The organism is Halobacterium rubrum (genome assembly GCF_021729015.1).
In the GTDB taxonomy this organism is placed as follows: Archaea; Halobacteriota; Halobacteria; order Halobacteriales; family Halobacteriaceae; genus Halobacterium; species Halobacterium rubrum.
Genome location: NZ_JAJQQZ010000005.1, coordinates 57,672 through 165,161, shown reverse-complemented (window position 1 = coordinate 165,161; position 107,490 = coordinate 57,672). Strand labels below are relative to the sequence as shown.

Annotated in this window: 132 protein-coding genes, 1 tRNA gene and 1 pseudogene (2 of these 134 running past the window's edge); 17 read left to right on the top strand and 117 right to left on the bottom strand. The window is 62.0% G+C overall.

Translation table 11 applies throughout. The features are described 5' to 3' along the window. The 6 genes from LT971_RS16285 to LT971_RS16260 form a co-directional block, all read right to left on the bottom strand. A protein-coding gene (locus LT971_RS16285; RefSeq protein WP_237007833.1) for an MATE family efflux transporter crosses the window boundary here: on the bottom strand, window positions 1-1,201 show its 5' portion. Its footprint begins 260 nt before the window's first position; 1,201 of the gene's 1,461 nt are visible here — the first part of the coding sequence; the start codon lies at window positions 1,199-1,201; its stop codon lies beyond the left edge, outside the window. Beyond that, window positions 1,198-1,815: a TetR/AcrR family transcriptional regulator gene (locus LT971_RS16280; protein ID WP_237007832.1), complete on the bottom strand. Its 618-nt coding sequence runs from the start codon at window positions 1,813-1,815 to the stop codon at window positions 1,198-1,200. The genes LT971_RS16285 and LT971_RS16280 overlap by 4 nt, the downstream gene beginning before the upstream one ends. Next, on the bottom strand, window positions 1,812-2,222 hold the full coding sequence (locus LT971_RS16275) for a DUF7575 domain-containing protein (protein ID WP_237007831.1): 411 nt from the start codon (window positions 2,220-2,222) through the stop codon (window positions 1,812-1,814). The genes LT971_RS16280 and LT971_RS16275 overlap by 4 nt, the downstream gene beginning before the upstream one ends. A 97-nt stretch (window positions 2,223-2,319) precedes the next feature. Then, window positions 2,320-3,024: a DUF2705 family protein gene (locus tag LT971_RS16270; protein ID WP_237007830.1), complete on the bottom strand. Its 705-nt coding sequence runs from the start codon at window positions 3,022-3,024 to the stop codon at window positions 2,320-2,322. A gap of 104 nt (window positions 3,025-3,128) precedes the next feature. After that, complete coding sequence (locus tag LT971_RS16265; protein WP_237008003.1) at window positions 3,129-3,965, bottom strand: ABC transporter permease; 837 nt, start codon at window positions 3,963-3,965, stop codon at window positions 3,129-3,131. After that, window positions 3,962-4,948, bottom strand: a complete 987-nt coding sequence (locus LT971_RS16260) for an ABC transporter ATP-binding protein (RefSeq protein WP_237008002.1) — start codon at window positions 4,946-4,948, stop codon at window positions 3,962-3,964. The genes LT971_RS16265 and LT971_RS16260 overlap by 4 nt, the downstream gene beginning before the upstream one ends. A 628-nt stretch (window positions 4,949-5,576) precedes the next feature. Here LT971_RS16260 and LT971_RS16255 point away from each other — a divergent pair. From LT971_RS16255 to LT971_RS16240, 4 genes are all read left to right on the top strand, one after another. Then, window positions 5,577-7,238, top strand: a complete 1,662-nt coding sequence (locus LT971_RS16255) for a transposase (RefSeq protein ID WP_425293291.1) — start codon at window positions 5,577-5,579, stop codon at window positions 7,236-7,238. A 504-nt stretch (window positions 7,239-7,742) separates the two neighbouring features. Next, entirely contained in the window at window positions 7,743-8,396 is a 654-nt protein-coding gene (locus LT971_RS16250) for a helix-hairpin-helix domain-containing protein (RefSeq protein WP_237008001.1), read from the top strand. Continuing rightward, window positions 8,389-8,739: a hypothetical protein gene (locus LT971_RS16245; protein WP_237008000.1), complete on the top strand. Its 351-nt coding sequence runs from the start codon at window positions 8,389-8,391 to the stop codon at window positions 8,737-8,739. The genes LT971_RS16250 and LT971_RS16245 overlap by 8 nt, the downstream gene beginning before the upstream one ends. Next, entirely contained in the window at window positions 8,736-10,058 is a 1,323-nt protein-coding gene (locus LT971_RS16240) for a phage integrase SAM-like domain-containing protein (RefSeq protein ID WP_237007999.1), read from the top strand. Before LT971_RS16245 ends, LT971_RS16240 begins: the two co-directional genes overlap by 4 nt. Window positions 10,059-10,083: 25 nt before the next feature. Here LT971_RS16240 and LT971_RS16235 read toward each other — a convergent pair whose 3' ends face one another. After that, window positions 10,084-11,268, bottom strand: a complete 1,185-nt coding sequence (locus tag LT971_RS16235) for an outer membrane protein assembly factor BamB family protein (RefSeq protein ID WP_237007998.1) — start codon at window positions 11,266-11,268, stop codon at window positions 10,084-10,086. A gap of 21 nt (window positions 11,269-11,289) precedes the next feature. After that, window positions 11,290-12,318, bottom strand: coding sequence for a hypothetical protein (locus LT971_RS16230; RefSeq protein WP_237007997.1), 1,029 nt, complete (start codon window positions 12,316-12,318; stop codon window positions 11,290-11,292). Between the two features lie 271 nt (window positions 12,319-12,589). Between LT971_RS16230 and LT971_RS16225 the strand changes: the two genes are divergently transcribed. Further along, window positions 12,590-13,054, top strand: coding sequence for a hypothetical protein (locus tag LT971_RS16225; protein ID WP_237007996.1), 465 nt, complete (start codon window positions 12,590-12,592; stop codon window positions 13,052-13,054). A 146-nt stretch (window positions 13,055-13,200) separates the two neighbouring features. After that, window positions 13,201-13,926: a winged helix-turn-helix domain-containing protein gene (locus tag LT971_RS16220; RefSeq protein WP_237007995.1), complete on the top strand. Its 726-nt coding sequence runs from the start codon at window positions 13,201-13,203 to the stop codon at window positions 13,924-13,926. A gap of 9 nt (window positions 13,927-13,935) precedes the next feature. Here the strand turns inward: LT971_RS16220 and LT971_RS16215 are convergent, their stop codons facing one another. The 5 genes from LT971_RS16215 to LT971_RS16195 all read right to left on the bottom strand — a co-directional run bounded on the left by LT971_RS16215 (window position 13,936) and on the right by LT971_RS16195 (window position 16,540). Continuing rightward, window positions 13,936-14,448 (bottom strand): hypothetical protein, encoded by a 513-nt coding sequence (locus LT971_RS16215; protein ID WP_237007994.1) that lies wholly within the window; start codon window positions 14,446-14,448, stop codon window positions 13,936-13,938. Window positions 14,449-14,493: 45 nt separating this feature from the next. Next, window positions 14,494-14,685, bottom strand: a complete 192-nt coding sequence (locus LT971_RS16210; protein WP_237007993.1) for a hypothetical protein — start codon at window positions 14,683-14,685, stop codon at window positions 14,494-14,496. A 221-nt stretch (window positions 14,686-14,906) separates the two neighbouring features. Further along, complete coding sequence (locus LT971_RS16205; protein ID WP_237007992.1) at window positions 14,907-15,545, bottom strand: hypothetical protein; 639 nt, start codon at window positions 15,543-15,545, stop codon at window positions 14,907-14,909. A gap of 14 nt (window positions 15,546-15,559) precedes the next feature. Next, window positions 15,560-16,006, bottom strand: a complete 447-nt coding sequence (locus LT971_RS16200; RefSeq protein ID WP_237007991.1) for a hypothetical protein — start codon at window positions 16,004-16,006, stop codon at window positions 15,560-15,562. Between the two features lie 72 nt (window positions 16,007-16,078). After that, window positions 16,079-16,540, bottom strand: a complete 462-nt coding sequence (locus LT971_RS16195; protein WP_237007990.1) for a hypothetical protein — start codon at window positions 16,538-16,540, stop codon at window positions 16,079-16,081. Between the two features lie 84 nt (window positions 16,541-16,624). On the opposite strand from LT971_RS16195, the gene LT971_RS16190 reads away from it, so the two are divergent. Then, window positions 16,625-16,864, top strand: coding sequence for a hypothetical protein (locus LT971_RS16190; protein ID WP_237007989.1), 240 nt, complete (start codon window positions 16,625-16,627; stop codon window positions 16,862-16,864). 496 nt (window positions 16,865-17,360) lie between these two features. Here LT971_RS16190 and LT971_RS16185 read toward each other — a convergent pair whose 3' ends face one another. Further along, window positions 17,361-18,656: an orc1/cdc6 family replication initiation protein gene (locus tag LT971_RS16185; RefSeq protein ID WP_237008007.1), complete on the bottom strand. Its 1,296-nt coding sequence runs from the start codon at window positions 18,654-18,656 to the stop codon at window positions 17,361-17,363. 415 nt (window positions 18,657-19,071) lie between these two features. On the opposite strand from LT971_RS16185, the gene LT971_RS16180 reads away from it, so the two are divergent. Then, on the top strand, window positions 19,072-19,455 hold the full coding sequence (locus LT971_RS16180) for a homing endonuclease associated repeat-containing protein (RefSeq protein WP_237007988.1): 384 nt from the start codon (window positions 19,072-19,074) through the stop codon (window positions 19,453-19,455). Here the strand turns inward: LT971_RS16180 and LT971_RS16175 are convergent. From LT971_RS16175 to LT971_RS16155, 5 genes are all read right to left on the bottom strand, one after another. Further along, window positions 19,449-21,845 (bottom strand): lamin tail domain-containing protein, encoded by a 2,397-nt coding sequence (locus tag LT971_RS16175; protein WP_237007987.1) that lies wholly within the window; start codon window positions 21,843-21,845, stop codon window positions 19,449-19,451. The genes LT971_RS16180 and LT971_RS16175 overlap by 7 nt on opposite strands. 104 nt (window positions 21,846-21,949) lie before the next feature. Then, a complete protein-coding gene (locus LT971_RS16170) occupies window positions 21,950-24,052 on the bottom strand; it encodes a type B DNA-directed DNA polymerase (RefSeq protein WP_237007986.1) in 2,103 nt (700 codons plus the stop codon). Continuing rightward, window positions 24,036-24,371, bottom strand: coding sequence for a DUF8156 family protein (locus LT971_RS16165; RefSeq protein ID WP_237007985.1), 336 nt, complete (start codon window positions 24,369-24,371; stop codon window positions 24,036-24,038). Before LT971_RS16165 ends, LT971_RS16170 begins: the two co-directional genes overlap by 17 nt. Further along, on the bottom strand, window positions 24,372-25,091 hold the full coding sequence (locus tag LT971_RS16160; protein WP_237007984.1) for a P-loop NTPase family protein: 720 nt from the start codon (window positions 25,089-25,091) through the stop codon (window positions 24,372-24,374). A gap of 177 nt (window positions 25,092-25,268) precedes the next feature. Beyond that, window positions 25,269-26,033 carry a hypothetical protein gene (locus tag LT971_RS16155; protein ID WP_237007983.1) on the bottom strand — a complete coding sequence of 255 codons (765 nt, stop codon included), beginning with the start codon at window positions 26,031-26,033 and terminating at the stop codon, window positions 25,269-25,271. Between the two features lie 116 nt (window positions 26,034-26,149). Here LT971_RS16155 and LT971_RS16150 point away from each other — a divergent pair, with 116 nt between their 5' ends. Both LT971_RS16150 and LT971_RS16145 read left to right on the top strand, forming a co-directional pair. Continuing rightward, complete coding sequence (locus LT971_RS16150; protein ID WP_237007982.1) at window positions 26,150-26,971, top strand: IS5 family transposase; 822 nt, start codon at window positions 26,150-26,152, stop codon at window positions 26,969-26,971. Window positions 26,972-27,053: 82 nt separating this feature from the next. Then, window positions 27,054-27,269: a hypothetical protein gene (locus LT971_RS16145; protein ID WP_237007981.1), complete on the top strand. Its 216-nt coding sequence runs from the start codon at window positions 27,054-27,056 to the stop codon at window positions 27,267-27,269. Between the two features lie 83 nt (window positions 27,270-27,352). Here LT971_RS16145 and LT971_RS16140 read toward each other — a convergent pair whose 3' ends face one another. Beyond that, the gene (locus LT971_RS16140) at window positions 27,353-27,562 is read right to left on the bottom strand and encodes a hypothetical protein (protein ID WP_237007980.1); all 210 of its coding nucleotides are present in this window, start codon (window positions 27,560-27,562) and stop codon (window positions 27,353-27,355) included. Between the two features lie 113 nt (window positions 27,563-27,675). After that, complete coding sequence (locus LT971_RS16135) at window positions 27,676-28,332, bottom strand: HhH-GPD family protein (RefSeq protein WP_237008006.1); 657 nt, start codon at window positions 28,330-28,332, stop codon at window positions 27,676-27,678. Between the two features lie 498 nt (window positions 28,333-28,830). On the opposite strand from LT971_RS16135, the gene LT971_RS16130 reads away from it, so the two are divergent. Beyond that, window positions 28,831-30,153 (top strand): DNA cytosine methyltransferase, encoded by a 1,323-nt coding sequence (locus tag LT971_RS16130; protein WP_237007979.1) that lies wholly within the window; start codon window positions 28,831-28,833, stop codon window positions 30,151-30,153. Between the two features lie 60 nt (window positions 30,154-30,213). Here LT971_RS16130 and LT971_RS16125 read toward each other — a convergent pair whose 3' ends face one another. Both LT971_RS16125 and LT971_RS16120 read right to left on the bottom strand, forming a co-directional pair. Further along, window positions 30,214-31,260 carry a PDDEXK family nuclease gene (locus LT971_RS16125; protein ID WP_237007978.1) on the bottom strand — a complete coding sequence of 349 codons (1,047 nt, stop codon included), beginning with the start codon at window positions 31,258-31,260 and terminating at the stop codon, window positions 30,214-30,216. Window positions 31,261-31,638: 378 nt separating this feature from the next. Then, window positions 31,639-32,673, bottom strand: a complete 1,035-nt coding sequence (locus LT971_RS16120; protein ID WP_237007977.1) for a Cdc6/Cdc18 family protein — start codon at window positions 32,671-32,673, stop codon at window positions 31,639-31,641. A 194-nt stretch (window positions 32,674-32,867) separates the two neighbouring features. On the opposite strand from LT971_RS16120, the gene LT971_RS16115 reads away from it, so the two are divergent. Then, window positions 32,868-33,314: a hypothetical protein gene (locus LT971_RS16115; RefSeq protein WP_237007976.1), complete on the top strand. Its 447-nt coding sequence runs from the start codon at window positions 32,868-32,870 to the stop codon at window positions 33,312-33,314. 533 nt (window positions 33,315-33,847) lie between these two features. On the opposite strand, the gene LT971_RS16110 is transcribed toward LT971_RS16115, so the two are convergent. The 12 genes and pseudogenes from LT971_RS16110 to LT971_RS16055 form a co-directional block, all read right to left on the bottom strand. After that, the gene (locus tag LT971_RS16110; protein ID WP_237007975.1) at window positions 33,848-34,438 is read right to left on the bottom strand and encodes a hypothetical protein; all 591 of its coding nucleotides are present in this window, start codon (window positions 34,436-34,438) and stop codon (window positions 33,848-33,850) included. Between the two features lies 1 nt (window position 34,439). After that, window positions 34,440-34,895, bottom strand: a complete 456-nt coding sequence (locus tag LT971_RS16105) for a hypothetical protein (RefSeq protein ID WP_237007974.1) — start codon at window positions 34,893-34,895, stop codon at window positions 34,440-34,442. A 305-nt stretch (window positions 34,896-35,200) separates the two neighbouring features. Then, a complete protein-coding gene (locus tag LT971_RS16100; RefSeq protein ID WP_237007973.1) occupies window positions 35,201-35,737 on the bottom strand; it encodes a hypothetical protein in 537 nt (178 codons plus the stop codon). A gap of 193 nt (window positions 35,738-35,930) precedes the next feature. Next, window positions 35,931-36,923 carry a transposase gene (locus LT971_RS16095; RefSeq protein WP_237007972.1) on the bottom strand — a complete coding sequence of 331 codons (993 nt, stop codon included), beginning with the start codon at window positions 36,921-36,923 and terminating at the stop codon, window positions 35,931-35,933. Window positions 36,924-36,939: 16 nt separating this feature from the next. Next, window positions 36,940-37,581 (bottom strand): annotated as a pseudogene (locus LT971_RS16090) (ABC transporter permease); the annotation flags it as partial. 721 nt (window positions 37,582-38,302) lie between these two features. After that, window positions 38,303-38,884, bottom strand: coding sequence for a hypothetical protein (locus LT971_RS16085; RefSeq protein WP_237007970.1), 582 nt, complete (start codon window positions 38,882-38,884; stop codon window positions 38,303-38,305). A 6-nt stretch (window positions 38,885-38,890) separates the two neighbouring features. Then, entirely contained in the window at window positions 38,891-39,298 is a 408-nt protein-coding gene (locus tag LT971_RS16080) for a hypothetical protein (protein WP_237007969.1), read from the bottom strand. Continuing rightward, entirely contained in the window at window positions 39,291-39,596 is a 306-nt protein-coding gene (locus LT971_RS16075; protein WP_237007968.1) for a hypothetical protein, read from the bottom strand. Before LT971_RS16075 ends, LT971_RS16080 begins: the two co-directional genes overlap by 8 nt. After that, on the bottom strand, window positions 39,593-40,051 hold the full coding sequence (locus LT971_RS16070) for a hypothetical protein (protein WP_237007967.1): 459 nt from the start codon (window positions 40,049-40,051) through the stop codon (window positions 39,593-39,595). The genes LT971_RS16075 and LT971_RS16070 overlap by 4 nt, the downstream gene beginning before the upstream one ends. Window positions 40,052-40,145: 94 nt before the next feature. After that, a complete protein-coding gene (locus LT971_RS16065; protein ID WP_237007966.1) occupies window positions 40,146-40,727 on the bottom strand; it encodes a hypothetical protein in 582 nt (193 codons plus the stop codon). Window positions 40,728-40,826: 99 nt separating this feature from the next. After that, window positions 40,827-41,540, bottom strand: a complete 714-nt coding sequence (locus LT971_RS16060; protein WP_237007965.1) for a DUF4326 domain-containing protein — start codon at window positions 41,538-41,540, stop codon at window positions 40,827-40,829. 172 nt (window positions 41,541-41,712) lie between these two features. Continuing rightward, a complete protein-coding gene (locus LT971_RS16055; protein ID WP_237007964.1) occupies window positions 41,713-41,982 on the bottom strand; it encodes a hypothetical protein in 270 nt (89 codons plus the stop codon). 216 nt (window positions 41,983-42,198) lie between these two features. On the opposite strand from LT971_RS16055, the gene LT971_RS16050 reads away from it, so the two are divergent. Then, complete coding sequence (locus LT971_RS16050) at window positions 42,199-42,366, top strand: histone-like protein (RefSeq protein ID WP_237007963.1); 168 nt, start codon at window positions 42,199-42,201, stop codon at window positions 42,364-42,366. A gap of 14 nt (window positions 42,367-42,380) precedes the next feature. Here LT971_RS16050 and LT971_RS16045 read toward each other — a convergent pair whose 3' ends face one another. Next, complete coding sequence (locus tag LT971_RS16045; RefSeq protein ID WP_237007962.1) at window positions 42,381-43,262, bottom strand: transcriptional regulator TbsP domain-containing protein; 882 nt, start codon at window positions 43,260-43,262, stop codon at window positions 42,381-42,383. A 695-nt stretch (window positions 43,263-43,957) separates the two neighbouring features. Then, the gene (locus LT971_RS16040) at window positions 43,958-44,479 is read right to left on the bottom strand and encodes a hypothetical protein (RefSeq protein WP_237007961.1); all 522 of its coding nucleotides are present in this window, start codon (window positions 44,477-44,479) and stop codon (window positions 43,958-43,960) included. Between the two features lie 185 nt (window positions 44,480-44,664). Between LT971_RS16040 and LT971_RS16035 the strand changes: the two genes are divergently transcribed. Continuing rightward, window positions 44,665-44,820 (top strand): DUF7503 family protein, encoded by a 156-nt coding sequence (locus tag LT971_RS16035; RefSeq protein ID WP_237007960.1) that lies wholly within the window; start codon window positions 44,665-44,667, stop codon window positions 44,818-44,820. Between the two features lie 54 nt (window positions 44,821-44,874). Here the strand turns inward: LT971_RS16035 and LT971_RS16030 are convergent, their stop codons facing one another. The 5 genes from LT971_RS16030 to LT971_RS16010 form a co-directional block, all read right to left on the bottom strand. Further along, a complete protein-coding gene (locus tag LT971_RS16030; RefSeq protein WP_237007959.1) occupies window positions 44,875-47,214 on the bottom strand; it encodes a caspase family protein in 2,340 nt (779 codons plus the stop codon). Next, complete coding sequence (locus tag LT971_RS16025; RefSeq protein WP_237007958.1) at window positions 47,211-48,131, bottom strand: DUF7504 family protein; 921 nt, start codon at window positions 48,129-48,131, stop codon at window positions 47,211-47,213. The genes LT971_RS16030 and LT971_RS16025 overlap by 4 nt, the downstream gene beginning before the upstream one ends. Before the next feature lie 166 nt (window positions 48,132-48,297). Next, window positions 48,298-48,891 carry a hypothetical protein gene (locus LT971_RS16020; protein ID WP_237007957.1) on the bottom strand — a complete coding sequence of 198 codons (594 nt, stop codon included), beginning with the start codon at window positions 48,889-48,891 and terminating at the stop codon, window positions 48,298-48,300. Window positions 48,892-49,003: 112 nt separating this feature from the next. Beyond that, window positions 49,004-49,666, bottom strand: a complete 663-nt coding sequence (locus LT971_RS16015; protein WP_237007956.1) for a hypothetical protein — start codon at window positions 49,664-49,666, stop codon at window positions 49,004-49,006. Next, complete coding sequence (locus LT971_RS16010; protein WP_237007955.1) at window positions 49,663-50,064, bottom strand: hypothetical protein; 402 nt, start codon at window positions 50,062-50,064, stop codon at window positions 49,663-49,665. The genes LT971_RS16015 and LT971_RS16010 overlap by 4 nt, the downstream gene beginning before the upstream one ends. Before the next feature lie 135 nt (window positions 50,065-50,199). Between LT971_RS16010 and LT971_RS16005 the strand changes: the two genes are divergently transcribed. After that, the gene (locus LT971_RS16005; RefSeq protein WP_237007954.1) at window positions 50,200-51,516 is read left to right on the top strand and encodes a hypothetical protein; all 1,317 of its coding nucleotides are present in this window, start codon (window positions 50,200-50,202) and stop codon (window positions 51,514-51,516) included. A gap of 52 nt (window positions 51,517-51,568) precedes the next feature. Here LT971_RS16005 and LT971_RS16000 read toward each other — a convergent pair whose 3' ends face one another. The 7 genes from LT971_RS16000 to LT971_RS15970 all read right to left on the bottom strand — a co-directional run bounded on the left by LT971_RS16000 (window position 51,569) and on the right by LT971_RS15970 (window position 57,717). After that, on the bottom strand, window positions 51,569-52,111 hold the full coding sequence (locus LT971_RS16000) for a hypothetical protein (protein WP_237007953.1): 543 nt from the start codon (window positions 52,109-52,111) through the stop codon (window positions 51,569-51,571). Between the two features lie 64 nt (window positions 52,112-52,175). Then, the gene (locus LT971_RS15995) at window positions 52,176-53,051 is read right to left on the bottom strand and encodes a hypothetical protein (RefSeq protein ID WP_237007952.1); all 876 of its coding nucleotides are present in this window, start codon (window positions 53,049-53,051) and stop codon (window positions 52,176-52,178) included. Window positions 53,052-53,190: 139 nt separating this feature from the next. Then, window positions 53,191-53,547, bottom strand: coding sequence for a hypothetical protein (locus tag LT971_RS15990; RefSeq protein WP_237007951.1), 357 nt, complete (start codon window positions 53,545-53,547; stop codon window positions 53,191-53,193). Between the two features lie 9 nt (window positions 53,548-53,556). Beyond that, entirely contained in the window at window positions 53,557-54,564 is a 1,008-nt protein-coding gene (locus LT971_RS15985; RefSeq protein ID WP_237007950.1) for a P-loop NTPase family protein, read from the bottom strand. Window positions 54,565-54,817: 253 nt separating this feature from the next. After that, complete coding sequence (locus LT971_RS15980) at window positions 54,818-56,302, bottom strand: hypothetical protein (RefSeq protein ID WP_237007949.1); 1,485 nt, start codon at window positions 56,300-56,302, stop codon at window positions 54,818-54,820. A 180-nt stretch (window positions 56,303-56,482) separates the two neighbouring features. Next, window positions 56,483-56,956 (bottom strand): hypothetical protein, encoded by a 474-nt coding sequence (locus LT971_RS15975; protein ID WP_237007948.1) that lies wholly within the window; start codon window positions 56,954-56,956, stop codon window positions 56,483-56,485. Between the two features lie 65 nt (window positions 56,957-57,021). Then, window positions 57,022-57,717 (bottom strand): SOS response-associated peptidase, encoded by a 696-nt coding sequence (locus LT971_RS15970; RefSeq protein ID WP_237007947.1) that lies wholly within the window; start codon window positions 57,715-57,717, stop codon window positions 57,022-57,024. Window positions 57,718-57,866: 149 nt separating this feature from the next. Between LT971_RS15970 and LT971_RS15965 the strand changes: the two genes are divergently transcribed. Beyond that, the gene (locus tag LT971_RS15965; protein WP_237007946.1) at window positions 57,867-58,253 is read left to right on the top strand and encodes a GIY-YIG nuclease family protein; all 387 of its coding nucleotides are present in this window, start codon (window positions 57,867-57,869) and stop codon (window positions 58,251-58,253) included. 54 nt (window positions 58,254-58,307) lie between these two features. Here LT971_RS15965 and LT971_RS15960 read toward each other — a convergent pair whose 3' ends face one another. The 3 genes from LT971_RS15960 to LT971_RS15950 all read right to left on the bottom strand — a co-directional run bounded on the left by LT971_RS15960 (window position 58,308) and on the right by LT971_RS15950 (window position 61,291). Continuing rightward, window positions 58,308-58,625, bottom strand: coding sequence for a GNAT family protein (locus LT971_RS15960; protein ID WP_237007945.1), 318 nt, complete (start codon window positions 58,623-58,625; stop codon window positions 58,308-58,310). A 183-nt stretch (window positions 58,626-58,808) separates the two neighbouring features. Further along, on the bottom strand, window positions 58,809-59,228 hold the full coding sequence (locus tag LT971_RS15955; protein ID WP_237007944.1) for a hypothetical protein: 420 nt from the start codon (window positions 59,226-59,228) through the stop codon (window positions 58,809-58,811). 8 nt (window positions 59,229-59,236) lie between these two features. Next, window positions 59,237-61,291, bottom strand: a complete 2,055-nt coding sequence (locus tag LT971_RS15950) for a helicase HerA domain-containing protein (protein ID WP_237007943.1) — start codon at window positions 61,289-61,291, stop codon at window positions 59,237-59,239. 258 nt (window positions 61,292-61,549) lie between these two features. Here LT971_RS15950 and LT971_RS15945 point away from each other — a divergent pair, with 258 nt between their 5' ends. Next, a complete protein-coding gene (locus LT971_RS15945; protein WP_237007942.1) occupies window positions 61,550-62,041 on the top strand; it encodes a hypothetical protein in 492 nt (163 codons plus the stop codon). A gap of 144 nt (window positions 62,042-62,185) precedes the next feature. Here LT971_RS15945 and LT971_RS15940 read toward each other — a convergent pair whose 3' ends face one another. The 65 genes from LT971_RS15940 to LT971_RS15620 form a co-directional block, all read right to left on the bottom strand. Then, window positions 62,186-62,962: a hypothetical protein gene (locus LT971_RS15940; RefSeq protein ID WP_237007941.1), complete on the bottom strand. Its 777-nt coding sequence runs from the start codon at window positions 62,960-62,962 to the stop codon at window positions 62,186-62,188. A 694-nt stretch (window positions 62,963-63,656) separates the two neighbouring features. Continuing rightward, on the bottom strand, window positions 63,657-65,096 hold the full coding sequence (locus LT971_RS15935) for a methyltransferase domain-containing protein (RefSeq protein WP_237007940.1): 1,440 nt from the start codon (window positions 65,094-65,096) through the stop codon (window positions 63,657-63,659). Then, entirely contained in the window at window positions 65,093-65,536 is a 444-nt protein-coding gene (locus LT971_RS15930; protein WP_237007939.1) for a hypothetical protein, read from the bottom strand. Before LT971_RS15930 ends, LT971_RS15935 begins: the two co-directional genes overlap by 4 nt. 68 nt (window positions 65,537-65,604) lie before the next feature. Continuing rightward, a complete protein-coding gene (locus LT971_RS15925) occupies window positions 65,605-66,906 on the bottom strand; it encodes a DNA cytosine methyltransferase (protein WP_237007938.1) in 1,302 nt (433 codons plus the stop codon). A 73-nt stretch (window positions 66,907-66,979) separates the two neighbouring features. Next, window positions 66,980-67,681 (bottom strand): zinc finger domain-containing protein, encoded by a 702-nt coding sequence (locus LT971_RS15920; RefSeq protein WP_237007937.1) that lies wholly within the window; start codon window positions 67,679-67,681, stop codon window positions 66,980-66,982. Beyond that, window positions 67,681-68,070 (bottom strand): hypothetical protein, encoded by a 390-nt coding sequence (locus LT971_RS15915; RefSeq protein WP_237007936.1) that lies wholly within the window; start codon window positions 68,068-68,070, stop codon window positions 67,681-67,683. The genes LT971_RS15920 and LT971_RS15915 overlap by 1 nt, the downstream gene beginning before the upstream one ends. Beyond that, window positions 68,070-68,336, bottom strand: a complete 267-nt coding sequence (locus LT971_RS15910; RefSeq protein WP_237007935.1) for a hypothetical protein — start codon at window positions 68,334-68,336, stop codon at window positions 68,070-68,072. Before LT971_RS15910 ends, LT971_RS15915 begins: the two co-directional genes overlap by 1 nt. 123 nt (window positions 68,337-68,459) lie before the next feature. Beyond that, window positions 68,460-69,380: an Eco57I restriction-modification methylase domain-containing protein gene (locus LT971_RS15905; protein WP_237007934.1), complete on the bottom strand. Its 921-nt coding sequence runs from the start codon at window positions 69,378-69,380 to the stop codon at window positions 68,460-68,462. A 12-nt stretch (window positions 69,381-69,392) separates the two neighbouring features. Further along, complete coding sequence (locus LT971_RS15900) at window positions 69,393-69,743, bottom strand: hypothetical protein (RefSeq protein ID WP_237007933.1); 351 nt, start codon at window positions 69,741-69,743, stop codon at window positions 69,393-69,395. Then, on the bottom strand, window positions 69,743-70,015 hold the full coding sequence (locus LT971_RS15895) for a hypothetical protein (protein WP_237007932.1): 273 nt from the start codon (window positions 70,013-70,015) through the stop codon (window positions 69,743-69,745). Before LT971_RS15895 ends, LT971_RS15900 begins: the two co-directional genes overlap by 1 nt. Then, window positions 70,012-70,200, bottom strand: coding sequence for a hypothetical protein (locus LT971_RS15890; RefSeq protein ID WP_237007931.1), 189 nt, complete (start codon window positions 70,198-70,200; stop codon window positions 70,012-70,014). Before LT971_RS15890 ends, LT971_RS15895 begins: the two co-directional genes overlap by 4 nt. A gap of 76 nt (window positions 70,201-70,276) precedes the next feature. After that, a complete protein-coding gene (locus LT971_RS15885) occupies window positions 70,277-71,119 on the bottom strand; it encodes a hypothetical protein (RefSeq protein WP_237007930.1) in 843 nt (280 codons plus the stop codon). 67 nt (window positions 71,120-71,186) lie between these two features. Then, window positions 71,187-72,227, bottom strand: a complete 1,041-nt coding sequence (locus LT971_RS15880) for a DNA N-6-adenine-methyltransferase (protein ID WP_237007929.1) — start codon at window positions 72,225-72,227, stop codon at window positions 71,187-71,189. A gap of 161 nt (window positions 72,228-72,388) precedes the next feature. Then, window positions 72,389-72,757 (bottom strand): hypothetical protein, encoded by a 369-nt coding sequence (locus tag LT971_RS15875; protein ID WP_237007928.1) that lies wholly within the window; start codon window positions 72,755-72,757, stop codon window positions 72,389-72,391. Between the two features lie 126 nt (window positions 72,758-72,883). Further along, entirely contained in the window at window positions 72,884-74,410 is a 1,527-nt protein-coding gene (locus LT971_RS15870) for a hypothetical protein (protein ID WP_237007927.1), read from the bottom strand. A 160-nt stretch (window positions 74,411-74,570) separates the two neighbouring features. Further along, complete coding sequence (locus tag LT971_RS15865) at window positions 74,571-74,942, bottom strand: hypothetical protein (protein WP_237007926.1); 372 nt, start codon at window positions 74,940-74,942, stop codon at window positions 74,571-74,573. A gap of 101 nt (window positions 74,943-75,043) precedes the next feature. Next, window positions 75,044-75,457, bottom strand: a complete 414-nt coding sequence (locus LT971_RS15860) for a hypothetical protein (protein ID WP_237007925.1) — start codon at window positions 75,455-75,457, stop codon at window positions 75,044-75,046. 150 nt (window positions 75,458-75,607) lie between these two features. Then, window positions 75,608-77,158 carry a transcription initiation factor IIB gene (locus LT971_RS15855; RefSeq protein WP_237007924.1) on the bottom strand — a complete coding sequence of 517 codons (1,551 nt, stop codon included), beginning with the start codon at window positions 77,156-77,158 and terminating at the stop codon, window positions 75,608-75,610. A 140-nt stretch (window positions 77,159-77,298) separates the two neighbouring features. Continuing rightward, complete coding sequence (locus LT971_RS15850) at window positions 77,299-77,604, bottom strand: hypothetical protein (RefSeq protein WP_237007923.1); 306 nt, start codon at window positions 77,602-77,604, stop codon at window positions 77,299-77,301. Between the two features lie 74 nt (window positions 77,605-77,678). Further along, on the bottom strand, window positions 77,679-77,903 hold the full coding sequence (locus tag LT971_RS15845) for a hypothetical protein (protein WP_237007922.1): 225 nt from the start codon (window positions 77,901-77,903) through the stop codon (window positions 77,679-77,681). Between the two features lie 450 nt (window positions 77,904-78,353). Next, window positions 78,354-78,686, bottom strand: coding sequence for a hypothetical protein (locus LT971_RS15840; RefSeq protein WP_237007921.1), 333 nt, complete (start codon window positions 78,684-78,686; stop codon window positions 78,354-78,356). Window positions 78,687-78,762: 76 nt separating this feature from the next. Then, a complete protein-coding gene (locus LT971_RS15835; protein WP_237007920.1) occupies window positions 78,763-80,103 on the bottom strand; it encodes a hypothetical protein in 1,341 nt (446 codons plus the stop codon). Then, window positions 80,104-81,330 carry a hypothetical protein gene (locus tag LT971_RS15830; protein WP_237007919.1) on the bottom strand — a complete coding sequence of 409 codons (1,227 nt, stop codon included), beginning with the start codon at window positions 81,328-81,330 and terminating at the stop codon, window positions 80,104-80,106. Between the two features lie 536 nt (window positions 81,331-81,866). Further along, a complete protein-coding gene (locus tag LT971_RS15825) occupies window positions 81,867-82,088 on the bottom strand; it encodes a hypothetical protein (protein WP_237007918.1) in 222 nt (73 codons plus the stop codon). After that, complete coding sequence (locus tag LT971_RS15820; RefSeq protein WP_237007917.1) at window positions 82,085-82,957, bottom strand: class I SAM-dependent methyltransferase; 873 nt, start codon at window positions 82,955-82,957, stop codon at window positions 82,085-82,087. Before LT971_RS15820 ends, LT971_RS15825 begins: the two co-directional genes overlap by 4 nt. A gap of 126 nt (window positions 82,958-83,083) precedes the next feature. Beyond that, a complete protein-coding gene (locus tag LT971_RS15815; protein ID WP_237007916.1) occupies window positions 83,084-84,631 on the bottom strand; it encodes a hypothetical protein in 1,548 nt (515 codons plus the stop codon). 961 nt (window positions 84,632-85,592) lie between these two features. Continuing rightward, entirely contained in the window at window positions 85,593-86,744 is a 1,152-nt protein-coding gene (locus LT971_RS15810) for a hypothetical protein (RefSeq protein ID WP_237007915.1), read from the bottom strand. Between the two features lie 444 nt (window positions 86,745-87,188). Next, window positions 87,189-87,884: a hypothetical protein gene (locus LT971_RS15805; RefSeq protein WP_237007914.1), complete on the bottom strand. Its 696-nt coding sequence runs from the start codon at window positions 87,882-87,884 to the stop codon at window positions 87,189-87,191. A gap of 175 nt (window positions 87,885-88,059) precedes the next feature. Beyond that, a complete protein-coding gene (locus LT971_RS15800) occupies window positions 88,060-88,710 on the bottom strand; it encodes a hypothetical protein (RefSeq protein WP_237007913.1) in 651 nt (216 codons plus the stop codon). Between the two features lie 71 nt (window positions 88,711-88,781). Beyond that, window positions 88,782-89,594, bottom strand: coding sequence for a PD-(D/E)XK nuclease family protein (locus LT971_RS15795; protein WP_237007912.1), 813 nt, complete (start codon window positions 89,592-89,594; stop codon window positions 88,782-88,784). Between the two features lie 204 nt (window positions 89,595-89,798). Next, a complete protein-coding gene (locus LT971_RS15790; protein ID WP_237007911.1) occupies window positions 89,799-90,332 on the bottom strand; it encodes an SWIM zinc finger family protein in 534 nt (177 codons plus the stop codon). A 105-nt stretch (window positions 90,333-90,437) separates the two neighbouring features. Continuing rightward, entirely contained in the window at window positions 90,438-90,734 is a 297-nt protein-coding gene (locus tag LT971_RS15785) for a hypothetical protein (protein WP_237007910.1), read from the bottom strand. After that, entirely contained in the window at window positions 90,735-91,139 is a 405-nt protein-coding gene (locus tag LT971_RS15780; protein WP_237007909.1) for a hypothetical protein, read from the bottom strand. A 114-nt stretch (window positions 91,140-91,253) separates the two neighbouring features. Continuing rightward, window positions 91,254-91,493 (bottom strand): hypothetical protein, encoded by a 240-nt coding sequence (locus LT971_RS15775; protein ID WP_237007908.1) that lies wholly within the window; start codon window positions 91,491-91,493, stop codon window positions 91,254-91,256. After that, a complete protein-coding gene (locus LT971_RS15770; protein WP_237007907.1) occupies window positions 91,493-91,825 on the bottom strand; it encodes a hypothetical protein in 333 nt (110 codons plus the stop codon). The genes LT971_RS15775 and LT971_RS15770 overlap by 1 nt, the downstream gene beginning before the upstream one ends. Next, complete coding sequence (locus tag LT971_RS15765) at window positions 91,822-92,448, bottom strand: hypothetical protein (RefSeq protein WP_237007906.1); 627 nt, start codon at window positions 92,446-92,448, stop codon at window positions 91,822-91,824. The genes LT971_RS15770 and LT971_RS15765 overlap by 4 nt, the downstream gene beginning before the upstream one ends. A 68-nt stretch (window positions 92,449-92,516) precedes the next feature. Then, window positions 92,517-93,077, bottom strand: coding sequence for a hypothetical protein (locus LT971_RS15760; RefSeq protein WP_237007905.1), 561 nt, complete (start codon window positions 93,075-93,077; stop codon window positions 92,517-92,519). Then, window positions 93,074-93,346: a hypothetical protein gene (locus LT971_RS15755; protein ID WP_237007904.1), complete on the bottom strand. Its 273-nt coding sequence runs from the start codon at window positions 93,344-93,346 to the stop codon at window positions 93,074-93,076. The genes LT971_RS15760 and LT971_RS15755 overlap by 4 nt, the downstream gene beginning before the upstream one ends. A gap of 149 nt (window positions 93,347-93,495) precedes the next feature. After that, a tRNA-Cys gene (locus LT971_RS15750) sits at window positions 93,496-93,628 on the bottom strand. Window positions 93,629-93,680: 52 nt separating this feature from the next. Continuing rightward, window positions 93,681-94,190: a hypothetical protein gene (locus LT971_RS15745; RefSeq protein ID WP_237007903.1), complete on the bottom strand. Its 510-nt coding sequence runs from the start codon at window positions 94,188-94,190 to the stop codon at window positions 93,681-93,683. Between the two features lie 69 nt (window positions 94,191-94,259). Then, window positions 94,260-94,706 carry a hypothetical protein gene (locus LT971_RS15740; protein ID WP_237007902.1) on the bottom strand — a complete coding sequence of 149 codons (447 nt, stop codon included), beginning with the start codon at window positions 94,704-94,706 and terminating at the stop codon, window positions 94,260-94,262. Between the two features lie 40 nt (window positions 94,707-94,746). Next, on the bottom strand, window positions 94,747-95,019 hold the full coding sequence (locus LT971_RS15735) for a hypothetical protein (protein ID WP_237007901.1): 273 nt from the start codon (window positions 95,017-95,019) through the stop codon (window positions 94,747-94,749). A gap of 222 nt (window positions 95,020-95,241) precedes the next feature. Then, entirely contained in the window at window positions 95,242-95,592 is a 351-nt protein-coding gene (locus LT971_RS15730) for a hypothetical protein (RefSeq protein WP_237007900.1), read from the bottom strand. 95 nt (window positions 95,593-95,687) lie between these two features. Continuing rightward, window positions 95,688-96,038, bottom strand: a complete 351-nt coding sequence (locus LT971_RS15725) for a hypothetical protein (protein WP_237007899.1) — start codon at window positions 96,036-96,038, stop codon at window positions 95,688-95,690. 54 nt (window positions 96,039-96,092) lie between these two features. Next, window positions 96,093-96,593, bottom strand: a complete 501-nt coding sequence (locus LT971_RS15720; protein ID WP_237007898.1) for a hypothetical protein — start codon at window positions 96,591-96,593, stop codon at window positions 96,093-96,095. Between the two features lie 215 nt (window positions 96,594-96,808). Then, complete coding sequence (locus tag LT971_RS15715; RefSeq protein WP_237007897.1) at window positions 96,809-97,687, bottom strand: DUF6884 domain-containing protein; 879 nt, start codon at window positions 97,685-97,687, stop codon at window positions 96,809-96,811. A gap of 136 nt (window positions 97,688-97,823) precedes the next feature. Next, the gene (locus tag LT971_RS15710; protein WP_237007896.1) at window positions 97,824-98,165 is read right to left on the bottom strand and encodes a hypothetical protein; all 342 of its coding nucleotides are present in this window, start codon (window positions 98,163-98,165) and stop codon (window positions 97,824-97,826) included. Window positions 98,166-98,632: 467 nt separating this feature from the next. Beyond that, window positions 98,633-98,923 carry a hypothetical protein gene (locus LT971_RS15705; RefSeq protein ID WP_237007895.1) on the bottom strand — a complete coding sequence of 97 codons (291 nt, stop codon included), beginning with the start codon at window positions 98,921-98,923 and terminating at the stop codon, window positions 98,633-98,635. Beyond that, complete coding sequence (locus LT971_RS15700) at window positions 98,916-99,137, bottom strand: hypothetical protein (protein ID WP_237007894.1); 222 nt, start codon at window positions 99,135-99,137, stop codon at window positions 98,916-98,918. Before LT971_RS15700 ends, LT971_RS15705 begins: the two co-directional genes overlap by 8 nt. Next, window positions 99,134-99,394 carry a hypothetical protein gene (locus tag LT971_RS15695; protein WP_237007893.1) on the bottom strand — a complete coding sequence of 87 codons (261 nt, stop codon included), beginning with the start codon at window positions 99,392-99,394 and terminating at the stop codon, window positions 99,134-99,136. Before LT971_RS15695 ends, LT971_RS15700 begins: the two co-directional genes overlap by 4 nt. Before the next feature lie 4 nt (window positions 99,395-99,398). Continuing rightward, window positions 99,399-99,590 carry a TFIIB-type zinc ribbon-containing protein gene (locus LT971_RS15690; RefSeq protein WP_237007892.1) on the bottom strand — a complete coding sequence of 64 codons (192 nt, stop codon included), beginning with the start codon at window positions 99,588-99,590 and terminating at the stop codon, window positions 99,399-99,401. Beyond that, on the bottom strand, window positions 99,590-100,084 hold the full coding sequence (locus LT971_RS15685; protein WP_237007891.1) for a hypothetical protein: 495 nt from the start codon (window positions 100,082-100,084) through the stop codon (window positions 99,590-99,592). Before LT971_RS15685 ends, LT971_RS15690 begins: the two co-directional genes overlap by 1 nt. Continuing rightward, on the bottom strand, window positions 100,081-100,398 hold the full coding sequence (locus tag LT971_RS15680; protein WP_237007890.1) for a hypothetical protein: 318 nt from the start codon (window positions 100,396-100,398) through the stop codon (window positions 100,081-100,083). Before LT971_RS15680 ends, LT971_RS15685 begins: the two co-directional genes overlap by 4 nt. A gap of 210 nt (window positions 100,399-100,608) precedes the next feature. Further along, a complete protein-coding gene (locus tag LT971_RS15675; protein WP_237007889.1) occupies window positions 100,609-100,902 on the bottom strand; it encodes a hypothetical protein in 294 nt (97 codons plus the stop codon). Further along, window positions 100,899-101,639 (bottom strand): hypothetical protein, encoded by a 741-nt coding sequence (locus LT971_RS15670; protein ID WP_237007888.1) that lies wholly within the window; start codon window positions 101,637-101,639, stop codon window positions 100,899-100,901. Before LT971_RS15670 ends, LT971_RS15675 begins: the two co-directional genes overlap by 4 nt. Window positions 101,640-101,713: 74 nt before the next feature. Next, window positions 101,714-102,652 (bottom strand): hypothetical protein, encoded by a 939-nt coding sequence (locus LT971_RS15665; RefSeq protein ID WP_237007887.1) that lies wholly within the window; start codon window positions 102,650-102,652, stop codon window positions 101,714-101,716. Between the two features lie 262 nt (window positions 102,653-102,914). Then, complete coding sequence (locus tag LT971_RS15660; RefSeq protein ID WP_237007886.1) at window positions 102,915-103,484, bottom strand: hypothetical protein; 570 nt, start codon at window positions 103,482-103,484, stop codon at window positions 102,915-102,917. Beyond that, window positions 103,477-103,677 carry a hypothetical protein gene (locus tag LT971_RS15655; RefSeq protein ID WP_237007885.1) on the bottom strand — a complete coding sequence of 67 codons (201 nt, stop codon included), beginning with the start codon at window positions 103,675-103,677 and terminating at the stop codon, window positions 103,477-103,479. Before LT971_RS15655 ends, LT971_RS15660 begins: the two co-directional genes overlap by 8 nt. After that, entirely contained in the window at window positions 103,670-104,002 is a 333-nt protein-coding gene (locus LT971_RS15650) for a hypothetical protein (RefSeq protein ID WP_237007884.1), read from the bottom strand. The genes LT971_RS15655 and LT971_RS15650 overlap by 8 nt, the downstream gene beginning before the upstream one ends. Window positions 104,003-104,203: 201 nt before the next feature. Next, entirely contained in the window at window positions 104,204-104,431 is a 228-nt protein-coding gene (locus tag LT971_RS15645; protein WP_237007883.1) for a hypothetical protein, read from the bottom strand. Between the two features lie 343 nt (window positions 104,432-104,774). Next, window positions 104,775-105,638 (bottom strand): hypothetical protein, encoded by an 864-nt coding sequence (locus LT971_RS15640; protein ID WP_237007882.1) that lies wholly within the window; start codon window positions 105,636-105,638, stop codon window positions 104,775-104,777. 2 nt (window positions 105,639-105,640) lie between these two features. Then, entirely contained in the window at window positions 105,641-106,015 is a 375-nt protein-coding gene (locus LT971_RS15635) for a hypothetical protein (RefSeq protein WP_237007881.1), read from the bottom strand. A gap of 71 nt (window positions 106,016-106,086) precedes the next feature. Beyond that, on the bottom strand, window positions 106,087-106,773 hold the full coding sequence (locus LT971_RS15630; RefSeq protein WP_237007880.1) for a hypothetical protein: 687 nt from the start codon (window positions 106,771-106,773) through the stop codon (window positions 106,087-106,089). Window positions 106,774-106,905: 132 nt separating this feature from the next. Continuing rightward, window positions 106,906-107,403: a hypothetical protein gene (locus LT971_RS15625; RefSeq protein ID WP_237007879.1), complete on the bottom strand. Its 498-nt coding sequence runs from the start codon at window positions 107,401-107,403 to the stop codon at window positions 106,906-106,908. Between the two features lies 1 nt (window position 107,404). Continuing rightward, window positions 107,405-107,490: the 3' portion of a hypothetical protein gene (locus tag LT971_RS15620; protein ID WP_237007878.1), read on the bottom strand. The gene runs 628 nt beyond the window's last position; the window shows 86 of its 714 coding nt (coding positions 629-714); the start codon falls outside the window, past its right edge — the gene reads right to left on this strand; the stop codon is at window positions 107,405-107,407.

Here is a 107,490-nt window from a genome sequence, read left to right as displayed (position 1 = left end):
CACCGAGGAACGCGAACGTCGGGCCGATGATACGGAGGTACTCCGCGCCGAGGGACACGACCTCCGCAGCATTCTCCCCGCCGGAGATGAACACGCTCGTGATCGGCTCGGCGAACACGTAGGCAACCACACTCACCACCGCCAGCACTCCCACGACGAGCATGCTGCTGACGGTCACCGCACGCTTCGCGCGCGCAGTCTGCTTGCTCCCGAGGTTTTGCCCCACGACAGTCTCGGTCCCCTTGGCCAGACCGAGCGCCGGGAGAAACACCAGCGAGTTGAGTCGGTTCCCGATACCGAGGGCCGCGACGGCCGGGTCACCGACAACCGCCACCAGTGCGGTGAGAACCGTGATGCCAAGCGCCCGCGTCGACTGCTCGACGCTGGCAGGAGCCCCGATTTTCAGGATGCGCCGAATCATCACCGGGTCCGGCACGAGGTCACGGAACGAGAGGTGGATGCCGACGCGTCCCGAGAACAGCCATATCATCCCGAGCATCGCCCCGATGCCCCTCGACACCACGGTCGCAATCGCTGCGCCCTGCACACCGAATCCCGCGAAGCCAGTGACACCGTACAGCCACGACTGCAGGCCGTCGAGGCCGAGGACTTCGAGAAGGAGGTTGCTCTCGAACCCGAGAATGAGGAACGGGTCGAGCACGACGTTCAATGCGACGCCGAGTGCCATCACGTACATCGGCGTTCGGGTGTCACCCCAGCCGCGCAGGAGCGCCTGGAAGACGAAGAACCCGAACATGAACACGACACCGACGAAGATGGTTCGCGTGTATTCGACGGCGAGTGCGTACTCCGGCGTGCCGATTGTCGCGCCGACGAGTGTGACCAGCCGGGGCGTCAGCAGCCAGCCGAGAATCGAGAAGACGAGTGCTACGAGACCGACGAAGCCGACGGTCTGGGCCGCTGCATAATCTATTTTGTCGTCGTTTCCGGCGCCCTTGTGTTGTGACACCAGCACGGTCCCGGCGACGGTGAAGCCGCCGGCGACACTAATCATCAGGAAGACCAGCGGCCACGAGTACGACAGCGCCGTCACGGCCTCCTGTCCGAGGCGCCCGACCCAGAACGTGTCCGCGAGATTGTACCCGACCTGAAGCATCTGCGAGAGAACGATCGGGAGGGATAGAACGAGGAGCGGCTTCACGAGGTTGCCGTCGGTGAGGTTCACGTCGCGCGTGCTCACAGCGACACCCCGAGTTCGGCCGCTAGATACCCTTCGAGCCCGCGACGCGCGTATTCGACGCCCTGGTCGCGGTGGGTCGTAAGTCGCTGGAGAGCCGCTCCATTCGCGGTTGCCAGTACGTGGTCAGCGATGCACGCAGGGTCGGCTGTCTCGAAGACGCCAGCCGTGATACCGCCAGCGACGACGTCCTCGATGCGTCTTGAGAGGCGCTCGTCGAATCTGGTGAACTGCACGCGGTACGCGCCGTCGACGAGAGCCCTCGCCCGTAATTCGAAGAGAATCTGTTGCGCGTCGTGTCGCCCCGCAGAGAGCGACTGTGGAAGCAACAGTGTGAGTAAGTACCGGAGGTCGTCGTGATGTCCCTGCCCCGTGTTTGAATCGAGATTCTCGAAGAGCTGGTCGGTGGCGTACGTGAGTAGCTCCAGCAGGAGGTCGTCTTTCGAGTCGTAGTGGTAGTAGATGAGTGATTTGCTCTTCTCGAACTCGGCGGCGATGTCGGTCACGGCGAGGTCCGAGTAGCCGTGTTCGCGGAGCGCCCGGTAGGTCGCTTGCACGAGGGCTTCTTTCGTCGGAGGCGAGTCGACGGACGCGGAGGTAGGTTGGTCACGGGTCACTGCCCTGAGTCGACGTTCGCGTCGTCTTCGGGAGTCGAGAAGTCGGCAGCACACCACTGACAGAAGTCGAGTGACGGATCGATATCTTTCCGGCAGTTCGGGCACGTCGCCCAGTCTGTCTTGTCTCGTTTCGTTCTGAGTTTGAGGTTCTCTACTCGAGCGACGACGTATGCGTCGAAGGCCGCTCCTGCGGTGGTGGTGAGGATTGGTGCGATGTCCCAGATGTTTGCGTTACCGGCCTGGTACGCGGTGAGCGTCTCGGGGCCGACGAGGTAGGTCGCGGCGATGACGAGCAGTATCCAGCCGAGTGCTCGCCGCCAGCGGCGCAGGTAGAGGTGGCCAAGGCCAGCAGCGAGCGTGGAGAGGATGGCTGCGAGCCAGGGGCGTTTTCGAGAGTTCGCGCTCATGTGTTGAATGAACATTCAGTTACCTATATTCGTTTCGGTCACCCACCAGCTACGAGGCGGGGCGGACCGAGCGTCGCCTGACTCGACCCACAGCGAGTCACAGGTCGATTCGGCGAAACGACACGTACCCCGCAGCGACCGGGAGAACAGCCCATCCAGCGAGCCCGAGTACCGCTACTGCCGGCGAAATAAACCCGGCAGAAGACGTGGCTGCGACGGGCGGAACTCCGCCAATTCCAGCCACTTCTCCGAGGACGTAATTGTAGGCCGTGAACGGTCCAATAAACGTGCTGAACGTGGCCCACGACTCGGGCTGTTGTGGGGGCTGAAACCGGAACAAGATCTGAACGGTCAGGGTCACCAGCACATTCCAGAATAGGGTGAGCCCGACGTACGCACCGAACGCAGCAGCAATCACACGCCGAGCCGTCGACAACGCCATCGAGAGTCCCACCGAGAGCCAGAGAAACACCGCCCCGTATCCGGCAACACCAGCAACCAAACCCGCGTACTGCAGGCTATCGAACGACGGATACGTGACCAGCATTCCGAGCGCCGTCCCGACCGCGGCAACGACGACCGCAGTGACCAGCAGTACGGTCCGGCTGACCAGCTTCCCGAACAGGATATCAGCGCGAGACAGTGGAAGCGATAGCGAGAGCACTGCAGTCCCGGACTCCCGCGCCCCGATGACCGCTCCGTAACCGAGCACAATCCCCGCGAGCGGCACCAGCAACCCAGCGCCGGCCTTGACCAACACGACATACCCCTCGAAGTTCGGCTCCCCGACGTAGAGCAGCAACGCCGCAAGTCCACCGAATCCGAGTACGAATCCGCCCAGTAGGCTCCAGATGGCTCGCTGACTGGTCGCGCGGCGGATGTCGTTTTTTGCGACAGCTCGCCAATTCACAGGTCGGCCCTCCGAAATCGAACGTATCCTCCGAGCGCTGGGAGCAATGCCCACACGGCAAGTAGCACAGCGGCAGTGCCACCACCGAGATACCACGGTGCCGACGGCCCGAGATACGGCCCGACAGTGACATCGGCGACGAACGCGTCCATGACACGCTGGTAGAGCAGGGTCGGTTCCGCGCCGTACACGAAGCGCGCCCAATCCGGGAGCGTCTCGCCAGCGAGGTTCACGTACTGCAGGGCATCGAGGAGGTATCCCTCGAGCTGTGGCCAGGCTACGGCCGAGAGAAAGAACACGGCGAACGTGAGAACCGTTGCACGGCGTGTCGACGCTGTGACCGTCGAAAGTCCGATGCCAATCGCGAGAAACACGAGTCCGTACAGGGCTGTTGCGCTGAGAAACACCGCAAGTGTGGTGAGGGACACAGACCCGAATGGGTATTCGACGAGTGCGGCGGCGCCGAGCGTTCCCGCAGCGATCGTCGCGACGAGAACGAGTGCTCGGCCGAGAGCTTTGCCGAACACGACGTCGGTACGAGAATACGGGAACGAGAGCGTTAGTGCGAGTTGCCCGCTCACTCGCTCTCCGACGACAGAACGGTAGCCCAGAAGGAGACCGAACAGGGGAACGAGGAAGACGACAATGCCGCGGAGGAACCGGTCGTAGTCTTCGAGGGCCACACTTGTCACTGCAGGGTTTTCCACGGTCACTGGAGTGATGTACCCGCCGACGACGAAGACGACTGCAACGAGCCCGATCCCAATTTTGGGAGTGCGACTGGTGACGAGACTCCGGACCTCTTTTCGGGTGATAGTGCTCCAGCGAGTCATTCGCTTCGCCGCGTGTACTCTACGAAGAGCTCCTCGAGGGATGGCTCGTCAGTCGTGAAATCGAGGACATCGACCCCGGAGTTATTCAGCTCCACCAGGATGTCCATCTTGTCCTCTTTCGCGCACGTAATTCCGTACTGGCCGTCATCTTCGACCCACGCGTTCTGGACCCCGTCGATTCCCTGTATCACTGTCACGCACGACGAGACATCCGCTTCGACGGACTCTGTCTCGGTCGACGCCCCACCGGCGGCCTGCACCGTCTCCGGAGCTGGGACAGTACTCTCGTCGAGTGTGACGACCAGCTTTGTTTCACCACCAGCCATCTCACGTAGTCCGTCAATTGTATCGACTGCCTCGAGTTGGCCTTCGTGCATGATGCCGACACGGTCGGCGACTGCCTCGATCTGTTCGAGGATGTGACTGGAGAAAAATACCGTTGCCCCTCGCTCGTTCTCCTCCAAGATGATTTCCCGCATTGCCTTTGCGCCTGCCGGGTCTAGACCCGACGTCGGCTCGTCCAGAATCAAGAGGTCAGGCTCCCCAACCAGAGCCATCGCCAGCACGAGTCGCTGTGCCATCCCCTTCGAGTAGCCCTCGGCGTTTCGGTCGGCTGCTTCGGTGATACTGACTCTGTCGAGGAGGTCGAGCGGTTCACCGTCGACGCCTTTCGCGTCCATCGCGAACTGGACGTGTTGGCGTCCTGTTAGCCCACTGAAGACGCTGTAGCCCTCAGGCAGGACGCCCATTCGTCGTCGTGCCTTCACGCTGTTGGTGCGTGTCTCGTGTCCGAAGACCTCGATGCTGCCTTCCGTTGGTCGGATGAAATCGAGCAGCATGTTGATCGTCGTCGATTTTCCCGCTCCGTTGTGGCCGAGGAAGCCGAACACCTCGCCCCGCTCAACCGTCAGGTCGAGTCGGTCAACTGCCGTGAAGGAGTTGAACCGCTTCGTGACGTTGCGTGCACGTATCGCCCCACTCATTATTGAACGTTCAGTAAACAGGGGTGTTAGAACTTCTGCGTATCGGTTCTGGTGACCAGTATCAACCCTTGTTTGATGTCGTGGCCGCCTCGCCTGATGAAACAGGATCGTACTGGCTCAATGTACGAACTAACTATTTCGGCTCTGTTGAAATCCTATCAATCAGATACGACCTGAGGTGAAACAGTCGGTGAGTAGGTGTACGAAGTTACTGGTGACTTAGCCTGCTCTGCGTTGAGCAATCAGGAATGAGACAGTGAGCAAAAGCCACGTACCGATGAGGATAGCCCACGTTATCGGACTACTCAGATAGGTTATTGCTTCCTCTGTTGGGTAGAGAATGAACACCCACACCGGTAGCCCAATTACGACACAGGCGAGAAAGAAGGCGAGCGCTCGAACCACTTGATTATCAAAATAATCCACGGCAAATCTGCCGGAGGATTACCGACGGGTACACGTCAACGCTTCGGTGAGTGGGACGCCTAACACAAGTTGCGCTAACAGAGGCCGACCCAAATCGGGAGAAAATAACACCGGGTTGGCAGTCGGAGTTCGCCTGCAGCGCTGCGAATGAAAGCAATTCCATTCCACGTTGGATTCAGGTTTGGTATTCGTTTTGGCCCATGTGTCTTGCCGAACTGTATTTCGACAGATCGCTGAACGAGAATACACTAATTGGCCGGTGTATGAGTCGACACCGCTGTACGATCGCACATCTCTCGCCGGATTGGAATCAGATATCCGGACAGTCTCGGAGACGTGGTTTGACCACGAGTGTCACAATTCAGTTGAGGGGTTCGTCTGTACACTTCCGCTAGCCTACTTCCAGTTCAGCATCCACGACCGGTATGAGGGGGCAACACGCTACCAGATGGACACCCTCTTTCGCGTGTTCGTACTGAAGGAACTCCACGGATGGGAGCACGAAACAGCACTCATCGACTACCTCGAAACTCGTTCTGAACTCTGCGAGCAACTGGGGTTCGAAACGGTTCCGGACCAATCGACACTGTGGCGAAGCTGGCACGAGCGGTTCTCCGGTGACCTCCGAGAGACGGTCAAGACGGCAGCTCGAGCGGTCCTTATCAAAGCACAGAATGCGGGTGTCGAGACTCCGCGTGAACCGGCACGAACGCTCCGATACCCCGGGAGCGAGTCTGGTGAGTCAGACCCGGACGATCAGACTACTTTGGAGCAGGCAGAGAAGATCACCGACCACGTCAGCCGCGTCTTCTTCCCGGCATTTTCGCTGGAGCGTGGGGACGGCTGCGAGATCCACGAGAACGCCTACTGGGACTTACAGACGTATCTGGGGCTTCGCGAGCGGCTGGCTGCGAACGAAGGGGCACGCAGTTTCGTCTACGAATCGACTCGAGATCGGACGCCGCTGGGACACGCTCACCGAGAGCATATTCGCGATCTCTCAATTTCAGAGATTCGTAAAATGTACCGGCAGGCGGTCAATAGGCTTCTGAACGAAGTTGCGGAGACAGAGCAGTTCTTCCGAGCGGGGATCGTCGCGATCGACATTACCGAAGCTGACCCCTTTACGGGCGACAGAACGGGCCACGAAGACGAAATCATCGGGACGAAGGAGAAGACCGACGAGTACGCGTACCAGTGGGCGACCGTCCAGTTGGTCGGGAATGCCGTCCCGATTGTGCTGGACGCGCGCCCCGTCCGGAAGGGGGAGACACGACTGGAAATCGTCGAGGACTTGCTTGATTCGGCTGAGAACCTCGTTCATGTCGATAACGTGCTGATGGATCGGGAGTTCGACAGCCAGCATGTTCTGGAGATGATCAGCCAACGCGGGCTCTCGTACATGGTCCCAAAACGGATGCAGACGAGTGAGAAAGCGCAGGCCAAGCGGTTGCTCCAGAGTGACCAGGACCGATACGAAACCGACCGGAAACTCCACCTCGGCAAGAACGAATGGCACGAGACGACGCTGATATATCGTCGAAAGGAGAACTCCGAACACGACGACCACCGGCAATACTCGGTGTTCATGACGAATACGGGAAGCGGACATCTCACCGAGTACGGGTACAGGTGGGAGATTGAGAGTGGCTACAAGTCGATCAAGCGATTCATGGCCGCCACCACGTCGAAGGATTTCGGGCTACGGTTCTTCTACTTCGCGTTCGCGTGTCTCCTGTACTCGATCTGGCGAGCCGTCGATCTGCTCGTGCAGGTCGAGTTGACTGGCGAGTATGAGCACTCACCGGTGATTACAGCGGACAACACGCTGACGCTGCTGAAGAAGGAGACTGGAATCGGGTAGTGAGGAACTCTGTTCGGGTTAGCGTGCCGTCTGAGTGGCTACGCTGCTGGAAGTCTCGAAAATTCGTCTATATCGTTGGATGTATAACAGGAATAGCCGCTTGGAGATTCATCTGGGGCAGTTTCCGCTGGCCGAATCGGCCAAATTCACGCATTACAGCCCTGCTAAACCCTCTGTAGTCTCAACTTCCAACCCCACATTTCCATATAGCGACATTGGGTTTACTTCCGTTAGGGGACAGCTATACTAGCGCTTCGAGGGCTGAAACGCTGGTTTCTGTGTGAGGGGTGGGGAATATCCGCGAAATTCCGGGGTCGTTTTTACGCACGCTTAACTGAATAAGCGTGCGTAAGTTCTACCTACCCCCCGAACGTACCCCCCAACCGCACCCACACCACAAAAAATGCCGACCCGATACCACCGGCCGCAGACCACGGCCACGACTGCAGCACAACGACGACTCGGCCACGTTCAAACGCACGCACACCCCGGGGAAGCCAACCGATGACCACCGAATCCAGCGGCCTCGAGATACAGCGCCTTCGACAAGTGCCACCCGAGGACCTCGACGTCGACGACGTCCGTCCCTCCGGCCGCCGACCTGCTGACACCCGCTTCGTGAAGAACGTCCGCGAGGTCGGCATCGTCGAACCGCCATTCGTCCGCGAGACCGACGACGGGCTCGCCATCCTCGACGGCACCCGCCGCGTCGACGCCGCCGAACAGCTCGGCTTCGACACCGTCTACGTGCTCGTCGTGGAGGCCGACGACGCCGACGCCCTCGCCACCTGGCTCACTGCCCACGAACACAACAGGGACGTCGTCGACGAAGATCGCGAGCGCAGCCTACGCCGGCTCGTCGGCGCATCCCCTCGAGGACACCTATCCTCCGAGGAACGAGAGAAACTGGAACAGCGGAAGTTCGACCTCGGCCTCCGAACCACCGCCGACCGCATCGAGGACGCCGTCTCCAACATCGAGGGCGTCGGTCGGACAATCGCCGAGTCTCTCGCCGACGAGTTCGAATCCAAAGAGGCCGCCCTGAATGCGTCCGCCGACGAGCTCGCCGACGTCCCTGGCGTGGGCCCGAAGCGCGCGGAGCGCCTCGCCGAAGGCTTCGATCTCCACCGTCGTGGGGTGACGACAGTCCATGTCTGAACGCGACGAGGACGAACACCCGTGCCAACTCCAGGGCATCGAGCTCGAGGACGGCGAGGAAGTCCTGTTCAACGACCGCTCCCGTCCCCTCACCGTCGATGGCTCCCATCAACGCCAGCGCACCACGCGGAACTGGCGGCAGCGCGGCGGGTCGAAGTACCACACCATCATCGAGCTCTCCGGGAACGGGACGGAGTACCACCTGCTCTGCACGCCGTACTCGCGGCACGGCCCGATGCTCTACAAGGAAGCCGACTGGGACGACGACAAGACCGACAAACTCGGGAACAAGCCGAAATACTCCCGGGGCGGCGAGCGAGTCACCGAGATGGAGGTTCTATGAGCGGCCGCCGGGACGGGTCGACGCCCATCGTGGAGACCTTCGAACGGTTCCTCACGGACAAGGGGAAAGGCGACGGTGGCTCCTCGGGCAATTACCGGCGCGAAGCCGAACGCGAGCTCGACCGATTCCTCGCGTGGGCGCGCGGGAAAGGCGACGACCCGGCCAACGCCGCCCCACCCGAGTCTTGGAACGGTATCCTCCCGACTGACACCCCAGGGGAAGCGTCCCGAGATGTCCGGTTCTCCGACCTCGACGCGACCGTCATGTCGGACTACGCTCGGTATCTCGTCGCCTCAGGGTACGCCAACTCCACCGTCCAAACCTACTACGCGTACGTCGCCTCCTGGTGCGGCTGGGCCTCCAAGCAGGGCTACCTCTCTCGGAACTACGCCCGCGAGTCCGACGCCGAGGACCCACTCCCCGACAACGACGGCAGCCGGCCCGGCGACCAACCAGCCTGGGACTCCACCGACCGCGACCGCATCACCCGGCACGTCGACGAACAGGCGGAGGCCGCCATCGACGCGTGGTTCGACATAGACGTCGACGTCGACGAGCGTGGCGACCTCGAGAGTGACGCCGTCCGCCAGAAGGCGCGAGCTCGCCGGGAGGCCATCGCGGCCGCCCGAGACCGGGTGCTCGTCTACCTACTCTGTTACACGGGGCTGCGCGGCGCCGAGTTCCTCGCCGACCCGGACGACGACCGGCCCGGACGGAACGGCCTCCGCTGGCAGCACGTCTCCTTCGGAGACAAGGCCGCGACGGTGTTCCGGAAGAACCAGCAGTGGATGGAGGCCTCCCTCCCCGACCCGGTTCTCGGGCCGCTGGAACGCTACAAGGAGCTGCTCGACCCCGGGGAGGATTGGCCGGTGATTCCGACGCTCCACCGGCCGACGCTCGCCCAGCACGTCCAGGACGGTCTGCGGGAGGCTGGCGTCGACGCCGACGAGATTGAGGCGCTGCGAGACGCGAAGCCCGACCTCGTGCTCGCTGCCGAGTACGACCTCTCGGCGCCGCCGGCGCTGAAGCCGAACGGTGCGCGGCGGGTGATGAAGCGGCTCTCGGAGGGGGCTGGGCTCGAGATCGACGACGCCCACGGGTACCTGACGCCGCACGGCGGCCGCCGCGGGATGGGCGAGGTGATGGTCCGCGAGTTCGGATACGCCGCGGCTGCTCGGTATCTGGACAACAGCGAGGAAATGGTCCGAGAAGCCTACCAGCACATCGAGGCCGCCGACCGCGCCGACCAGGCGACCGAGGCACTCTCAAGGACAGACCAGCGGGTCCGAAGCAACGACCTCGAAGGCGAAGATGGGTAGGGTTGACCGCTGAACGGTCTGGTTTCTATCCGCCGAACGTGACGTGGCGGAGGCCACCACTCAGTGCAGGAACGTAAAACGCTTCTTCGGTCCCGACCGAGAGCTGCGAGTCCACGTTCTTGACCGACGGATGGCGAGCAGAGACATCCAGTGATGACCGCTCAAGAACTACCAGCCCCGAATCTCGTCCAACAAACAGCAACGCGTCTTCGGTGAAGACTGGCTGGGTGTAACTCACGCCAGTCTCGACCGTCGTCAGTTCGTCACCCGTCTCGGCGTGGAAGACACGCGACTGCTCGCTCTGGCCAGCATTCACGGCGACCTGGTCGCCGGCAATCGCGGGCCGGGCGTACCCATTCCTGCGGAGCTGGCGCCGCCACTGGACCGTTCCGTCGGCTGCGCTCACGCAGACCAGTTCCTGCGTATTGGAGATTGCATACAGCAATCCATTCGAGATCGCCGGCGCCGTATCGAATCCGGCCGAGGTGTTTAGTGCCCACTCGACGTCGCCCGTTTCAAGCTCAATAGCTTGAATGGCTGGCTCTATTCCTTTTCCGTGAGTGACATAGGTGAACGAGTCGTCCGCGCAGAAGCCTTCCACCCCGCGGGTGTCGTCACTCCAGTGCGTCTCACCGGCCTGAAGGCCGTAGGCGGATACGCCGGTGTCGGAGACTAGTAGCGTTGACCCGGAAAGCACAGGTGAATTCTCCGGGAGAACTGTGCCTGACGTTGGGATCGTGCCGACCTGCTCGCCAGTCTCCAGGTCGACGACGTACGTGTTACTGTACGAGGTGGCCGCGATGACAACGCCGCACGTTACCACGGGCGTCGTGGCGACGCCCTCGTCCTCGGGCAGCGAGAACGCCCACTCACGCTCACCGGTCGTCCGGTCGAGCGCGACGAGCCCTCCGAATGTCGGCGTGACGGCGTACTTGCCCGTGAGTACGGGTGCTGCAGACGCACTCGCCAACGGGTCGTCGGTACCGTCGCCGAGTGCGTGGAGGGTCGCCGTCGACTTGACGGGAACCGACCGGTCGACCGCTGACCTGCCGGTTCGGCCGGCCGACCGTTGCCCCCAGAGCGTGCTGGCCGGGGTCTGGTCGCAGTCCTCGTCGAGTTGGAAGCTGGACGCAGTCGTTAGACTTGAGCAACCGGCAACCGTCATGGCTATTCCTGCACCGAGGTTAGCCAATAAGCGGCGGCGTTCCATGTTGAATTTTAGTTGTTGCAGCTACTCATATTCTAGGGCTAGCGGGCTGGACAGCGTTTCTTCATCGTTACCGTTATTTACAGTCAATCTGCACTCGGACTCTACAAGAGTATCGCCTGGGGAGGCGTAGTTATCGGCCTTCATTATACTACCTGAGGAAGTAGAGAGCTGTTTTGTTCCAACAATCACTTTTCCAGGTCGCCAAACCCATCGGGCGTTATCGTTTGTCGTGCGAGATAAATCCTCCCGAATTACCCGTGGAACCTCATATGACACGGTCACTTCCGGAACCGAAGCGCCGAATGTGGCGGACATCTGTCCACTACCCGTGTTATCATTCTTCGGACCCCAATCTGTCAAATTAGTGCCGCCGGGTTCGTAATGTCTTCCCCAGTAATGTCTAGTAGAGTTATCAGTCCACTGGTAGTTGCTCCCAAACCGATTGAATCCTGGGTTAAACACTGCATTGGTCGTTGTACTATACACATCGTAATTGGGGTCACCATCATAGTTCCATACTGATGACGAATTTTGGACCGTGCCGTATGGATCAGTGACCTTCTCCCAAATGCCACTTCCCACTGGATCCCCCCACTCTGGCTCGGGGTCGACAGTCTCAATACCCAAGTTATCGCTCGACGCGCTGGCGGTAACCTGTTCTTTGTATTGGGTTGAATTCCTCTGTAGCTGTGCGAGTTCAGAATCTCCAGGATTAACCCCTGACCCGATGTAAGTCCGTGCTTTTCCGTCGGGGGTTGCGACGAAAATGAGCGAGTAAATCTTCTCGCCGGTACTGAGTTCGGGCTTCGCGATGGCTAGTTTCTCCAGTCCAGCTTTCTTTTTGGCCGCCTGGATGAACCGGGAAAGGATCTTGTCGTATTCGGCGGCGTCGATGCCGTTGTCCTGATTTCGCTGGATGGAGAAGACGACGGTTTCGGGGGAGCGCGCTGCTGCCGACCCGACCATCGGTCCGGTCACGGCTAGCATGCCAGCGCCAATCGTTTTCAGAGCGGTTCTGCGATTTGCCTGTGGGAGGTTGTCTTCCGTCATGCTGCAGATTAGAGTCCAGCTACGAACACCATAAGTGTATTCTAGAAAACACGATTAGTAGCAAAACCAAGACTAAATAAATACGCAATTATATGTCAGTAGAATTGGTTATAGGGATACAGCTACGGTCATGCGACCGAGAAAGCCCTAAGGACAGATCAGCACGTCTCAAATCGGGACGATACCCCCTGAGTGACCTCCGATTCCTCACTTGGGTTTTGTTTGCCGGATGCCCCGGCGGTTTAAATGAGGTGGCGAGCTATTTCACCGTATGTCGGAACCTGTAGACACTCCCGACGAGTACGTCGTCGACGGCCTGGAAACCCACGTCGACGAAATAGACGGCCTGGTGAATCCAGAAGAGGCTGGACAGTCACCACCGGGCACCCGGGCCGGAACCCAGGAACAGCGAGCGGAGCGGTGGGAACGGCTTACTTCCCTATTCACCGACCTTCGGGACGAGATAGTGGAGTACGACCACGTCCTGAAGATGAAGGCCGGATACGTCCAAGGGTCGGCTGCGACTGACCTCGACCACAAGGTCGGGTTCGTCATCGTTACCGGCGTAGGCGGATTCACTGGAGGTCTCCCGGACGAGATTACTGAGAAAACGCGGAATGAAGAGCTCCGCCTGCTGGACACGGAGGTCGGAGATCGGTACTCTGAGCATGGGGAGGCCGTTTCCTTCCTGTTCTCTCTCCCGGCGATGGAACCTGAGGAACCAGATTTCCCGTAGGCCTTCTCGCGTAGAATTAGTACACCTCCTTCTGCTGGCTAGCAGCAGTCCCGTACGAAGACCTGCGGAACTGGTGGCTTCTTCTCGCAGTGAGAACTAGAATCGTGTGGCGAGAACTTTTACTGGTGGGGGCGATACAGTGGAGTATGTCCGACACGTCCTCGTCGACGAAGCGCCGCATCATCGACGCGGTCCGCACCTCTGAGGAACCTGTGCTGACGGCCGCCGAGATAGCCGGCGAAACCGGCCTGCAAAAACGGACCATCAACAACCACGTCGACGAGCTCGTCGCCGCCGGGCGCCTCAAGAGGAAATCTGCTGGCCAGGCGTTCGTCTACTACCTCGCGGACCGGGAAACCCGCGACCGCCAGCACACCTGCACCCGCTGCGGCTGGGCCATCTACCGCGACACCGCCCACGCCACCATCGAACTAACCGAGTACCACGACCGCCCCCACGACCCCACTAGTCCGCCCGCTCAGTTCGTGCTCTGCCGAGTCTGCGAGAACGACGTCGTCAACGCCATCATGGGCAACGACCAGAACATCGGCGACTACCCCTCGGTTCACGCCTGGAACATTCCCGAGGACCAACTTCAGGAGCTTCGCGAGGACGACTCCATCCAGACCTTCCCGGAGGCAGCCAGCGTCGGCGGCCCTGGGGAGGTGGTTCTGGAGGGGATTCGCTCGCTCGGCGCCGACTCTGGCGTAACGGCTCCGGAGCTCGTAGAGTTCCTCACCAGCGACGAGACCGTCGACGCACGCGACGACGATCTCGACCTCGATGGCGAGCGCATCCGCGACGAGATAAGCACACTCGAGGACCTCGGCCTGATCTACCTGGCCGACACGGGCTGGCGGCCAGCAAAGTAGCCCTGCGGGTTACGAGCGCGTGCGCTCTGCGGCTATCCGGGGCAGCAAGTACGCCGTCAGGCCGAGGCTTCCCCATGCGATTATCCCGAGGACGGCCACGAGCGCAGCGATGAACGCGAGCTCGACCACTTCTGTTTTCGTGTAGAAGGGAATCTGGGAGTTTGGGACTTCCGCGAGGAACAGGTACGAGACCATCACGAACACGGCGATGCCGGCGCTGCTGGTCGCGACGAGCCGAGCGAACGAGGTGAACCGTCGGGCTTGCTTCGCTGCTCGGAGATACCGCGCGCCCCTGGTGCCGACTGGCTCCGTCGGCTCGCCGTCAGCCAGCCACCAGATGTGTGCCGACCCTGCCTCCCGGTACTCGAGACGGCCGTCGTCCTCGAGTTGGCTCAGGCGCTTCTGGACGGCTCGCTTCTGGATAGCGACGTTGTCGACGACGTCACTGGTGAGCATGAACGGCCGGCTGGACGCCCGGAACACGTTCAACAGCTCCTCGTCGCTGACCTGCTTGCTTGTCATGGCCTCGTGGGTGTCTGTACGCGTGAGTGACAGCCCTCCCATATGTTATATTCGGCTGGTCAGGGCGACGACGACGATGAGGCCCGCGAAGCCGATGCCGGCCACTATCGCGAACAGCCCCCAGAGTTCGAGGTTGACCGTCGAATAGTCACTGAGCGGTGCGGCCAACATGACCAGGAAAGCGCCACCGAAGAGTAGGCCGAGAACCGCCCCGGCTGGGTCGACGTCCTGTGTCACTGGTCTGCCCTCCGTTCGGTAGTGGGTATTGGGTCGAACATCCCGGTTTCAGGTACGTCCGCCGTGGATATAGAGGGGAATCTACGTTTACGCGAAAACCAGGGTTTTCGCCTATCCGAACCGCTCTCGCGGCTGTTCGCCTACGCGAATACCGGCCGTTCCGCACCCAGGATACCCTGGGCTGCAGCTCGCTCGCGCTCAGACTTCTCAGGGGGACTTTATCAGGACTGTGCGTTCGGTCGACTGATGGTGACGGTGTCGCCGTCGAAGTGGTCCCGGATTGGGTCGACATGGCTGTCGCCGGTGAAGAAGACAATCTCCGAGTAGTCTTCCGCGAGCTGGCTGAGGTCGCGGGCCATCTTCTGCTCACGCATCCGGTACTGGACTCGCTGGGACACGAGCGCCATCGCGAATATGAGAAGGATCCCTAGGAGGCTGACGAAGAAATTGAGAGCCCACCCGAGAAGCATCGTGAGGAACGCTGCCCAGGACCCCATCGTCAGGTACCAGGGCTGCTGTGCCACGCGATGTTGGTGGGAGATGTCCGTGTACGCTACTGACAACCCGCGCTCCGCCGCCACCTCCTCAGGGACTGTTGTATCGTCGCCGGTGGCTGCGCGGTCGGCTGCCCGCCGAGCGCGTGTTTTTCTCCGGTACCTGAGCAGGGCGAGGATGAGGAAGGAGGGATTCTTGAGGGCGGCTCGGTCCGGAGGGTCAGGCCGCTCGTCGCCTTTCTCTGCGTGCTCGATGACGAGCACTTCTGCTGTCTCAGGAATCGTCTGCCTGAGGCGTTCCTCGACGTCTTCTCGGGGATGTCTGTGATTATCCCCGAATACATAGAGAGTGGTGTCCTTCGGCATCGGAATCCTGTGAGTTACTCCGTGAGGTCGCCGGTGGCGTTGTGGACCGAGTCCTCCTCTGCGTACGCTTCACGCTGCACCTCTGCCTGCCGGCGGACGCGAGAAAGGTACGTCCGGACGGTGTCTTCGCTCACGTCGAACTCGGCGGCAGCCCATTCGACACTGGTGCTGGGGGATCGCGCGATGCAGTACGCCACAATCGCCTCTTGGCCGCGCCGAGCGACCCGTGGTGGGATGCCGCGTTCACCGGTCTCTTTCTCGTTGAACATATCGGCTACCCAGTAGACGTCGGCGTAGAGCTCGGCGTGTTCGGGGTCCTCAAAGCGGACGTCGTTCTCGTAGAAGTAAAATTCGACCTCGTAGTATGCCCCAGAGAGGGATTCTTCGTCCGGTATTTTCCAGATACGAACTATTTCTTGGTCGTTGCGGTGGATGGTCGCATCATCGGGCAAGTCCGCCATATTCGACAAGATGTGGTGTTTCCTTATCAATTTATCCCTGGTTGGGGCGGGTCCCCTCGGCGGTGTCGGGCTCTACTCGCTGTAGTATTCGTGGCGAATCGTCGCGAGGTCGTCTGCAACGCGAGTCGGGCGACTATCGCCAGCGACCTGCTCACGGCTTCCGGCAAGAATCAGAATGCCTGGCGCGGTCACCGTTGTCGGCTTGTCGCCCTTTTGGAAGCCGGCGTCAGTTGCCGTCGGGAGTTGGAGTTGGTAGCCGTGGCCGGCGATCTGGACGGTCGCCTCCATCGTCCGGTACACCGAGCTCGTGTCGCGGGCGGCCGTCGCGACCAAGTCGGCCTCGTTTTCAGGGTCAACCTCGTCGACGTCGACGACGAGTAGGAGGCCGTCGAAGGCGTGAACGCGGGTGGTGGCCCTGTAGGTCGCTGTCTTCCCGTCGGAGTCGTCGGTTTCCTCAACGAGTCCTGCCTCGCGGGCCGGCTTCGTAATCTGGAGCGCGACCCCGTCGCCGGACTCCTTGATGGCGTTCGCCATGTAAGTTAGCATAATGTGCTAACTGAAGTAGCTGAGGGATGCCGCCTCCGACTACCTAACAGTGAGCGAGCCCCAAGAGAGGGTATGGGCCAAGAGTCGATGGCAAATCGGGTTACGAGGGTCGTGGAGTTACAGACGACGTCGAAGCAGCCGGATACAGTCCCCGTCCATACTGTGGTGCAGGTCCTGGCGGCGAACGGGTCGTACAGTGGCCAAGAGGTGCGGGACGGGATTGAACAAGCCCTCGAGGACGGTCTGCTTGATACGGATGAGGGTGGGAAGCTTCGGGTCCGGGAGGGTATCACGGTCCCGAGTCGGTTCTGACCTGATTGGTGGGGCCGGTTAGTCCGGAACCCCCACACCCCGTCTTCGAAGTATCATTGGATGTGGTGTGTAGGCCAGATTGTTGCACGAGTCGGCAGAACACCGGCTAATGTGCGGTTTTCGGCGGGCTTACAGCCTGAGAAGCACCATATTAAATTACTTAATTATAAACGATAGTTTTAATATGGGATAGCAATAACCGGAACCGTACAGCAACTTCTACGCAGAGAGATAGTCGAAGAGTATCTCTCAGAGAGGGCCGTAGCAAACTCTCTACCCGGGCAAAACACCGGAAAGATACTTCGAAGGCGGGGTGTGGCCTCGTTCGGGTTAGCTGCGAGCTCGCAGACCCCCTTACACACCCATCTGCAGGATACTTCGAAGACGGGGTGTCTCCACCCGACTTCCCCTCGGGTCGCGTTGCTAGCACCTCTGCACCTCCACACCACCCAGAAAAGATACTTCGAAGACGGGGTGTCCCGTCGACGACACCCGACTACTCGTCCGCGAACTTCCGCTTCTGCGCTCGAATCACCTGCTCAAGCTCCTCTTGGTGGTCATCAAGCTCGGCCAATCGTTCGTCCTCTTCCAAGCGACTCTTGATCTCCGCAGGGTCGCGAGAGAACTCGTACATCAAGTACATTCCGCCGCCCTGCTTCCCACCGAGGCTCTTCCGCTTGTGGTCCAATTGGCCGTAGGTCCCGACCTCTCGAACGTAGTTATTGAACGTCTCTCGCGTCCGAGTGTCGGCGTCTAAGGATTCCGCGAGATATTGGTAGACCGGAAAGGCCACCCGAGAGGACGCAGTCGTCGACGAGTCCCGGCCAAAGTCTGCGACCGCTGCTGTCGCATACAGCGAGAGTTTCTTCTGAGTCGTCAGGCCCTCGAGTAGCTTCAGCGACCGGTCGGTCTCGACGTCTTTCTGGGCTTCCCGAACGTGGTCCTCAGTGACCGTCAGATCGCCTTCCGTGTTGGCTACATCCCCGGCTTTCCGGAGCAAATCAATCGCCTTTCGAGCATCCCCGTGGCTCTGGGCAGCGAACCCCGCCGTCAACGGAATGACGTCCTCGGAGAGGGCATCGTCGATGAACGCGTCCTCCCGGTTCCAGAGGATTTCGCGAAGCTGGGTTGCGTCGTAGTCGGAGAAGGGGATGTCCCGGGGGTTGAATGAGCTCTCGGCCCGAGCGTCGAGGTTGTTCATGAACTCAGGGTCGTTCGTGAGCGCGGCGACGGACACTTGAATGTCGATGCTTTCCGTCGTTGCGCGGCTCAGTTGATAGATGAGGTCTGAGTACGCAGGCTCGCGTGAGGTCGACCGACGGCCCTGCAAGAGGTCGATTTCGTCCAGGACGAACACGACGGAGTCGTAGCCTTCGTCGAGGAGCTCGTAGAGCCGGTCGTACTTCTCGCTGGTAGAGATGCCGCGTCGGGCAACGCCGACGTCTTCTCCGAGGTCATGGGCGGCTTCTCGAACCAGCGCGTAGACGGCCTCGTCCTGGCTATTCAGGTTCTGACAGTTGATTCGAAGGGTGCCGAAATTGTAGCCTTTCTGCTGGGAGATGTCCTTGATTTGGCGGGCGACTGCGTCGAATATCAGGGATTTCCCGGTGCCTGCTGGCCCGTACAGCAGTAGGTTCGGGGGTCGGTTCTCGTTTAACACCTTCCGGAGGTTGGAGACGACTTTCCGGAGCTGTTCATCCCGACCGACGATTCGGTCGCGGTCGATGATGGTGTCTGGTTCGACGAGGTTCCGGTCTCTGAATACAGATTCCTCGACTGCCTGCTCGATCATGCCTCTGACCGAGAGTGCATCGTCGTCTCCTCCGTCGTTGCCCGGGAGAGAGTTGCTTCCTTCGCCGTCGGTCATGGTCCATCCTGCTCCTGCCCGGCATATAAAACTACGCCACCGGGTTCGAAGTAACATCATCTCTTATGCTCTGTATGGCCGTTCAAACGCGGTTATTTGACCCACAACTATGTCAGGGGACCCCGTTTTCGAAGTATCATTCCGCTCGACTAGCACACCCCGTGTTCGAAGTATCATTGACTCCTCCACCCCACCCCGTCATCGAAGTATCTTTCTGCCCGACCACACCCCGTCTTCGAAGTATCCTTGCGCCTCACGCTACGCCGTCCCCTGGCACCACCATAGTCCAGAAGTCCTGCAACACCAGCCTTATTACTGTCCGCTTGGTGCTGGAATTTGAATGTCGATCTCGAGAGAGACATGCCTGGAAGCCCTACAGGAGGCCGCTGACGAGCTCGGCCACGCCCCGACCGTCGACGAGTACAAAGCCCTCGACCGCTCGCCATCCTACAACACCATCATCGCACGGTACGGCACCTGGCTGAACGCTCTCGACTACCTCGACGCCGACCGCGCCCCCCGCATCCGATTCACTGAAACGGACTGCATCGAGGCGCTTCAGGCCGCCGCTGAAGAAATTGGCCCGGACCCGACGATGCAGGAGTACGACCAGGCCGACCGCAACCCCACCGCTGAAACAATAGCCAAGCGATTCGACGGCTGGAGCGACGCGAAAGCCGCAGCCGGCGTCACCGACGACGCGACCCCCACTCCCTCTCAGTAGGGGTACTCCACGACGATAGTCCCCGCATCGTCGAACACGTAGACCGTGTCTCCGCTGTTGTTCCAGATCGGCGACCCACTGCCCCAGTAGAGGTCTGTCGACGTATCCGTCCCACTGCCCGTGTGGAGCGTGACCGTTTCGCCGGCACCGAGCGTGAAGCCGTCTGGGAACTCATACCGCTGGTCGGCCTCGTCCTCGACCGCGTACCCCGTGAGGTCGATACTGGCGTTCTCGGGGTTCTCGAACACCACGTACTCGTCATTCAGATTGTCGTACTCGTCGCCAGCGGCGTCCTCGTGAACCGTCTGCACTGCGATGCTTCCCTCACCACTGTACGGGTCGTACAGCGGGAACGACCCGTCGAACTGCGTCGTCGTCGGGACCGTCTCGTCGCTGTTCACGTTGTTGCTCGAGTCCGTCACCGCGTCGGCGTTCACGCGGAGGTCACTCCCGAGCGCGTTCGCGACCTCGTTCAGATTCGCCACTGCGTCCGCGGACGCCTCGCTACTCCCCACCAGGATGATGCTCCCGCCGTTGTCCCGGAACGACGACAGCGCATCGAGCTCGCTGCTCGAGAACGCCTCAGGCGGCGAGGTTACAATGAGCGTCCGGCCCCGCGAGAGGTTGTCCGTGGTCAAGGTGTTCACCTGCTCGAAGCCCAGCCCGACACCCTCCAGATACCGCTGGTAGTACGCCGCGTCTTCGCTGGAGAGACCGTAGTCGGCGCTGAACTGTCCGTGGCCGCCGTCAATCAACACGTCGCCGGATGCTGCCCCGAGGTAGTCGATGAGGTTCGTCGTCAGCACGAAGTTCTCGTAGCCGGACGTGTCGACACCGTAGCCCTCGTCGGCCTCGTAGGCCTCGTCGACGAGCGGACTCCCCACCACGCCCACGCGGGCGTCTTCGTCGACGCCAACCAGCGGAATCTCCGACAAATAGGAGACACTCCCGCCCGACTGGGCGGCGGTCGACTCCGCCGTGACGGGCACCCGGGAGCGGTCGATAGCACCACTGCTCGTCCGCACGCTGGTGGTCGTCGGTAGGAACACCTCCTCGACAGTGCGGTTCCGGATCTCCGTGGAGTTCGCGGGGTCGCTCTCTCCCCAGAGGCCGGCGCCGTTCGTGCGGGCGGCGTTCTCGGCATCCCAGAAGGACTCGTGCTTGCTGAACCCCGAACTGTAGATGCGGGCGTAGCCGTTCTCGATGGTGCGGCGGTTGTAGAACGCGTCCCGGCTGCCATCGTCGGTGTCGTCGTAGTAGATGTACGCCAGCAGGCGGCCGAACTCGTCGAAGATGCCGGGTTCCTCGTCATCGAAGGCGATACGGACGGTTTCGTCGGTGAGCTCGCCTTTCGCGTAGTCGGTGGCATTGGTGCCCCAGGTGGCGAGGTAGTCCAGGGACTCGAGGCCTTCCCACTCCTGGGTGGTCTCGTACTGCTGGTTCGCCGCCTTCTCGGGGGTGTCGATGCCGAGGACGCGGATGGGTTCGCGGCGGCCGCTGTCGAAGAGGACGTCGACAGTGTCGCCGTCCGCGATGTCGACGACGTCGACGATGTGGTCGGTGCCGGGGTCGATCTCCAGGCCTTCGCGGTCGGCGAAATAGTCGAACGTGGTGTCGAACTGGGTGGTCGTTGGCTTGTAGAACGCGCCGCCGTTGGTGTCGTTGTCGACGACCTGGTCGTCGTTGAACCGGAACGTGAGGCCGAGCGCGTCGGCGATGGCGTTCAGGTTCGCGGTTTCGTCCTGGTTCTGGTAGTCGGCGCGGTCGTGGATGAACACGGCGCCGCCGTCCGCCACGAACGACGAGAGGGCGTCCAGTTCGCTGCTACTGAACGCGGTCGCCGGCCCCGTGAGCCATACCGCATCCGCCCCGGAGAGGTCGTCCGTGAGCGTGCTGGTGGCTGTGACGGTGTAGTTCTGCTGGGTTTCGGCGTACCGCTTCATGTTCCCGAAGTCAGTGAGGGTGTGGTACTGGTCGTGGCCTTTGTCGAAGAGGACGGTTCCAGACCCGCCGAGGTGGGCGTCCCAGACGTTCAGAAGGAACTCCTCGTTGCCACTCTGGAAGTTCGCCTGGTCGGAGACGAGGGTGGCGCCGAAGCCGACGACGGCGCCGTCGACAGCGACGAGCGGGATGGGGGTGTCGCTGTCGTAGAAGGTGGCATCACCGTTGTCGTCGGCGTCCTCATTGTAGGCGGTGGATTCGGCGGTGACGGCGATAGTGGAGTCGTCGGTGAGGTAGTTCTGGTTGGCGTCCAGTAGCGAGCTCGTTGAGTCGAACTCCAGGGCGTCGACGGTGGTGGCCGCGCCCGTCGCTTCGGAGAGTGCGGGGGTGCCGACGGCGGCGGTGAGCGTGCCTGTACTGAGCGTCTTGAGGAACGTTCTGCGACGCATACTCTAGTTAATTTCGACCCGCCGTATAAATCATATCACTACTTGAAGCTGTGCATATATTTGGAGAGTTACACGCAACTGGGGTAGAACCCGAGAAGGGGTTGCTACCGCGGAGTCGTGAGCTCAAGTTGCTGCGTGGACTCGACGCCGGAGATGACGTCTTCTTGCGTGTACCCGAACGGCCCCAGAACCCCCGCTGCCGCCCGTGCAACCAACTCCACGTAGAACTCCGTGTCGTAATCCTGCGGGTCCTCCGAGCGCAACTCCACCCGGTCACGGGACGCTTTCTCGTCGTCGACGACTACGTACTCCACATCCTCCCCGGGGGCGATACCGCCGACGCTGTCCTCCGCCCGCCGGAGCGCGGCCACGTTCCGCGTCTCATGCCCATACTCCGCGGGCGTCTTCGTCACGCGATTGCGAATCGCGAGCTCGCCAGGCTCAACGCGACCGGCCCGGAGGCCGCCGATAGCATCCAGCACCCGGGCGAGGACCGCGTCCGTCTCCCTGGTCTCGTCGTAGACCTCGATGAGCTCACGCTGGAGGTCCGCAATCCAGGGCGGAGTGCTGCGCTGCCGGCACTCGAGGCCTCGATACTTGTACTCGCCAGACTGCTGGCGGCCGAAATACTTGGTGAGCGCGCCGTCTCGGCCGTCAGCGGTCGGACAGAACGCCACCCAGTCGTAGACACCCTCGTGTTCCAGCTCGATGCCGGTCGCCTCCGAGACCTCGCGAGCGACCGCTTCGACCGGCTCCTGCTCAACGTCCTCCCGGGGCTGCACCCAGATCGAGTCGATGATGCCGTGAACAACGCGGTAGCCGGCCTCCTCGAAGGCGGCTTTCGCGTCCAAGAGAATCTCGCGAGCGTAGGCGTTGATGGCTTCGTGGGCCTCGATACGGCCGAACTTCGCATTGGAGAACCCCTGGTAGCCGAAGCAGGAGACGAGTATCCACTTTAGGGCCGCCGACCGGGCTTCCAACTCCTCGACGCGGTCCGGGTCGTCCGTCGTCGCGAGCTCGTCCTTGATGTCAGCGCGGTCGTCGATGATCGGGCTGAGGACCTCCGGGAGGTAGCCGTCGTCCGGACAGATGCTGTATCCGAGCCCGGGGACGTCTTCGCGGTCGGGGTGGCAGTCACACCGGATGGTCTCCGGGCTGATGTTGTGCTCGCGAATGATGTTCGGGTAGAGACTCGAGAAGTCTAACTCGTGGACGGTCTTGTGGACGCCGACGTCGGGCTCGAAGGTGAACCCGCCGCGGTCGGCCGCATCCAACTGACTGGCTGTCTTGAACCGCTCGGTGCGCCACGACCGCCACGGCACAAGGACGTCCCGGTCGGCCGCGTACTGGATTTGGATGGCCGTCAGAATGTTCCCGATGCTCGCCCACGCCGCCTCCTGCAGTGGCTTCCCCGACCGCTCGACGAGGTCCAGAATCCCCGAGAGACCGGCTTCCTCGAGGAAAAACGAATTCGACTCGTCGACAATCACCCGCCCCGGAATGCTGTACCGGGCGGGCGAGTGCTCGACCTGCCCGTAACTCTCGTACGTCGACGCGCCAGCACGTTTCGTGTAGCCGGGCCGCCGCCCGAGCGCATAGACGTCTTCGTCGACGGGCGCGGTCGCGAACAGCCGTGGTATGAGGTCCGCGCTCGACACCTGCAGCACGTCCGGGTCGCGGTCCCGGATACGGGCGGACACGTCGGCGGCCACCACTTCGGGCACGCCCTCGAAGGTGAGCTCGCCGACCGAGACCTCGCGGAGCGGGTCGACGCCGGCAACCTGCGCACGCGGCGCGGCCACCCGGAGCACGTCCAATTCCCGGGCTGGCACGGCATCGCGACCGGTCTCTAAGCAGTATCGGAATTCCCGGCTGAAGTCGACGTTATAGCACTGGTAGCCGCCGGGCCTGCCGTACTGGGCGACCTGTTCGGCAATCTCCGTCAGGTGATGGAGGCGGTCGACGGCCACTCGGAGCATCGGCTCGTAGTCCTCCCGCCACCCCGGGCGGAACTCGCGTTCCTCGACGCCGGCGACCACCGGATGCTCTCCAAGATACTCGCGGAGGTCACTGAGGCTGTGCCGGTCGTCCGCCCGGACGTACAGTCGGGGCCGGTATTGGCGGTCGGCCGACGCAGTCGCCCCATCGTCGGTGAGTTCCCAGTAGCGGACGCCGCCGGTGTCCAAGAACTCAGTTGTCAGCACCATTGGTGTCCTCCGTGAGACTCGCGACAGTCGGCCGCTCGCGCGCTCCATCGTCCGTCGACGCAGTGGGTGGGTCTGGATGCTCGACTGCCTCCAGGAGGCGGTCTAGCTGACGCTGTTGGGCGAGACAGATCGAGAACAACATCACCACCGATGGGTCAGGGTGGGAGAGGTAGCCGGCCGCGTCGGCATAGTCTCGGGTGTAGCCCCAGAGGGCGTCGAAGCGTTCCTGGTCGCGATGCCGAAGCGCGCGTCGGTAGGGCTGCCAGTCGTCCTCTAAGTGTCGGAGGGTATCCCGATACGTCGGGTTGGTTCGCCCCATCTACGCCACCTCCCCCGGCGTGGGGACGTCGTCGTCGGCGCTGGCGTACAGCGGCCGCCGCGTCTCAAGGACCTGCCGCCAGTACGCAAGCGTCGTCTGCACCCAGCCGTCACCGACGTCGTAGACGAGTGTCTCGTGGTCGCTGCCTTCGAACCGGGGCCCACAACGCGTCTCCCGGTAGGTCAGGGTGTCGCTGGCGGCTTCCGCGACGATGCTCCCGAGGTCGTCGTCGCGGGCTCGCGAGACGATGACGGGGATGTTGTACCGGCGGGCGACTCGAGCAAGATGGGCGACCGTTCGCAGGAGGAACTGGCGCGCTCGCTCCCGGGAGAGGTCGCTCTCGCGGTAAATGGCGTCGACAGCGGGGGCGACGACCGCAACGGTGGTCGCGTCGATCCGGTCGACCGCCTCCCGAATCAGGGCGTGATGCTGGAAGGCGGTGAACCCGCGGGCGACGTGGATTCGGTCCAAGACGCGTGGGGCGGGCGCAAGGTCGTGGAGACTCGTCGTCTGGGCGTGCCGGCCGGTATCGACCCATGTCGCGGTACTCTCACCGCTCGCGCCCGAGAGCAGGACCTCGTTGATGCTGAGCGCGTGCAAGGGCGGCCGCACGTCGGTGTCCTCGGCCTCGAGGAGCGTGACTTCGGCGTCTAATTCGGGGAGGTCAGCTGGACTGACTCTCCCCCGGTCGTGGCGTGACTGTCGGCGTGGTGGTCGCATACCTACTCGAACGGCAGGTCTCTCCGTATACCTCGGCGTGTGGTGTCCAGACGTCCAGATTGCTGCAAAGGGGGTGTGGCTAAGGCCACCAATCCAAAATACTCTGCAGCGTTTTTCAGCTACAGTTGAAATCAACACAGGACTGGCTGAGATGCCACCTTGATATGAATATCTTGCTCAGACCTGTGGCTGGAAGTTGCCTACAAAATCCGTAAACTCGTCCGGATCAAGGCTCGCAGGAGCCAGAGAATCAAACTCTGATTTCGGGATCATCAATGTTTGAGTTCGGGCACCGCCCATTCCGGGCCCACCACCCTGAACCTGCCATGCTGACGCACGAATCACATCAGAGGCAGAAATAGTGTGCCAGTCCACGAAATCTCTATCAAATCCATGCATGTCTTCTTCTTCAACTACCTCTCTGACAACGTATACTGGGTCAAGACCTTCAGCAAGGCTAGTCCGTAGCATGACTATTAGACGGCTTACGTCCAGCCCGAACAGCTCGACCCCCTCGTCCTCGTATGCTGATTTCTCCTTAATCTCATAGGGAACTACTGTTTTATCCCGCACCAGTAGCCCGTCAACGTCGAAGTACGTCCCGGTGAAGCTATGCGTCCCCTTCAGATGCTCTGAGTAGAAGTGCTGTTTATAGAACATTTCCCGGATGTAGTTGTCCGAGATCCCAGTCAGCCCCTCAACCAGTAGCTCATAATAGTCATCATCGGCCCCATTGTCGTATCCACCAGTCCTCCACGTCGAAGTCTCTTCAGATATTTCGACTTCAACAGTACTCTCCGTGTCTGGAACGTACTTTCTCCATTCCCAAGCGAATTCATGCTGGATATCTCTCGCTTCCTCTCCACCCTCAAAATCACCAAATTCAGACTGTGAGGGATCCCTGATTCGGGGGAATATAACTGTTGTTCCTGCTTCCCGCATCAGGTTTCCCGCTTTAATCTCTTGGTCGGTCAGGGAATCACGCTCCGCGGCATCAAGGATGAACGGCTCTGTTGAAATCCTCAGAGAGTTACAGGTTCGCCCGGTAGTCTGACCGGATGGAAGCCCTCCCGAAGTCGCGGTTACTCCGGTTCGTTGAGCAAGCGATGCACGTGGCTCAGCGAGCTGTCACTCGTTACTCATCGAAATTCTCGAAACGGCGGTACACACTTCATCAACACATCGTCCTGCTCTGTCTCAAGGTTCGGAAGAATACGACGTACCGGACGCTTCTTGACGAACTTATCGAGATGCCTCGGATTCGGAGCGCCCTCGATCTTGAGGAAATCCCGTCTCCTTCGACGTTGTGTAAGGCGTTCAACCGTCTTGACATGGCTGTTTGGCGGGTTCTTCTCAATCTCTCAGTCACGCTTCTCCCGACCAACGGTGTCGTCGGGATCGATGCCTCTGGCTTTGACCGCAGTCACGCCTCGAAGCACTACACGAAACGAACGAAGCTAACGATTCAGCAGTTGAAAGTTACACTTCTCGTGGACACGAGAGTGAACGCAATTATCGACTTACACGTGACGACGACACGAAAACACGACTCACAGATCGCACCGTCGCTCATTAAGCGGAATACCGATGAAGTAGCGATTCTCCTCGGTGACAAGGGATACGACGACCAGAAGATTCGGGCGTTAGCCCGTGAAGATGGTGTTCGTCCGATCATCAAGCATCGAGAATTTTCGCCGCTCCACAAGGCGTGGAACTCCCGGTTGGATGCCGACCTCTATGGTCAACGTAGTCAGAATGAAACGGTAAACTCTCGCATTAAACGGAAATACGGCGCATTCGTCCGCTCACGACGCTGGTGGAAGCAGTTCCGTGAACTCGTCATCCGCTGTTTCACCCACAACATCGACAAGACACTCTGAACGTTAGATATAGTAGATACACATCGCTCCAGCGATGATCCTCGCCGGGACTGTTATTTCCGTGGAGGTTGAGTAACCACCTATGAGCAAAACTACATTCACCGATGCACCACGCAGTCAACAAGGGATTTTCATCGCTGGTCTGATAGTGCTTGCCGCCGCAGTCGCGGGGGCGCTCTATTTCGTTCTTCAGTTAGAAATGCCAACTGTCTTCGCTATAGTTGTCGGCCTCCTCTTCGCGGCCCTCGCTATTGGTCGATTCTATCTCGTTGCAAAGCATCAATTATTCAGGGAATAGAAGCAATCATTTTTCGTGTAGTTGTTAGATTCGCACGTCTACTAACAGGTATTCAGTGGAAAAGTTGTCGAAACAATAGGATTTCAACAGGGCCGGATGAACGTATAGATATTCTCCCAAGGCTGAAATTCTCCGTTCTTTGCTTTGGGCTGGAACAACATTACGTCCGAAACGGTGCCAACCGATTCTTCCTCCAGCTCCTCGAGGAATTTCGCTTCGGCGATCATCCCTACTGCCTTCTGCTGTGCCCAGTAGTCGTGAAGATACTCTATGAATTCCGTTCTTTCTTCCATATTTGAGGAGAAGAAACCTCGAACTAAAGCACAGATTACGATTTGGATACAACGCTGGGTGCGATATTTGGACAAAAGTAGACGGCTGAACTAACCGGTAGGTGACCCGTGTTTCAAGAGGATTGGTAGAACTGGCAGGCAGCGTTTATCGGACACTGATGGCATGCCGGTGATTCAGGGGAGCAAACGATTGCCCCTAAGTCAAGCATGGATAGATTAAATGCACGTGCCAGCCCGGGCTCGTCGGGAACGAGACTCGAAACTAGCTCGTACACATTCTCACTCTTGTGAGGTTGGACGGGCATATCGTAGCCGAACACTCGAGCGAGTATCCGGGCGAAATTAGCGTCTACGAGCGGTTGTACGTCATCAAAGGCGAACATCAGCGTCGCCCTCGCTGAGTAATCGCCAACCCGCCACGGATGTTTGAGTTTCTCCAGACTACACGGTGGCTTGCCTCTTGAAGTTTCCAAACAAAGACTAGCGGCCTCTTGGAGACTACGTGTTCGGTGATTTACGAATCCCAGTGATCGGATTACATTCCGTAACTCTTCCTCAGATTGGTCTTCGACTGCAGCTGCCGATGGAAACCGAGTGAAGAACTCATCAAAAATACTCTCGACAGCACTTGCTCTCGTCCGTTGCAATAGAATTTCTGTCGCGTACACGGTCCACGGGTCCTGCGTGTATCTCCAAGGGAATTCGCGGCCGCTAGATTCGAGCCAATTCAGTAATTCTGGGCAGGAATCGACAAATCCAGCAATCCGCATTTCAGCGTCTTGTACTCCGTTTTGCTGGAGAGTCTCAGTCGCCGAATCTATATCCACCAGAGTGCGATATTCTCCGATTTCAACTCCGGTCCGTCCAAAGGGTAAATTGACGGATCCACTCATCCCTACCGCTCCAAGTTCTCAATGAGATCCTGACCAGAACCCGTGGTTGTCCACAGTCGCCCTTTTCTCCGATCTGGGGTGATACATTCCGCTAACCCGTGTTCGTCAAGATCAGATAGGGTATTGCTCACGTGACTGAGGTAGTATCCAGTCTCCTCGGCTATTTCTTTGGGGGGACGCGGTTTTTCTTTGAGCGCGAGGAGTACGTTCTCGCGATAGTCACTTGCCTTTACCCACGCGTACTCCTCTACATCCATTAGACGGCGTAAGGTTTCGTGGAGTCCAGTATTTATCTTGGTTACAATATACACACTGAGTAGACACGCGTAGAAAGCGAAGGTTCAAACGAGAGGCCTCACCAAATACCAGTATCCAATGTCGAAACCGACGCTAACTGCAATAGACCTCTTCTGTGGTGCAGGTGGTATGTCGCAGGGGCTCGAGGATGCGGGGTTCGATATTCTGTGGGGAATCGATCACGAGAAAAATACGAAACCAACGTTTGAAGCAAACCATGGCTGCGAAATGACGGTGGGAGACATTACGGAGACTGAGCCACCAGATCTGGGTCTTGAGAGCGGTGAACTTGATTTGGTTGCTGGTGGGCCACCCTGTCCGACCTTCTCGCTGGTCGGGCGAAGCAAAATCAATTCTCTGGATGGACGTAGTAACACCAGCGATGAGCGTCATCTTCTCTACGAAGACTTTCTGCGATTCGTCGACCACTACCAGCCGAAGGCGTTCCTGATGGAGAACGTCGAAGGAATGCTGTCTGCTGAGAATGATGATGGCGAGCCGGTAGTTGAAATCATCAAGGATCAGATGCGCGACATCGGGTACAACGTCCGTGTACAGGTCCTTGATTCCGCAGACTATGGGGTCCCTCAGCACCGGAATCGGCTGTTCTTCATCGGGAATCGGCTTGATAAACAGAATCCGGATATGAGTCAGTGGGAGACCCATAGAGCGCCACGTAGCGAGGAAGAAAAGGAGATGAAATTCAAGCGGGACCCTTCCGAGCTCACTGACGAGAACCAAGAGACGCTGGGAGGGTTCGCAGAAGATGAAGACCACAACCGGTTCCCGATCTTCCAGAAAAACAAATCTACGAAAGAACCATGGAATACAGTGGCTGATGCAATTTTAGACCTTCCCCCTGTTTCACCGGACGGCTCGACACCCCCAACAAAAGCCGAGGAGTACAAAATCGGCCCTGTTTCGGAGTATCAGAACTGGGTTCGTGACGTTCCAGAAGATACGGACTGGGAAGAAATGCCGCTCTATAACCACGAATGTCGTGGACACAATATGCGGGATCTGACGCTCTACAAGCTTCTCGGAGAGGGAGTCTCCTTCATCATTGGTGACATCCCGGAGGAGCATCAGCCGTACCGGAGTGACATTTTTCCGGACAAGCTCAAGAAGCAGAATCCAAAGGAGCCTGCAACCACGATCGTCGCACACCTGTACAAGGACGGCCATATGTTCATTCACCCCCGAGAGGCTCGATCGATTACAGTACGGGAAGCAGCTCGTCTCCAGTCGTTCCGCGACTCATTTGAATTCCCAGTTGCACGGACTCACGCATTCAAGCAGGTCGGAAATGCTGTCCCTCCCCTGCTGGCACAGGCAATTGGGACCGCAATTCGAAACGAGATCTTCAACGCACCAGAAGCGGAACTGCAGGAAGCGAATTAAACCAGTATCTGAAAACTGGTTTTTGTTGAGGATGTCTTTTCGCGAGAGATACCGACGACGTCAGGCGCCAACAAAATCAGCTACGTCTTCTATGAATTGGTCCGCAGGGCGAAGAGCGTAGGATATCTCATCATCCTCGCTATAACGGTCCCACACGAACGAATCACGAGGTACATAGATCCGGCCGCCGTCGTTGCTGATGTCCACGAGTTTTTCACGAGAAACGTCTGCCATCATTAGTGAAACGAACCAGACTTCGTCGACCCCAATTTCGGCCTGTCTCGACAGGCTCTGTCTAAACCGTTCTCGGAGAGTTCGCTTACATGAGAAGCCGATTTTTCCTTGTGGACCCTTAGCGATATTGTCGATTTCAATATCTCCGAAGTGCTCAGGGGACCCTGTAGCGGGGATATCAAAGAGGTTGAGGATCTCTTGGAGCGCTGTCTCAAGCACATTTCCAGCGGTTGCTGCCCGGCTCTGGCCAGCTCGCCTTTCATATTCTTGCGCGATACCTGAGATAATTCTGGCAACGTACTCCGGGGAACGCTCAGGCCCATCGATCTCGTCCATTAATTCGCATACGTATTCGATGAGTGGCTCTCGCTGCGCGCCGAGCTGATGAGCTTCGCCCTCAAAATCAACATTATAGAGGGCATCGAACGCCCGGTCTTTACGCACCTCGCCACGGTCATCTGAGAGAGTCTCATGGACTATCTCCTTGATATCCTCTTCACCAAATCGGCTAGTCTCATCCAAGATATCGCTGGTTCTGACAACCGCCTTCGCTCCAAGAATAAATTCTTCTACGTCGTCGATAGTATCTATCCTCCGCTGGACTCGTTCAACCAAGTCTTCTGTCTGCCGGTATCTTTTGGAGATATCACCAGCGTACGTTCGGTTTACCGACCCCAGAATCTGTTCTTCGATGGTTTGTCTGCAGTCAGCCGGGTTGGTGTCACCTCGTGCTATGTCCGTTTGAAGATCATCTGCAAGTTCCCTGAGGGCCTGACTCTCTTTCGTGGCAAAACTGCCAAACCGGGAGGCGACAAGGTCTCGGGAGAACCAATATACTTTGTAGTTCGCAGGGTCGCCAGCAAGTTCTGGCATAAAAACGAGATTCTGAGATTAGCAAATCAACGCCGAGTACATTCTATAAACAGAGTAGGCACAGAATGGATACAATCAAGCGGAGAATCCAGCAGACGGCTCAAGCAGGAATATGTGAACCACTACAAGATGTCCGGCCAACCGGTTTGAATACTTCATCACGGAGTCTCACGCTCACAGAATCCGATTCCGAGATATGCACACAAGAGGCGGGCACTCGTGTGAACGCGAAACCTTCGGTAAACGGCCCGGAACCGTCGTTCGTTGATGAAGGTAGATAGCAATCGACGATTGGTTCACACAAATCCTCCTCTGCCGGCTCACTACAGTCACAGAACGCCAATTCCAACATCGCGTTTGGACAACCCGAGTCAACCCTCACTGACTGGCGTCGGTATCCGGGAGTGCGTAGCGGCGGTCCCGAGAGGACCCGCGGATGGCGATGAGTTCGTAGTGCTCGAGTTTGTTCAAGTGCCGTCGGACCTGCCGGTTCCCGACCGGGTCGTCAGCCGCCTCCTCATAGGCGTCGTAGAGCGCGCTCGGCGGCATCGGTTCCCCATGCTCGTCGACGTACGCTTCGACGATCTCGTAGAGGGTACGTTGGGTCGGCTTCAACGATTCGACGGTCTCGTCCCGCACGGTTTGCCGCCCCTCGGGGATTGCGGCGTCGACGTCAGCGCGAGTGAGTTGGTTACGGTCGTCGCGGTCGGCGGTCTTGGCGGCTTCCCGGAGCATCGTGATGGCGACGCGAGCGTCGCCAGCGGCCGCGTCAGCAATCTCTTGAAGCAGACTGGTGGAGACGGCCTCCGGATGGCCGAACGCCGCGTCAGCGCGTGCCTCAAGAATCGCGGTGAGTTCGTCGACGCCGTAGGGCTCGAACCGCACCGTCTGGGTTCCCTGCAGGCGTGACCGAAGCCGCGAATCAAGACCGGCGAAGAGGTCCTGCTCGCGGTTTGCGATGAGAACGAGCGTGAACTGGGGCATCCGCCGGAGGTCGTAGATGATGGACTTGTCCTCGAGTTGGTCGGCCTCGTCCAACACGATGACGCAGTCGTCGTCGAACTCCCGTAGCCGCTCCAAGAGGACGTCTTGTGGTGTGGACTGGCGGTGGACGTCGACGGTGCGGCCGAGTTCGTCGAGGATACGGAATAGCGTCCGGTACGGAGAGTGGTTCTGCCAGCAATTCACGACTGCGGTCTGGAGGCCGAGCGCGGCCTCTTCCAAGCGTTCGAGGGTGAATCGGGCGAGGGTGGTTTTGCCGACGCCGGTCGGCCCGGTCAGGATAATCGGGTCGGCGCGGTCGCCATCGGTGAGGGGTTCGAGGGCTTCCGTGAGGGCGGTCTGTTCGGTGTCGCGATGCTGCAACTCGGTGGGGACGAACTCCGACCGGAGGACGCGCGCGTTCTGCAGCATCGGTTGGTTCGCTAAACCGATTTCTACCGAGGCAACTTAACTGGACGTGTGGAATGTCCAGACGTCCAGATGTCCAGATTACCGCACCCCAGAATGACACCTGACAGATAATCGCGCTCACTGTATATGCCCGTTTGAGCCGACCTAACTCGTCTACAGGGGGTTTTACTTACTCGGGGAGTAGGAGCGAGTTGATGGAGACGTATTCGTTGTCTGAATCTCAGCGGGAGCGAGCGAAAACACTGTACGAACAGGTGGATGCTGGCGAAATCACGAGTCCAACTGAGTTCGTCGACGAGTGGCAGCCCCGCCACAAAGTGACGGACTACGACCCTGAGCTCGTGCCATACCCGGAAGCGACCGAATTTATCGACCCGTCGAAGATTGCTGGGACAACCAAGACCAACCTGTCACGGTTCAGTTCGGGAAGAATCAAGACCCACCTGGCACGGTTCTACCACGGCGAGTTCGAACGACAACGCAGGTGCCCGCCCCGCCTCCAGAAAATCGAGGGTCAGTTTTATGTGACTTCTGATGGGGTTCATCGCTCTCTGACCGCGAAGGCGCTCGGTATCTCTGAACTCTACGTCGAATATTCTATTCCGCCTAAGGAAGTCTTGGTCTCTCCAGAGGAAATATAGCCTCGGGGCGGTCTACTCTTCGACGACGGTCAGTCCGAGCTTGTCTTCTGTGTCTGATTCAACCCATCAAGGGTCCGTCTGTAACGTGGATCACAGATTCGGCGTTTAGATTCCTACAAACCAACAACTCAACGACACTTATCGGCGAAGTCGAGCTAATCAGCACTTCAGAAAGGCGCACACCCTCGGAGGAGTGGTTTGATGTATATTTTTACAACGTTGCAGGAAGAGAATCGCCCGATCAGTAGAGTTGCGAATCTACCAAAACACGCGACGCCCAATGAAGATAGTCAGTAGCAATAGAACTCCAGATATACCCATAGTGGTGGCGGAAGAAACATCACCGAGAATCAGATGTGAGGTTCTGAAATATATCGCGAATATAAATACCAGAGCGAAGATGCTGGTTGCTCCTCCAAGCACCTTGGGGAGAACTCCCGCTATATCTACACTCTCCAGCACCTCAAATAAGAGCCTCATTGATTCAGTAACTCGGAAAGAATATATTAAAACTTGCGGCGATCCAGATCTGGTTACACCCAGTTTATTTCAATTGAATCGTAGCTAATTCTCCCTGTGTACTGGATGATTTGATCGCTGGTAGAGATATCAGCTGAGGAGATAGCGGTACCCACTGCGGCCGCGGAAGCATTCGCACGGATACCGAACTCATAATCATTGCTCGTTTCAAGATCAACGGTTACTGTCTCAGAAAAGTCCGAGCTATCTGTCCACAAGTCAGCAAGACTAGTGTTGATCTTTTTGTATTCAATTTCTCGTTCCGCAAGGACGTTAGATCCATCACGAACGAAGGCAGCTAGCCGAACTTGGGCAGATCCACCAATCGAGTCCGCTGCTGCTGACCAAAATCCATCAAAAGTAATTTCGGCCGTAGAGGTGTAGTCTCCGAGGTTTGGGTTCGGGTTAAGGATTTCATCTGCGTGCCAGACTTCTGCGTAAGCCGAGAAGTCACCAAGGGCGCCAGCACCAGCGCCAGCTTCCGCGCGATTTTCATCCAGGATGTATTCCTTCGCTGTATTTCCGGCCCCTCCTCTACCAGTGTATTCAGTGTCACCGCCCGTCGCCGTAGTCAGCTTTTCATAATCGCCTTCTGTGATACCCATGTCAGTTCCCCTCCTGATTCCGCTTCTCTGCACGCTTTTTCCTCCTCTTTTCTAGCTTTTCTTGGTTTTCTTCTATTCTTTTGTTCATTTTGTTCTTATCATCAGAGTCTATTTTCAGTCGATATTCTGATCCGTCAAATTCGGTGAAGATATTCCCGTTTCCGCGGACGGAAACTTTCTTAGTAATCTCGTAACCGTCCTCAAATTCTATGTCCTGCTCAGCTTCGGATTTCCCCCGGGGTTCCGGGAACTTGTCCGTCCCGCTACGGCGGTATTCGATAACCTCCCAAGACCCATGTTCCTGGGTCAGTCGCTCCCAGTGGTCGTTTGCTTCCTCCCGATCGTCTGTCCGCTCGGAATCAGCGGAAACTCCATGAGCAAACAGAGAACCACCGATAGCGGCTGATGCTAGTTTAAGTACGGCCCTGCGTTTTGGGTTTGGTTTGTCATTTCCCATCTCAAACTTCAGTACAAAGGAACCTAATAAGAATTTTTTTACTGCTTTTCTACCAATAGATATATAATACTGTGTACCGAAAGTAAGACGATGATAAAATCAGTAGGGGAAATTGTCATTATTTGGCTTGTAGTGATGGCAGTTGCTTCAGTGATAATGCAGCCGGACATAATATTGCAATTAATCACTGCAATCCTAGCCGTGCCTCTCTCAATTTACATTTCAAAGAGGTACATTTGAAGGATGAAAAGTGAGACTCACGTCGCTAAACTGACGGGCTGTACTTAGCCTTCAGGAGTTCGTCTTCACTCACTACTCTCTTCGGCTTGATCATCCGCAATCGGCTCGAGCGATTCTTCCATGCGTTCGAATTTGGCTTCACGAAGTTCCTCCTCTGACGGTTCGGTCTGCACGAGTGATGCTCCCTCTGGCAAATCAACATCCTCACCCTCCAGGGGGTCCGTATCCGCGACCATCTTGCGGACCTCCATATCTCGGTTGAGTTTCCCAATCAACTGCTCGAACGACGTATCACGCTCGTGACGAAGTCGACGGATTTTTCGAACCTTCCGCTCGAACTCCGTCTTTTCTGCCCAATCATAGATTCGCCGTCCGAGCAGTGTGAGCTTATACCGCTTTTCGGTTCCATGCTCAGTCGGCCTGTGACTCACCGTAAAAATATCGCGCTCAACACCCTCGAATAACCGTGAGGACACTGTCGAAGAACTCACCGCAACCGCGTCGACGAGCGCGTTAAACGTCGCTGTTCCCGTCCCAATCTCCGTGACGAGTTCCGGTGCGCCCTTCTGCCGGAGAAACCCCTCCAGGTCGTCTAATCCCATCGTATCCACGCATTCGCCACCAACCACTATAAAGAGGGTGTCATAGAACGGTTAGCATGGTGTAGAGAGTAGCGAGAAGACTGATACCCTCGGTTCGCAGGACCTAAGAAAAACCGTGCTATCTGATACCGTTTACTCAGCTACTACCGAAAGGAGAGTTCTATGGCCCCCTCTGCGGAGCTATAGAACTGTTTCAAACCCTGATGGTAGTGCTTCCCGGGGGATCCCTGCGCTCGTAGTTTGTAATTGCGACGACCAGCCGGAGACATAGCGCGAGGAAGACTTGCGCTCGCGCGTGGACACGGCCTCTGGCGCGCAGCATCCCGAGTCCGCAGTCCTTGCAGGCTCCGAGCGTTCGTTCGGCCTGTGACCGGCGATTGTATGTCTCATCTAAAATTGATTGCTTGAGTTGGACACTCTCGCTGTGAGTCTCGATGCGGTCTTCGACCCTGTACTCGATGTCGAGCGGGTCATCGGTATTGCGCGGGTTGTACGGGGCGACCGGCACCACCCCTGTACTCAGCAAATGGTCGTGCCAGTCGAGGATATCGTAGGCGCTGTCGCCGAGCATCCACATCGGCTGCTTGACGGCGAGCGCGTCACGGGTAACACGCATCGCCGTCTCTTGGGACGCCTGCTTGCTTTGGGTGAACTCCGCCGCAATCGGAATCTTTGCGCCGGTCGAGACTACCGTGCAGCCGTAGCCGTAGTAGTACTCCTCGGCAGTCGGGTCGTAGTTCCTTGAGGCGTCGGAATCGGTAGGCATAGCCCGGATATCAGTCGAATCGATGCAAAACGTAGAGTCGAGTAGGCCCCGGCGGGCGGCCTGCCTGACGAGGCGCTCGAAAACTTCCTCAATGACGTGTTCGAGGTCGGTGAGAAAGCGGTCAACCGCGTCTCGTGAGGGTGGTCGATTGAAGCCACATCCGAGCCAGACGTGGTCGTTGTTGAGTTCGCGTGTAACCGGGCGGATACCATAGATGTCCTTGTAGTAGCAGTGCAGAAAACCTCGAAATAGCTCCGGCGGGTGGTGTTCCCGTGTTCGTCCTTCGGGAGTGGGGGCGAACACATCGAATTCAGTCAGGAACTCGAATTGAAGATGCTCAAACAGTGCGAGCGTCTCTGTCTCTACAACATCGAAAAACGCCTCAATGGAGGGGTTCCCTCGTAGAATAGTCGAACTCATTCACCTCAGCACTCACTTACTGGACTTTGGCTTTGGAAGCTTGGTTGAGCAAGTGGACGGCAATCCCACCAAGAACGACGTTGAAACCGATGAGAACGGCGACAGCAGGAATAACTGTATTCCAGAGGCCTGAGAAGGCCGTTATGTCAAATACCGCCATCACATTCTGACCGAGCATGAACGCTCGGACACCGTCAACACCGTAGGTGATGGGATTAACCACTGCGACTGACTGAATCCATCCTGGAAGAACCGCAAGCGGGACAAACGCGCTGGAAATGAACAACAGCGGGAACGTCAGAAGATTGGCGATCATGGTCGTCGCCTCTTGATCATGCGTTACGAGCGCGACGATATTCGAGAACGCCATGAACGCGCCACCGAATATCACCGCAATCGCTATGACACCAATGAAACCCAGTAGCCCCGTCCGGAGATAGCTCCCGACCGATGCACCTGACTGGAAGTACAGCATCATGTAGCCAAGCAAGAGGATGATTGTGGTCTGGACGGCAATTCGGACAACTTCCGACAAGACTTTGCCGAGGAACATTGCGCCCCGGTCCATCGGTGAGGTGAGGAGTTTCTCGAACATTCCCGTGTCCATGTCGTCAACTAACCCGATACCGGAGACCGCAGCCGCAGCGAGCGCGGACTGTTGTCCAAGTAGTCTGGGGAGGGGTCGGTGGGATCTCCGGAAGATGCTGGGACTCGGTACGTCTTGTCCAGTGCGTTGTACTCGTAGCCGTTGTCTGCGAGGTGCTCGCGGAATTTCTGGACGCTTTGGGTCTCCTCCATTTTCTGGAGGGCCTTTTCATACGTCTCGTCATTGCCGCGGGGGGTGTCACTCTGGGCTCCGCTTAATCCCGGGACGAGTGACGCTCCTGCGGCGATTCCACACGACCTGAGGACCGCACGCCTCGACAGTGGTTTTCTGTCTGATATCTGCAATTACGAATTCTATATGGGAAGATAATAAATCTAGGCAATAACTAGTTTTATGATATAACATAATATCTTAATAACAAATTTGAAAGCGGCCGCTGCTCAATAGCGAATATGGCAGAAAACCTCCGACACCAACTCACCGGGCTATCGATTCACCAATCTGGCCGTTTAGCCAGTCTCTTCGGACTCGGCGGACTCCTCTGGTTCTCACCATCAGTCCTCGAGTTTATAGAAATCGCGTTCGCATTCCGACTGAATGAATCCATGTTCAAGCCTTTCGGCGGTGTTATTCTCTTCATCTCGTTCGTATACCTATTTTCGATAGGGATGGCCCGTACGATTGGCGAATAACCTCCGGGACTCAACCACCGTCGTCCCTGTTCTTGAGGGAGTAGGAACCCAGAGTAGAGGACCACCAGCCATTCGAGAGCTCAGTGAACCTGTGTGACCTCCGCACGCTCGACCTTGCCGGCAGCATCCCGGCACCACTGGGCGGCCCGTGAATCATGGCGCTGGTCCGCCTCCCGAGCGCGCTCGTAGCAGTGCTCGACGAGCTCCTGCTTGGTTTCTTCGCCGGCGTTTGCGACGACGAGGTCGCCGTCGTCGTGGAACGTCGTATTCTCGAGTCCGTAGTCCAGGTAGTCCTCGATCACCTCGGACTCCATCGCGTTCAAGTCGATTCGGAGCTCGGTCGCCATAGGTGGCGCGGCGACGTCCTCGTCGGCCGGGTGGACATCATCCTTCGTGACGAGAACCCACTCGCCCTCGTCGGGGTTCGGCCGCCGCTCCAGCGTGTCCTCCTCGCCCTTCACTCGTCGTTGGAAGCACACCATCTCCCAGTCCTCTACGGCCTGCTCGTACTCCTCGGCGGCGTCCTCTCGGGTGGTCCAGTCGGTCTGGCACCACCCACGCTTCGTACAGCCGAACAGCCGGTACTCGTACTCGGCATCGTTGTCTTGGTCAGACGTCTGTGCAGCCGTCTCGGTCGTGTTACGGGTAGTTTCCTGAGTCATGGCTTCTTACTCCGTGGAGTGGCCGGCGTCGTCCTCGAGTCGGCCGACCTGGTAGACGTCGAAGTAGACGACAGTCACCTCGTCGTCTAAGTGGATGCTCTCGCTCTCGTAGTGGCGTCCGAGCCGCCCCAGAAGGTCCATCGTCCCGGAATCTGGGTGGCATCGCCCGTCAGTGGCGGTCATGTCGAAGTACGCTTTCGAGAGATCGGTCGTCCAAACGTCCTCGACGACCGCGTAGGCGAACACGATGCCTTCGGGCGTGAGCAGCTTGATTCGGTCTCCCGTCTGGAGGTCACGGTCGAACCCGTAGCGGACGGTCGCGTCCTCGACGCCGTCGATGACGTACCCGACGTTTGGGTGGTCGAACCGGATGTAGTCGTCCGCCGCAGGTGCTTGGGTAGCTGGTTCAGCCATCCATCTCTTCTCCGGCGGTGCCACCGGGGGATTTCTCGCCGGCATTGACCTCCTCGGCGTGCCTCTTGGCGGCCGCCCTGACGGCCGTGGCTGCCGTGCTGTGCCGCTCCTCCTCCACATGCTCCGAGGCATCCCGGCCGGCGCTGTACGCGGCGCTGGCCGTACTCTCGTCGTCGTCCCGCCTCGTGTCTTGGCACCGGTCGCACTCGCCGGCGTCCTGGTTGTAGTCCTCGGGGTCCACGTCCCGCCCGCAGGTCGGACAAGTCTTCTCCGATGGGCCGCCCGCAGAGACCGTCACTGGACTTCCTCCTCAGAACCTGCAGTTCCGACTCGCCCGCCATCGGTCGCCGTGGTCGCGTTGTCCTGTGCGAACGGGCCGTCGACGTTCTTCACGTCGTAGGAGTCACCGACTCCGACGATGGGATCCAGGCCGACGCCGGTCGCCTCGTCCTCCGCCTTCTCGATGGCTTCCTCCTTTGTCTCGGCGGTCGGATGGTAGTGCTCCCACTCGGACTCTCCGGGGTCGTCGTCGTGGCCCCAGGCCTCGATGCAGATTTCCCACTCGGGGAGGGCTGCCCCCGGGATGACCGTCCACGTCTCGCGGTTCTGCATGTCCTCGAGCGCGTGCTCGCTGTGGAGGCGAGCGACGAGTTCCTGGCCCTCGTAGGCGTAGCCGAGTGGCTCACCCTCCGTCTCGCCGGAGGGTGTCTGTGACGGGGACTCCGATTCTTCATCGTGGTTCTGCTCTGCCATGTGCCTGTCTGCTGCGTTCCGCCTTTTCAAGCTCCCCAGGGGTGGGCGAAGGCATCGTCCGCGTCGGTCTCCCCCTGACCGTGTGTGGTCGACATCAGGCTCGCTCCTCGTTCCGCGCGAGGGTGTCGTTCAGTTCCGCTTCGGAGAGGTCCTCCAGGGAAACCGTCGGGTGGCTCGCGGTGACCGTTGGCGCAACGACGATACCGGGACCCGAGTCCGGGACGAGCGCGAGTAGGCCGGCATCATCCACGTAGACGGTGATGACGGGTCCTTCGCCGGCGAGCTCGTCGGCGGCCGTAGCGAGATAGGACGTGTTGATGAGTGTCTGGCTTGGACGCTGCGCTGGCGTCTGGACGGTCGGCTCGTAGTGAACACCCGATTCAGGGAAAGCCGCGGCGTCTTCGTCGCGGGCGGGCCTTCGGTGGTCCGTGAACACCACCGGGCCGGACTCCTCGATGTGCGTCCACACGGTCTGGTACTCGCTGTCTTCGGTGACGGTCTCGATGACGGCGGAGAGTCTGGTTGTCGTGATTTCTGCCGTCGTGGTGACGGCGCCGGGGGCGATGGCAGCCGCGAGGGCTACCGTGCTCTCGTCGCGAATGGTCTTGCCGAGAGTCGCCGTGATGCCGCCCTCACTGCCGATGGGGCGCTGTCGGTCGGTTTGTTCGGGGCCCATGTTCTCGTCTGCTGCGTGCCGCCTTTTGAATGCGGAGACGCCATCCCCGAGACCACAAGCAGCGAACTGACCGGAGTGGCGTCGTTGGCCCTGCGGTCTCTACTGTGAGCCCGGCGAAAGCGCCGCCTGGAACGCATCTTCCTGCGGTTCTGAGAACGAGTCGCGGAGAGCAGCCGCCGCTTGCTTCCCTTCCTTGTTGAGCTCGATCTGTTCGGTTTCGTCCACTGGGATGTGGAACTCCTCGACGTAGCCCACGGTGACGAGTATTCCCAGCGAGGTGTGGGGCTGTCGCTTCGGCGGCTGGACGTCGTCCTGCCGGATGGGTTCGTCGACGGTCACATCCTGGTCGACGGGGTACTGCGAGAGGTCCAGCGCCTCAAGTTGCCGTTGCATCGTCTCGTAGGTCGCCTCGTCCTGGTTGGCAAATAGCAGGACAAGGTCGGTGATTCGGTCGATTTCGGCGTGGTCTCGCAGGTGGATAGGATCGGGTGAGGGGGATTCGGTCTCCGGCTCCGTCTCGCGAGCGAGTTTGTCTGCCCACTCTGCGACGACCTCTGCATGGCAGGCAGGCGACTCGTCTTCCAGGTGCTGGCACCAGCAGCCGAGGACCTGGCCGTGGAGTTCGCGGACGGCATCGCGGAACTCCTCGTCGGATTCCAGCCGCTCCTCGAACGTCTCCCGGAACCGTTCGATGGATTCCTCGCGGCTGTACTCGTCGACCGTGAACGGGTTGCCAAGCCAGCCACGGTCGCCTATTGGAGTCTCCGTCATGTCTCGCTTCTCAGGCCCACGACCGGCGTACTCGTCGGTCACGTCTGCCTTCGTGTGGCCCACGCGGGTCTCCGTGGCTCCCGTCTGTTCCGTGTCGGTGGTTGGAGTCATCGTGGTCTGATACGGGATACTCCGGCTTCCCGTAAAAAGAGGCGTTGCGGGCCGGCTACCCACTGTCCTACCAGCCGTGCGAGCACTCGGCACTGGCGTGGTCCTACCTCTCGATGGGCTCGCCACACCCAGGGCAGTTCTGGATGTCCGCCTCGGGCGTGAACGTACACTCGACCGTCCGGGTTCCGCGTTCAAGCTCGTGGCCATCTCCCCGGGCACTGCCGCCGCAGTACGGGCAGTAGAGCGGCGCTCGGTCGCCGCCCTGTCCGTACCATGCGCCATCCATCTCGCAGAGGACTACCGGCTGTTCGTCGACGTACTGAACGGTATGCGGGCTGGTTTCGGGGTCACCTGGTTCAGGTGTGTCCGTCATCTCCCGTTACCTTACTCCGAGGATTCAGCCTCCTTCACACCGTCGCTGCCTGTCGTCTCGCTGTGAGGATACCAGATGGATTCCGGCATCGCGAAGAAGCAACTCACCACCCCCGGTCGCGGCTTGAAGATGGTTCCTGTGACCTCCATGTCGGGCGATTCTGGGGGCTGTAGAGGCGGTACATATATACCACGGCACGAGGTACGTCGGCCTGCAATGGCGGACCTGATTACCAAGGCAGCCGTGAAAGAGCAACTCGACGACAAGAACGTCGCCTCTGACTTCTACGCCGAGCTCGACGAAAAGGTCGGCGAGGTCCTCGAAGAGGCCGCCGAGCGAGCGGACAAGAACGGCCGTAAGACGGTCCAGCCGCGCGACCTGTAGGCAGAACAGCCGCCTTACAGCGACCGCGTTTCTCGGATTTCTCGAAGCCGTCGAACCAAGGTTTCAGCATCAGCACTTGCTAGGTCGTCGTCAGCGAAGAACAGGCGGTCTCGCGGACGCCCGCGGTCCTGGGGAACCCGCGACGTTTCGATTGCCTCGACATCGTCGTAGAACCGCTTGACTCGGGAGACTGTCGCCGGCGAGACGATTTGGGTATCCTCACAGAACTTCCCGACTTGGTACTGGGTCTCCTCGTGCTGAGTAGCGATGGCGAACACGACGTCTTCGACCCCGATGGGGTCGTCTCGGGTCCCAAGTGTGTCGACGGTCAGGAACACCTCCCAGAGGTCGTCGACGAACGCGAACGAGAACTTCTCCCGAGCGACCTCCTCGATCACGTCGAACGTGGCAGTCTTGGAGAACGACCCGTAGGGCTCGGCGTCTTCCCAGAGGCCGTCGTACCGGGCAGTCACCTGATCGACGTAGTCCGACGATGAGTCTGCGATGTATCCGGGGTTGATGACGGCCAGTATCTTGGATTCTGTGAGGATGACGCTCGGTAGCGTGTTCTGCGAACCGGGAGTCTGGGTTGCAGGTTCGGAGGACCGGATTTCGAGACTCCCCTCCTCTACAGGGGCGGCTAGTCGGTACTCTGTGAGCGTATCGTCCGTGGCGGTGTCGAGGACCGATTCCTCGGCAAGAACCCGAACACTGGAACCCGAGAGTTCGTCGTTCGCTCGGCCGAAGCGTTTGGCGAGCTCGCGGATGAGGGAGACGGACGGCCCGATGAGGAATACTGACTCCGTGGCATCCTTGAGTGCTGCATCGAGAGCCCGGACGGAGTCGTCTACCTCAGTCGACGAATCAGTGCTACTCTCTGCGTGACTCAACGGCATTGGTCACTTCTTCCCTGCCTTCTGGTATAAGGCGTCGGCTACAGGTTCGCCAGCGAGAGGGCAATTCAGGGCGCTGTGGTGGTGCCTCTGACACCGAAGTGAGCCGATAGCCCCTCCCGGGGCCGGGGAACTCAGCCTGAGGAACGAGGGGGGGGGGGGGGAGAGTCACACGCTCCAAGCCCTAGAATCAGTAACCAGTCAGGACTGATTCCGAGGGATGGAATGTTCCCCAGGGAGCGGTCAAAGCCGGCCCGCCGCGGTGACGGAACCCGGGTGGTCAGTCCGGTTCGGGCCGGTCGTGGTCGGTATCTGTGCCCCACAGACGTCCTCGGTGAGCCACACGCGAGCGGTGGTCAGCCGCTCTTCGGCCGGCGAGGGGGCTGTCTGGGAGCGGGCCGGGATAGCCGCTGGAAGGCCGGCTGCGCCCCGGCCGGGTTTCCGCACGTTCCCGATTGTTTTTCGGGCCTGTTGTTCCGCCGGGTCAGGTAACGGCTCACCTGTTAACCTACGGCGGAACATCCCTGAGTATATATTCGACACTTATGAAGGTTTCTTTTGTCATCAGTTGACTGGCCGGGAATATTGCCTTATCGGCTCTGTCCGGCGTCTTTTGGACATCCGGACGGTCCAGACAGTCGAAAAGGCCGTCAGTCGCCGGTAGAATTTTTAACCTACGAATTGCCCTGGTAGCGTACTTAACTACTCATGTACTCCCAGAGTCTGTCGGCCGAGATCTCTGTCCCGGTGAAATGCCGATAGACCAAATCGTCTGTCAGGTCTTCCCGGGGCCAATGCCGCTGGCGGCCGACGTAGTCGGGGTCGCCGTGCCCCTGCTCTGTGAGAGTCGCGCGGAGTGCTGGGCGACCTCGGTAGGTGTCCATTCCAGACACCGCAAAGAGGCTGTTCGTGTCGTGGTCTCGGATGGTGGCTCGGGCTATCGCGAGGGAGACCTCGATTGCGGGTTCGTCGGGGACTTTCTCGTATGGAAGCGGAATCCAGCCGTTGTGGGTGTCCATCGCGAGGGCGCTGCTCGGGCTCGTTGGGTACATTCTGTCCTCGTTCCTGTAGTGGACAGTGAATTTGACCGGAGTGTCGGGGTCGCCCGTGTGCTCGACGGTGGCTTCGGTGGCGAGGGCGGTTTCTTCAAGGGTGCTGGTCAGTTCGTTTGCGCCCTCCTCGGATAGCGGGTCCGGGAAGTCGTCGACGGGCTTGGTCATCGGGGGTCTGCTTGCTAGTGCCATCGTACAGTATGGTGTAAGGGACCGCACGCACTTAACACTATTGCATACAAAACCGCCGGTAATTGTGTGTTCTGCAGGCGGAGTGGGTTCGGCCGCCTCAGCGGCTGATGTGTCGGATTCCGTCAGAAAAGTTCACAGAGCATGGGCCTGCAGTAATTCCTATGGCTGACGCCAACTCCGACGCCGAGAAGAGCGCCCTCGAACAGTTCTTCGCCAACCACCCGCGCCTCATGGGCGGCGCCTTCTTCGTCATGTACCTCGTCGCGATCACCGGTCAGGCCGCCGCAGCCGGCACCCCGAGCGTCGCCGGCCCCTGACCCCAGCACAGACGAGAAACCACCGACTACCCAGCGCCGCACTCCGTTCCGCCGCTACTTCTCAGGTGCCGACAGAACATCCTGGACAGTCCCGTCCGTGGTCGAATCGGCTGCCCGAAGCACGGACTCTAAATCCGCATCGTCCGCCCAGACGAGCTCCCCCCCGACCAGTATCGGGTTCTGGTCCCGCTGCAACGCCACGACCGCATCTTCCACCGGAAGCGTCGTCGTCTCGAGGGCCCCTGTAGCGAGGTACATCTGGCTCGAGCCGAAGGCCGGCGAGCACATTGACCCCAGGCCGACCTGCCGAGTCGGGTACGTCAACGCGGTCACCTCAACCTCCCCATCCCGGACTCCGTCGATGCTATTCAGGGTCGGAACGCCACTTGCCGGCGACAGAGTCACCAACCCGTCGCCGAACACGGAGTATCGACTCCCCAGAGCCAACTCGGACCGGATTACGTCCAACGACCCGTAGAGCGGGAAGCCCGCGTCTAGGAGGGGCGCCAGCGTCCGCCCGGCACGGGTCGCAACACGGTTGCCGACCCGTTCAGTTGTCACAAACCCTCCGCAGCTACCCTGCTCGATCAGCGCCGCGCCCTGGTCGTAGCTTCGACACCCGTTCAACAGGAATGCGTCGACGCCGACGTCCTCGACGTCTCGAATATCCAGGCGGCCGTCCTCACAGAGGACACCTTCGTCGTCGATGTGGCCGATGTAGTGCAGGAGGTCGTAGTCCGACCGGAGCTCGTCACGGAGTTCCGCACACGTCAGGTTGTGAGTGACCGTGATGTCGAACGAGAGTAGCTCCCGGACGCCGTAGAGGTCCGTCGCTTCCGCGTCCATCAGGTCGTCGTTGCAGACGACGAGAATCCGAATCGCAGCTTCCGACGGGTCTCGTTCCAGCGACCGCTGGTGGGCGATAGGAGACGGTTTCACGCTTCCCACTGGGACGCCGTCGGCAGCCCATAGATGGCCGAGATACCCGGCTGCTGGCGATAGAATCGTGTCTGTCGACAATCCGGGGAACGCCGCGGTCGTCCCACTTTCCCCGCCTGAATTGCCCGTCGACGGTCTCCCCGACCGGTGGAACGCGTCGACAGCGTCGATTACCGCTTCACTGGCCTGTTCCTCGACCGGCGGCGCGGTGCTACGTGGTGGCGAGAATACATGCGCAAGCTTGTACGCGGTCGGCGAGAGTAACCGCGTGTTCTCCGCAATATCCGCTAATCCCGCCCCGAACGGCCAACTCAACACGTCCGAGAGCACGTCACGGGGGAGTTCCAGGTACGCTGCCGTTCGCTCCGCGAGCGGCATCTGATACAGCGCCTCGTAGTCGATAGCGCGGGTGGGTTCACCGGCGAGCTCGCCTCCCGCACCCGAGGTGGTCGGCCGGATGGGGAGAATGCTGTCCGACTCCGGGTCGGCTGGAAGGACATGTTCCAGACGGGCGTCCACCTTCGACCGAGTATCGAGGTCTACCTCGTACAGACCCTCGGTGCGGACCGCGCAATCCAGGGTGAAGATATGAGTGAGGACGCGGTTCGCAGCATCCGCGATCTCCGGCGCCGTGTCGCCACTCGTCGACGGCTGTCTCCAGTTAGTCGCAGGAGGGTATCCATCGTCTGAGGCCGTGAGAGGGATGGTTGAATCGGTCGGCTCGACTTCCAGGTGTGCGCTGTTGTCCGCCGCCGGTTCGACCGTCGCCCCCAGGTAGTACGCCAGCGGAGTGACCGCGAACACGGCGGGGCGCCGGGGAGGGACACGAATTGTGAGGCCTGTATCCGGGGACTCGAGGTGGTCGGGGATTGAAAGAGCCGGTCCCTGCTCGATAAGCGGCGGGTGGCCGCGGAGAGTCGGAAAGGAACGCTCCGGCGACTGCGTCTTGAGTGCGGACCCGAACGTGGAGACTGCCTCCATCAGGTCCCGCGGTGAGTCGGTCGTCGTGATGGTTCCCGCGGGCTGCTCATGGTGGGAGCGACCGGCTATCTGGACCGTTGCTCGGTTGTCGAACCGGATTTCGGTCTCGTCGTGGCCGGGCCGGTGGTTGACGGTCAACGATGTTCCGGTGCAGGAGAAGTACAACTTGATGGGAGCGGAGGCGATCTCGACCTCGTAAGCGCCGGCCGGGACAACTGTATCGTCACCTGGGCTGGCAGTGGCGATTGCGTCTCCTGAGGCCTGCTCTCGGACAAAGATGTTCACGAGCGTCGGGAACGTGAACTGCTGGGCTTCTACCTCGGAGGCGGCATCAACAGGCACAGAGAACGCGTCACTGGAGGCGGGACCCGCGTTCGCTTCCCCGCCACCGTCGACCTCGATAGGATACTCCGCGTTTTCAACCGGGTCTCTGACCAGTAGACCAGACTCCGTCTGGTGGAAGAAGATGGTCATTTCCCTCGGAAGGTATGCTCTCGTCTATTGGGGCCGTAGGGAATCCACTCGCTGATGATTGTCTCGTCTGTCACCCCCTCCTGAGTCGGAATTACGTACCGCATGTAGACGTGAGGAATCCCACTCTCCAGAGATCGCCGCACGATCACGATGGTGTCGAACTGCTCGCGGAGATACCTGCCTTCCGGGGAGTTGATTGGATGCGGGAACTGGCAGAACATCAAGCCGTCGTGGCGGGTGACGTGGTGGTCCAGGCGGTCCAGGAAGGACTGGATTCGGCATTCGCCGAAGGTGCGGACCAGTGGGGCGATAGAACTGATACCGAGGCGGAGTTCACCCGTCTCTTCCACTTGGTCGCCGAACTCGTTTACGTGGTTGATGAGGGTCTTCCGGAGGGTCTCGAGCTCTTCGACCTCCTTCTCTGTCGGGTCGGGCGTGGCGCCCTCGGGTTTGACTTTCCGCGACCGCTTTCCGCGGAGACTCGGAACTGGCCGCGCCACGGCGTCCCAGTTGATTTTGTCCCTCTCGACGGGCACGCTATACCGTTCTTCGTAGGAGAGCTCGTCCTGTTCAACAGTCGACGCTCGACCGCTGACAGGCGGGAAGGACGGGCCGGCTCGCATCGGACTGATGACGTCGTCGTCTTGGCCCTGTGGAGTGCCGGCCGCTGCCCCCCGGTGCTCCGTTCGGAAGTCGATAAAGCGCGTGTGCTCAGATTCGGGTGAGATACCGCTAGGAACCCAGGCGGCGTGTTCGGTTTGCTCCTCCTCCCCGGTGATTGCGTGAATCCTGAGTCGCCGCTTCTCGGTGGTACCGTGGAGTTCGCGAGCGGCTTGCTGATAGGTCGCCTCCGGGGCTTCTCCCGCGACGAGAACCGTACTCCCCTTCTCTTTCAAGCGGGTGAGCGCAGCCTCCATTTCGGACTGCGCTTGGCTCTCTTGTTGAAGAGAAGAGTTCCTCATAGTCCAGACTGTGATAGTTCCATAGTAGTTTTCGGTCTAATAGGTTACGGTGAAATTTGGCGTATGTGGGCCCGAGACAAGCAGTTATTGGGGATTTGACTGAACGGCGGTCTTCGCTTGCTTACAACGAGGGGCGAGGACGGTCGATAGCATCCTGAACCGCCGGCTTCGTCGCATCCCCTACCACCCACGCAAGCGGCACCTCCTTCGTCTGCTCGCCAACATCAAGCTCGACCAACCCCGGAGACTCCACCTTCGGATGCTCGCGATTCGGAGATACGGCCTCAACCACGCCTTCCGTGAGGTACCCGTAAACGGTACTCCCTGGCCCCTGAACGTAGTACGCCACCCTATCACCGGTACTCACATCAGCAGGCACCACACCTGGCTCGAGTTCCTCTACCTCTATCTCCACCTCCTCTTCCTGTTCGACAGACCCGAGATGCTTCCCCGAGCGACACACCTGGCGCTCTGTCACCTCGAACGACTCGACTTCCAGGCCTGGATTGTTCCCCGACCACTCCTTCAACCGCCCGACGACCACCTCCTTTGTAGCATTCCCCCGCTCGGACACCCCCAATGAGACGGTCGTCGTCGCAGGCCCGTCCTCCTCACCACCCGAATACTCAATCTCCAAAACGAACTCCGACTCCGCGTCGGCCGCTGCGATGATGTTATAGGAGAACCGCTCGCCGTCGGCCTCGAACTCGCTCATATCGTCCGAGAATTGGGAATCCCGGGGGCTTACTTGTTTCTCTCTCCCGAACCAAGATAGAAACCTCTCGCCCCGGTTCTGCCGGCGACTCGGTCGCTCGCAACGTCGTCGACTAATCGCCTCGGTCGCCTTCGATTGGTGGATACCCAGTACCGACGCCACAGTCACACATGATAGATGCCTTCTCCTGGCCGGGTCGGAGATACACTTCCTCCCGAACCTCACTGCCGCACTTCTTACAGCGACCGCCGCACTCGACTATCTCACCGGGGAGCATCGACAGCGCGTTCTCGCGAATCTCCGCGAGGTCTTCCTCGCTGCACCCGGCTCCCTGGACTTCCTCTATGTCTCCATCCATCGAGAGCGTCTTGTAGAACATCTCGACGGCCCATTCCGAGAACGGTTGCGGGCCGGTGTTGCCGTCCTGCCGGTCGACGTCCAGTTCGATGTGGTGGTCGTCCTCGGTGATGGTGACTGTCCCGACCTCGCCGACTGGCGGGATGGTATCCGCGAATCGCTCACTGAGTGATTCGATCACCTCGGACGTTCTCGCTGACGGGACCTGACTATCTACGGGATGCCGGACTGCGGGGGTGAACTGAAACGGCTGCCGAGAGTGCTGGTCGAACACCGCGGACATCGCCACAGTCGTCTCGATGGGGTAGATGCTAGTCCCTCCGTCCTCGTCCTCGTCGTCGTAGTGCGGGTCTTCCTCGGGCGGGAGTTCTTCGCCGTCCAGGGTCGTACCGACGGATTCCACGTCTCCTTGAGTCATAGGTTTCCCCCGGAGAAGGTCGCCTCCGGATCTGGTTGACCGAGGTAGCTGACGACCGGCTCCGGGGACGAGAAGTCCACGCCCGCCTTCGCGAGAATCCGGGTGGCGTCTTCCTCTATCGTACTGACGTCGACCGGTGCGTTTTCGTCGACGAGCTCCCCAGCAGCCTCGCGGATTGCCGCCGATAGCGCGTCATAGGCTCCGGGAACACGAGCGTACCGCTGGATGGCCAGCATTGCCGTGTGGGTGGTCAGGCGGACGCGAGAGGACTTCCAGTCCATATCCTGGACTCGGTCGGAGAGCTGGTCTTCTTCGCGCTCCAGGGCGGTCTCCGCCTCGGGTGTGTCGGGGGCAATTGGAACGTCGCCGGGGGTCGGCGATGGGGGTGCGTCTGTCATCTTGTTGCCGGGTTGCTTCGCCCCCGTATTTCAACTCTCGCCAGGTGCGGACTGCCCGTGCTACGCCCGTAATAGATACCCGGCGTATTCGTATGCAAAAGAATTAAGCCAGTCCGGTCCCTTGCTTGAGATACGATGAGCTTGGCACGTTCCACTCCCGTTCCCGAACTCGACCCACGCGACCCCGAAGAACTCCGGGAAAACCTCTCCGCATACCAGAAACACGGCACCCGCGGCGCACGCGACCCCGGCGAAACCGTCGCCGAGGAACTTGAACGAAAAGGCGCCATCTACGACGGTGACTTCGTGTCGGTCCTCAATGCCTTCACTTTCGGAGTCGACCCGGACGGCTACCTCCAGGGCGAAGCCGAAATCACCCACTCCCAGTTCGAGGACCCCGTGACGGTCTCCTACATCGACCTCGAACTGCCGAGCGACCGGACGGTCAAAACCCTCGGCCCGGACCTCACCAAAAGCCTCCCCGCGTACTACGCGGAAGAACTCACTCGCCGAGAAGCCGTTATCGACGCCTGCCCGATAGACATCTACTGCTCGTCCATTAACCCCGCATGGGGGTGGCCTCACAAACTAATGTCGTACTACGAGGCGCGTCCCGGCGCCGCGGAATCCTGCGAGACTCTGATTATCGACTCTGGGTTCAACCGGTGGGGGTCGCCCGACGACGTGCTTGCAGCGGCCGCCAAGACCGACGCCACCTACGTCATGGCCACGGACGTGACTGGTCTGGAGGACCCCGAGAAGCGCGACCACAACCCAGCGATGCCGTCGACGGACGACCCTGGTATCGAGACGCAACAGGACGCCGCACTCGAAGGCATCCAGCGGTTCATGGAACGCGCTGACGAGTTGGGCATCGACCACCGCGTTATCCTCCCGCTCCAGCCGCCCTACGACGACTTCATGGACGCCTGCGAACGCCGTGGCTGGCTCGACCGCGTCGACTACGTCTCTGTCGGCGGCCTCCTCACCATCGACGACGTACAGGACCGTATCAAGGCGCTCCACACCGTCCGTGACCGCCTCGGCGACGACTACAAGATTCACGCCCTTGCACCCGGCCGTGACCCGGCCATGATGGCTGAACTTCAGGACCACCCGGACCTAATCGACTCCCTCGACAACTCCACTCCCGAGCAGGCCCCCGGCAACGACAAAATCCCGGACGCCTCCGGAGAGCAGACACGTCACTTCTTCCCCCGTGGCACCCACGCGTCGACGCTCCGCGGCGCGGCCTCCGTCATGGTCGCCCTCGAGACCGCACAGATGCTCTCCCCGCTCTGCAACGCCGAGGACACCTACGGGGAGGTGCTCGACTCCTACGACGACGAAGAAGAGGCCGAACCTGCGAGTGAGGACCCGCAGCGGGAGATTCAGGACTGGGCCAACGACGACGCCGGCGACGCACTGTCCGCGGCCGCTACCAGCGACTGACACCTCCGGCCGCTCCTTCTAGACGTCCACCCTCGCGACTCGTTCTGGGCCCTCACGGCGCTAGAACCCAGCGTGGCGGCGAGTCGCGGCCAGGGGCGTGCTCGCGGCCGCGGTCGTAGATGGTCTGCCACTGGGCTTCCGTCGACGCGACCGTTTCGCCCGGCCGTTGGCTCCACTGATGCCCGCAGTCCTGGCACTCGGCGCGCTCGTCCTCGCCGGTCGCGATGGTCGACGACCCGCAGATTCCACACCGGTTGCCCTCCGACGCCTGATGTTCCAGCATCAGGAGTCGCGCGAGCACCCTCGACAGTGCCTCCTCGTCACTCTCCGGGGTGTGTCGGGCCGTGTAGAACACCGCGAGGGCGAGCTCGGTCCCGACTGGGTCGTACTCCCGGGCGGTCAGGTACACCTCGGCAGTGGTCGCCTCCACGGTCGTCGTCTCGCTCGCGTTGCGAGCCCGTAACGTGAGTCTCGGGAGTCCGTCTGGAAGAAATGGGGCCTCCTCCTCTGGTTCGGTGGAGTCGTCGGTGTCGATTCGCCTGCGAGCGGTCGTAAACGCTGTTTCCAGCGCGTCCGTGTTGACGGCCTCGAACATCGTAGTCTCGAATCTCGTGGTCTGCTCGGTCGGTCGCGTGGTGTTTTCCGGCGTGTCCCTCCGGCTACCGTTCGTCTCGAAGGATGACTTTCTCGGACCCGCACTCCCCGCATTGCGGAGATTCGACGTCCCCGATGATGCCGAAGTACGCGTAGGTTCGGCTGCACTCGTCGCAGTTGACCTTGAGACAGCCGGTCACGAACTCTGCGAGGTTGGCCCGCACTTCGCGACGAGCCGGGTTCGACAGTAGGTCCGAGAACTCCGGCAGTCCGGGCCGGGTTATGAGCGGCTCGTCGTGGGGTTTCGCGGCGTGTTCGGCGAGCGTTCCGAGGTACTCGACGTCGTCGTAGTCGCGGCCGGGGTGTAACGAACCCATCGGGCCGTGACCGTGTTGGTTCCTGAGGCGTCGGTCGCGAATCCGGGCCTTCGTTTCCTCCTTGTCGCCGTAGAGGACGTGGAGGCCGGCCATTACGCCTCCTCTGTCCTCTGTCCGCCAGAGATGGAGGTCGTCTTTCGAGATCGTGTTGAACCCCAGTGTCGCCTCGGTCAGTTCTTCGGAGGACAGCTCTGTTCCAGTGCCACAGGATTCGCATGTCGATGTGTCCTCGGTGAGCTCGGAGGGAGTTCCGTACACGACGAGTGGGGCAGCGCATCGTGAGCAGGGGTGCGTGTAGAACGCGCGCTCCATCTGCCGGATGGCCTCGTGGTCGTCGTAGCCGGTGCCGGGGTTGGTCGGTGCGACCGCCGGCGTATCACTGTGGCCACAGTCCGGACAGGTCCATTCCTCCATCGCCTGCTCGAGGTCGGTCTCCTCTGGGTCCGAGAACGGGGCGGGGAAACTGCAGTCGGGGCAGATGAAGCCCCACGGGGAATCGAGGTCCGCCTGGTCAGTGGCGGAACTCGACGGGTGGTCGGTATCGGGTGGGTCGTGGTCAGACATGCTCCGTCTGTGTCCGCGTGCGTCGTCCCATCGTTTAAGCCGTCGCCACTCACCAGCCACCCCAGGGTTCCGTCGTACCGGCAGCTACTGGGCGGTCTCGCCCGCGAGAAGGTGTCGTAAGCCGTCGAAGGCCCGGGGGTTAGAACTCGCCGCGAGCGTCCTCGATCTGGTCCAGGCGTTCCGCGACGTATTCAGCGTGCTCGTCGCGCAGTTCGGCAATCCAGGCGTTGATGAGGCTGTTCGTCGACTCGAAGTGAGGATGCACCTCAACGAGGTCCTCGATGAACCGCTTGTTTCCAGGTGGGACCCGGGCGCCGACGCTCTCGGGCGACGAGCCCTCCTCCGTGTACTTCTCGGGGAGAGAGGGCGGGCGGTCGTCAGACTCCCGTGGTCGTGGGAGTAGCGACCGTCCGTCTGCCGTTTCGTCGGAGGCGCTCTCCGTGTCGCTGTCGTCCGTTCGGTTCTGCTGGCCGGCGTGTTCACTACTGTTGCTCATTCAGTTGGCCTAGACGGTGATGTCGGATTCCTGCAGGTGGTCACTCGTCTCAACCTCCTCGCGGACGTCTTCGGCCGTGATCTCGACCGCGCCGAGGCCTCCCTTCTCCTCGTACTGGGTGGCGGCACGGAGGAACAGATCCTGGCAGAGCTGCCGCACGCGACGTGGGCGGCCGCCGGTCACGTCGGCGATGGCTGCGACCGCGTCGTCGCTCACGTACTGCTTTCGCGCCTCCTGCCGGTCGTCCGGACTCTGCTTCGTGGCGTCCTCTCCCGCGGCGTACAGGAACGACCGGCCGAGGAAATCGCTGATGTCCTCCTCTGAGAACACCTTGATTTCGTAGGGGTAGACCTCCAGACGGTCGTAGAGGGCCGCATCCTTCACATGGCCCGCGCGTTCGCCCGCCTCCTGCAGATGCTCTTTGCCGGCCGGCGTCCCAGTGAGGAACAGCAGCGCGCCCTTGTCGCCGAGTTGCTGAATCACGTCGAACAGTTCAGGGTTACACTTCTCGACCTGGTCGACGATGAAGAGCAGGCGCTGACCGTTGTCGTTGATGTCGGAGATGACTTCCTCTACGGCGGCTTCGGCTTCCGAGGTCGCGTGGGGAACACCGTCCCGGATGGCAGTGTAGCGGTCCTCGTCGATCTCGTAGCCGTACTCGAGGGCGCGCTTGATGACGAGCTCACACACCTGCCGTTTGGTCGTGTGACGGGAGTCTCCCCGGAGGGTCGCGATGACGAATTGGTCCTCGGAGAGCTCGCGTTCGAGAATGAGCGAGAGGGTGGTCTTCCCGGTGCCGACCGGGGAGAACAGACCGAGAGGCTTGCGGGTGATGTTGCTCTTAATCCAGCCCAGAAGGTCCGTGTCCTGGGTGACGTAGAGGTCCTCTGGGATGTCGCGGCCTTCGTCAGTCTCCTGGCCGAACGGGTTGTTCTGGTCGGGGTCTCCGCCGAGTGCGTCGATGAACTCGGCTTCGGTCTGTTCAGCATCCTCGATGCCGTCCGATAGGATGGTCATGGGACAATCAGGGTTCTGCCGCGCCGGGTTATAAAGTTAAGTCCATAACTGCTAATTCGGCGGCTCTCCCAGCGAGATTCCACCACTCGACCCCAGGGATCACGGCGCCGAGGCTGCCGCTCAGAAGTACAGTTCAAAGGCGGGAGAAGGGTGGCTGAACCTTAGTACGATGGCACGTTCCAAGACCAAGCCACCGCCCCCGCAACCCGATTTATCCGGTGCTTGTACTTAAATCGTCGGACCTGGCGACGAGTCAGTCCTCGAGTACAGGCACGACCACCGCGTCACTTTCCTGGCGGAACCGCCGATACTCCGCCGGCGCATCCGGCCGCTGCTTGACCAGCTCCTCCGCCTGCTTGTTGTGCGCCTGCTGGACCGCCTCTCCAACGTCCTCCTCGACGTCCAGGTCCGCGGTGAGCTCGGGAAGCGCCCCCTCCTCGACGAACACTACGTCCACCGAGGAATAGGTCACTGGCTCCTCATGGTCCGTTTCGAACGGAATCCGGACAGCCTCCCTGTCCGAAAGCACATCGGCTTCCTGGAGGGAGTCGACCGTCACTCGCTTCGCAACGGTCTCGAGAGCATCGTGGAGTGTGTCCTGCTCGATGCCTTGGGTCTGGCTCGCGAGCCGCTCCACGGACGGCTGCACGGGCACTCCGAGCGACCGCTCCACGCCACCGTGGTCGGTGAGCGAGGACTGCGTCGACGCGCCATCCGGGTTGCCCTCGGCTCCAGAATCCGTCTCGGCTTCCTCGTCGACTGTCCCAGCCGCTTCCTGGGGCGGGTCCAGCGGGACGATCACCGCCTCCTGGTTCGACGCGGCGACGGGGTCACCCTCCGGTCTCTCTGCGTCTGCGTCGTCCACGGTCCCGAGCTGGGAAAGTAGGTGGTCGGCGTACTCCTGGTGAACACTCCAGACAGCCTCGGCAACCTCTGGCGACGCATCGTAGATAGACATGAGAGCGTCCTGGAACGCACTCCTGCCCCGTTGGTTCGGTGCGTCGTAGATCGCGAGACGCTGCCCGGCGACCGAGACGACAGTCGGGTCGTCCCCGATGGGGATGCCCGCGGACGTGAACGTCTCCACGCTGAGGGTCTTCGACACCATGTCGAGCGTCTTCTCGACCGCCTCGACGTCGACGCCGATCTCCTTCGCGATACCCGCCGTCAGGCTGTCCGGGTAGAGATCTACGTTCCGCTCGTCGTATCGGAAGACCTCACTGACGTGCCCGAGCGGGACGAGATAGAACACCTCGCTGGACTCGACGAAGACTGGGTCGAACAGATACGGGTCGTCGTTGTCGTAGTTCTCGAGGTCGATGCCGACACCGTACTCACCGAGCTCGCCCTTCGGGAGGATGAGGCGGGCGCTCGTCTGGTTGTCGACGATCTTCCGCGACCGGTCGTTCTGCTTGTCTGGCTTCGTGGGGTTCGGGATGTGCTCGAAGGCCAGCGCGGGGGGCTTGTTGTCGCCCCCGGCCTCGAACATGCAGTGGAGGTAGTCTTCGCCGGCGTCGTAGCCGAGCTCATCGACGACGTCGGTGATCGAGATGTAGAACTGGTTGTTGTTCTTCCGCGAGCGAAGGGCTATCACGCCGTCCGGGAAGGCCTGGGTCCCGCTGCCGGAGAACCGGCCGCTGCGGGGGTCCGTATCGTCTACGTCGACGTCGACTGCTTCGACGGGGGTTGGTTCGTCGCTGCTGTTGTTGTCAGGGTGACGTGCCATCGTGTCTATCATGTTTGTCTCTCGTGCCCGGGTTTAGGTGTGGGCTTTTCTGGTCCGGCCTGCGTCGGCGGTCGGTCCGGTTGCAGGTCGTGGTGGGCTGCGTCGCCGTGATGGGGCCGGTGTGCGTCATCGTCAATTGAAAGTAAAGGCCCACCCACACTTAATTCTTTTGCACACAAAACCGCCGGTTAGTTAATAGAAAATGGACCAGCGGTCGTGGAACTCCTGAGCCGCCGCCACCAATACCCCGAACGCCTCCGACGGGTCCTCCTTCGACGCCATCTCGCGAGCATCCGCCACCTCCGTCGACGTTCCATCAGCGAGCTCCCGAACCACACAGTGACTATTGTAGACCGTCTTCGACCCGTCCCGTGGTGGGAACGTGCTCGCGGGCGAGATCGCCACTGTCGCTCCCGAGACGTGTTCGACCGTCGCGTCGTAGCCACCCTTCCCGCCGTGGTTCACCTCACGGGGACCCCAGATGTCGAACTCGACGACCTCCCACTCGTCTGGGAGGTGGTCGGCGAGCTCGTCCGCGAAGTCCGTCGACGAATACCCGCGGCCGTCGACGCTCGACGAGGGATTCCAGTCTAACTCGGTGTCCTGGTCGCTCGCCTGTTCATCGCACTCCGGAGTCGCCGAGTCCTCGGTCTTGGTCGGTGCCATACTCAACGAAAAGGACCGGCCCGTATTAACTGTTTTGCATACAGAAACGCCGGTAAAGTAAGGAGTTAGGAACCGAACTCCCCGAGCTCCGACTGGTCGCCAATATCAATCGCCTCGAACAGCTCCGGCGACTCGAAGCCGGGATTATTCACTCGCTTCGACACCGGGTACGCCTCCACCTCGTCCGCCGGGAACGCATCGAGAAGCTCCCTCGCGGTCTCCGTGTCCCCGTTCAGCCAGGCCTCGTGCTCGTCCCGAGCCAGCATCACCGGCATCCGGTCGTGAATGTCCCCGACGACGTTGTTCGGCTCCGTGGTGAGGATGGCCGCTGTGTCACGCGTGGTCCCGTTTTCCTCCCACCGACTCCAGATGCCAGCGAAGGCGAACGGATTTCCGTCAGCTCTCAGGATACGGTATGGCTGCTTGCTTCCCCGCCGCCCCTTCCACTCGTAGAATCCGTCCGCAATCAGGAGGCACCGCTTCGACTTGAACGACTGGCGGAACATTCCCGACTCCATCACGCTCCCCGAGCGGGCGTTAATCGGGGTCGCTACCTCGTCGGGGTCGTCGGCCCATTCGGGGATGAAGCCCCAGTCGATAACGACTGCCACCTCAGGGTCCGTGTTCCGGACAGCGACCAGGCCATCGCTCGGGTCGATGTTGTATTGCGGGACGTAGTCCTCGACGCCCTGGGTCACGGTGACGTCGAAGATGTCGCTGAGAACGCTTGGATCGACCGCGAGACTGGTACGCCCACACATACGAGCGTGTTTGATGTGTAGGGTGCTGAAGGTATCGGCGACCCTTCTGGAACCCAAATGCTACGGAGAGAAGTGGACGTAGGCGCTCCCTCGGGGGAGAGGTGAGCTCACCACTACTGTTATCCATTCTGGCCGCCCGCCTGGGAACGATGGCCGAGTGCGATGGCGAGGGGTGTACGGAGGACAAGCGCATCGGGATGAAATACTGTGATGAATGCGCGACCACGCGGAACGACTACTGGAGCCTCTACGTTCTAAAACTGCAGGACGCCTGCTACTACGTCGGGATAACGACCTGCCCAGAGAAGCGGCTGAAAGAGCACACGACCGGAGATCGGTCTACCGATTGGACTGAACAGCACAAGCCCGTGGGAGTGGCCGAAGTACGTGACGAGATTGCTGATACCGACGAGTTGGCCGACGCCCTGAAGCTTGAGCGAGAAGTGACACTCGAGTATATGCGAGAGAAGGGCTGGGAGCGGGTTCGCGGCGGCCCCTGGTGTACTCCGGACATGGAAAACCCTCCCTGGGAGTGACCGAAGAACGGACTCGAGACCACCACAATCGTCGCGTCGATGGTTGGTAGTCGGTTAGTTGAGCTGCTTCGTCCAACCCGAACCGTCGTCCCGTCTCTCGAAGCCCTCTGTCTCCAGAATGTGCTCCATCGCCTCACTGGTGGCGTTGTTCGTCCGAACCTCACTCTCCCCCGCTCTCCTGCTCAATCGGACAAACTCTTGAACCGCTGCCCGCCCTGCACCTTTCCCCTCCCAGTTTAGCTCTAGTTCGATATACTCCATGTGCCCGGGCACAGCCTCGATCATACCAATATGCTCTCCATCGACGAGTATCGAGTATCCCCCCACTGACTCCCGCAGCGTGAGGTCCTCGGACCCTACAGACTCGGTCATATCAATGCGTCTGCCCTCCCTCCATTTAACGCTACGACGCGGAGGGGTTACTCGCTCGGTCTACAACCCTGACCTTTCGCCGTTCCTCACCGCAAATTCCAGGGAGGCAGGCCTGACGAGAATGTAAAGCGTCATGGGATGTACGAAGCCGGACAGAGGAGCGAACCGTCGATACATGACCGGCTACGCCCGTGCGTGGCCCTGGTCGTCGTTGATGGGGCGGCGTTCCGACTCCTCGACCGTCCAGGCCTCCTCGTCGGGATGCCACCGGAGGTGGCGGTCCTTCACGTAGTCGTACGCCGGCGTTCCACGCGGCGCACCCGCTGCCTGCCCGACGCCCCAGACGTGGTGGGCCAGCACGACGACCTCCTCTCCGGCCGCCGCCCAGTCCACGATGGTCCGAAGCGCGTGCTCGTCGCCGACGTCGACCATCCCCGCTTCCTGGGGCGACACCTCGCCTCGTCGCGACAGGCGCTCCGACACGTCGCTGGTCCGCGCACTGACGAGGTTGTACCGCCCGATGCTCGACAGAAGCCCGTGATAGATCTCCTGCCGACTCGCCGCCACATCGCCGCTGCTGCTGGCGTCCTCGTTGTCTGGCATCGAACCACCTACCCGTCTGTTTTGGTCTGCTCGCGGCGCTTGTAGTACGCTGCGCGAGCGTCCAAGTCCTCGAACGTCTCCATGTTCAGCGTGTACCGATTCTTCTCTCGATGCCCTGTCTGGTCGATTTCAACGAGTGCGATGGGCTCCGCGAGCGCGTTCAGAATCTCCGAGACGGACGTACTCCCCACCTCCACGCGGTCCTCGATGCCATCCCTGGTCGGCCGGTTCTCCCCGGTCTGGTCCCACTCAGGGTGGGTGCCGTCCGCGACCTCGGCGAGCTCGTGGAGGACCGCCCAGAAGTGCGTGCTACTGAGGGCCGTCGTCGCGACCGCCTCGTCGACGAGCGTCTGGAGGGCATCCGGTCGGCCTTCTACCGTCGCAACGTACTCGCCCGGCTGCACTCCACCGACTCCAGGCTGGTCTCCAGGCACCGCGAGGGCCTCCGCCTCGAGACCGACCTCTTCTGGGGCCTTCTCCCCACTGAGAACGGCCTCCAAGTCCGCCACACGGTCCTCGGCCTCCTCTGCACGGTCGCGCTCCTTGCCCGCGCGGTCACGCAGGTCCTGAGTATCCGCGTCCCGTTCGCCGAGGATCGACGTGAGGCGGTCCCGAATCTCGCGGATTTCATCCAGCTTCGCTTCCACCCGCTCTTTGTCCTCGACACGCTCCGCGAGCTCCTCTTTCTCCGCTTCCAACTCCTCGACGCGGGCGTTCCGGGTTTCGAGCGTGGCTTCCAGCTCCTCCACACGGCTGCGGGCGTCCCTGAGTTCCGTCTCCTTCGCCTCCAGAGACGCCTCCAAGTCGGCGACCCGCTCGCCGAGGTCACTCTCCACGACCTCCATGACCTCCGCCCGGAGTTCATCCGGCAACTGCACTTCGACCCCTCCTTCGCCACCTTCCGCCACCTCAACCTCGCTGAGTCTCCCGGGGGACATCGCAGCCTCGACAGCGTCGGCGAACGTCTCGGCGGTCGCCTCGAAGCGTTCCTCGACCTCCTCCGTGACGTAGTCCCGGGTTTCCAACTGCTCGCGGAGCGCGTCGATGGTGTCCTCGCGGTCGTCTAGCTTCTCCCGGAGCGATTCGTTCTCGTCCTCAAGAGACTGGTGCCGGTCACTGACGGCCTCCAGTTCCCCCGCGAGCTCGTCGCCAACCGTCTTCAGGTCCGGCACCTCCGCCGCGTCCTCGTCGGCGAGCGTCGGTGTCGCCCCGCCGTCGTAGGTGTCCTGACGACGGAACTTCACACGACGAGAGTCGTCTTCCCAGTCGGCGGAGAGGAACGCCTCGCCATTCTCCAGGTCCGTGACGCTGCGCTTGTAGTCGGACCCGACGATTCGCCCGACGACGTTCGTGTCGTTGTCCCAGGTGAGGCGATGCCAGACCACCCAGTTGCACTGCGTGATGAACGCTTTGCGGACGTCGGCCGGTCGCTGACTGATCGCGACGACCCCGAGACCGTGTTTGCGGCCGCGCTTCCCGAGTTTGATGAATAACTCCTCCAAGTCGCTACTCCCGCCGGATTCGGGAAGATACTCGTGAGCTTCTTCGACGAACAGCGGGAAGGGTCGCTTGAGCTTCTTCGCCTTCGCGAACAGCGCCCGAACGAAGTTCAACAGCAGCTCATCGGCCGTGTCCTTGTCGATGTACCCGGACACGTCGATAATTAGGGGGACGCTGCGTTCGAGCGCGAGTTCCGCGAGTTTCTCGCCGTGCTCGGGGCCGACCTGGACGTCGACTTCCGTGTCGCCGCCGACGTGCAGCATCTCGAACTCCTCCTTGAGGCCGAAGTATTCGCCCTCGGTGTCGATGATGGCGAGCGGTCGGCCCGCGCGGAGGATCTCTTCGATGACGACGTTGGCCGTGTTCGATTTCCCGGCGCCGCTCTTTCCGGTGAGGAAGGCGCGGCTGGTGAGAACGGACTGGTCGCCTCGAAGGGGCAGCATGGCCTCGCCCGCGTCTGTGTCCTCGTCTCCGGTCGCGAGCGTCGGCTCTTTGTACGTCCCGACGTGGATGGCGTCGGGATAGTTGGTGCCGTCGTCGTGGGTCGACTGGGCGTCACTCATAGGTGGGGTTCCTCGCGGATCGGGTCGTTGTGTTCTGTAGAGCGGTCTCCCGGGTAAAGCGTTGGTAGACCGGACCTCCTCGTGTGACGCCCCTGGGGTGGTTATTGTGTCTGGAACGCGCCATGCCTGTGGGGAAGGACCGCAGCACCGTATAACTTTTGCTTACAGAACCGCCGGTTATCTATCCAGGCCCCTTCTCCTCGGTCAGAGATGCCGCTCGGGGGAACGACTTTCTGCGAGCCCTATCCAACCCGGAGTATGCCGGATACGGACCACGACGACTTCGATGGCGAGATGCTGGAGACGGCTCTCGAAGAAAACCGGCGGACGCTCGACCAGAAGAACAAGACGTTCCGGGAGTTGTCGCGGAAGGCCGATAGGATTCTTTACCTCAACGTCGCGACCCTGGCCGCGCTGGCTACTGCCTTTCAGGTCCGGCTGTTCCCCAGCTCCACACTCCTGGTGGTTCCGTTCGCTGGTCTGGTCGGGTCACTGGTGTTCGGGGTGGCGGGCTACTGGACTGCATGGCTCCACCAAGGAACCGGCCAAGCGGTCCTCGAAGAAGCAATTGAGAGAGACTACAGCAAGAACGAGTTGGTGACATGGCTGATTCTAACCGTCTACCCGAACGGGATCGACAGAACACACCAGTCTATCAGCCGAAAGCGATTCTGCCTCAAAGGCTCCCTCGCCGCATATGCCGGTTCCATCGTCCTATTTTCAGCCTGGTTTTTAGTGTACGCCGTCTAACAGGGCGGCTATGGGAGATAGCGACAGTGAGGACGAGTTCCGGCCGCGTGACGCAGACCAAATCCGGGACGAACACCCGGACCTCGAAGAGGAAGAAGAAGCCGAAGGCGAGCACTGACTAACGCGGAACCGTTCTTCTCCGGCCTATCCGAGCACTCCGGAGTCGACAGAGAGAGACACGTTCAGCGCCGTCCCGAACGGCAGGACTGGCGACCAGTCGGTGAGCTCGAACGACGCCGACCCACCGCTGCCGTCGTGGCCACTCCCTCGACCGTCGTCCTGGTCACTGTCAGCATGGACGCGGATGAATCGGACCGACGCGACCGACCGACACTTCGCCATGTCCTCCGGCGTGACCCTGGACGGGGCGTAGCCGAGATCGCGGGCTAGCTGGTCGGCTCTTGCATAGTAGGGATTCGGCACCACGGCCTCCTCGGGTGCCTCACTACTGAGCGCCGAGTAGTCCGAGGACTCAATTACGTGTGTAATCCATTTCAGGGCGTTGTGGTCCTCCAGCGCGGTTGTCGTCGGGCTGACTGGCTTCGGTCTGGTGACGTCGACCGGGAGGTCGTTCGCGGCCGCAAGCAGCCCGGGTATAGACGAGCACGTCTCGGAGAGTAGAACACCGCCCGCGATCTGGATGTTCCCCCTCGACGACGGCGCGACGACGACAACCACGTTTGTGATGGTGTCACCCGCGCCGTGTGCGATGAAAGCTGCCTGTCCCGCCTTGGACTGAGTCGTCTCGCGAGCGGGGGAGGTCAGGATTCGGTCGGTTACGCGGTCTCGGAACGTGCTGAGGTTGGTTCCAGCCGTTGCTTCTGAGCGGCCAGCGACCGTGAAATATCCGTCCGTCGCCTCAAGCCTTTGAACAGCCTCGACCTTCCCGAGTGCATCGAGGTACTCGGAGAGGGCGTCCATCTGAGCGTTGTGAACGCAGAACCGGAAGTGTCCGCGAACGCTGGCGCTGCTCGGGGCGAAGGTCACTGGCGCGGCGAGCTCGCCGGATGCTCTCGTCGGAAGTGACCCGTTGCTGACTTCCCGTCGTTGTGCGGCGACTCCATCCTGGTCGTATCGGCAGACGATGGTACAGGAGTCCTGGCTGTGGTCAGCAGCCGGTTTCTCCTGACTCTCAGGGTGGTCGCCGGTGGACGGGTCGCCGGACGGCGTACGGCCTCGAAATTCACCGGAGTCCATTGGTCGGTATCGGGTGTCTGTGTTAGATTCCATCGCCCCGGGGGTAGTTAATTCCTCCCCAGGCAGCGACAAGAACGGCGGCCGTATCGCTGTAAGGCACGACGGTTCTTCGGAAAAGGCGTCCCCCTGAGGGGGGACTCCAGCTTCCCACCGAGTTCGGCGAGCCGGTGAAGTTGCCCAGATACCGACCAAGGTGATGTGGGCTGTCCCGAATCCCACCACGACCAAATGGAGGATTCGGCTTTCACGTCGGCCACGGTGACTAAGCGTGGCCGGTCGTGGCCATCAGGCCACGTACTGTGGGTGCTCCCCGGTGGGGGCATCTGAAAATAATTCTGCCACCCCTATAATACCCTCGGAAGCCCCGCTATGAGGGGAGAGAGGCGTGGTAAACGGCGTGACGTGGAAGACGAGAGGATTACGGAACGCCGGAAGGCCGACTCGCTGCTGGCGAGCTCTGGCGGTCGTCGGCCGCGGCGTCCTGGACGTCGTCGGCCTCGACCTCGACCTCACCCGCGAGGTTCCGATACCCGCACCGCGTACACTCGTAGACGGGGGTCTCTCGTTCGTGGTTCCTCGGCGTTAACGTCCTGTGTCCGCAGTGGGCGCAGGTGTACTCGGGGTGTGCGACGAACCGGGGGTCTAGCGCCGGCTGTGCGGTTGGCTGAGGATGCCGCCATTCCCGGTACGCATCGAGACGGTCGACACCGACGACATCCAGGTGGTCGGCGAGCGTGTACGTCGCCTCGCCGAGGTCCGGCTGCTGGCCGACCGTGAACGTGGAGAGGAACGACAGACCGCCCGGACCGCCGAGGGAGTCGTCGGTCACGTTCGCGACGACCGGCCGGAGTGAGGTGAGGTCCGCGTAGGGATGGTGGGGTATCCACCAAGAGTTCTGGACCACCTGGCCGCCTGGCTCGACCACGCGGACGGCTTCGCTGAACAGCCGGGCACGGGTGTCTGGGGCGATTTTCCAGGGCGGGTCGGTGACAACAGCGCCAAACTGGTCGTTGTCGAAGGGAAGGGCAGTCGCATCAGCGCGGTGGGTGGCCGCCGTCTCCTTGGTCTCCTCGTCGTCCTGGTACTGGGTGAGCTTGTCGACGCGAACGTCACCGAGCGTGCTCGACCCACAACAGAGGTTCGCCACCGTGCCGTCGACGTCGACGAGCTCGCTCTCGACGTGGTCGGTGAGGCGGCTGTGCCACGACCACCCCGGCGTGAACTCCGTCTTCCGAGCGTCCTCGGGGAATTGGGACTCGAAGCCCTGGACTCTGACCGCCTGGTCGCGGGGCGCGTAGTCTCGACCGGGGCCGGTCGCTGCGGATTCCACCCCGCCGAAGGCTCCGTCCGTCAGGGAGGACTGGGTCTTCGTCTTCGTGTACCGGAGGTAGACCTCTGGGTGGTGGAAGTCGAACGCGCCGGCGACAGCGATTTCATCAAGTCGGACGCGGTTGCTATCCGGGACCCACTTGCTCTTCGTCAGCAGCGTTCCTCCCGGCGCGAGGTGGGGCGTAAGCCGCTGGTAGTCGTTCGACCGCCCGAACCACGATGTCGTTTCCTTGCTGTAGATGATGGTGTCGAAAGTCTCGCCGGCGGGGATGCCGAGGTCGTGGTCTCGAATCTGGGCGTCGTTCCCGGTGTCGTTGATGCACGTTTCGACGCGGTCGACGGCGGGGGACGCGGCGGCGAACGCTCCGAGTCGGGCCACGCGACCGGGGTCGCGACCGATGATGAACACGGCGCCGCCGATGTGCTGCTCGAGGTAGTCGCCGTGAGCACCGGGGTCGTCCGTCAGTGGCCCCGGCTGGATGAGCGTTACCAGTTCGGGGGCGCGGAAGAGCGGGACGGGCCGGGTCATGCCGTCTGGGGGGTCTCCGTGGAGTTAGCCGACGGGCTGGCGGTGGCCGTGGACGTGTTGTCCTCGGACGCCGGGGGTAGGGGGCAGGCGTCGACGAGGTCGGCGAGGTCGGAGATGAGGATTGAGACGGTGTCGGTCACGCGGTCGTCTTCCCCGCGGATTTGAAGCTGGGGACGGCGGTCGTTGTCCTCGGTGAGCGCCTGAAACCCCGGGAGGCGGTACTGTAGGCCGCGGGCGGTAGACTGCCACGACGTGCTGATACTGGCGTCTGCCTCGCTCGGGTCCGGGAGGTCGTCCTGCATCGCTAGGAGGTCCGCGAGCATGACGGTGACCGTGTGGCCGTCCTGCTCGATGTCGGCGGTGTGGTCCTCGGGGTTCGCGTCGACGGTGTAGTCGGCGAGTTGTGCCCACTCGGTGAGTTGGGTGGAACGCTCCGTCATGTCTGGATAGAAGGACCGCCCAGAATTAAGTCTTTTGCATACAATACCGCCGGGTATATTGAATTAGGTTAGTACAGCGAGGTCGACCCGAGGTGGCTCGTGATGTGGGCCGCCAGCAGCGGCGGAATCGCGTTCCCCACCTGCCGGAACTGCTCGGCCTTCGTCCCGCTGAACGTGAACGAATCCGGGAACCCCTGAATCCGCGCCACCTCTCGAACCGTCATGCGACGCACCCGCTCGGTGGACGCCTCCGGCTTCGACGGCGCACGCCCCGCGTAGTGCCACGGCGGCGTCCCCTGCGAGACCGTCATCGTCGGCGCAGCCTCCCCGGGGTCCAACCGCCGGTCAGTCGCCGGCTGCCCCGGATACCCGAGCGGAAGGTCTGCCTTCTCCTCGCGGTACTCGTCCGAATGGTCGGCCTCAACGTGGTTCGGCGGCATCCGCACCGACCGGTCCTCGACGTCGACGAACTGAGGGACGGTATCCGGGATGACGCGGTTCTCGTCCGCCCGCGACACCATATGGACGGGGTCCTCGGCCGGGGGCTGCGGCGGAAGCGGGTCCGGGAGGTCACCCAGAGCCGCGCCGGCGGTTTCGTAGCCCTCGAGCCGGCGGCCGGTGAGTGTCTGCTGGGGCTCCACCGCACACGACGGCGTCGGCTCCCACTGGTCCGGGGTCGGAAGGTCCTCACGCACGCCGAGAATGAACAGCCTGTCACGGCGCTGCGGCACTCCGTAGTCCGCTGCCGTCAGGATGACCGTCGACACCTGATAGCCGGGCCCTGCCTCACGGAGCGACTCCTCGACGGCGCTGTGGAGGTTCTCGTGGTTCTTCTTCAGGCCCGGGACGTTCTCCATCACCACCACGCCCGGCGCGAGCTCGTCGACCCACTCGGTCGCAGTAAACAGGAGCTCGTTCCGCTCGCCGTCACGCTGCTTCTTGCCCGCCATCGACGCGTCCTGACAAGGCGTCCCGAACAGCGCCATGTCGATGACGCCCGGGCCCTCCGGCCCGATCTCGGCGTAGTCCTCACGGGGAATCTTTGGCCGGGCCCCCTCTGCCTCGATAGTGTACTCGGGGTCGTGCTCGGCGGCGAGACGGGCGACGATGTTCGGGTCGACGTCCGTCATGTCGTGGTTGACCGCCTCCGTACCGTGGAGATTCCCGTGGTAGGAGTACCACGCGGCGATGTCGATGTCGAAGCCCGCGAGGACGTTGTAGCCGATGTGCTGCATCCCGAGGGAGCCTCCGCCGCATCCGCTCGGCATCTCGATTGCAGTCGGGACTCGCTTCTCGCCGGCGTCGGTTTCGACCGTGGTCTCTCCGGCCGGGTGCGGGACCGCCGGAAGGTGGGTTGAGGAACGGGCCATCGTACACTCGATACAAGGGACCGTGCCGTATTAAGACTTTTGCATACAAGCGAGCCGGGTATGTTGTAGAAGCTTATGCCGACCACTGCCCGATGCTCGCCTGCTCCCCCGGCGTCTCCGGCTCCTCCTGCTCGGACTCGAGGATTCCAGCCTCCCGCGCAGCATCCTTCCGGTCGACGTGCGATTTCCGAACCCGGTGCCCGCCCGGACGCTGGCACTTCCGTCCAACCCCCGCACCGCACGATGGACACGGCACCTGCCGCGCCTTCTCGTCTTCTCTGTCCGCCCCACCGGATTTGTTCGAGTCCTGCGTGTCCGCGAGGTCCTCGATCTTCTCGCGCATGCCGCTACGTAGCTGTGCGGGTGTCCCGACGTGCTCGGGGTCGTCGACGGGGACGTGAGGCCGCTCGTCATACCACCCGTCCGTTAGGTCGTCTAGCGCCAGCCACTGCTCTGAGGTCGGCCATTTCCCGTTGATGAACCCGATATGCTGCTCCGTCCGGTGCCGTGGCTCGGTTGCGGTCGACAGCGACCCGATGTGGCGTCGCGTCGGTTCCTCAGGCCCGGCCGACTCCGACAGCGTCCCGACGCGGTGCTGGCTGGGATATTCGGGCTCGGTCACCTGCGACAGCGACTCTTCTGAACAGGTGCAGGCGAGGATGAAGTGACCGGCTCCCGACCGCATCACGCGGACGTCCGGCCCATCAAGCGCGTGATCCTCGCCGAAACCGCAAGTCGTCTCCGGGAGGTCGACGTGCTGGAAAAACCCCGACATCACACCCACCCCGCGAGGTCTTCCTGCTTCCCGCCGCTCTCTCGGAGTTCATCCATCTCCTCGAACCCGGGACGGAACCCGGCCGCCCACATCTGGACATCTTCGCGAACGCACGAAATGTGGACGAGTTCGCCTACCCGGCAGCGCTCGCTGGTCTTGTTCAGGGTCGCTGGCTCCAAGTCCCATCGAGAGGTCCCCGTTCGCCGGGTCTGACCGGTCGGGGAGTCGGTGATGTAGTACCAGGTCCCCGCGGCTCCTCTCTGGAAGTACCACCGTGGCGTCTCGCCGTCGACGCGACCATGACGCCCGTAGTACCCGTCGACTCGGATGACCCATTCGCTGGGGTTGGCCTCGACGAGGTCAAGGACGGATTCGTCGATCTTCGGCATCAAACCCACCTCTCGAGGTTCGTCTGGCCGGTTGTGCGGGGCAGTTCGGCGGTGTAGTATTCCTCGAACGCCTGAAGGTAGCTGCAACCGATGTCGTAGTCAGCGAAATGTTGGGCGTCCATCCCCAGGACGACGAACTCGGCGAATGCGAGGGCCTGGTCGACACTCGGGAGGTCGTCTGCGAACCAGGCGTCCAGTGCGGTCACGTCGCCTCGATGCCGGGCGTCTGTGGCCGATTCCGTGAGGTCCTGTTGGGTGCCGCTCATGCGGCCGCCACCTCCGCCGTGGGGCTGGGTTCTGGTGCCATCGTACACTCAGAGGTAAGGGACTGGTTCGACTTAAGGCTTTTGCACACAAGTCCGCCGGTAGAATATTGCCGGCAGACCCAGCTAGACGAACTGGTCCAGAGTCGTCTCCATGCTCGTCGACGAGTCCGCCACCTGGTCCCCCGCATCCGAGTGCGTCGGTTCCTTCATCCATTCCAACATCGCCCTTCCAGTGCTCCCCCGTAACTCCGCCTTCCGGGCCGCAAATTCGCGCTCGTACCTCTGGTCGGCCTCCTCGACGTCATCGACTCCGACGCCCTCGAGATACCGCTCCATCGCACAGTCCCAGAAATACGGCCGTTCTATCCAAAACGGCTCCTCACGGGGCTCATTCGCGGTATTCTTCAGAGTGACCACAATCGTCTGGACTTGCCGGTCAAACGTCGGCTCGGGTAGCAGGGCGATCCGACCGAGACGACGGCCGGCAAGGAGGTCCTGAAGAGGCTCACACACGCTGACGGTAAGCGCCTGCACCGGCAGGATGAATGTAGCCCACCCGTCGGGCTTCAGTAGCTCCAGGGCCTGCTCGACGAACGGCGCGAACACCGGGAACTTCCCCTCGGCCGTCTCGAACTTCTCACCGTACGCTGTCCGTTTCTCCGTGTTGAGGCGGCTATACCGTGTGTACGGCGGGTTCGCCAACACCCAGTCGAACGGGCCCTGCGGCGGGTTCAAGAGAAAGTCCGCTTGCTGGACGTCGACGTCGTGGTCGGGGTGGGTCATCTCGAACGCGCCCACGTTGTTCGGGTCGTTCTCCACACCGACGCAGTCGGGAACCGGATAGTCCGCCTTCCGATGGTCGCGGTGCCCCTCGCCTGGGGTGCAGTACCGGACAACAGCGTCGTAGAGGTTGCCCGTCCCTAAGCCCGGCAGTAGCAGCCGCGGCGAGCTCGGCGAGCCGGGGCGTTCGACCTCGAAGAGATCACCGACCGCGTATTCGGCCGCCGGTTCGGGCGTGGGAACGTAGCCGTTCTCTGCTGGCATTGGTGGAGGTATTCAGGCAGGCCGGTGGGTGGGCTCGGGGAGGTCGCCCGCGTTGCGCTCCGACCCGAGTAGCTCTGTAAACCGCTCTGGGGTGTATAGTTCGTACCAGTAGCCGCCACGCTCGATTCGCTCACCAGCGAAGAGCGTAGAGGCATCGAGACGGTGCTGTGGGCCCGAGTTCCGTCCGATGGTCGCTGTCTTCCCTGACTGGCTTGTCTCAACAGCCAGGACCTGTGGGCTTTCAGACTCCCCGATGCTCGCGAGGATTCGAACCACAGTCTCGGCCGGCGGGTCCTCCGGGTCCGCTACGACACTTTCCGGCGCCGTCTCGACGTCTACCGCCGAAGGGGGAGAGTAGGCCATCAGGCCACCCCCTCGCCGACGGCGTCGGTCGCCTCCGTGACGACCATCTCGTGTTCTCGGATGTGGTCGACGACACAGCTCCCGCAGAGGCCCGTCTGCCCCTCGCGTTCCTGGTCCGGGTCGTACTGGTCGGCCGCATCCTGTTCGTCGACGGCGAGCAGGAACCGCCGGTCCGCAGGCGTCCCGTAGTTGCAGCGGTCGCAGTTCCGGTGGTCCGGGTCCTCTGCAACCTCCGTGACCTTCACCAGGCGGAGGGTGCGGGAATCGGTCATCGCTTCGCCTCCTGGGGGTCGATGTCTCGACTGCGGAGCTCGCGCTTGATGGGGCCGGCCTTCATCACTGCCGGGCCGATGCTCATGCGGCGGCTTCCGAGCGCGACACCTTCGTCAATGACGTCGTTGTACTTCTCGATCAGTTCCTCATCGTTGAGGTTTTCGAGGTCGTCGGAACGTGCCATTTTGCGTCTACTCGATACAAGGGACCGGTTTGACTTAAGGCTTTTGCATACAGACACGCCGGCAAACTATTCGGGGTTACTGCCCCCTGAGTAGCGTCACGTCCTCCACCGAGATTCGTTGCCGTTCAGTCTCGCCCCAGAGCGCCGTCGTAAGCCGCAGACCGAGAGGGTCTGCCTTCAGGATGGTGTTGTAGTCGCGGTGGTCTCGCCCTACATCTCCGTCAGAAAGCCGAATCCCGTTCTCCTCCGCATCGTTGCGGAACACGACTTCGTACCGGGCCCCGTCGATCTCCACTGCCTCGACCTTCCCCTGGTCGTGGTCGTGCCCGTAGCCCTCAATCGCTGCGAACACCATGTCCGCGTCTGCGTTGATGTTCCGTTCTCCCGTACGCTCGTACTCGTCGATAGCCGTGTCCTCGCGCTCGTTCGTGTAGGTGTAGGAGAGGCCCGTGGGTCTCGCGGAGACCTTCTCCCGATTGCCGTCAACGTCAGCCAGAGTGCGGTTCCGCTTCTGGTTCGCGTCGATGACAGTGTAGGTGTCGCCATTCAGCCGGACCACGTCGCCCTCTCTCGAGGCGTAGAAGTCCCCGAACGCTGCGTAGGTCTCGTTCACTTCTCCGGTGAGGGCCACCTCCTCGATGAGACCGAGATTCTGGATGGCCTCGAGACAGCGCGGGCCGTTCTCACTGACGCTGAAGTTCAGGAATCTGGCGTGGCGGGCATCGGGTTCGGCCGCGTACACCCTGAGACTGGATAGCTGGTCCGTGTTTGGGTACGGGTCGAACCCCTGGGTGACGTATGCGGTAACGGTGCGGGAGCCTCGCGAGCCGTTGTAGGTTATCTCGATTTCGGTGCCGGCGGGCGTGTCGGTCGTGATTCGGTCGCCGTCGCGGGTCTCGAGCTCGGTGGTACGTGCCATCGTCGGGTCTACCCGAGACAAAGGACCGCTCTAGCTTAAGCTTTTTGCATACCAATACGCCGGATAGTTAGGCGTGCGAGTCAGCGGGGGCGACCCCGCCCGTCTCTGCGACCGGAGTCACGTTCTTCAGGGGCAGGTGTTGCCAGCCGGAGTCCTCGACGGCCGCCCGAACCTCGAACGGGTCGTCCTGCGCGTAGGACAGAAGGTGGTACTGCTCGCCCTCGTTCCAGGGCACGTCCGGCGCGAGGCAGAGAACCTCCACGCGACCGTTGCGCTCCTGGCCCGTCAGCACACGGAGCGTCGGGGTTGCCTCCAAGTCCGAGGGGAACCCGATTGCCTGGTCGTCGTACTGAACGCTGACGAGGTCGCCAACAGCCAGCCCTGCCAGCGGCGGGTCACGGGGATGGTCCGGCGTTGCCTGCTGGCCCTCAGCGGCTTCGACGTCCTGGGCCTTCCCCTCCGCGAGGAACTGGCCGAAGCCAGCCTGCTCGTGGTGGGCTTCAATCTCTTCAGCGCCCCAGACTTCCCCGCGCTGCTCCAGCGTCGCCAGCAGTGACTCGGGCACGTCCGCGGAGTCCGCCGCGAACACGACGAGTAGCGACGCGAACGGGGCGCTTGAGTCCGCGCCGTGGAACTTCAGGCGGCCGTCTATCACACAGAGGTATTCGGCGCTGCTGGCGTGCTCGTGGAACCAGCCAGAGGATGCCGAGTAGGATGGGATGAGCATGACGACGTGGTCCGCGTCGCCCCGCTCGGTCGAACGGACGGCCTTCGCTGCCCACGGTTCGATGTTGGAGTACGGCGGGTTCACGAACACGCTCCCGTACCAGGGGGAACGGTCGGAGAGACCGTCGTCTGCCGCCGTGTACCGCGTTTCGGCTATCGGCATCGGCTCGCAGCCGGAACACGGGTCGACGTCGAAGGTGCCGCCGACGGCGCGCTTGAGCTCGCGGGCGAGCGGGACTGGCGTGGGTCGGGAGTCGCGTTCCTTTTCGGCGCGGTCGTCGGCGCGGGCGTCGGCGAGGTTCATGCCGCCGAACGCTTCCTGGTCGCTGTCGCCGGCGGCTGCGTCCTGCGCGGTCGGGCTGTGGTCGTCGGAGTGGGCCATCGTACACTCGAACGTAAGGGACCGGGGCGAATTAAAGCTTTTGCATACTAACGCGCCGGGTATATTGCCGTGGGGTGGGCGGTTCGCCAGAAGCGGAACTGGACGAGAACACCGCGGCCACGGCCACCCCGCTGCGGTGAAACCGTCGACGATTCTGGCAGTCAGTGGCTGCCCGCGCCCGTTACCGTGGTCGGCCAGTTTTCCCAGTGAGCGCGCTGGATGAGGGTGCCTCGCCGCCACTTCGCGTAGTAGTCAGTGAGGGTCGCTGAAATCCCGCCCTCCTCGAGCTCGTCGACGTTCGACGCCGTCGGGGAGTCCAACAGGATAGACCCATGCTCGCCGTAGTTGGAGAAGTCGGTAACGACGTGGCAGACCCCATCCTCCGTGTCCTGGATGACATCCCCGACCTCAATCCCCATCTGCGCGACCATCTCCTCGGGGCGTGGGGCGGTGTCGACGAGCTCTCGTCGCGTCATGTAGGCACCTCCCTGAAGCCCGAAGTCGGCCGAGGGGTCGGCGGTCGTGTTCATTTCTGGCCTCCGTGCAGGCGCGGTCGGTTGTCGTCTTGGAGTTGAGCCATCGTACACTCGAACGTAAGGGACCGGCCCGACTTAAGCTTTTGCATACTAACGCGCCGGGTGTGTGGGCGGGTTCCGTTAGCCGAACAGCATCCGGTAGCCTCCACCCTCGACCGCCTCGAACCCCAGACCAGCGGGGAGAGACGACTGGACACCGTCCGTCGCGGAGAACACACCCTCCGGGACCGCCATCACGTCGTACCCCTCCAACTCCGCCCAGTCGCGTGCTCGCGTCAGCAACCACCGGGCTGTCGCGCCGGGGAACGCCGTCTCTCGACTCGCGTACTCGAGCACCCGGGCCTCGCTGTACGGCGACCGCGGGTTGCCCGTGACCGCCAGCGCCGCCACCAGCGTCCCGTCCACGTCGGCCCCGAACACGGCTGCCGGCGCGTACCGACCGCGCCCGGTCGCCTCGCCGGCCAGCGCCTCCCGGGCACCGTCTCGCCCCTCGGCCGCGAAGAGGTCGCGTGCTCGCCCGCTGTACGGCGCGTGAGCGTCGTCCCGTGCGAACTTGGTGTCCGTGACATCCTCGCGGACGAAACCGAACTCGGCCGGCCGTGCGTCCCCGTCGTACCCGGAGAACGACGCCAGGCCCGCCTGGGCCGTCACCGTGCCGCCGGGCCCGTTGCCAAGCCGTCCCTCGACCCGGCGGGGAACGCCCGGGGAACCGTCCTCCCCGTCGACGTCGACCGACCGGAGGTACCTCGTGAGCTCGCGAGTGTGGTCGTGGTTCGACCGGCCATTTCGGTTGTGCGACCCTGTCGAGCACGCTGTGCCGTCGTTCTGGAAGTTCGCGCCCTGATAGATGCCGCCGTCATTGCCGTCGGTGCCAGCCAGGGCACGGACGTTCTCGAACCCTTCCAGGGCGGCCCACTCATAGATTCGGGCGAGCATCCGCGTCCCGGTGTTGTTCGGGAGGGCATCTCGGTCGACGGCGTCCTCAGGATGGCTCGCGTACCGCGTGATCTCGACGGTGTGGCGGTCGCAGGCCTGCCGAGCGTTTGGGACGTTCACGGTCGCGACCGCGGAGAGTTCGTCGTCCGGCCGTCGTGCCGTGAACATCGCCTTGGCCTTCGCCACTCGGCCGTGTTTGTGGTCGACGACAGGATGCCGGAGAAACCCGTTCACGCGGTCACGGGAAAACTCCCGGGTGAAGGTCGTCTTGTCTGCTCGTACCCGGGGCTTCGGCTCGACTGGCTGGTCCTGCGCGTGTTGGTCGGGGTGGCGGGCTCCCGTCGCCGCCCAGCGGGAGTGTCGGTTGGCGACCCCTTCGGCGATGAGGCGGACCTTGCCGTCAGCCGCGAGCGCCTCGAGGTCCTCGCGGCGGACGTTACGGGTCCGGCCGCCGACCGAGTAACCGTCCAGCCACTCGATGTCCATGCGAACCGGTCGGAGAGGGGCGTCGGCCGCGTCGTCGGAGTAGTCGCCTGCCTCGCGGAGCAGCGCGTGGACATGCTGGTGGCTGAAGAATACCACGTCGCCCGGGGCGAGCTCGCCGACAGCCGACCCAGCCGTCGGGCTCGTGGCCTGCGCGGCGGTCGGCTGTGCGTCCGGAGCCGTTGTGTTGGCGGCGCCGTCGTCTCCGAGGAATGCTGAGAGCGACATGGCGCTGTTAGTGGTGCCGCGTCCGGGCAGTCTGGTCGTATGCGGGAATGGGTCGCGTCTCGGTGGGGGTCTTGGGTGCCATCGTCTGTTTTGTGGTAAGGGACCGCCCACACTTAACCTTTTTGCATACAGTAACGCCGGGATGATAGCAGTGGTGTGGCTACTCGGTCTCGACCAGGGTGAGCTCGTCGACGGGCTGGACGAACTCGAGCACCGCATCCCCCTCCTTCGCGAGCGCCACACCGTACTCCGTCGCCAGGATCACGAACGACGGCACATCCTCCTCCGGCCACTCGCCCACCGCTGACACCGGCTTCACGACGAGGTCCGGAATCTCGCTCCGATACGCGACCTGCGTGACACAGTAGAGATCGCCGTCGCCGACGTCGTGCTCCGCTCGGGAGACCTCTGCATCGGTGTCCTCCGTGCTGACCCGCACGTAGTCTCCACCCGTGTACGTGACGAGCTCCTCGGGGTCCAGCCGGCCACTCTCGGGAGGGCGCTCGGAGTCCTCGTCGTCAGAGGGCGGCATCTGGCGGTCACCTCCCACCCCTGCGACCGCTGCGCTCGCCGTCCTGGACTCCCGGCAGAGCCGCCGCTATGGACTGCAGTCGACTCCCGTTCATTACGCGCTCACCGGGAAGTCTCCTGGCCGCCCACGTTCGCGGGGGTCGGCTCGATCAGCGACGCCGGGTAGGCGTACACCGTCACCGGCGTCTCCTCCAGAGACCCGGCCACCTGCATCCCGGCGAGCGAACTGGGCGTCCACCCGTCCAGCCGGTTCAGTGACTCCGCATAGTAGTTGACCGAGCTCGGGAACACGACCTCGACCACGTCGTCCTCCGGGGAGACCTGGGGGTTGTCTGCGTTCGCCTCCGCGACCGTCCGTCCGGCGAGCTCGTCGATCTCGTAGTCGCCGGCAGTGGCATCTGGGGTATCGACGATGCAGACTATCTCCGACTCTGGGGCCAGGCGGGCGAATGTCCCCGGACGGTGGTTGTGGTCGTTCGACGCCTCGGTTGTGGAATCTGTCTCGGAACGTGCCATATGCGAAGGAAAGGGCCCCACTGACTTAAGCCTTTGCATACAAATACGCCGGGTATGTTGTGTTGCGGTTCGGGCTCCTCAGTAGGGGCTCTCAACACCGATGCCAACCTCTCGGGCCCAGATGCCGCTTGTCCCGACGCCCTACCGCGGCTAGGTATCCGCACCAGCCACCGTTGCGTCTGGACTGGAATCAGACTCCGGCGACACCGACCGTCTCGTGTCGTACTCCCAGAGATAGGTCTGTTCTGTGCTCGCACCGCGATGGCTGACCTCGTCGGCAGACGGGGGCGAACCCTCCCGTGGTTCCTCCTTCATGGGCGGGTCTGCTTCGACGTCGACGTCGTCCCGAGGTCCAGGAAGCTCCTCCTGGATGTACCCCATCTCCTGATCGCCCCCGTGTGGGGAGGCTGTGGCTGTCGACTCGTCGGCCTGTGCCACCACAGAGTTGCTTGCGGAGGTCGTGGCCTCCGAGGGGACGGACGCCGCCTGGCCGTCCTCGACCTGAAGGTCTGTGGCACCCGCGCCCGCCGTCTCGGTTGCGGCTGGCGCTGGCTCGACAGACTCGGCTTCGACCTGGTCGGCCTCGACCGACGAGCTCGTCGACGCCGGCTCCGGGCTGGCCGACTCGGTCGTGGACTCTTCCTCGTCAGGCTGGGGAGCGGGCGGGAGCGAATCGAGCTCGTCGAGGTCCTTGTAGGTGTCTCGGGAGGTCTTCGCGGAGACGTTGGCAGCCTCGCTGACCTCCGTCTGCGAGATGAACGAGCCGACCTGCTGCGTCGCGTAGTAGATGCAGCCGGCGGCCATCCCACTCGGAGAACGGCCAGTGCCGACGAACCCCTCTGCGTCCTCGATGTGGCGAGCGAGGGTGAGCGCGTACGCCCGCGTCTCTTTGTCCAACTCGAGTTCCTGGGCTGCGCGGGGGATGTGGTCGGCTGGCTTCAGCGGTGCAATACCCAGGCCGAGCGTCCGACAGAGCTTCCCGTAGGCGTTCTGGATAGCCTTCGACACGCCGAAGTCGCCCTGCGTGTCGGCGGCCGTGTACCGGAGCACCTCTGCAATTTCCTCAGGCAGGCGCGCGAGCGAGAGTTCGCGACAGGCAGCGTAGACGCTCCCGCCGACGAGCTCCTCGATGGTGTCGCCTTTGAACGCACCCTCTTCCTGTGCGTTCCGGAGGATCGAGCAGGCGCGTTCCTGGACCTGGTAGCCGAGGTCCAGCGCGGACGTCACGCGTTTCACCTCTCCGAAGGCGAAGCCCAGGTTGCGTTCGGCCTTGCTCTCGAACTTGTGGCGCTGGTTCATTTTCCGCATCCGGGAGAGCTGCGCGTTGCCCCCTCCGTCGTAGCCGATCTCGGAGCCGAGTCCGTGGTCGTGGACAGTCGGGTTCCGGGAACCGCCGTTGCACCGAACGAGGTTCTGCCCCGTTTCACCCTCGGAACGGGCGATGCAGCCTCGCCACTCTGCTCCGTGGTCGACTCGCTGCTCTTCGTGAACGAGGCCACAGTCGCCGCAGCGGACCTCGTCTGTGTAGGTTACGAGGGCGCCACCGCACTCGTCGCACTCTGAGCGCGTTTTCTCGCCGGTAGACGTGGTTTCTTCGCCGTTCTGGTCCGTCTGGGCGTCGACGAGACGACCGGAACTGCCGTCGTTTCCATCCCGGGCCTGTAGGTTAACAGACTGGGACTGGGTCTCGGAACGTGCCATGTTCAGGTGGTGGTGAGGTACGTCAGCGACTTAATTCTTTTGCACATAAATCCGCCGTTTATATAGTCTCAATACTCGCAAAGTAATTATTTGTCACTAAGCATTGAATCAGAACACCGAGAAAACGCACTCGGAACGCCTTACTCGTAGGCGTTCAACCAGTCTTCCGCCCGCTGGAGGGCTTCTCTCCGGCCATCGCACTCAGCAAACCGCTCCTCGACGTCTGCCCCTGGTTCTGAATCCAGGCCGACCGTCCACGCCGTGCCTGGAAGCTGGACTTCCTCGGATACCGCGACATCAATCGGTTTCTCGTCGTGCTCGTAGATCGCGAGCATCTCTGCTCGAGCTTCTTCCTCGCGGTTGCGTGACCAGACGTCTGGGATGTGGAGGGTTTCGAGGATGCTCTCTGTGGGTTCTGCGGCTCCTTCGGTAGGGGAACGTGCCATATTCGTTAGAAAGGACCGTGCTAACTTAAGTTTTTGCATACAGCCGCGCCGGTAGTATATGGGCGGTTGGATTGCTACGACGTTGCTACGAACTCGCAAACTCGCCGAGTGAGGAAAACCGCGCCGACCAGGACGACTGCAGCCGCAACACCTGCCGACGCGCGTTCGTAGCCCGCCGCCTCGAGAGCGGGGATCGCGAACACTGCGGCGAACAAGACCGCGAGCGAGACGACGCCGTGACTCTGTCGGCCTCTCTGGCCTGCGTCGTCGACGGTGTCGGTGGACCGTGCCTCTGACATGGTGTTACCTCGCTCTACGGCAGCCCGGCAGATAAATGCCGGCTGCAAGTATCCACCCACAGTCTCGTAGCCCCGATAAATCGGGGAGATTCCGGCCTCAGATGAGGCCGACCGCTCGTGCGAGTTTTACCGTCCCAAGTACGATGCCGATTGTGAGGGAGACGACCTCCAACACCAATCGGGCGTACTTGAGTTGGTTCCTCGTGGGTTTGGGAGTCATCTCTGACTCCATTTACCCCTAAGGACCACACTCACTTAACCTATTGCATACAAGACTGCCGGTATGGTTGTCGTTAGTCTCGTGGCCGTCTAACCAACCCGAGAACAGACGCACGGCTACGCAATTACGTCAAAGGAGGTCACCACCCCGAAAGCGGGGGAGATGACTCCCAAACCCATCTGAGAGTACCGAATACACGACAATAAGTTTACTGCCCGACTCCCACCGATTCAGCGGATCTCGTCTTCCAGGCCGATGTCGCCCGCGGACACGACCGGCTCTGACTCCTCGATCTCGCCCGGAACCTCGTCCGGGCGGTACACGAAGAAGTGGCGGGAGTCGCCCCAGAACTCTTCGAAGGCCTCGAGCGTCTGCTCCTCCGGTGCGTCCTCAACCGTCTCACCGTTGCTCGTCTCTACCCAGCCCTCCGGAGTCCAGAGCGCGTCCTGCACGTAGGTCCGGTCCGCCGGGTCCTTTGTCAACTCCTCCCCTGCGAGGTAGTACACTCCAATCGCCTCACTCGGGTCCACCTCGCCGCCGTCCGTAGTCTGAGTCGGGCTCATAGTAGACGTGCCTCCGTAGTCAGATGTACGCCCGCTTCCCACTTAAGCCGTCCCAGGGGGTCGTAGGTTTCCGAGTTCATTCCTTCCGTGCGGAAGCAGCGGCTACTTCGATGTTCACCCGAATCCGCTCCGCCATCCTCCGACCCGTTTCGTCACTGAACACCTGGTCGTACTGGGCTACCGATTCAACGACTCTCTCCGTCTCACCCGACTCCTCGAGTCCCACGGCAATTTCCTGAGCTCGCCTCACCACGTCCTCATTCGACACATCAAAGGAGCTGTCCCGGCGCCGGTCAATCGTCTCCGCTGTCCGACTTGCTTTCCGGCAGTTCCGCTCCAGATCTTTCAGGCTCCCGTACTCTCGTTTGGCTCGGTCGTAGTCGATGCAGTGGACCTGGCCATCCTCACCAATTCGAACGTTCTCCCCGTGGAGGTCCGCGTTACCAGCCAGGACCTGAGTCGCCATGATGTCGACGAACTCCTGACTGTCGACTTGTTCCGCCGCTTCCCGGGGTACACGTTTTGCTGGCTCCGTCGACGCCCTGCTCGGAGTCTCGACACCTGCAACAGCGACGTATCCCTCTTCCTGGTCATACGTATGGTCAGGAACGCGGACGCCGAGGGAGTCCGTGAACGCGTACGCGGCCATCTGAGAGTGGGCCTGCCACATTTCCGGCGCCCTCGAATGCTTGTCGCCGTGGTCGTAGTTCGTAAGGTACGCCCGATAGGAGTCCGCGTCCTCCCCCCTCAGTTCTGCAACCTCCATGTAGTCCTTCGTCACACCGGCCTCTCCTCCGGCCGCCTTCAGGGATAGCCACCGGGTGACGTTGTCCTCGTCAAACTCCGACCAACCCCCGAGTCGACCATCAGCATCATCCTCCGGGTCGGTCGCTCGAACTTCTCCGTCGGCCTGGTCTTTGAGGTGGCGGTCCGCTACAGCTCCACTCGAGAACATCGTCGTCGCGAAGTCGCCGGCGCCGTTGGCGTCAACCACCTCGTCAGGCACGTCGACGTCGTACTGGTCAACCCCCCGTCCCGACGAGCCGCTCTCCGCCTCTTGCTCGGGGTCGGATGGAGGTGTGGGTGCGTCCAGTGAGGCGCCACCACCCGCTGCTGCCCCAGCCGATGCTGCCCCGGCGTCATCCGTCGACTCTACCGCCTCCTCGTCGTCCTCGCCCTCGTCGTCACTGGGGAGGCTTGCTTCGCCCTTGCGGAACTCCTCGAAGTCAGGAATCCCACCGTCCTCGCTGTCCTCCTCGAACTCCTGGAGCGGGCCGTCTTCATCTTCGTCGACGTCGTCGTAGTCTTCGACGTTCTGCTGGGTCTCCTCCGTAGCGTCCGTGAACCGGCTGGAGAAGTCCTCGGCGTCCGCCTCACTCGTTTCCTGCGAGCTCGGCTTCCGGTTGCCACCGCCCATCTACACTCCTCCGTCTCCATCTCCGGTCGGTTCTCCCCCCTCTGCTGTGGCTTCGCGTCGACGGGTTCGGGCGACCTCCTCTGCCGTCACGCCGGCATTCTCTGTCTTCGGGGCGGCATCGCTAGACTCGCCGCCTCCTCGACGGTTTCGTGCCTCGATGGGGCTGATGGCATCGTCTGGTCGCTTCCGGCCACCCCAGGCGTACGCTGTATCACCAGCGCATCCTGCGACGGCTGGTCCCTCGCCGAGAGTCGCCGCGTTTCCAGGGCTCGTATCCAGCGGGCCAGGTGGTGTGTCTCGGGAGTTCGCCGCTGCGTCCAGGTCATACCGGAGGGGAACTTTGAGTGCCTCCGCTACCTCCGTGGCGAGCTCGTGGTACGCTTCTCGCATCTCTTCCGGCGTGCTCGACCCTGGGCTTACGCGCTCCCGCCACTGGCTCCCCCCAGCCGCCGCGACCACGTTGTTAGGGAGGCCTTCTAACGAGTAGCGGCCGGACGGCGATAGCAGGCCGACAACCAGCATCGGGTAGCCGGCGGTCTCCTCGTAGATCGCCTCGAGATCGTCGCGAAGCGCGGGGTAGTTCCCGCTCCCGGGCACCGTCATGTACTGGGTAGCGTACTTCGCCATCAGCGGCGCGTCGACGTCGCGGGCGGTTCGCTCCATGACTGCCCGTTCGCCGCGCGAGGTCCCCTTGATGAGAGGCAGCACTCCAGTATCCGACTCGCCGATGACGAGCTCACGCGGGAGCGACAAGTCGTTCGCGACCCGGCTTGCCTCCGCTGCTGAAAGCCGACTGAGGACGTGGTCCATGTCCAGTGTGCCGGCGGCCACCTGCCGGACATGTTCAGCCCGGGTATCGGCGTCCATGTCGCCGTAGACGGGGAAGTCGAACGGGAGGTAGTGGTCCGGGTCGAACTGGCGGACGAGCCGAAGCTCCTCCTCGAAGGAAAACTCGCGGAGGTCCTCGTCGGGGATGGTCGACGTGACCAGGACTGTGGTCTCGGGGGGGAAGAAGTCCTGGGCGGATTCGTCGTGCATCAGCATCCGGCGGGCGTGAACGAGGTTCGTCATGGCTGCTGGCGGCCGGACAGCCCACAGAAATTCGTAGTGCGACTGCTGGCGTTCGATTCGCGGGATCGCGCCGGTTACCGGGAACCTGGTGGCCTGCTCGCGTGGTTCCTCGTCTGTTGATGCCTGGGGAGTGCTCGAACGGTCGTGTTGGGTCATGAGTGGTCTGCCCGCTCGGCGTCTCCACACTCGGCGGGGAGCTGGCCGTGATAGCGGGTGGTATCGGGTTACTGGATGGTCGGCTTCCGTCGTGGTCAGCGACGGATTCGTCGAAGGGACGAGGTCTCGGTCGTCGTCCCGTTGTTCGCGGTTGCGGGGGGTGACTAGTTGAAACTTCTCCCTCACACCTACTCCTCGTCGTCTGGTCGTCGAGCTCGTTTGCGGTGTTCCCACTATGGGCGCAGTGCCGTACAGCGTGGGGTTTTACGATGAGGAACCAGAATCGTGGGGTGTCGGTGTGCTGTCGCCGTGACCGGCATGGTCCTACGGCGGCTACAGGTCGTACACCGACGGTGGTCGTCGGTATTCGCACGATTCGCGGCCTGAACCGTCCGGGTCGAAGCCACGTATCGGGCTTCAATGCTCACCTCAACGCCGCCGGCTGGTCATCGGCGGACCTCGCTCTCACAAACCGGACAGCGCCTAGCTTCCCCTAGGTGGACAGCCTCGACTCCACACCAGCCCGCCGGACAGAACTAGCGAACCGCGCTCTCAATCGTCTGGTCACAGACAAGACATTCGTCACCTGGCGCAAGGTCGACGAACTCTTCGGGAGAGGCCACCGGCGCACGCGGTCGCGACCGGTCGCCTCGAAGCGGCCCGCTCACCTCCGGGTCGGTGACGGCCGCCGTCACAGTCACGTCGATCTCGAAGTGACCCTCTGGACACCGAAGCGTGACCGACCGCGTCTCGGTCAAGGAGTTGCCTCCGTGTACGACCAGATGGACTCCTGGCCGTCTTCGCGGCTCGTCTTGTACCACTCGCCCGTGCCGCCTGGCGGGCGGACCTCGGGGAGCGCTGGACAGTGCGAGAGGATGAACGCCACGTACTGTGGTGGAATCGCGGACTTCGCTTCCTGCTCGGTCCACGCTGCGGCTTCTGGAATCTGCTTCGCTTCGGCGAGCTCCTCGCTCGTCGCGGTCGCGACGGCGACCGTCTCCGCGTTCTTCGTCGGCCCGGTGAAGTGGTCGTCCTCGAACTGGTCGTGGAAGCTGGTCTCGAACTTCCGAGGGTAGTTCAGGGGACGACCGAACGGCTGGCCGTTGACCTTGACCGTGCGCTCCTCGATGAGGTCGTGGCAGGTCTCGACGTTCTCGATGACGTACTCGTGGCCAAGACGTTCGCAGACCTCGCGAACGTTGTACTCGGGGATGGTCTGGTGGGCTTCGGTCGGGTCGTCGTGGTGGATGTGCGAGAGCCGCGTGTACGCCAGACACGGGAAGCTCACCCAGACGAGGTCGACGCGCTCCTCGAGTCCAAGAGCGTCCAGCGTTAGGTTCCGGAAGTCCATCTGGCGGAACTCCCCAGGATAGGTGTCGGTGTAGTCGTCGACGTCGACGCCCAGGAACCAACCGTCGACGTTGGGCTGGTGGAAGATTGTTCGGAGGGCGACGCCGACGCCGCCTGGGCCGGAACAGAGGTCCAGCACGCGGATTTTGCGTGCGTCCGCCGGTTGCTGGATGCACGACCCGCGGAAGGTGTTGTCCGCGAGTTCGGTGGCGAGCTCGTCGGCATCGTGGACCGTGGGGCCGGCGAATGGGTGGGTCTCGGCGTCCGGGTGTGCCATCGTGAATGATGCAAGGGACCCCACCGTATTAAGTATTTTGCATACCAATACGCCGGTAGTAGAGGCCAGTGTTGGCTCACGAGCGTAGACCACCCGGAGCAAAAACACGACCCGGAAACAGAACTGTTAGTCCACCTGCATTGCAGAACCGCTCCCGACCTGAGGACCAGTATCCGCGTTCTCTCCCAGATACCGCTGGATGATGTCGTCCTGAAGCGCCCCCCGAATGTGGTCGGTCGGATACTCCGGCACCACAATCTCGGGAGCGTTCGCCCTCGTCCCCTCCTTCACGATAATCCCATCCTCCTCGAACATTTTGAGGTGGTTCATGAACTGCCTGAAGCCCACCGAGTCATGCTTTTCTCGACCAGCCAACTCCTCGTAGTGATCGAAGAGCTCTCTGGTCGTCACCGGTTCGTCCGACTGGTCCCGTAAGTTCACCAGCGCCACTAACTCGACCTGTGGCCCCGACTGATACCGCCCCACGATACTCTCGACGTTCTCCTGCTCGAGTTTCTCTTCGGCCTCCTCAACGTGTTCTTTGCAGACCATCGAACTGTTCGCGCGGTTCGCTATGTCCCCAGCCTTGAGCAAGAGTTGGAGCGCGAACCGTGCGTCACCACCGCGTTTCGTCGCCATCGCTGCACACAGCGGGATCACGTCCTCTTCCAGGGCTTCCCCACGGAACGCCTTGTCAGCGCGAGCGCGGAGCACCGACTGGAGCTCGTTAGCGTCGTACGCGTCGAAGTCGATGTGTTTCGCGGTGAGCGAGGACTCCGTCCGCGTGGTGAACTGGTCCCGGAACGTCGTATTGTTCGAGAGACAGATGGTGCCGAGTTTCGCGTTCTCCAGGTCGCCACCCTTCCCTCGGGCACGCGTCAGCTTGTAGAAGAGCGTGTCGAGCTTCCGGACGATGCCGATTTCGTCCAGCACTAGGAGGACCGTTTTCTGGCGGTCCTCCTGGTTCGTGCTCGCGGTCCGCTCGATCTCTTTGAACATCTCGTCGTAGACGCGCTGTTCCGCGTGGCCGGTGTTCTTTATCTTCTCCTTGTCTTCTGACGACCGGAAGGCGTTCGCGATGCGGATGGCTAACTGGTATCCGGTCGATACGCCGGCACAGTTCACCCACTTCACCGTCAGGTCGATGTGCTTGTCCGGCAGCGATTTCCCGAGTGCCTCGATTATCGTGTCCTCCGCATCAGTTGTCCCGGGTGGGAGGACATCCACAGGGACGGCCGCCGAGAGGGGCTCCCCGACTGTCGACTCGTAGTCTTCGAGGAGGCGTCGTGACTCGGTCTCGGAGTCCGACTGGATGCTGTAGGCAGCAAGTAGTTCGTCGGCAGAGTCGTACTGGTCTGCGAACGCGCCGCCCTGGCATTCTTCTTGAAGCCGGTCGTGGACAGTTTCCTTTACCTCCCGTAGCTGATTGTTGTGAGAGATTTGGTCCTCGAGTTGATCCAGGACGAAGGAAGCACAGACGGTTTTGCCGGAGCCATGTGGGCCTGCGGTGAACATGTGGTCCGGCGAGTAACCGTTGACTACCGGCGCGAGTCCGTGGATGAGCTCGTCGATCTCCTCATCGCGCTCCACAATCTCCTTGGGGATGTAGTCCTCCCGGAGGCGGTCCCGGTCCTGGAAGACGTCAGGACCGATGTCGTCAAAGGGGTTGGTCATGGGAGGGGCGCCCCCGTGGTTGGCGTACTGTGCGCGGGGTGGTCTGCCGTAGTCAACGGCGACCCCCCTTCGGTGGTCGTGGTTTCGGGCTTACAGCGGGTCATGGTGGTCGTGGTGAACGGTAGTCAGCCGTTCTGTGACGGGTGGTCGGTATCTGGCTCCGTTGTTTTTCCATTCACGCGGTCCGTCACTTAAAGGTGCCGAGACCAGCGTTTCATACGGTTCATGCGGGAGCCATCGTTTCAAGCCACCGGGGGAGAACGCGGAAGAGAGGGCCTGTGACGGCTGAACGCGTCTGGTGGGATTTCCCCAGGTTGTGTTCCGGGTGACCAGCGTTTCATGCGGTTCACGCGTTTCATGCGGTTCACGCAAGGTCCACCATTTCATGCGGTTCGGGCGGTGGGATTTGCTGGTTTGAGGGGACACCAGTATTTCATGCGGTTCATGCAGGGGGGCCGACGTTTCATGCGGCCCGAATAGGCCGACCGTCGTTTCATGCGGCCACGACGCGGTTAGGGAAAGCAAGAGAGAATCGCGGGACAGCTACGAGATTGGCGCTGAACACCACCCTCTCTCTCCAGTATTTCATACGGCTCGAGAAAGGGCAAGGAGAGCTCCGCCAGCACGAGTTAATTCCCAACCACACCACTACGAATCTTGTGCTGGAAAGGTGGTTTGCGGGTATCGTTATGCTATCTCTAACTTAGTTCTTGCCCCTCTCTATAGGGCGATCTCTGAGCTCCCTCCACTCTTCTCGCGCTTGCTATGAAATACTGGAGAGAGAGGGTCCCGAATCGCGGCTTCCCGTTCCAGTCTTGCGGTTCGGGGGGTATCGTGACCTGACGAATCCCGCCGCTTGAAACGATGGTCCCCCTGCATGAAGAGCATGAAGCGATGGTGTCCGAATGAAACGCATGAACCGCATGAAACGCTGGTCGGTGCTCGTGACCTGACCTCGACCTCACTTCGCAGTGAGACCTATCCAGCCGGCGCCGGGAACCAGGTTCACGTTCATTTCCTTCGCCGAGGTCCCCGCCGCGATCCCGACCGAATGCAGCAGCGCCTTCACTGGGTAGATGACGTCGACCGTCACTTCCGCATCGCCCGGCACACCCTTCTGGGAGTCGTGGACGCCAGTCTGCAGTCCGGGGTGAGCTCCCTCAGCTTCACCGAACACCAGCACCACTCCGTAATGCGTCTCTCCGTTCTCGTCCTCGAAGAGGCCCAGCCGCTGGGTCACCGTCTCCACGTCATCCAGGTCGTACTCCTCGCCCCAGTCCAGAGGAACCGCCAACTGGTATCGTGCGGGCATCGTTCCTGCCCGGTCGGTGTCTCCCTGGTAGAGCCCAGTCAGCTTCTTGCTGATAGTCGCGAGCTCGCTGGGAGCCTTCGCCACGCCGCTCGGGGTCCACACAGTCGGGGAGGGACTGAACCGCACCCGGAACCGAGTGTCGTCGATCTCCTCGAACTCCGCAGTAACCTCCGACTGGCCGTCCTGGTCGCTGTCGTCACTCTCGCCCCACTCGACGCCACCGCCTCCGTCTTCGTCCGTGGAGTCACCGCCGAAGATTCCGCCGCTGAACTCGGCATCCTCCTCAAACCCACCAGCATCATCCGGGGCCTCGACGCCGTCGTCGTCGGCGTTGGCCGTGCTGAACTGGTCGACGAGTCCGAACGCGTGCCCGAGTGTCATCGGGTATCGAGCCGTCGGGTACGTGGTGCCCCGCTTTGTGGCTCGCCGTTCGTTGCTCAGGTCGCCGGTGACCTGGTCGCCGGTCTCGATGATGACGGAGAGGTCCATCACATCGGGGTTCGCGATGTATCGGAGGGGGGTGCCGTCGTCGATGCCGTACTTCTCCGCGACGTCGACGGGGATGGGGTGCTCGACGTTCATGCCGTCGATGAGCCGCACGGGGACCTCGCCGTCTTGGTACTTCGGTCGGTTGTGGACCGGCGTGATGTTGTACCGTCGGACGAACTTGCCGACTTGGTACGGGGTGGCGTTTTCATACCGTTCTGCGATTTCGTCGTAGGTGAGTCCCTCGTCGACGTGCTCCTCGAGGACCTTCTGGTCCTGCCAGTCGGGGGTGGTTTCGTTCTCGGTGTCGCTCATTGGTGTCTGACTCAGGGTAGGGACCGCCAGCACTTAAAAGTTTTGCATACACTACTGCCGGTATTATAGAACCCGGAGAATCGAGACTGACTCCATAACGGAACCGTGCCATTGGCCACGACGAACGACCCCATCAAAAAATTTAGCACACGAAAATGCCGGGAGACTAGCGACGGCAAAACACTCCCTGCCGAGCTCGCACTCAACCAGCCACCCCGCCGCAAAACCGCCGCTCGGGACCAAGCCGCCCCTCCCGCGACCGCGGTCGACGTCGACGCCGTCGTAACCCGCGCGCAATAGCTATCTCCTTCTCCCTTGTCTGGATGGTCTCTCTGGCCTTCTTTCGATGTCCAAGCGCGTCGCCGGCGGGTTCTGGGCCTGCGGAACGGAGAGAACCAAGGGCTCAGGGTTGGGTCTCTAGACCTCGTCAACCGCGGTCCGCCGCTAGGCGAGCCGCGCCTCTGTCTCGGGAGCTAGGGTCTCTTTGAGGGCCTCGTAGAGGCTGTCGCTTGCGAGAATTTCTGTCTCCTCGCGCTGCCACTCGCTCTCGGATGACTCGAACAGGACCCGAACGTTACCATTCTTGCAGACTGAGCCGGCCTCGGGAATCGAGAACGTTGCTTTGACCGCCGGCTCTCCGCCTGTCTCGGCCGGCGGGAAGTTGACGTGGACGAACTCGCAGCCGAACCCGATAGTGGCCTGCTCGAACCGGGTGTTGATGACCTCCTTGACCGCGCTCAGGAACTCCGGGGTGTCGTCAGCTTTGGCTTGGAGGTCCTGAAGAGCCGCGTTCGTGTCGGAGGCGAAAGCTGCCTCCTCGCCGGCGGTTTCCGCCTCGATAGAGAGGTTGGCTGGCGTGATGTTGCCCTTTCGCCACTCGACATAGAGTTCCGTGAGGTCTTCACTCCAGTTGCCAGACATCGCTGCTTGCGGGTGGGCTTTGAATGGGTTGGTGACTGTGACGCTGTTCCTGTGACCGGCGACCTTGACCACGTCGCGGGCGCTTCCGTTGGGGGTGAGGTACTGGTCGCCGGATTCGAGGTTCATCTTGTCGGCGAGGTCGGTGTTGTCGATTTCCTCGTCGGTGAGGTCGTCGGTCGTGAATTGGGCGTCGAACTCGGAGTCGGTTGGGTAGCGCATTGGTGTGTGGTTAGTGACTGCGGATGGTGTTCGGGTGCGGTGCCTCGGTCTCGGGAAGGGGCCGTGCCATCGTGCGTCTACTCGATAGAAGGGACCGGGTTGACTTAAACCTTTTGCATACGAAAACGCCGGGAATATAGAAAAGCGGTTCGCCGCGGTGGGAGCGCTAGGCCCGCTAGTGCGGACTCACGAACAGGACTCGACTGACCGACCACTCCCGTGGCATTGCGAGTACGTGCTCGCAACCCACCGGTCCCGAATCGTTGATAAGTGGGTATGTGTTGCCCACGTCAAAGTATAGCGAGTGACTGTTCGGGCTTGCGTGACAGAACATGTGGGTCTCCGCGGGGTTCGCCGACCACACATAGATTGCAGGAACAACCATCCGGTCGACGACTTCCCGGGCAATTGCCACTAAAGCGTTGGGCGCTAATCCTCGGATTTGCTCGGCGACACGATTCGGATAGAACTCGAACGAAGCCATCTCCGGCAACGCAGCGACAGCGTCAGCCGCTTCGCCCTTCGCAAGCCACTCTGTATGGAAGTAGCCCGTACCGAGGCGGAGGCAGTCCGCGAGATACCCGGAGGGTCCGTCACTGTCGAATCCGTCGCAGAAGGCGTCTTGAACGTCCGAAATTAACTGCGACGACTCATCGAAGTCCTCGGGTCGGTAATTTGCATGAGTCCCTTCGTCGTCGTACTCGGTGCTGTGGTCGACACCGTCGTATATCGGGGGTTTCTCGCCACCGATTCTATCGAGGACTTCTAGCGCGTCTGCGGAAAGGACGGTGCGGTCGGCCGGAGTAGTGGTCTCGGTTGGAGCCATCGTACACTCGGTAGAAGGGACCACACCGACTTAAGTCTTTTGCATACAGAAACGCCGGTAGTATATTTGCGTTACTCGAACGTCAGCCTCTCGTAGTCACACATCCAGCAGTCGCACTTCTCGAACGGAATCTCCGACGGTTCAGCCGCCACACCGTGTGCGTCGATTTCGTCGCGGATGGGCTTCGCGCGGTTCTCGACCAGCCACGACACACGCCGCGGACTCGCCTTGAGATAGTCGCTGGGAATCTCCGGTACGTGTGCCGGCCACACCTTCTGAAAACTGAGGTCCGTCTTGCTCACCGACGCTACCTGCGCGTGGTCCGCCCCGGTCGCGTGGAGGTAGAGCCACACTTGGTCCATCTGGTGCTGGTCTGCGCCGTTGTAGAAGTGGAACCCGTTGAAGTAGTCGTCTCCACGGGTCTTGAAGTCCGCCACCAGTCCCAAGTCGGCGTCGTAGAAGTCGGTCGTCCCGACTAACTGGATGCCGCCACCGAGGTCGGCCTGAACGAGGTTCTCCGCGCGAATGTCTCGGGGCGACGTCTCGAATTTCTCCCGCACGTAGGCCTCGAGGACCGCGTGAATGAGCACCCCGGGGAGAACTTTCCCGGTCGGGACCGACGAGAGGCCGGTCTTGCTGAGGTACGCCTGCCGCTTGCACTTCCCGAGCTGGCTCGGATGGAACGTGTACGGGTCACGCTCCGTGTGACTGTCCGGGTCTCGACTGAACTCGAGGGAGACGTTGTCTTTTGCGGTCTCCCACCAGCGGAGGGCGGCGTCGATTAGGTCGCCGATGTCGACGGGCTTCGGGCGGCCCTGTTCGTCAGTAGCGGGTGTGGTCGGCGGGTAGAACGGTCGGCTCTGGTCTGGATTCGCTAGTGCCATCGTACACTCGGTAGAAGGGACCGGACTGAATTAAGCCTTTGCATACGAATACGCCGGCTATGTTATAGGCATTTGCGCGGCCCATAGCGTAGCAGCCGCGCCCCCACTACGGGCGCGGTGGGCGCGGGATCGTCGACGAGCTCGCGAAGCTCCCGCACCAGGACTCGAGGACTCACGCGAACCGCAACAGAAACAGCGAGGCGCTCAAGCGTCGACGTCGGTGTCTGCTCGTTGCTCCCACTCTGAGACCGCCTCCCGGACGGTGTCAGCAAACATCTTCGCGCGGCTCACGGCCTGGTCGGCCGCCGGGTGGCTCCGCCGACCACCGGGGTTGAACACTAGCTCCCGGACCTCGGTCTTGAACGCGGTCAGGAGCGGCTTGAGGCGCTCCCGGTAGTAGGGGTCGACGGGGTCGCCGCGGCCTGGAAGGTCGAACTTCGTGCGCTCGACCGCGACTCGCCGGATATGCTTGCACGTCACATCACGGTGGTGCCAGTCGGGGCAATCGCAGCGGCCCTGAGGGAGGAAAACTCGGTACGTCTCGTCGGACGCGGACTCGACGTGGTACATCCCTGTGCCCTTGCCGTCGCTCCCGATGATGGGGATGACGACCATCTGTTCGTCCCGGGCGGCTGCTGCCCGGCCCGAGAGGTCTGTGTCGTCGGGGTGCGGGAGTGTGCCGGAGGGCTTTCCGTCGGCCGCGCTGGTCGGTGGGTGGGTGGTCTCGGAGTGGGCCATCGTACACTCGAACGTAAGGGACTGGCTGGCATTAAGTCTTTTGCATACAAAAACGCCGGGATTATAGTAAGCTGGTGGCTGGCGGTTGCGGCCTGACTCGGAGAACTACACCGCTGCCGAAGGTACCTGGTCGTGCTCGCGCATCCACTCCATCATCTTCCGGCGAGCGGCACCGTGGCTCCGCGCTCGGTCCACCTCCTCGACGGTCTGACCGTCCTGAGATTCGGCGCTCGGCAGAGAGATCTCGATGAACCACATCGGGCAACGCGCGTTACTGAGCGCGTTCCGACGCGTCGCCGTCAGCCGCACCTCCCCGGCGCAACTCCCCGCGAACCGAAACTCCAGACCGCCAACACGCTCCCAGTTCGGAACCTCCGGGGCGTCGGTCTCTGCTGCCGCCATCTAGCTGCCCTCCGCGGCCTCGACCCGACTGACATCCACCTGAACGAACTCCACCTCGTCGCTGTGGTCGCGCTCGGGAATCTCGACGAACACCACGAGCTCGTCGTCGTAGAACCGCACCTCGGTCTGGTTCGTGAACGCGGGCGGACGGGACCGACGCCGGCGCTTGTACGTCCACTTGTACGGCCCTGCGCGAACCACGGCCATCGTCTCACCCTCCACGAACTCGACACGCCGCTCGCTTTCTTCGTAGTCCTCGGGGAGCGGGCTGTCTCCGCTCGCCGTTTCCAGCCGCTCGGGGTCGAGGTCTCCGATGCCGCCGCTTCCGGGCTGCATCGTGGCATCTGCTTCCGGGGCGGCGGGGTCGTCGTCGGTGGTCTCGGAGTGGGTGTCTGCTGGTGCCATCGTACAGTTGAACGTAAGGGCCCGCCCCGACTTAAGCGTTTTGCATACAAAAACGCCGGTATTACAGGTAAGGCCGGCGTGCTCGACCGAAAACAGCGCGCGGCTACCGCCGCCTCACACCCACACGATTTCCTCGACGTCGTCCTCCCGGACGTAGACCTTCCCGTACCCGGTCTTGCACTTGTACGCAGGCTTGTTCTCCTCCGGCCCGTTCGGGCGTCCTGACAGCGCCTCAGGGTCGTACTTCACGCTCGGCCCCAGGTATCGCACCGTCCGAATCTCCCCGTCCTCGGGCTGGTCTACCTCCGCATCCGCCAGGTACGTAGCGCCCTCCTCCAGCCGCAGTACCCACATCAGAAACCAACCCCCGTGGCCGGCGTCGGCTTGTGCGCGCTCGGCGTCGACTCTGCCTGCTTCGCTTGCTCGCTCGCGGTCGCCACCGCGAGGGTCGCCACCGTCTGCCCGCCCTGCTCGACGTCGACCGTCACGATACCGTCCGGCGACTCGGTCGTCGTCTCCTCGAAGTACCGCCGGGCGTGGCTCGGCTGTGCCTCCGGGCTGAACGCCATTGGGAGCGCCCCCGAGAGCCGCCGGTCGACAGCGTCCATGTACCGCTGCCGCTGGTCGGCGGTGAGGCTGACCAGGAACCGCTCGATGCCACCGATGGGGTGGGCGAGCGTCGTCATTCGTCGCCCGCCTCCGTGGCCGCCGGCAGGATGCCAGTGAGGTCGGTGTCGGTGCGAAGCGCCTCCTGAAGCGGGGGGACCGAGTCGTCCACCTTGTCGCGGTACTCCGCGTAGGCGTCCGCAAGCGTCGTGATGAACGTCTCCACCTCGCCGATGGCCTCCTCGTAGTCGGCCGGGTTCGCGTCCTCCTCGCGAGCGGTCTCGAGGCCCGTGCGGAGGCCTGCGAGCTCGTCGGCGAACGCGTCGACCTTCTGGGGGACGGTCTCGGTGATGTAGCCGGTCACGTCGTGATCTGGGGGCGTGATAGCGCCCTCATTCAGTCGGTCGGTGAGCCGGCGCTCGTGCTTGCAGCCGTCAGCGGGCGAGTTGAACATCCGGTCGGGGCACCCGCACTCCTCGCGAGCGCCAACCTCGTAGGTGCTGCCGGACTCGGTGGTCACTTCGTAGGTCTCGAAGGTGTCGCCCCACTTGTCGAACTGGGGGACCACGACCATATGCTCGGCGCGAGCCTTGCGCTCGCGGCCCTCGACGTCGTCGGAAACCGGGAGGGTGCCGGTGTCGTAGGTCGCCGTCTGTTCGGAGTCGTCGGGGGAGGGGGTGGAACGTGCCATTTCTGCTTCCATCTATGGGTAAAGGACGGCACGCACATAAACCTTTTGCACACAATACCGCCGGGTATATTTGACTGCTGTTAGGCTGGCTTCCGGTCCGGAGCAATCAGCGCCGCCGCGGGCCGGCTAGCCTCTGGGTCCGCCTGCTCGCCCGGTCCCGACCACCGGACTAACACGAACCCCAGATGCCCCAGGTCGACTAGCGAAAAGTCCTCGGGGTCGTACTCGTCGCCGTTCAGTAGCAGGCGAACGGCACCCTCGACGTTCTCCCACCGGAGCGTGAGCTGTGCGGTTGAATCGCGGTAGCACTGGTACATCGACTCCTCGGCCTCCGCGGACCCGGGCTCGAGGACACCGTTCCCCTCGTAGCGAGCTCGGGAGCGCGCCCGCGTCAGTAGCACCTTCTCCGAAGGCATCCGGATCTCCGCGCCGTCCTCGACGTCCTCGAAGAGCTCTGGGGCTTCTCCGAGAACGAGTCCGATAGCCTCTCGGTTGACGTGGGCCTCTCCAAGGTCCATATAGTCCGCCGTGCGAATCGTGAGACTCCACGGTCCCACCATACTCTCTTTGCCCAGGAGTTCGGGAGCCTCCTCCGAGAGCGGGCTGTACGCGCCGAGAATGAGTTGCTCGCCCATCTTCACTCACCCTGACCGTCCGCGAAGTTGAAGCCCTGAATCCACTCCACGCGGCCGTACTGATTCGTCTTGACGCGCCCGGTGTGGCCGCAGTTCTTGCACTTCGCTTCACGGCCGGGCTTGAGGTCGTGGGCCGGCTGACTGACGACGTCCGTGTCGCCGCAGGGTGGACAGACGACTGTGGCTTCCGCGAGTCGCGGGAGGTCGTCGACGGGGTCGTAGTTGCCGGTCGCGAGCATCGTTCGGTCTTGGGGTGCGGGTTGTCGTTGTGCCATCGTTCCATCTTGTCGTAAGGGACCGGTTGCACTTAAGCCTTTTGCATACAGAAACGCCGGGTTTCTAGTGCCTGGCGAATGCCACGATCACGAGCCGGCGTCGACCCCGTCGATTCCAGTAGCTCACGAGCTCGCTAACAAGTGAAAAGTGGGGCAAGCGGGATTTGAACCCGCGCTCAAGGCGGTCGCAGTAGTCTTCCGCGGGCGTCCCCGCGTCGACGGAATCAGGGGACAACCCCTGCAGCCACCGCCTAATGCTCTGCCGGACTGAGCTACTGCCCCGCGTGAGTGCCGGCTAGCGTCTGTCGTCGATTGATGGTGTCTCCGTCCTGTCCTACTCCATCACGGCGGCCCACGCCACCCGGCAGAGTCGATAGTCGCCGGAGGTCCAGGGCAGAAGCCGCCGAAGCCTCCGCGCGGCCGTTTCTGATGGAACGGGCTCGCCGCAGCCCGCCGGCGTCTCCGGAGGGACCGACTCGATGTCGACGGTTCGACCGTCGGTCGCGGTTCCAGCGAGCCGCTGTAGACGCGATGGCGACCGCGTCCACACGTACATCACGGGGGTCGGCGTCCCGCCGATACTGACGCGCGAGGTCTCCGGGAGCGTCTGGACGCGTTCCTGGACGGCCTCGACGTCGACGTGGTCGCTATCGGCGTGCATCTCTCGCAGCGCGTCGACGGCCGCTTGTGGGGTCAGCCAGTGGGTGAGCGTCCGGGTCGCGCCGCCGAGTTCGACTTTGGTCGGGCTCTCGTGTTGGAACCCTGCGAGTGCGGGCGGCGCGGGGATTCCGGTCTTGTCTCCCTGTGCTGTCCCTCGATGGGGTAGTGTTGGGGAACGTGCCATCGACTAAAGCAAAGGACCAGCTACACTTAACACTTTTGCATACAAAAACGCCGGTACATTAGAACCGGGCTATTCTGACGACGAACCCCACACGGATAGTGTCGCCTGGTCCGCCTCCTTCACCCCTCCACGCTCGTCCTGATCCTCGTCGACTGCCCCGGCGGGCTGCTTGCCGGCCGCAACCGTCTCCTCTCTATCCTGCTCGGCGACGTCCTCGGCCGTCGTGGGGTTGCCCTGGTTGACTGCGGCCATCTCCTCGACCGCGGCCGCGGCGGCGTCCTCGAACGCCGCCCTCCGCGCCAGCCGCGGACAGTCGGGGCCGTACCCCGATAGTCCCAGGGCGCTCCATCCTCGACCGCCGCTGTTCCCTGAACCGGTCGGGAAGATCGCGACGGCTCGCCCGGTGTCTGAAGAATAGCACGCGACGTGGGTCGCGGTCCTGGTCGTGACTTGCCAGCCCGAAGGGAGGTCCGGGAGGTTCGCGGACCGCGCATCGGTTACCGGTGTGTCGCTCATGGTGGCTTGGTTCTCCGGTCTCAGGTTTAAACGCGGGCAGTTAGGTAGCGAACGAGGCGTCGAAGCCGACGAGAACGCGGCGAGCGTCACTCACCTTCGCTCGCCCGTAGACCTCGCCATCGGCGTGAACGCGAAATTCCTCGTCCTCGCTGGCGAGGGTTACCGAACCGGTGCGCTCGCAGATGTCCTGAATTTCGACTTCGAGCTCGCGCTCGGGGTCCTCCTCGTACTTGCGGTTGTGGCGTCGGCGCTCGTAGGTAATCGTCAGTTCTTGGTCGGCTTCGAGGTCGTTGTAGGGCTTCTGTCGTGCCATCGTGCGTCTACTCGATACAAGGGACCGAATTGACTTAAGGCTTTTGCATACAGTAACGCCGGGTATATTGCTACTGTCGGGGCGCGCTCCCACGGCCGACCGTGGTCCCATTACGGGCGCGGCAGGCCGTCGTCGATCACGAGCTCCCTCAGAACAACTCCGCTGACAACAGCCGGGGCCTCGACGACGTCGACGCCCTTCGGTCCCCCCAGAACTGAGCGGTTACCCCTCGGCGAACGCCTGGAGTGTCGCGGTCTGTCCACTCCGATGCTGCCGCAGCACCTCGCCCTTCTGCGCCCTATGAAGCCGCCGCTCGTAGCTCTGAAAGAGCGTCGACGAGTAGGACATACTCCCATCGGCGCTAGCTAGCCACTCGGGCGTGACAGACATCACGAACAACTCGGCCGCCAGAGGCTCCTCGTTCTCGATCTCTACCGCCGGGGCCCCGGATACCAGTTCGAAGCCTTCGCCCTCCCAGGCATCTCGAAGGTCGGCGTTCCGCGTACCGTGCTCGTTCTCGACGTCGACCCACGTCTCCGCGAGAATCCCGTCCGTCTCACTGGCATCCGTCATGGTGTGTATGGTGGAAGGGGCCACACCGACTTAAGCGTGTTGCATACAGAAACGCCGGAATTGTGGAGTAGCGGGCGTGCCCGGGCCTCGACGGGCTACTCGTCGCCGTCGACGTCGTCACCGTAGGATGAGAGCCGAGTATCCTCCCACCAAGCCACCGAGTACCCCGCCCACTGACACTGGAAACACGACACGGTGTTCCGCGGTCGGATGGACTTCGGATGGTAGAACAGACACCCGCCGCAACTCGGGCACTTCACGCCCGCCCGAACCACCGTATAGTCCCCGAGTTCCGCGACGTGCTCCTCTGGGAACAGCACGTCGGGAATCGACGCGTCCGGCCCCGCGCAGTTCGCCAACTCCTCCTCGGCGGAAACGGGCGTCGGCGCGTCGACCTCTGGTGCGGGCTCGAACCCGGCCGGCCCGTTCACGTCGGCCTCACTCACCGTTCTTCCCTCGCTGGCTGCCGCCTGAGAAGTCCATCTGGGCCGTAGGCATCGCTATGAGTCCTCGAAGCTGACGCTGATGTCACTCCGCCGTTCGGCGATTGCATCCCGCCGCGGCGCTTCCTCGTAGCCCTCGACATGCTCACGGAGGTACTCGCGCGCTTCCTCCAGGCCGTCGACGACCTCCGATTCACCGAGCGACTTCGGCCACACCTGCGGCGGAGTACATTCGTCGCCGACTGGGAACAGCTCGAGCTCGGCGTAGTTGAGCTTCACCACGTACCGGTCGGCTGGCTCGCCAAAGTCAGCCGGGCGAAACGGCTTGATGGCGGCGCTCGTCATCACCCGGTCGTCCATCCGTTCAAGCTGGTCGCTGGAACTCTCCAGGTTGAATCTCTCGCGGCCGTCTCGAGGGTCGAAGAAGACAACGCCCTGGTTGTCGGCCGCAGCGTACCGAGCGTGAGCGTAGTGCGTGCGCTCGTCGACGCTCGCCCCGACTTGGGGGGACGCTGCTCCGGTTGGGCTTCGGTCTTGGGTCTCGCTTTCTGGTGCCATCGTCTGTTTTGGCGAAGGGACCACATCGACTTAAGTGTTTTGCATACAGGAACGCCGGTATTGTGGGGGTGGGCGGAGGCAACACCCAGCGACTGCCCACCCCTCCCACTACGGGCGCGGCCGTGCTCGAGGATCGACGAGCTCGCCACGATCACCACGCCGGCAGAAATAGAACCATGACTCCCCTCGACCGTCCGAAACCTCTGGTGGGCGCGCTACGCCTCGACGCGGTCCACCTCGTCAGTCATCCACCCCATCTGGTTGCCGTTGCCACCCTGGGCCTGCTCGACTTCCTGGAAGGGGAACGACACCGAGACACCGCCGGGGCCCCGCAGCGCATCGAACACGCCGCGGTCCTCCAGCCGCGACCGGTAGTTCCGACCCAGGAGGACCTCCAGTTCCACGTCCTGCGCGTCGACACCGCCGGCGGCTTCGTGAATCCACGTCTGAAGGCCGTTGTAGACGCGGAGCGCCCACTCGTCTAGGAGCGTCTGAACCTCTCGACCGTCAGGAAGCCGCCCCGAACGGTCAACGGGGATGCCCTCCAGGTCGTCGACGCTCCGGTCGTAGTAGTCGATCTCCCGCTCCGGGTGGAGGATGTCGTGCTTCGCGGAGAGAATCCGGTACTCGTCGCCGATGGTCTCGCCGTAGTCCCGCTTGCACGACCAGTAGGAGTGCTTGTAGAGGTCGGCGGCGGGGACCGGGTCGTCGACGTGGTGTTTCGAGGACGAGCACCCAACGGCCACCAGCGTCAGCGGGTCGCGGTCGCGGTGCTCGACGATGGCCGCTTTCGCCGTCCGGCAGTAGCCCATACCGTAGCAGCCGCCGTCGAGGTCCACGCTGCCGCGGGTGACGTCGCCGAGGGTGTCGCGGGCGTCGACGAGGTCGTCGCAGGTTCGCGCGATGTGCGCCGGCATCAGGTCGGGGACCTCGTCCGTGGGGATGATGTCGCAGAGGAGTTCGTAGAGCGGGCGGTCCTCGGCGTCGACGGTCGTCGCCTTCGTGGCCCCCACCCAGAGGTGGGCGACTGCCAGGTCGCCGTTCGGGAGTTCGTGTTCGCGAGCGCCGTCGTTCGCGTTGGTGGCATCGGTCATTGGTCTATCTCAACGTAAGGGACCGAGTTTACTTAATACTTTTGCATACCAAAATGCCGGGAGTATAGCGACGGCGGTCGGCGACGTCCAACCACCGAAGAAAATGCTGCCTCACCCTGGCTGTTCCCTCGGGCCGCTACTCCTCAAGCAGCGCCATCGCCTGCACGAACGACTGGAACGACCCGTCGCAATCGGTGAATCGGATTCCGTGGCCCGCCTGATGATTCCAAATGTAGACCTCGTTCTCGAAGCCGTGAATCCGAACCTCGTACACCCGCCACTCGTGCGTCGACACCAGGACCTCGACGTACCGCTCGTACAGTTTGTCAGGGTGGAGCGGCTCATCGAGCTCGTCGAACGACGGGTGGTCGGCCTGGAACTCCGCCGCGCGCTCGACCGAGGTCGGGATGGGGGGCTCCTCGATCACCGAGACCTGGCTGTTCGTACTGCTCGCCTCCTCGACCTGCTCACCACTCATAGAATCGCCTCCGGTCCCTGCAGACGATGCAGATGTAGCACTCCTCAAGCGTGTCATAGAATCAGTCTCAAGCAATTTGGGTTGTTGATTGTATACCGTCACGAGGAATACCAGATGGGATTCAGTTTCTTCAGAACTACGGTCACAGCCGTCGCACAGCCAACACTTACGAGTAGAGCGATAACAGCGTTGGTCATTCGTTGTATCCCGGTCATGTTGGTTTGATACCAGGCGAACACCGCGACAGTTATGCCAATAACTACGATACTCACGATATCATCTCTGCTCAAGTTGCGTATCAGGCCGGCAATGGAGGGCATACACGGGAATTGCGCAGTTCATGGGTGAATAATCTATTGGAGCCCAGCGTGTCATAGAACGAGCCACATACGTCGGGAGTTTCCGGCTCTGAAACAGTACTCGTGGTTTTACTATCAGATAAGAATATAGGACGTTGTCATGGAACGTCAAACGATAGCCCGTATCGCGGGACTAGTCGGTATCGTCTTAGCATTGGTCGCTCTTTTCTTGGAGTTCGGAATACCGTTGTCCTGAGGAATCGATAGTCCTTCCCATCCATCTGTGCTGACAGCCGGCAACCCTGCTAACGTTTCTATGACACGCTGCTCCTCGGCATCATCCCACTGGAACTGACCGATACAATCGGCGTCGACGTGCGGAAACATGTCGGGACGCGGACCGCGAACCGCAGACTCGAGCTCGCTCCAGCCGCAGCCACCATCGACGTCGTCACTCACGGTCGTAGACCTCCCCGCCCTCCTCGACGGTCAGTCCGTGACGTTCCGCGATTCGTCGCGCCTCGTGCTGCTGAGTGACCTCCGTATGTCCGGGCGGCGTGACCCAGTACGCGACCGCCATGACCGCGCTCGCCAGCCGGAACCGGACTCGCGTAGTCAGGGCAAACCGTTCTCTAGCCTCGTCTCGAAGCGAAGAGCCTGGGAGAATCCTCACGCGTCGCTCACCTCGTCGTTCTCCCGCTCCCAGTGCGGCGGGACAGGGACGTACCGGCTAAGAGCCCGGTACGCCTCTCCGAACGCCGGCTCGTCGATCTCCCTGTACGCACGCTCGAGTTCTCCCTGTGCCATGAACCGGGCTTGGGCGGCGTGTTCGGCGTCCGTACCGGGCAGAATCTTGTAGCCCAACCATCGGCGGAACCGATGGATTGCACGGCCCACTCCCTTTCCCTCCAGCGACTCCTCGTTGTCCACTGCCTCACTCCGCATGAATCTCACCCCAGTCCACAGCCTCGTTCGGACCTCCTTGCTCTGTGAACCATCCACAGTCGATGCAGATGGTGTCGCCGTGCTCGCGTTCGTGGCGGATGTTTTCCGAACCGCAGTCCGGGCAGTGCTTCTCTTCACTGTCGCCAACATTCGTACCTGCCGTGGACTGCTCGCTCGCCATTAGGGTAGCACCCCCTTCGCGAACTCCTCCGAGCTCGCCAGCGTCTCCTCGGGGAGCTCCTCCAACGCGGTCTCGAGCGCATCGTACTCCTCGCTGGTCGCAGCCTTGTGCTGCTGGTTACGGAGGGCTCTCCGAACCACAGCTAGCGACTGGTCAGTGACCTCGGCCTGGTGGACTACCTCGTCGTCTTCCTGCTCGGGTGACTGTTCGGCCTCGGCACTGTCCCCCGTCTCCTCGTCGAACTGCGGTTCGTAGCCCTCGGTGGCGACGAGCGTCCGCGTGGCGCCATCGAGTTCCGGAATCGGCTCCTCGACCTCCTCGACCAGACCGTCCCGCTTCAGGTCCTCGAGACTCCGGGACATCTCGTCCCGGGGGTACGACGGGATTTCCTCGAAGATCGTGTCGCTGTGAACTGGCTCCTTGTGCGCGATGAGGTCGTAGACTTCCGCTGCTGCGCCGGTCAACTCCGGCCTGTCGGCGTCTGCGTCAGTCACGACTGGTCACCGTCCACCGGTTCGACGCCGGCTTCATCGAGCGCGTCACGAATGGCCTGGTCGTGGGAGCTGTTCTGTGCAAATCCGAGCAGATTGGAAGGGTCTACCAGTCCGTCCTCGGTTGCGGCGTAGACCTCGACAGTGTGGACACTACCCCCCACCATGTCGGAATGGACACTGACGGCGACGGTGTCTCGTAGTGCCCAGTTGGTAGGCCCTGCGGGACTGAACCCGTATTCTTTCAGGACGGGAACCAACTCCCTTTGGCCTTCCTCCCGCGGGTCAGGGCTATTCCCCGGGTCGTTACTGAGCATTGCTGCCCCCCTCCGTCTCGACCGCGTTGGGAGCGTCCGCGCCGTTCGCTGGGGTGGTCGTGGTGTTCGGGTGTGGTCGGTCGGTATCGGTTGGCATCGGTCTACTTGATACAAGGGACCCCACCCACTTAACAGTTTTGCACACGAACACGCCGGTTAGTTAGGGGAGAGGTTCGGCCGTCGCGACGAACCCAGAACCCGGCGGGCTCGCTACTCCACGACTTCCCAGTTCGGGAAGAGCGACCAGAACCTCCCCATCGGGGCCGGCGTGTCCTGGTCGTCCCCGGGGAAGGAGAGAACGACCGTGTCGTCCTCGACCGCCATCCCGACTATCGCCATCTCCGTGTGGTCCACCTTCTCCGGGTCGCCACGGTACTCCAGTTCCATCCCGACCGACAGACCCTGGGGCTGATGGAGCGCCGGCCCTCGGCTGCCGGACCGCGTCTCCCCATCGCTGGCCGCCCGCGTCGTCCCGGCCGCGGCTGCGGTGTCCTGGTCGGTCACGCGTCCTCCACCTCGACGTCGACGAGCTCGCCAGAAGCCAGATACTCGACAGTCCCGACAGTGGCGCTCGCCACCCGTTCCCCGTTCGCGAGGTCCGGCGCGGCGCTGACGTCGACGGCATCCGTGACCTGTTCCGCAATCCGCTCAAGGTCCGCCGCAGAAATCGGGGTCGGGCCCTCAACGCTCACGGTCACGCCGCGCCGATACCGGCGCGTCAGTTGAATTGCCGTGGTCTGTGTCTCGCCGTCGTGGTCGTCGTCTGGGATCATCGCCTCAGTGATGCCGCTGGCCTCCTCCGCAACGCCCGTAGTTCCTCCGTCCGTCGCCACCTCCGTCTCGTCGTTCGGCCGCTCGTGTGCCGTCTCCTGGCTGCCCTGCTCGCCGTCGTCGTCGCTCCCATTCTTCGGGGAAACACTCCAGCCCTTGATGGCAAGGACGCGGCTGATTCGGTTCCAGCCGCCGTTGTGGCGAGTCTCGACAGAGTACCCTTTCCAGCCGCCGCTCATGTTGTCGAACTCGACGCGGTTGGTGGCCTCGTCGACGTCTTCGTCGTCGGGGCGGACGTAGACCGTCACGGAGGCGGTCTCCCCACGGCTTTCGAGTGGGTCGACGTGGTCGACGGTCCCGGTGAGAATTTGCTCGTTTTTGCCGTATACGCTCGCGTACCGGACTTCGATGGGGTCGCCGTCTTCGATGGTCGTGGGGTCCGGGTTGGTGTGGTCGGTATCGGTTGGCATCGGCCTACCTGAGACAAAGGACCCCGTTCACTTAACAGTTTTGCATACGAGAACGCCGGAAAGATTGGGTGGTGTTACTCTGCCTGAAGCTCCGAGAACACCTCCTCGGCCACCGCCTCTACCACCGTACCCACGCGATTCCGTTCGACGTTGTTCTCGACCCCGTGGTTCCGGGCCACGGCAATGACGAACCACCCGCGCTGGTCCTCCAGTTCCTCGGCCTTCTCCACGAACCGGTCGCCGTACCGCTCGCCGAGTTGCGCCAGCACGACCTGCGTAAACGCATTCTCGTGGCAGAGACCGGCGTCAATGAACTGGTTGACCGTGGCATCGGCCGTTCGGCCGACCACTTCGTCGTTGAATGTGTCCTTGAGCCCGACCGTCGTTCCGCGTTCCGTCGTCAGGAACTCGTAGTTCCACGGGTCGTCGTTCAGGACAGTCATGGCGTTCGACCCCAGGCGGCGTGCCGCGTCATAGAGGTCCGCGTCGGATTCCACGGGGAGGTCATCGGTTTCGTAGAGCGCCCCAACAGGGCCGAGGTCGTGGCCGCCCTGCTCAAAGCTCCGCTGCTGCTGTTCGATGGTCTCACCAAAGCGGTCCCCCAGAAGGAGGTAGAACCGCCGCCGGAGGTCCTCGTCATCACAGAGCGCCGTCTCTGCGTGGTCCTTCGCATGTTCGATTGCTGCCTGAGCGGCCTGCTCCACGTCGTAGCCGTCTTCGGCCCCTGCGAGCTCGGAGGTGCCGGTCTGGGGGCCCATATACTCAACTCGGTGGACGATGACTGTGTTCTGGCCGCTGTGCCCTTCCAGACGGTCGGCAGCGACGGCGAGGGAACCGATAGTGATGGTCGCGCCATCGTCGCGTAGGAGGGTCGCGCTGAGACTCTTCGATTGGTTGTTCGGTTCGTACTCCTCGACCGCCCAGGCCTCCGGTGTCACGTCGTTGAGGTGCGTTTCGCCGTTGGGGGTGAGCAGGTTGTCGCTGTCGACGGTGGTGGTCTTGGGGTGTGCCATCGTGCGTCTACTCGATACAAGGGACCGGATTGACTTAAGGCTTTTGCATACAGGCGCGCCGGGTGTATAGGAACGGGAGTGACTAGCGAGCGCGCGACTATCACCACCAAACGACGGGAGAATCGGCAGTACCCGGCTCGGTCATTCCTGGGGCACTCAGCACCCTGCAAGGAGGGATCATTGCTGCCCCCGAACGACCGGTCACCCGTCACTACAGAGGCTGCCAGCAAAAAGCCACCGTCCAGTCAGCCGCGAGCTCGCCTTACTCCTCTACTGCCAGAGCCTCCGGGTTCTCCCGGTAATACTGGACTGCGTCCCGCTGCACGTTGATACGCGGCATCCCGCACCCCGATAGCGCGGACTTCACCTTCTTCCGAGCAAGCTCGACGAGAGCCTCCGAGACCTCCGCCCCGTCCCGCGTCAGGTCATCGAACAACGCCTCGACGTTCTCCTGGTGACTCCGCTCCCGCAGTCGCGCCGCGTGTTTCCGCGCGAGTATCGGGTCTGGGTCGTTCCCGTCGCCCGCGCCGGCCAACCGCCCGTACGGGTTCGCGCCTGCACTGAGCGCCGCCTCGGCGTCCTCCGCCCGCGCCATCGGGTTGGTCGGGCCCGCGTCGAACTTCGCTTCCTCCTCGTACTGCTCGACGATGTCCCGCATCAGCTTCCCGCGGACCCAGACGTCCATCACCTGAACCGGGGCGAGCTCGTCGACCGCGTCGTCCATCGAGAGAATCTCGTCCATCTTCCCGTTCGCTCCCTCCCGGTGTTCCGACCCCTCGTCGCGGGAATCGAACGTGCCGAGCCCGGTCTGCCGCCCGGTGGCTTCACTCATCGTCGGAACCCTCCGGCAGGAATCCCTGGATGCAGACACCCGCTCCTTCGACCTTCTTCGGTTCGTCTTCCCCGGTGATGTGTAGGATGACGGTGTTGGTGTCTCCCCACTCCGTGTCGGCGTGCGTGACGCCGCTGTACGTCTTGATGCCGCTCATGGTGTAGACGTCGACCGTGTGCGTGGGCTTACTCATTGCCGTTCACCCACGGGAGGTCCGCGGCATAGTTGGCGGCCACGTCGACGACTTCGCTGGCGTCCAGGTCCTCCCCTCGACCGGCGACCTCCGTGTACGTACCCTCGACTTGGGCTTTCACCGTGTGGGCCTCGACCTCGCCGGGCGTGAACACGCCCTCGTAGGCGACGATGAGCTGGCCGTCGACGTCGTCGGGGGTCGCGTATAGGTCGGCCATAATGGCTCCGTCGCGGATGGTCGCGAAGGAGGCGACGTCGAACCCGGGGATTTCGGCTTCTAGTTCGTCGGCAGTGCTTGGGGCGTCGGCGGTGTTTGAACGTGCCATCTTGCGTCTACTCGATACAAGGGACCGGGTTGACTTAAGGTTTTTGCATACAATAGGGCCGGGTATATTGGAGAAGGGCGCGGAGCCGGACGACCGACTCGGAGGGGTCCCACTACGGGCGCGGTGGAGTGGCGTTGATGCTGTCGCTACGAGCTGGCGCTACAGCGAAGGAAAACCCGTCCTGCGGGGTGGGTTCCGTGGCTACTCCAGGAGGTCCCGCAGGTCCATCACCGCGGACACTACGATGAAACAGGCCGCGATTGCGTGGATCGCGAGGCCGACCGCCTCGACGCCGGCGCTCGCGAGCTTCGGCTGGACAAACCAGAGACTGAGCGCCGTCGGTAGCCAGAGGATGTCACCTGCTCGCCGGACGCGCTCTGTGTTCGTGGTGTGTGCGTTCATTCTGGCCTGTTTGATGGATTTGCCCACCTTGGAAAGACCCCTCTCGGGGCGGCTCGGGGTTATCACCCCAGCCTATGCCGCCAGTTTGGCGGCCTGAAGGACGAAGAGGCCGAACGTCCCCAGCTTCGCGAGGACGGTGGCCCACTCCTTCAGCCACGACGGTGGACTTTCGGGTTGGGTCATTCGACCCATCTATTCGTATGTGCCAGGGGGCCTTAAACCTATCGGAAAGCTGTCACGTCAACCTACCCGACACAACACATAAGCCCTCGACCCCGATATTATCAACTGGACTTTTGGGTTGGGTCGCCGGTCGGGGATACCCGGCCGGTCCAAGCCTCTCACGCTCCCTAGCCGCGGCTCTCTCCGCCTACGCGCCGTCGACCCGGGAGAAACTCACCTCCACTGAAAACGGCTGGTCGTCGTTCCACACGACGCGCTCCCCAGCGCCCTCCACCGACGCGAACCCCCACACTTCCTCCCCCGAGAGTCGCGCGTTCACGAGCGCCGCCACCTCCTCGGCCGTCCAGAGGCCACGATACGCCCACGACTCCCGCCGCACGGGGCCGATGTCCGTATCGTACCGCAGATACAGCCCTGAAAGCTCCACCTCGTCCACGGACCCCGAGACAGACCGCGTCTGTACGGTCGCCGTCGACGCTCGCGACGGTGTCCGATGCACCGCGACCGGCTGGTCACACGCGCTGCAGATACGGAGTTCCACTACGTCCTCGGGGACGGTCTCCGCCCGCCCTCGCGCTTCCTGGACGTTGTCATCCTCGAAGACGAGTCCGCGCTCGCCACAGTCAGGACACGCCCGCTCGTTCGTCATCGCGACGACCCCGTCCCCGAGGTCCGGAAGGGCCGGCCGCTCGCGGACGATCACCTGCCGGTACTCGGTGATGTCGGCCGCCGCGACCTCGCCCGTCTCGGGAATGTCCTGCTCCCACGCGACGCCCTGGCTGGCCGGACCGACCGCGAGCGTCCCGCCGTCCTCGAACGTGATGGCCGGGTTGCCAGCCATAACGCGCATCGCGCCGGTCTTCGGCCGGGCGACGTGGTAGGTGTCGCCGGCGATAGTGACCGGCTGGCCCGGGTCGACGTCCAGCAGCGCATCCCGGACCGATTCGGGGTCAGCCTCCGCGGTCGGCGGCTCGACGTCGACGGCCTGGTCGGCCGCCGGTGCTGGCTGCTCGCCGTCCTCGTATGCGGTGAGACTGGTCTGTGGCGGCATCGCTAGAACTCGAAGGTGACGGCGTCCGTGTCCAGTTCGACGGTGTAGTCTTGGAAGCTCCAGTGCAGTTCGAGCTCCAGGCTGCCGTCCTCGTACTCGGTCACCCAGCAGTTCCGGGGGTCGACCGGGTCGCAGGCATCGAGGACCGCCTCGGCCGTCCGCGGGCCTTTGCCGAAGTTGCGGGCGGCGTCGCGCTTGTAATCGTCCGTGTACTGGCCGTCGCACTCGGCGGACTCTATCCAGCCGTTGCGGAGAATCTTCTTCGCGGTGTCCTTGCGAACGGTGCCGCGGCGGACCTCCTCATTATCGTGGTCGCTGAAGTCGCGGGGGTCCATCGCGCTGTACGTTTTCGGGGTGGTGGTCTCGGCTTGGGCCATCGTACGATTAACCCAAGTAACCGGATTGACTTAAGCTTTTTGCATACGATAGCGCCGGGTGTATTGTAAACCTACCACTCCACGTCTGCCGCCGCCTCGATGGCCGCACGCGCCTCCTCGTACCCGCCGTTCGCCTCCCACGTCCGCCCGCTCTCGACGTGCTCGACCGTGAACGTCGCGCCGTGTTTCCGACACTTCCGGTCGCCGGGCCCCTTCACCAGTGCGCTTGCCTTCTCGCGGCCGTCCTCACAGCCCTTGCCACAGAACACCCGAAGCCGGTGGTCGTCGTAGAACTCCGGCGCGCGGATGTCCGCTCCCAGTGCGTCAGCGTACAACTCAAAACGCACATCGTGCTTGCTGATGCCGCGCCGGGTGTAGTCCACATGATGCGCGAGCTCGTGGAGGACCGCGCCCTCGAACTTCTCGCCCCACCCCCATGCTGCGTATGCCCGCCACGTCAGCGACACCGCGCGGTCTGTCACCTCGCCATCCTCAAACTCGACCTCTGCAGTCGCAGCCGTCCGCGTCCGCTGGCTGTTCGTCGACACCGTCCACCGGATGTCGTCGACGTCGAAGGCGTCGAAGAATCGAGAGTCCGCGAGTTCCTGGCGGGCGTACTCCCGGGCACGGTCCGCGAGCATCCGCTGCTGGTCGTCGGTCGGGTCCTCGACCGTCGCCGGGGCTGGCGGGAGGTCGTCGTCTGCGTCGGTCTTCGTCACGACTCCGCCGTCAGTGAGCGCGGTCTGGAGTAGTGCCATCGTACACTCGGTAGAAGGGACCAGACTGTATTAAGCTTTTGCATACTAAATCGCCGGGTATTTGAACCGGCGGACACCTACCTCTGCTCACCACACTCCCGAGAAACCGCCCCGCCGCCGGAACCGCGTGGCCTACCGCTGGCCGTCCTCCTCCTCGTCTTCTCCAGCGACGTACTGCAAGGTGGCTCGCGCGATCTCCTCGCTCACCTCTCGGATGTCTTCCTCGACGTCCTCCTCCGCCTCCTCTGCCTGCCTGATTGCGTCTCGGCCAACGCGTGCCGTCGAACGTGCCGCGAACACCCTTGCGGCGTCTTCCGGCCCGTCGTCACGAGACAGCCCCAGCGAGAACCCCTGGCCGCTCCCGCGACCCGCCGAAGGGTCTGCACCCTCGCGACCCTCGCGCTCCTCACGCGCCGAGCTCGCGCCATCTCGACCGTCCGAGTCACTCCCGCCGTACCCAGACCCTGCCCCCGCCTCGCTCGCCCTCTCGAACTCGGGCAGCGTCGTCCCGTCAGGATTCCCTGCGTCGCCGTGCTCGCCTGCCGTCCCTCCTCCCTCCTGGTCGTCCGCATCCCGCGACTCGTACTGCGGACTGGGGTCGGGGTGCGGCCGGGAGTCACCACCCCCCATCTTACGGACCCCCGTTCGCTGATACGCCGCCGCCCCTCGATATTCCGCCGCCGTCGCTCGACGCACCAAGATAACTCTTCACGCCCT

What these genes read in the sequence shown, in the direction of transcription:
- LT971_RS15805 (WP_237007914.1), bottom strand. Translation starts at nt 87,884, where the DNA reads ATGCGCTACCCAACCGACTCCGAGTTCGACGCCCAATTCACGACCGAC.
- LT971_RS16235 (WP_237007998.1), bottom strand. Translation starts at nt 11,268, where the DNA reads ATGGAACGCCGCCGCTTATTGGCTAACCTCGGTGCAGGAATAGCCATG.
- LT971_RS16005 (WP_237007954.1), top strand. Translation starts at nt 50,200, where the DNA reads ATGAGCTTGGCACGTTCCACTCCCGTTCCCGAACTCGACCCACGCGAC.
- LT971_RS15835 (WP_237007920.1), bottom strand. Translation starts at nt 80,103, where the DNA reads ATGGGCGGTGGCAACCGGAAGCCGAGCTCGCAGGAAACGAGTGAGGCG.
- LT971_RS15780 (WP_237007909.1), bottom strand. Translation starts at nt 91,139, where the DNA reads ATGGCACCAGCAGACACCCACTCCGAGACCACCGACGACGACCCCGCC.
- LT971_RS15870 (WP_237007927.1), bottom strand. Translation starts at nt 74,410, where the DNA reads ATGTCGCTCTCAGCATTCCTCGGAGACGACGGCGCCGCCAACACAACG.
- LT971_RS15860 (WP_237007925.1), bottom strand. Translation starts at nt 75,457, where the DNA reads ATGGCACGTTCCGAGACAGATTCCACAACCGAGGCGTCGAACGACCAC.
- LT971_RS16245 (WP_237008000.1), top strand. Translation starts at nt 8,389, where the DNA reads ATGTCTGAACGCGACGAGGACGAACACCCGTGCCAACTCCAGGGCATC.
- LT971_RS16125 (WP_237007978.1), bottom strand. Translation starts at nt 31,260, where the DNA reads ATGCCAGAACTTGCTGGCGACCCTGCGAACTACAAAGTATATTGGTTC.
- LT971_RS16000 (WP_237007953.1), bottom strand. Translation starts at nt 52,111, where the DNA reads ATGTTCGAGGCCGTCAACACGGACGCGCTGGAAACAGCGTTTACGACC.
- LT971_RS15960 (WP_237007945.1), bottom strand. Translation starts at nt 58,625, where the DNA reads ATGACCGAGTCTGTAGGGTCCGAGGACCTCACGCTGCGGGAGTCAGTG.
- LT971_RS16275 (WP_237007831.1), bottom strand. Translation starts at nt 2,222, where the DNA reads ATGAGCGCGAACTCTCGAAAACGCCCCTGGCTCGCAGCCATCCTCTCC.
- LT971_RS16230 (WP_237007997.1), bottom strand. Translation starts at nt 12,318, where the DNA reads ATGACGGAAGACAACCTCCCACAGGCAAATCGCAGAACCGCTCTGAAA.
- LT971_RS16145 (WP_237007981.1), top strand. Translation starts at nt 27,054, where the DNA reads ATGAGCAAAACTACATTCACCGATGCACCACGCAGTCAACAAGGGATT.
- LT971_RS16165 (WP_237007985.1), bottom strand. Translation starts at nt 24,371, where the DNA reads ATGGGGCGAACCAACCCGACGTATCGGGATACCCTCCGACACTTAGAG.
- LT971_RS16130 (WP_237007979.1), top strand. Translation starts at nt 28,831, where the DNA reads ATGTCGAAACCGACGCTAACTGCAATAGACCTCTTCTGTGGTGCAGGT.
- LT971_RS16020 (WP_237007957.1), bottom strand. Translation starts at nt 48,891, where the DNA reads ATGAGCGAGTTCGAGGCCGACGGCGAGCGGTTCTCCTATAACATCATC.
- LT971_RS15670 (WP_237007888.1), bottom strand. Translation starts at nt 101,639, where the DNA reads ATGCCAACCGATACCGACCACACCAACCCGGACCCCACGACCATCGAA.
- LT971_RS16080 (WP_237007969.1), bottom strand. Translation starts at nt 39,298, where the DNA reads ATGGCTGAACCAGCTACCCAAGCACCTGCGGCGGACGACTACATCCGG.
- LT971_RS16160 (WP_237007984.1), bottom strand. Translation starts at nt 25,091, where the DNA reads ATGCGACCACCACGCCGACAGTCACGCCACGACCGGGGGAGAGTCAGT.
- LT971_RS16010 (WP_237007955.1), bottom strand. Translation starts at nt 50,064, where the DNA reads ATGACAGACGCACCCCCATCGCCGACCCCCGGCGACGTTCCAATTGCC.
- LT971_RS16140 (WP_237007980.1), bottom strand. Translation starts at nt 27,562, where the DNA reads ATGGAAGAAAGAACGGAATTCATAGAGTATCTTCACGACTACTGGGCA.
- LT971_RS16215 (WP_237007994.1), bottom strand. Translation starts at nt 14,448, where the DNA reads ATGACAAGCAAGCAGGTCAGCGACGAGGAGCTGTTGAACGTGTTCCGG.
- LT971_RS15995 (WP_237007952.1), bottom strand. Translation starts at nt 53,051, where the DNA reads ATGTCTGACCACGACCCACCCGATACCGACCACCCGTCGAGTTCCGCC.
- LT971_RS15710 (WP_237007896.1), bottom strand. Translation starts at nt 98,165, where the DNA reads ATGAGTGGTGAGCAGGTCGAGGAGGCGAGCAGTACGAACAGCCAGGTC.
- LT971_RS15855 (WP_237007924.1), bottom strand. Translation starts at nt 77,158, where the DNA reads ATGGCACGTTCCGAGACCCAGTCCCAGTCTGTTAACCTACAGGCCCGG.
- LT971_RS15880 (WP_237007929.1), bottom strand. Translation starts at nt 72,227, where the DNA reads ATGGCCCACTCCGACGACCACAGCCCGACCGCGCAGGACGCAGCCGCC.
- LT971_RS15730 (WP_237007900.1), bottom strand. Translation starts at nt 95,592, where the DNA reads ATGACGGATGCCAGTGAGACGGACGGGATTCTCGCGGAGACGTGGGTC.
- LT971_RS15660 (WP_237007886.1), bottom strand. Translation starts at nt 103,484, where the DNA reads ATGAGTGAAGCCACCGGGCGGCAGACCGGGCTCGGCACGTTCGATTCC.
- LT971_RS15740 (WP_237007902.1), bottom strand. Translation starts at nt 94,706, where the DNA reads ATGAGCGACACACCGGTAACCGATGCGCGGTCCGCGAACCTCCCGGAC.
- LT971_RS16120 (WP_237007977.1), bottom strand. Translation starts at nt 32,673, where the DNA reads ATGCTGCAGAACGCGCGCGTCCTCCGGTCGGAGTTCGTCCCCACCGAG.
- LT971_RS15785 (WP_237007910.1), bottom strand. Translation starts at nt 90,734, where the DNA reads ATGGCGGCAGCAGAGACCGACGCCCCGGAGGTTCCGAACTGGGAGCGT.
- LT971_RS15990 (WP_237007951.1), bottom strand. Translation starts at nt 53,547, where the DNA reads ATGAGCAACAGTAGTGAACACGCCGGCCAGCAGAACCGAACGGACGAC.
- LT971_RS16035 (WP_237007960.1), top strand. Translation starts at nt 44,665, where the DNA reads ATGGCTGACGCCAACTCCGACGCCGAGAAGAGCGCCCTCGAACAGTTC.
- LT971_RS15925 (WP_237007938.1), bottom strand. Translation starts at nt 66,906, where the DNA reads ATGGCCCGTTCCTCAACCCACCTTCCGGCGGTCCCGCACCCGGCCGGA.
- LT971_RS15630 (WP_237007880.1), bottom strand. Translation starts at nt 106,773, where the DNA reads ATGGCACTACTCCAGACCGCGCTCACTGACGGCGGAGTCGTGACGAAG.
- LT971_RS15850 (WP_237007923.1), bottom strand. Translation starts at nt 77,604, where the DNA reads ATGGCACGTTCCCCTACCGAAGGAGCCGCAGAACCCACAGAGAGCATC.
- LT971_RS15770 (WP_237007907.1), bottom strand. Translation starts at nt 91,825, where the DNA reads ATGACGACGCTCGCCCACCCCATCGGTGGCATCGAGCGGTTCCTGGTC.
- LT971_RS15650 (WP_237007884.1), bottom strand. Translation starts at nt 104,002, where the DNA reads ATGGCACGTTCAAACACCGCCGACGCCCCAAGCACTGCCGACGAACTA.
- LT971_RS16095 (WP_237007972.1), bottom strand. Translation starts at nt 36,923, where the DNA reads ATGAGTTCGACTATTCTACGAGGGAACCCCTCCATTGAGGCGTTTTTC.
- LT971_RS15950 (WP_237007943.1), bottom strand. Translation starts at nt 61,291, where the DNA reads ATGAGTGACGCCCAGTCGACCCACGACGACGGCACCAACTATCCCGAC.
- LT971_RS15765 (WP_237007906.1), bottom strand. Translation starts at nt 92,448, where the DNA reads ATGGAAGCAGAAATGGCACGTTCCACCCCCTCCCCCGACGACTCCGAA.
- LT971_RS15655 (WP_237007885.1), bottom strand. Translation starts at nt 103,677, where the DNA reads ATGAGTAAGCCCACGCACACGGTCGACGTCTACACCATGAGCGGCATC.
- LT971_RS15720 (WP_237007898.1), bottom strand. Translation starts at nt 96,593, where the DNA reads ATGGCACCAGAAAGCGAGACCCAAGACCGAAGCCCAACCGGAGCAGCG.
- LT971_RS15840 (WP_237007921.1), bottom strand. Translation starts at nt 78,686, where the DNA reads ATGAGCCCGACTCAGACTACGGACGGCGGCGAGGTGGACCCGAGTGAG.
- LT971_RS16110 (WP_237007975.1), bottom strand. Translation starts at nt 34,438, where the DNA reads ATGGGTATCACAGAAGGCGATTATGAAAAGCTGACTACGGCGACGGGC.
- LT971_RS15885 (WP_237007930.1), bottom strand. Translation starts at nt 71,119, where the DNA reads ATGGCACGTACCACCGAGCTCGAGACCCGCGACGGCGACCGAATCACG.
- LT971_RS15680 (WP_237007890.1), bottom strand. Translation starts at nt 100,398, where the DNA reads ATGCTCAGTAACGACCCGGGGAATAGCCCTGACCCGCGGGAGGAAGGC.
- LT971_RS15940 (WP_237007941.1), bottom strand. Translation starts at nt 62,962, where the DNA reads ATGGACGCCCTCTCCGAGTACCTCGATGCACTCGGGAAGGTCGAGGCT.
- LT971_RS15830 (WP_237007919.1), bottom strand. Translation starts at nt 81,330, where the DNA reads ATGACCCAACACGACCGTTCGAGCACTCCCCAGGCATCAACAGACGAG.
- LT971_RS15895 (WP_237007932.1), bottom strand. Translation starts at nt 70,015, where the DNA reads ATGACCGATTCCCGCACCCTCCGCCTGGTGAAGGTCACGGAGGTTGCA.
- LT971_RS15945 (WP_237007942.1), top strand. Translation starts at nt 61,550, where the DNA reads ATGCCGGATACGGACCACGACGACTTCGATGGCGAGATGCTGGAGACG.
- LT971_RS15915 (WP_237007936.1), bottom strand. Translation starts at nt 68,070, where the DNA reads ATGCCGAAGATCGACGAATCCGTCCTTGACCTCGTCGAGGCCAACCCC.
- LT971_RS16045 (WP_237007962.1), bottom strand. Translation starts at nt 43,262, where the DNA reads ATGCCGTTGAGTCACGCAGAGAGTAGCACTGATTCGTCGACTGAGGTA.
- LT971_RS15965 (WP_237007946.1), top strand. Translation starts at nt 57,867, where the DNA reads ATGGCCGAGTGCGATGGCGAGGGGTGTACGGAGGACAAGCGCATCGGG.
- LT971_RS16170 (WP_237007986.1), bottom strand. Translation starts at nt 24,052, where the DNA reads ATGGTGCTGACAACTGAGTTCTTGGACACCGGCGGCGTCCGCTACTGG.
- LT971_RS15985 (WP_237007950.1), bottom strand. Translation starts at nt 54,564, where the DNA reads ATGACCATCCTATCGGACGGCATCGAGGATGCTGAACAGACCGAAGCC.
- LT971_RS15810 (WP_237007915.1), bottom strand. Translation starts at nt 86,744, where the DNA reads ATGAGCGACACCGAGAACGAAACCACCCCCGACTGGCAGGACCAGAAG.
- LT971_RS16240 (WP_237007999.1), top strand. Translation starts at nt 8,736, where the DNA reads ATGAGCGGCCGCCGGGACGGGTCGACGCCCATCGTGGAGACCTTCGAA.
- LT971_RS15745 (WP_237007903.1), bottom strand. Translation starts at nt 94,190, where the DNA reads ATGGCACGTTCCCCAACACTACCCCATCGAGGGACAGCACAGGGAGAC.
- LT971_RS15715 (WP_237007897.1), bottom strand. Translation starts at nt 97,687, where the DNA reads ATGACCGATGCCACCAACGCGAACGACGGCGCTCGCGAACACGAACTC.
- LT971_RS16265 (WP_237008003.1), bottom strand. Translation starts at nt 3,965, where the DNA reads ATGACTCGCTGGAGCACTATCACCCGAAAAGAGGTCCGGAGTCTCGTC.
- LT971_RS15910 (WP_237007935.1), bottom strand. Translation starts at nt 68,336, where the DNA reads ATGAGCGGCACCCAACAGGACCTCACGGAATCGGCCACAGACGCCCGG.
- LT971_RS16015 (WP_237007956.1), bottom strand. Translation starts at nt 49,666, where the DNA reads ATGACTCAAGGAGACGTGGAATCCGTCGGTACGACCCTGGACGGCGAA.
- LT971_RS15690 (WP_237007892.1), bottom strand. Translation starts at nt 99,590, where the DNA reads ATGGCGAGCGAGCAGTCCACGGCAGGTACGAATGTTGGCGACAGTGAA.
- LT971_RS16065 (WP_237007966.1), bottom strand. Translation starts at nt 40,727, where the DNA reads ATGGGCCCCGAACAAACCGACCGACAGCGCCCCATCGGCAGTGAGGGC.
- LT971_RS15955 (WP_237007944.1), bottom strand. Translation starts at nt 59,228, where the DNA reads ATGCCAGACAACGAGGACGCCAGCAGCAGCGGCGATGTGGCGGCGAGT.
- LT971_RS16175 (WP_237007987.1), bottom strand. Translation starts at nt 21,845, where the DNA reads ATGCGTCGCAGAACGTTCCTCAAGACGCTCAGTACAGGCACGCTCACC.
- LT971_RS16190 (WP_237007989.1), top strand. Translation starts at nt 16,625, where the DNA reads ATGGGCCAAGAGTCGATGGCAAATCGGGTTACGAGGGTCGTGGAGTTA.
- LT971_RS15640 (WP_237007882.1), bottom strand. Translation starts at nt 105,638, where the DNA reads ATGCCGCCACAGACCAGTCTCACCGCATACGAGGACGGCGAGCAGCCA.
- LT971_RS15865 (WP_237007926.1), bottom strand. Translation starts at nt 74,942, where the DNA reads ATGCCGCCCTCTGACGACGAGGACTCCGAGCGCCCTCCCGAGAGTGGC.
- LT971_RS15930 (WP_237007939.1), bottom strand. Translation starts at nt 65,536, where the DNA reads ATGACGGAGCGTTCCACCCAACTCACCGAGTGGGCACAACTCGCCGAC.
- LT971_RS15900 (WP_237007933.1), bottom strand. Translation starts at nt 69,743, where the DNA reads ATGGCCTACTCTCCCCCTTCGGCGGTAGACGTCGAGACGGCGCCGGAA.
- LT971_RS16195 (WP_237007990.1), bottom strand. Translation starts at nt 16,540, where the DNA reads ATGGCGAACGCCATCAAGGAGTCCGGCGACGGGGTCGCGCTCCAGATT.
- LT971_RS16180 (WP_237007988.1), top strand. Translation starts at nt 19,072, where the DNA reads ATGTCGATCTCGAGAGAGACATGCCTGGAAGCCCTACAGGAGGCCGCT.
- LT971_RS16115 (WP_237007976.1), top strand. Translation starts at nt 32,868, where the DNA reads ATGGAGACGTATTCGTTGTCTGAATCTCAGCGGGAGCGAGCGAAAACA.
- LT971_RS15795 (WP_237007912.1), bottom strand. Translation starts at nt 89,594, where the DNA reads ATGGCACTAGCGAATCCAGACCAGAGCCGACCGTTCTACCCGCCGACC.
- LT971_RS15980 (WP_237007949.1), bottom strand. Translation starts at nt 56,302, where the DNA reads ATGATAGACACGATGGCACGTCACCCTGACAACAACAGCAGCGACGAA.
- LT971_RS16025 (WP_237007958.1), bottom strand. Translation starts at nt 48,131, where the DNA reads ATGGAGGCTGCGCTCACCCGCTTGAAAGAGAAGGGGAGTACGGTTCTC.
- LT971_RS16030 (WP_237007959.1), bottom strand. Translation starts at nt 47,214, where the DNA reads ATGACCATCTTCTTCCACCAGACGGAGTCTGGTCTACTGGTCAGAGAC.
- LT971_RS15625 (WP_237007879.1), bottom strand. Translation starts at nt 107,403, where the DNA reads ATGGGGGGTGGTGACTCCCGGCCGCACCCCGACCCCAGTCCGCAGTAC.
- LT971_RS15970 (WP_237007947.1), bottom strand. Translation starts at nt 57,717, where the DNA reads ATGTGTGGGCGTACCAGTCTCGCGGTCGATCCAAGCGTTCTCAGCGAC.
- LT971_RS15820 (WP_237007917.1), bottom strand. Translation starts at nt 82,957, where the DNA reads ATGGCACACCCGGACGCCGAGACCCACCCATTCGCCGGCCCCACGGTC.
- LT971_RS15635 (WP_237007881.1), bottom strand. Translation starts at nt 106,015, where the DNA reads ATGGCCCAAGCCGAGACCACCACCCCGAAAACGTACAGCGCGATGGAC.
- LT971_RS15975 (WP_237007948.1), bottom strand. Translation starts at nt 56,956, where the DNA reads ATGGCACCGACCAAGACCGAGGACTCGGCGACTCCGGAGTGCGATGAA.
- LT971_RS16050 (WP_237007963.1), top strand. Translation starts at nt 42,199, where the DNA reads ATGGCGGACCTGATTACCAAGGCAGCCGTGAAAGAGCAACTCGACGAC.
- LT971_RS15790 (WP_237007911.1), bottom strand. Translation starts at nt 90,332, where the DNA reads ATGGCCCACTCCGAGACCACCCACCCACCGACCAGCGCGGCCGACGGA.
- LT971_RS16055 (WP_237007964.1), bottom strand. Translation starts at nt 41,982, where the DNA reads ATGACGGACACACCTGAACCAGGTGACCCCGAAACCAGCCCGCATACC.
- LT971_RS16155 (WP_237007983.1), bottom strand. Translation starts at nt 26,033, where the DNA reads ATGCGGGAAGCAGGAACAACAGTTATATTCCCCCGAATCAGGGATCCC.
- LT971_RS16185 (WP_237008007.1), bottom strand. Translation starts at nt 18,656, where the DNA reads ATGATCGAGCAGGCAGTCGAGGAATCTGTATTCAGAGACCGGAACCTC.
- LT971_RS16250 (WP_237008001.1), top strand. Translation starts at nt 7,743, where the DNA reads ATGACCACCGAATCCAGCGGCCTCGAGATACAGCGCCTTCGACAAGTG.
- LT971_RS15735 (WP_237007901.1), bottom strand. Translation starts at nt 95,019, where the DNA reads ATGGCACGACAGAAGCCCTACAACGACCTCGAAGCCGACCAAGAACTG.
- LT971_RS16070 (WP_237007967.1), bottom strand. Translation starts at nt 40,051, where the DNA reads ATGGCAGAGCAGAACCACGATGAAGAATCGGAGTCCCCGTCACAGACA.
- LT971_RS15920 (WP_237007937.1), bottom strand. Translation starts at nt 67,681, where the DNA reads ATGTCGGGGTTTTTCCAGCACGTCGACCTCCCGGAGACGACTTGCGGT.
- LT971_RS15665 (WP_237007887.1), bottom strand. Translation starts at nt 102,652, where the DNA reads ATGGCACACCCCAAGACCACCACCGTCGACAGCGACAACCTGCTCACC.
- LT971_RS15875 (WP_237007928.1), bottom strand. Translation starts at nt 72,757, where the DNA reads ATGAACACGACCGCCGACCCCTCGGCCGACTTCGGGCTTCAGGGAGGT.
- LT971_RS16135 (WP_237008006.1), bottom strand. Translation starts at nt 28,332, where the DNA reads ATGCGGATTGCTGGATTTGTCGATTCCTGCCCAGAATTACTGAATTGG.
- LT971_RS16220 (WP_237007995.1), top strand. Translation starts at nt 13,201, where the DNA reads ATGTCCGACACGTCCTCGTCGACGAAGCGCCGCATCATCGACGCGGTC.
- LT971_RS15800 (WP_237007913.1), bottom strand. Translation starts at nt 88,710, where the DNA reads ATGGCTCCAACCGAGACCACTACTCCGGCCGACCGCACCGTCCTTTCC.
- LT971_RS15935 (WP_237007940.1), bottom strand. Translation starts at nt 65,096, where the DNA reads ATGACCCGGCCCGTCCCGCTCTTCCGCGCCCCCGAACTGGTAACGCTC.
- LT971_RS15845 (WP_237007922.1), bottom strand. Translation starts at nt 77,903, where the DNA reads ATGTCAGAGGCACGGTCCACCGACACCGTCGACGACGCAGGCCAGAGA.
- LT971_RS16085 (WP_237007970.1), bottom strand. Translation starts at nt 38,884, where the DNA reads ATGACTCAGGAAACTACCCGTAACACGACCGAGACGGCTGCACAGACG.
- LT971_RS15905 (WP_237007934.1), bottom strand. Translation starts at nt 69,380, where the DNA reads ATGCCAGCAGAGAACGGCTACGTTCCCACGCCCGAACCGGCGGCCGAA.
- LT971_RS16200 (WP_237007991.1), bottom strand. Translation starts at nt 16,006, where the DNA reads ATGGCGGACTTGCCCGATGATGCGACCATCCACCGCAACGACCAAGAA.
- LT971_RS16205 (WP_237007992.1), bottom strand. Translation starts at nt 15,545, where the DNA reads ATGCCGAAGGACACCACTCTCTATGTATTCGGGGATAATCACAGACAT.
- LT971_RS16150 (WP_237007982.1), top strand. Translation starts at nt 26,150, where the DNA reads ATGGAAGCCCTCCCGAAGTCGCGGTTACTCCGGTTCGTTGAGCAAGCG.
- LT971_RS15890 (WP_237007931.1), bottom strand. Translation starts at nt 70,200, where the DNA reads ATGGCACGTTCCGACGACCTCGAAAACCTCAACGATGAGGAACTGATC.
- LT971_RS16260 (WP_237008002.1), bottom strand. Translation starts at nt 4,948, where the DNA reads ATGAGTGGGGCGATACGTGCACGCAACGTCACGAAGCGGTTCAACTCC.
- LT971_RS15775 (WP_237007908.1), bottom strand. Translation starts at nt 91,493, where the DNA reads ATGTGGGTACTGCGGCTGGAGGAGGGCGCTACGTACCTGGCGGATGCG.
- LT971_RS16225 (WP_237007996.1), top strand. Translation starts at nt 12,590, where the DNA reads ATGTCGGAACCTGTAGACACTCCCGACGAGTACGTCGTCGACGGCCTG.
- LT971_RS16040 (WP_237007961.1), bottom strand. Translation starts at nt 44,479, where the DNA reads ATGACCAAGCCCGTCGACGACTTCCCGGACCCGCTATCCGAGGAGGGC.
- LT971_RS16100 (WP_237007973.1), bottom strand. Translation starts at nt 35,737, where the DNA reads ATGGGATTAGACGACCTGGAGGGGTTTCTCCGGCAGAAGGGCGCACCG.
- LT971_RS16105 (WP_237007974.1), bottom strand. Translation starts at nt 34,895, where the DNA reads ATGGGAAATGACAAACCAAACCCAAAACGCAGGGCCGTACTTAAACTA.
- LT971_RS15755 (WP_237007904.1), bottom strand. Translation starts at nt 93,346, where the DNA reads ATGGCACAACGACAACCCGCACCCCAAGACCGAACGATGCTCGCGACC.
- LT971_RS15815 (WP_237007916.1), bottom strand. Translation starts at nt 84,631, where the DNA reads ATGACCAACCCCTTTGACGACATCGGTCCTGACGTCTTCCAGGACCGG.